The organism is Pseudescherichia sp., from assembly GCF_031998825.1.
In the GTDB taxonomy this organism is placed as follows: Bacteria; Pseudomonadota; Gammaproteobacteria; order Enterobacterales; family Enterobacteriaceae; genus Pseudescherichia.
On the sequence record NZ_DAMACX010000014.1, the window covers coordinates 1 to 84,493 of the forward strand.

Below are 84,493 nucleotides of genomic sequence, written 5' to 3' on the forward strand. Positions count from 1 at the left end.
CTCTGCTTGCCGGGCCTACAGAATGGTGCGATTTGTAGGCCCGGCAAGCAGAGCGCCACCCGGCGTTATGCAGCCATTTAAATCAGCTGCAGTGCCACCCAGTACAGCGCCCCGGAGAGGAAAATCGCTGCCGGCAGGGTCAGGACCCAGGCCATCAGGATGTTAGTTACGGTTTTACGCTGCAAACCGCCGCCATCCACGATCATCGTTCCCGCTACTGAAGAGGAGAGAACGTGAGTGGTGGATACCGGCATCCCGGTATAGCTCGCCAGGCCGATAGAGACGGCGGAGGTGAGCTGGGCCGACATGCCCTGCGCATAGGTCATGCCTTTCTTGCCGATCTTCTCGCCGATGGTGGTGGCGACGCGACGCCAGCCAATCATCGTACCCAGGCCCAGCGCCAGCGCGACTGCCATGATGATCCACACCGGTGCATACTCGATAGTGCTCAGCATATCGCCCTTCAGCTTCTTCAGCAGACGCTGGTCGTCCGCGCTCACTTCCGGCTGCTTGGCGACCTTATCGGTGATATCAGAGATGCAGAGCATGATGCGACGCAGCTGGCTGCGCTGCTCAATCGGCAGCTTGTCATAGCTTTCGATATTGGTCAGCATCGCTTTAGCGCGATCCAGCGCCACAACGGCGCGGCCTGCATGGCAGTGGAACTCGCCGTTAGGGCCTACGGTCTGCTCGGGCGTTGGGATCACCGGCTCAGCGCCGGTTGCCTTCAGCAGCAGATCGGGGTGTTGCTGGAACCAGGTCTCAACGTTGTTTACCGCATCACGGGTACGGGTGATGTCGTAGCCGGAGGCATTCATATTCACCACGAAGCCTGCCGGAGCCACACCAATCAGTACCAGCATAATCAGGCCGATGCCTTTCTGGCCATCGTTAGCACCGTGAGAGAAGGCCACGCCGATAGCCGAGAGGATCAGGGCAATACGCGTCCAGAACGGCGGCTTTTTCTTGCCGTCCTGCTTTTCACGCTCGGCTGGGGTGAGGTGAATACGGGCGCGTTTTTTGGTGTTGCTCCAGTAACGACGAAGGATAAACACCAGGCCGCCCGCAAAGACCAGGCCGACAATCGGCGAGAGGATCAGCGAGGCGAAGATGTTGATCACCTTCGGCACGTTCAGCGCATCCACCAGCGAGGTACCGGTCATCAGTGCATTGGTTAAACCAATCCCGATAATGGCACCGATCAGGGTGTGTGAACTGGAGGCCGGAAGCCCAAAGTACCAGGTACCCAGGTTCCAGATGATCGCAGCCAGCAGCATGGAGAAGACCATGGCAAGGCCGTGTGCAGAGCCAACGTTCAGCAGCAGATCCGTTGGTAACATATGCACGATGGCATAGGCTACGCTCAGGCCACCAAGCAGAACGCCGAAGAAGTTAAAGAGGGCCGCCATGACGACCGCAATCTGCGAGCGTAATGCGCGAGTATAGATCACGGTTGCCACTGCGTTCGCCGTGTCGTGGAAGCCGTTGATTGCTTCGTAGAACAGCACAAAACCCAGAGCAAGGAGTAATAACAACCCGGTATGAAGATCCAGGCCAGCAAACAAATGTAACATAGGACGTTACGCCATTTTTGAGGTCATGAACGCCGCGCATTATCATGGACATTCGCGGCGGGGGCAAAGTGAAATATAGCTTTTTTTTGATATTTATCCTGCGCCTGTAACGGTACGTAAATAATTATGTCATAAATTTCAACGAAATGACCATTTTCATCACCATTTGCGCTGGTGCGACCACCGCATAAAATTTACAATCCGCGCCGGATTAGCGAAGAGGAATGCAGTGTGGAAAGGTTTGATGCCGTTATCATTGGGGCTGGCGCGGCGGGGATGTTCTGTGCGGCAATAGCCGGACAGGCAGGCAGCCGGGTGCTGTTACTGGACAATGGTAAGAAACCCGGACGTAAAATTCTTATGTCTGGCGGCGGTCGCTGCAACTTTACTAACCTTTATGTCGAGCCTGCGGCCTATTTAAGCCAGAACCCGCATTTTTGCAAATCTGCGCTGGCGCGCTATACCCAGTGGGATTTTATCGATCTGGTCGGCAAGCACGGTATTGCCTGGCATGAGAAGACGCTTGGTCAACTTTTCTGCGACGACTCCGCGCAGCAGATTGTTGATCTGCTGGTGACAGAATGCACAAAGGGAAATGTAACTACACGTCTGCGTAGCGAGGTGCTCGACGTCACCCATGACGACGCAGGCTATACGTTGCAGCTCAACGGCGAAAGCGTGGTAACAAACAAGCTGGTGATTGCCAGCGGTGGGCTGTCGATGCCCGGCCTGGGCGCATCGCCGTTTGGCTATAAGATTGCCGAGCAGTTTGGCCTGAAGGTACTACCCACACGGGCGGGCCTTGTACCGTTCACACTGCATAAGCCGCTGCTGGAGCAGCTGTCGCTCCTCTCCGGCGTGTCGGTGCCTGCGGTTATCACTGCAGAGGACGGGACGGTGTTCCGTGAAAGCCTGCTCTTTACCCATCGCGGCCTCTCCGGCCCGGCTGTGCTGCAGATCTCCAGCTACTGGCAGCCCGGCGAGTTTGTCACCATCAACATGCTGCCGGAGTGCGATCTGGATGCGTTTCTTAACGATCAGCGCGCTGCCCACCCAAACCAGAGCCTGAAAAATACGCTGGCGATGCAGCTGCCGAAACGGCTCATTGAGTGTCTACAGCAGCTCGGACAGATCCCGGACGTGACCCTGAAACAGCTCAACAGCCGCGAACAGCAGACCCTGGTGGATAACCTGACCAGCTGGCGGGTGCAGCCCAACGGCACCGAGGGCTACCGCACGGCAGAGGTGACGCTCGGCGGCGTCGATACCCATGAGCTTTCCTCACGCACCATGGAAGCACGCAATGTGCCGGGACTCTACTTTATCGGCGAGGTGGTGGACGTGACTGGCTGGCTGGGGGGATATAACTTCCAGTGGGCGTGGTCAAGCGCCTGGGCCTGTGCGCAGGCGCTGGTAGAGACCTAAGTCTGATATCAAAAAAGGAAAAAGGTCATCATTCAAGATTCATATGAGATTAATATGCCCGCGGCCGATGCTTTAACAATAAACTCTGCTAGATCATCGTTGCTTATCCCCGGGCATAAAGACGTTAGCTCGTGTTGAGTGAGCGGCCCATTTGAAAAGTGCCTGATTATAGAAAAACCCTCAGGGTTAAACTTATGGACGATAAATTTATTGCTATCGAAAACAATATTTTCATCTTCTCTGAGAACCGTGTTTTTGTTCAAAATGTATCTTGTCATATCAACCTCAAAGTAAGTTATTTGCCAGTTTTTTATCAAATAGCCTAAACAAATCGCTTTCTATTCCACTCATAGCCGCTGTAAGAGCTTCATTGTAAAAATAAGTGGTAACGTATGGCTTCAATATATTTAAGGCCCAAATATTAATATCTCTTTCTGTTTGCTTTTTTATTTTTTCTAGGGGATCTACGCTTACTGCGCCGAGAGCCTTATGGCCAATTTCATGCGCTAAAACCAAAAGGCGACAGGAGAGTGATAAATCATCAGCTATAATAATGGTGTGGGATGCTCCCGATATAAAGATTGAGCCGCTACAGTGGATCTTATCTCGTGCAACTATCCAAACGTTGTCAATTCTGTATTTATTAATAAGTAATTTCTCAATAGACTGAAGGCGTGTTAGTGCATATTGATTTTTCTTTGAAATATACACATCAATGGGGTCGTCTATATCCAGATGCCCAATTGGCGCTGAGTATTCATTGAAACAAATCGTTTTGTCAGCCATAACAACAACTTTTTTATCGCTCAAATGAAATTCTTCATAGCCTCCATTATGGATTTCATATCCCGGAATAACTATTTTTCCGGTTTTAGCATAGCCGCTAATTTCACTCAACAATAACTCTTTCTCTTGTTGCGTGACTTCGTTATATCCCCGAGCCTTTCCTTGCGTTGTAGTAACCCAGAAATAAATTTTTATTTTTTCGACGTCAATGTTTAAATAGTAGTCGATAAGGGTAGCGATATTTCTCACGTTCTCCTGAAAAACACAGATCGCTACCGTTATTAAGAACCCTAAAGACAAGTAATATTTAATATTTTTATCGATAATACCACCGACAAGTCGCTCAGGAGGTGTTGGAAGATGTGTGCTTTCAATATCATCTATACTTATCTGAAGGTTTTTTATACCCGATGCGAGTAAGCGCTGTAGCTTTTCAGTATTTGTGTCTAATCCTGTAATACCAATTAATGGAACCATTTTACTGTCAATTATATACTGGGTGATCTCATTGAAAGCGGGATGAAGCATAGGATCTCCGCCAGAGATAATAAGCATCAGAATTTTATTTCTACTAAAGCTATCAATAACGAGTTTAATTTCTTGCAGTGATAACATGCTTTTATTAAGGCAACCGGAATCGACATAAAAACAGTGGCCACACTGCAACTGACAAAAGTTTGTTAAATACAAGGAGGCAGAGAGAGGAGGGCTAGTATGCATTTTTCATCCTTATACCTACAAAATAGATAATCATAAATATAAACATGACAACTATGTGTAAATAAAACATGACGATTGAAATGGTTATATTTTGATTTACAAAAAAGCCACTAATGGTCATACCTATTGAGGTTGCTAAACTTCGTAGTAAGAAACCAAAGGATAAAAGCGTTGTTCTATAGGGGTAGTCTATAGGTATGGCATTATGTTGTTCAAAACTGGTCATTGCGGGAAGGCTAATCCGGGCTAACTGATGAATAATAAAGCCCACGATAAAGAAGGCAACAATGTAGCCAGATAAGAAAAATGATATCCCCCCAATAATCAAGGTTAATAAGAATAAAAAAGTAGAATCTAATTTACGTAATGTCATGTTTTTTGACTTTTGGAGTAGAGTCGAGATAACCATCGATATCACAATGGATATGGCAAATAAATATCCCAGATTTACGCTGCTCCAGCGGTGTTCTGCCAGGAAAGGTTGATAAAAATTGAGGCTTGTGCGCATCACTACAAAGAGTAGGGTAGATATAATCATGGGAATGAAAAAATCAGGAAGAAAAACAATCTCTTTGATTTCCGATAACTTCTTGTTATTTGATATTTTTTTTGGTGAGGTGGTATTTACAACAATATCTTTACCAGGCCATAGAATCAATAGACAAATAATTGAAATTAAGGTTCCTGTGCCGAGAAATACGAGGTCCAGGATCATGGGGTAGGCGATGTTTTTTGCTGCCAGGTAGCCTCCTGTGATTGAAGCTAAGGCGCTAACAAGTATACCGATTGAAGACGCTCTTTTTAATATTGGCTGATAACTATCTTCATTGTGGCTTTTAGAACTTGCATCATAAGCAATAGACTCTAAATTTCCACTTGCTAAACTGCCTCCTACACTTAGAAGAATTGCTGAAGGAATCAAAACCATCCTTCCCGGGTATATAAGCAAAATTGATAAGCCCAGGAAGTATATAACGCGTCCAATAAGGTAAGATTTGTTCCAGCCAACTTTGTCCGATACAACGCCTAACGGCACTTCAAGGACCATATTTAATATAAATATCGCTGAGATGAAATTAGAGTATTCCCACAGCGTAACGCTGACATATTTCAGGTAATACAATACGACCACCGGTGCTAAAAATGCCTCTAATGGCAAGAAAGAGTTGATAAGAATGAGATGTTTTATAAGAAGGAAACGCTTTTTACTTATCGTAACAGAATCAAGCTTGTCACACTCATGGATGTTTTCCATATTATCCCTCAAATATATTTTTATTATATTGCATATATAAAATATGACACCCGTGCTCATGTACCTCATTAAATTTAGTGTTATTATCTTCAAGGTTTACTCTGCGCCATTTATTAAATAATTCATCATTCTGCCATATATCAATAACATCTCCTTTCTTCTCTATTTTTCTCTCAGTGCGATCTACGTCTGTCCATAAATCACAAGCTGACACGGTCAAATCATTATTTATTACCATCGTACTGGTACCCGCCCCGCAACCCAACGTCATAGAATCATGTGTTATTACCGACGCGGGATTGAATGCCCCTAAAACGATGAGATCGGGAAATGTTCTTTTAATATCACTTATCTCTTTTCTAATTGCAGAGATATGTTCTGTATTGAGAGTAAGGTTTCTACTTTCTAATGCTCCACTGCCCAAAGGCATAAAAACAGAAAATTTAACTTTTCTTATGCCACTGGCATAGATAGATTGACAAAACCCAAAGATGCCATTGAAATTTTTTTTATTTAAGGTCATCGCAATTTCAGTGTTTGCGTTTTTATCGAGTAAGCGTTTAACACCAGTCATTGCTTTAAGAAATGAGTTTACTCCCCTAATTTCATCATTAATCTCAGCATTCATCCCTTCTATGCTGATTTGAAAATCACAGCAGCCCGCTGACAGGAGTGACTCGACCCTTTTTTTTGTAAGCAACGTCCCATTTGTTCCAATTTTGACATGGATCCCGCTTACGGCTGTATGTTTGACAATGGCTTCTAAATCTTTTCTTATTAAAGGCTCGCCACCAAGAAAGTTAATATCTTTGACTCCAATCTCAGCGAGTTCATCGACTATGTTTAAAATTTTAGTAAGGCTGCTTTCTCCATGATACGAAGACAAATAACAGTGCTTGCATCGGAGATTACACCTGCCGGTTATGTACCACTTAACAAACAGAGGTGTGTTTAGAGTAAGTAACGGAATCATAATGCTCCCACACTTTATCTCAATATTTAAGGCTACCCGGACAGGTAGCCTTATTGCCACAATATGACTTTAGAAGCCGCCCCCTGCGTTAGAGGTGCTTGAGCTACTCATACAACCTGCAACAGGGATTGATTTGAAATCTGGTTTATTATTCATAATAACTCCTTGATTTAATCTCATATTGATTTTGCAAAACCACATGGTTGTTGTGGTTGCGTAGTTATAACTACTCCCTTAAATTTTATTGTCAAACATTTCTAATGTAATTTTTTATTATTTAAGATAACTAACTGATTAAATAAAGTTTTTATTTTAAATTCATCATTTAAATATATTTTTATTACATATTTGCTATATAAATAAATTACACGAAAACGTAATGTCTAATTTGGATTGATAATATTCCAGGGGCGAAGGAGTATGCTTTTTGTGGGCATGGTCAAGCGCCTGGGCCTGTGCGCAGGCGCTTGTAGAGCAAGACTAACTCGTTAGCCTTTATTCCAGCAGCCTGCGGTGTAACGCTTTTACCGCGCTGTCTGCGGAGCCCGCTGGCAGCAGGAAGCAGAGGCTGTGGTCAGACGCCCCGTGGCAAATCATGCGCACGGCGTGCGCCTCCAGCTCGGCAAAGACCTCTTTGCATACCGCTGCCGCCTGAGAGAGCGCATTACCAATCAACGAGACGAGCGCCAGCCCGGTCTCGATCTCAACGTGGCAGTGCGACGACAGCTCGGTGAGCAGGGAAGTAGTCAACGTATCGGCCTCGCCTGAGGTGGAACCGGTGGAGTTGAGGATCAGCGCGATGCTTGTCTCCGAGGTGGTTACCAGATCGAGCGCCACTTCGTGACGAGAGAGAATCGCAAACGTCTCGGCTAAAAAGCGGTGCGCCGGCTGCGCGTTCAGGCTGGATAACGTCAACAGCGTCTGCTGACGACGTATGGCCAGGGCGCGATAGCGCGACGGCTCCAGCGCATCGCGGCGAACCAGCGTTCCACCTGCGGACGCATTATTGCTGGCTCCGACAAATACCGGAATGTTTTTGCGCATGGCAGGCAGCAGGGTAGCCGGGTGCAGCACTTTAGCACCAAAGGTCGCCATCTCTCTCGCTTCAGAGAACGAGAGGTTATCAATACGTTTCGCCTGAGCGACAATTCGGGGATCGGTAGTATAGATCCCGGCGACATCGGTCCAGATATCCACACGTGAGGCATGAAGCGCCTCTGCCAGCAGGGAGGCGGTATAGTCGCTGCCGCCGCGCCCGAGGGTGGTCGTTTGTCCTGTCGCATCGCTGCCGATAAAGCCCTGTGTTACCATCAGCGCCTGCTCAATACGCGGGCGTAAATGTTTTTCCGCCAGCTCGGCAATGGTGTCGATGGCCGGTACAGCGCAGCCAAATGTATCATCGGTACGAATGACTTTACGGGCATCAAACCACTGCGTTTCTACTTCACGTTCCCGCAAGACTTCCACAAACAGCAGGGAGGACATCAGCTCCCCATGGCTCACCAGCTCATCGCACAGCGTGGCTGAACGGGAATCGAGAGCCGTTTCGGCCAAGCGGCTGATATTGTCGAGGAGACGATCGATCTCCTGACCAATGGCGTCTGGCTGTTTCAGGCGTGAAATAATGTTGTATTGCAGGGCACGTAGGGTGGCGATTTTGTCCAGCCGAACGTGGCTTTCGAGACCGGAAGCGAGTTCGACTAACAGGTTAGTTACGCCCGCAGAGGCAGACAGGACAACCAGACGAACGTTTTTATCAGCAAGGACAAGGGTGGCACTACGGCTCATCGCGTCAAAGTCAGCTACGCTGGTTCCGCCAAACTTGGCAACGATGATGTGTGGATAAGTGTGAGTCATAACAATCTCATATCAGGGCGCCATATCGATATGGCATGAAAATTTTCATTTCGGCATAAGGGAAGAGCGCTTCACCTTACGAAATGTCCGCCCGCGAACATTTCTACTTAAAACTCAGGAACCTGCTCTCATTGTCTCGCACAGGTTACCGGGGTGGGATCGCATAAATAGTTAAATAGGTACTTCCTTATCGGTTTGGATTTTAACGGCGGGCATAGTAAGTGATTTAACCCATTGAATCGATATTTTCTTTAACCTTTATGTCAAGCCGAGGCTAAAACATTTCTTGTCATTGATTTTTAAGAATATTTACATAAAAGCCCACAAAAAATAAAAGATTGAGTCCGCTGCTGAAAACACATATATTAGCCGCGATTTTTTACCCCCCTTGAACCCTTATTCAATCGGTGTTTTAACGACGCCAGGTTGTAGGAGAGATATGATGACGGATAAAGTCCGTATTGATTCTTTGAGTGCTGATTCCTTACCGCAGAGCAATGAGACCTTTCTGGCCAGACAGGCCGAGTTTGAATCCAACGTCAGAAGTTATCCACGTAAGTTGCCATTAGCGATTACCAAAGCGCAGGGCGTCTGGATCACCGATGCAGATAATAAACAATACCTTGACTGTCTTGCAGGCGCCGGAACGCTGGCGCTGGGCCATAATCATCCTGATGTGATCCAAAGCATCCAAAGCGTCCTTACCAGTGGCTTACCGTTACATACGCTTGACCTGACCACGCCGTTAAAAGATGAGTTCTCTGCTTATCTGCTCTCGCTGCTGCCAGGTCAGGGCAAAGAGTACTGCCTGCAGTTCACCGGGCCTTCCGGCGCGGACGCCGTTGAAGCGGCGCTGAAGCTGGCGAAAAAAGTGACCGGACGTTCCGGCGTAATCAGCTTCTCCGGCGGTTATCACGGCATGACGCATGGCGCGCTCGCCGTAACCGGTAACCTGTCGCCGAAAGAAGCGGTTAACGGCATGATGCCGGAAGTGCAGTTTATGCCTTACCCGCACCAGTACCGTTGCCCGCTGGGCATCGGCGGCGAAGCCGGTGTGAAAGCGCTGACCTACTACTTCGACAACCTGATCAACGACGTTGAGAGCGGCGTGCGTAAACCTGCTGCCGTGATCCTCGAAGCCGTGCAGGGCGAGGGCGGCGTGAACCCGGCTCCGGCCGAGTGGCTGCAGCGCATCCGTAAAGTGACCCAGGAACACGGTATCCTGCTGATCCTTGACGAAGTCCAGGCGGGCTTTGCCCGTACCGGCAAATTCTTCGCCTTCGAGCACGCCGGTATCGAGCCGGACATCATCGTGATGTCGAAAGCGGTAGGCGGCGGTTTACCGCTGGCCGTGCTGGGTATTAAAAAGCAGTTCGACGCCTGGGCGCCGGGTCATCATACCGGTACGTTCCGTGGCAACCAGCTGGCGATGGCCACCGGCCTCACCACGCTGAAGATCCTGAAAGAGGAAGGCGTTGCCGAGCAGGTCACTGAAAAAGGCGAATGGCTGAAGGGCCAGCTGGCTGAGATGCAGAAGCGTTACCCGGTTATCGGCCACGTGCGCGGTCTGGGCTTAATGATCGGGATTGAGATCGTTAAACCGCAGGAAGCGCAGGACCACATGGGTTGCTACCCGGCGGACGGCGATCTCTCTGCGCTGCTGCAGAAAAAATGCTTCGAAGCGGGCCTGATCCTCGAGCGCGGCGGCCGTGGCGGTTGCGTACTGCGTCTGCTGCCGTCCCTGCTGATCAGCAAAGAAGAGCTGGGGATCTTCCTCGATAAATTTGAAAACGCGCTGCTGAGCGCCGGCGTGAAGCCTGTTTAATCGGAGCAATTGAGCACATGTCTGATCTAAATCCGATTCTCTCTGGTTCCGCGCAGAGCATTGCTGCCTATCAGGAAGCGATTGAGCAGAGCACGCAAGCGGTTATTGAGTGGCTTAAGCAGCCTGAGATGTATCAGGGCAAAACCGTTGCGGAACTCCGTGAGCGCATCAATTTAGAGTTTAGCGCTGAGGGCCTGGGCAACCAGGCCGCCATTGAGCGCGCCGTGGAGTATTTCCTCAAGGACAGCCTCTCTGTGCACCATCCGCAGTGTGTGGCGCATCTGCACTGCCCGAGCCTGGTGATTAGCCAGGCGGCGGAAGTGCTGATCAACGCCACTAACCAGAGCATGGACTCCTGGGATCAGAGCCCGTCGGCGACCATCATCGAGGTCAAGCTGATTGAGTGGCTGCGTGAGCAGGTCGGTTACACAGCGGGCGACGCCGGGGTCTTCACCAGCGGCGGTACGCAGAGCAACCTGATGGGCCTGATGCTGGCACGGGATGCCTTTTTCGCTCGCCAGGGTCACTCCGTTCAGCTGCACGGCCTGACCGGTAATCTCAGTAAAATTAAAGTGTTATGCTCTGAAAATGCACACTTCTCCGTGCAGAAGAACATGGCGCTGATGGGGCTGGGTTACCAGGCCGTGACGCTGGTGAAAACCGATCAATTCTCGCGTATGGATCTCAACGATCTGAAAGAGAAGCTGGCCCAGGCGAAAGCCAACGGTGAGCAGGTGATGGCTATTGTTGCCACCGCGGGCACCACCGATGCGGGCGCGATCGATCCGCTAGCTGAGATCGCTGCGCTGGCGGCTGAAGAGCAGATCTGGGTGCACGTGGATGCGGCCTGGGGCGGCGCGCTGCTGCTGTCCGAGAAGTACCGCCACTTCCTCAACGGCCTGGAGCTTGCGGACTCCGTCACGCTGGACTTCCATAAGCAGTACTTCCAGACCATCAGCTGTGGCGCGTTCCTGCTGAAAGATGCGCGTCACTATCAGCTGATGCGTTATCAGGCGGCGTACCTGAACTCTGATTTTGACGAAGAGCAGGGCGTACCGAACCTGGTCTCTAAATCGCTGCAAACCACCCGCCGTTTCGATGCGCTGAAGCTGTGGATGGGCCTGGAAGCGCTGGGTAAAAAGCAGTATGCCGAAATCATTGATAACGGCGTAACCCTGGCGCAGCAGGTGGCGCAGTTCGTGGCCGAGCAGCCGCAGCTGGAGCTGGTCATGCAGCCGCAGCTGGCCAGCGTGCTGTTCCGTTTCCGCCCGGAAAACGGCGACACCGCAGGCGTTGCGCTGCTGAACCAGCGTATCGGCGATACGTTGCTGGCCTCCGGGGCGGCGAACGTTGGCGTAACGGAAGCGGATGGCGTGACCTGCCTGAAGCTGACTCTGCTCAACCCTGTCGTTTGCCTGGAAGACGTGAAAGTTCTGCTGGCCAGCGTGATCGCCTGTGGGCAGCAGCTGCATAACGCCTGATTACAGCAGACGTAAAAAAAGCCGACGGCAGCGATGCCGTCGGCTTTTTGCTTTTTTAGCTGCCTATTAGCCCGCCGTCGGCCTTCACGATCACCACCGTAGAGGAGCGCGGGCGACCGTTAGGATCGGCATCCGGCCAGTTCGACACCGCGCGCGGATTGGCTGGATCGGTGATGCCGTCGCCCACTTCGCCAGGGTGCTGGATATTGATAAACAGCGTCCGGTTATCCGGGGTAAAGGCGATGCCGGTGATCTCGCAGCCGCGTGGCCCGGTGAGGAAGCGGCGATACTCGTTGGTGCCTGGAATAGTGGCCACCATCTGGTTGTTGCCCATATCGGCATACGCTTTCTGGTTGATGGTGCTGGAGGAGACGTCGGTCTGGATCCACAGCACGCCGCGATGGTCGAACGAAAGGCCGTCCGGGCTACCAAACGCAGCTCCCTGCATAGAGCCTTTCGCCTGCGCATCGTCGCTGTCGGTACGGCCCGCCATCACCAGAATATCCCACTGGAAGCGTCCTGACGCCGGATCGTTGTTCTCTTCCAGCCAGTGCATGATGTGACCAAACTGGTTGTTGGCGCGCGGGTTGGCGGCGTCGACCGGAGCCTTACCCTCTTTGCCGCGATCGCTGTTGTTGGTCAGGGTGCAGTAGACGCTGCCGGGGGTGTTCGGATCGACGGTGATCCACTCCGGACGGTCCATCTTGGTTGCGCCCACGACGTCGGCGGCCAGACGGGTTTTGATCAGTAGATCGCCCTGGCTTTCGAAGCCGTGGCTCTGATCGAGGCCGTTTTCGCCAAAGACCAGCGGAAGCCAGCTGCCGCTGCCGTCTTCGTTAAATTTCGCCACGTAGAGCGTGCCGGAGGTGAGCAGATCCATACTGGCGTCGCGGTTGGCCGGATCGTACTTTTTGTCCGAGACGAACTTATAGATGTACTCAAACTTCTGGTCGTCACCCATATAGACCACCACGCGGTTGTCTGCGGCGAGGGTGACCATTGCGCCTTCGTGCTTGAAGCGGCCCAGCGCCGTGTGCTTGCGCGGCGTAGAGTCAGGATTGTAAGGGTCAATCTCCACGACCCAGCCAAAGCGGTTCGGCTCGTTCGGGGTTTTATCCACGCTAAAACGCTCGTCAACCTCGTTCCAGCGGTAGGAGTCGTCGCTGTCGGCGATGCCGTAGCGCTTCTCCAGCGCATTACGATCCGCCTTCTTCACAAAAATATCGGACCAGTTCTCTTCGCAGGTGAGGTAGGTTCCCCACGGCGTGTGGCCGTTGGCGCAGTTCTGCATGGTGCCCAGTACTAGCTCGCCCTGCGGATCGGCGGCGGTTTTCATCAGCGGCTGATGGCGCGCCGGGCCGGTGAGCTGCATCGGGGTGTTAACGGTGATGCGGCGGGCGAACGAGGAGGGGCGCACTACCTGCCAGTCATCGCCGCGCTTCTGCACTTCGATAACCGAGATGCCCATCGCATTCTGCCCCTTGCGGGCTTTGTCGAGGTTCCAGTTGGCGTCGCCATCCTTAAACAGCATCCCGTTATCGATGTACTCATGGTTCATTGCCAGCAGGCCATGGTCAGGGCTGTCTCCGCCCTGCGGCAGGCTAAACCACGCCATGCCGTCATGGTGCATGCCCGCCTGGGCTGCCTGCTCGTCGGTGGTGTTGCTGCCGTCGGTCTTGAACGCGGGCATCGCTTCCTTCAGACCCACCGGCTCGCCCCAACGATAGAACGGCCGCGCGATATAACCCTCCGGCACAATCACCGTATCTTCAGAAGAGACCGGGATGCTGGTGAACCCCAGCGAGACCGCCTTAGCCAGTGCAGAAGGACGGCCAACGGCAGCAAAGGCCGCCTCCGGTTTCACCAGCAGCGGGAAAGAGACCGCCGCGCCCGCCACCACGCCCATCTGTAACAGGCGGCGGCGGGAGAGAAAGACGTTTGCCACGTCGGAAAATACCGGGTTGGCGCTGCGGTTACTGATCTCTTCGCTATGTTCTTTTTTGAATAGGGATTTTAACGGTCTGCTCACGACGGCGTCCTTTGGTTAACCAGAGAGTAAAGTGACGCCGTTAGACTAAGTAATCATTGTTACAATTTTATAACAGCTAGCGGGCAGCGCTGCGGTGCAGGATCAGCTCGGTGATCTCCGACGGGTGGCCCAGCCGCAGCGGGAAGCCGTTCCACAGGCCCGTGCCGTTGCTGACGTAGAGGGTCATATTGCCGACCTGATAGCGCCCGGAGACAAAGCCGTTGTTTGCCGGACCCACCAGCAGATCCAGCCCGCGGATCATCCCCCCGTGGGTGTGTCCAGAGAGCTGTAGCTTCACGTTGTGCTTCGCATTGTCGCGAGCCGAGCCAGGGCGGTGATCGAGCAGGATGATGCTGTCATCAGGGCGAACGCCTGCCAAAGCCTGCTCAAGATCGGGGCCGGTCTCCTCAACGCGCTGGGCAGCCTCATCGTTGACGCCCGCCAGCACAATCGATTCACTGCCGCGCGTAATGCGCACGTGGCTATTTTGCAGGAAGGGGATCTTCAGCTGCTGGTAAATCTTCATCCACTCTACATAGTCAAAGTAGTATTCATGGTTGCCGGTGATAGCATAGAGACCGCTTTTGGCCTGCAGCCGGGAGAGTGGCTCGACGTCCTTAAAGCGGCGATCCACCGTGCCATCGGACATATCTCCGGTTAGTACGATTAGATCAGGATTGAGCCGGTTGGCTTTCTCGACAACCTGCTCTACCCAGGCTTGCGGCAGCAGGCGGCTGGAGTGGATATCCGTCAGCTGGACAATCTTAAAGCCCTCAAAGGCCGGCGGCAGGTCGGGGAAATCCACCTTGACGGTGCGTACCGCCGGGATCTCAATCGCCTGTTTTACGCCGATGGCTGACAGCACCAGGGCTATTACCATTAGCGCCACGCCGGATGAAGTTTGCGGCAGGCGCTTACGCAGCAGCCACTTCAGCAGCAGGCCGACGACGTCACGTACCAGCAGCAGCCCGGCAAACATCACGATGGAGCCAAACAGCCAGCCCTGGGCGATCATCACCGGCTCGGGCCACTCGGGGGAGAACATACTGCCGAAGAACAGCTTGCCCAGCAGGTGGAATTCCCCTGCCACCAGCAGCACCAGCGCTAATCCTGCGCGTACCCACATCGGCAGCGACAGCGGCAGAATAAACCGCGCTATCACGTACAGGGCGGGTATCAGCGTCCAGATAAAAAACATATTCCTGCTTCCTTAATTCATCTGCTCCAGGTTAAGACCGTAAATCCTTTAGCAACGCCTCATGAAAACGCGCTGGATCTTCCATTTGCGGGGCGTGGCCCATACCTTCAAATTCAACCAGAGTGGCATCCGGGATCTGCTTCGCGGCCTCTTTACCCAGCACCTGATAGTTACCCACGGTCTTTTTCACCTCCGGCGGCGCGGTATCGCTGCCTGGGGCGGTGGTATCCCCGGTGCCGATAAACAGCGTCGTCGGCACCCGCAGATCTTTAAACTCATAGACTACCGGCTGGGTGGCGATCATGTCGTAGAGCAGGGCGGAGTTCCACGCCACGCGCTCTTTACCCGGCCCGTTGCTCAATCCGGCCAGCATATCGACCCATTTGTCATACTCCGGCTTCCAGTTGCCCATGTAGTAGGTCTTCTGCTCATAGGCTTTGATGCTCTGGGCGCTGGTTTTTAGCTCGCGCTGATACCACTCATCGACGCTGCGGTAAGGCACGCCTTTGGCTTTCCAGTCCTCAAGGCCGATGGGGTTGACCATCACCAGCTTCTCGGTCTGCTGCGGGTACATCAGGGCATAGCGCGTGGCCAGCATCCCGCCGGTAGAGTGACCAATAATTGTTGCCTTCTCAATTCCCAGCGAGTCGAGCAGCTGGTGGGTATTGCTGGCCAGCTGCTGGAAGCTGTACTGATAGCTGGCGGGCTTGGTAGAGGTGCAGAAGCCAATCTGATCCGGGGCGACGACGCGATACCCGGCATCGTGCAGAACGCGGATCGTCTCCTCCCAGGTGGCGGCGCAGAAGTTTTTGCCGTGCAGGAGCACGACCGTATGACCGTTGGGTTTATCCGCCTGAAGATCCATATAGCCCATGCTGAGCGGCTGTTTTTGCGACTGAAACTCAAACTTTTTCAGCTCCCAGGGGTAGCTAAAACCTTCCAGGTGTTCACCGTACTCTGCTGCCGTTGCCGCACCGCTGAGGAGCAGGGTGGCCAGCACGCAGCATGAGGTTCGCTTAAACATAACTTTTCTCCACGCTGCGCTTATACAATATCGTCCACGACACCGCCGTCAACGCGCAGGGCCGCGCCGGAGGTCGCTGAGGCCTGGGTTGAGCAGACGTAGACCACCATATTAGCGACCTCATCCACCGTGGCGGCACGCTGGATCACCGAGGTAGGGCGGTTGGCTTTGACAAACTCGGCCGCTACCGTCTCCAGCGACTTGCCGGTTTTGTCTATCTCGCTCTGCATCATGGCGGCAAAGCCGTCGGAGAGGGTCGGACCTGGCAGCACGCTGTTGACCGTCACGCCGCTACCCGCCACATATTTTGCCAGCCCGCGGGCCAGTGAGAGCTGTGCCGTTTTGGTCACGCCGTAGTGGATCATATCTGCCGGGATATTAAGAGCCGATTCAGAAGAGATAAAGACCACCCGGCCCCAACCCTTCTTCACCATACCCGGCAGCAGGGCGCGGGCCAGGCGAACGCCGGACATGACGTTAGTCTGCCAGTATTTATCCCAGGTAGCGTCGTCGGTGGCGTTAAAGTCGGACGGGCCATAGATGCCCGCATTGTTGACCAGAATATCTACGGACGATGCGGTTTTCAGTACCGATTCAACGCCCTCGGCGGTGCTGAGATCGGCGATGGTGGCACGTACTTCAACGCCAGGCACCGCCTGCTGTAGCTGCTGAATGCCCTGGTTGACGCTCTCCTGGCTGCGACCGTTGAGGATCACTTCCGCGCCGCTCTCCGCCAGACCGCGTGCAATCGCCAAACCAATCCCGCCGGTAGAGGCCGTCACCAGCGCAACTTTTCCCGTCAAATCAATCTTCATTGTTTGCTCCCGTAGATGTCATGGTCAAACCATTAAGCGTAGCAGCTGCCGGATATGCGCTACCCCGGCAGCCGGCTTTTCGGTCGTCCTGGCCCAAGCAGGATGGCCAGCTTGCTGCCGCCTTTGGTGGTCTCCATCCAGATTTTGCACACGCTGGTGAGCGGTACCGAGAGCAGCATGCCCACCGGCCCCAGCAACCACCCCCAGACCAGCAGCGAGAGGAACACCACCAGCGTTGACATCCCCAGCCGGTGGCCCATCATCCGTGGCTCAAGGATGTTGCCCAGCACCATATGCACCACCAGGAAGAGTGCGCCGACCATCACAAACTCATAGAAGCCGTTGAACAGCAGCGCCTGAATCATCGGCGGGATCGCTGAAAGCACGGAGCCGATGTTGGGCACATAGTTCAGCAGGAACGCCAGCACACCCCACATCAGGGCGAACTGGACATTAAGCAGCATCAGCCCCAGCCAGATAATCACCCCGGTCCACAGGCTGATAAGCGTCTTGAGCGCCAGATAGTGCGACACCCCTTTTAACGCCCGATGCAGGCCTGCGATGTGGATCTGTGGATTATTCAACGCAAAACGCAGCTTGTAAGGTACGTGGCGCACCTCAAACAGCATAAACACCACCGTCATCACCAGCAGGACGATGCTGGCCATCGCGTTGGAGAGCTGCGCCATCAGCGTAGTAGCGAAGGTCATCATCTTGTCGGAGTCCATGCGTTGCAACATACGCTCCGGCGAGATATGCAGGTTCAAAAAAGGCAGCGCCTGCTGTAGGGCGACAATTTTTCGCGTTAGCTCCCGGTTATATTTGGGTAGCAGATTAATAAAATCGGTTGTCGAGGCGGCGAGCACGCCAAACAGAGCGGTAAGCACGATCAGCATCACCACTACGACAATCGTAATGGCGATAGGGCGCTTAATACCGCGGCGTAAAAACCAGGTGACCAGAGGATTAAGGACGATGGCAAAGAAGAGCGCCAGCAGAAGCTGGACAATAATATCCGCCGCCGCATGGATGCCCGCCAGAATAATGACCAGCGCGGCCAGTTTGACAAGAATGTGCAGTCCTGCCTTATCACCGGATTTTTCAGGCAATACGTTGAGCATGTTGAATTCCTTTTATCGGTATGCTTGTTAAGTGTAGTGCCTTGTCCGGGCTTCGCTTAAGGCCGATAATCTTATTGTTAATGCTGATTTTCACGCCTCATCGTGTTAATAGTGAAACACTCCTGTAAAGAACCGTTGTAGAACTGGTGAGCTTCATGCCTGAACCCGTCGCCGACCCGGCGCTAAGTGGGCTGCGCCTTAACCTGCGCATCGTCTCCGTAGTGATATTTAACTTCGCAAGTTACCTCACAATTGGTCTGCCACTGGCTGTGCTGCCGGGCTACGTCCACGACGTCATGGGCTATAGCGCCTTCTGGGCGGGGCTGGTGATCAGCCTGCAATATTTCGCCACGCTCCTGAGCCGCCCCCATGCCGGGCGCTATGCCGATGTGTTAGGGCCGAAAAAAATCGTGCTCTTTGGCCTGTGCGGCTGCTTTCTCAGCGGCGTCGGCTACCTGCTGGCGAGCCTTGGCAGTGGCTGGCCTGGCGTCTGCCTTGTTCTACTTTGCGTAGGCAGGGTGATCCTCGGCATCGGCCAGAGCTTCGCCGGCACCGGCTCGACGCTGTGGGGCGTGGGTACGGTAGGGTCGCTGCACATCGGCAAGGTGATCTCGTGGAATGGCATCGCCTCCTACGGCGCAATGGCGCTCGGCGCGCCGCTGGGCGTGCTCTGCTTTCACTATGTTGGCCTGACCGGCCTGGCGCTGACTATTATGGCCGTGGCGCTGGTAGCGTTTCTCTTTGCCCTGACCCGCCCAACGGTAAAGGTGAAAAAAGGCAAGCCGCTGCCGTTTCGTGACGTGTTGGGGCGCGTCTGGCTCTACGGGATGGCGCTGGCGCTCGGCTCCGCCGGGTTTGGCGTCATCGCCACCTTTATTACCCTCTTCTATGATGCCAAAGGCTGGGATGGCGCGGCCTTCGCTCTGACCCTCTTTAGCTGCGCCTTTATCGGCACGCGGCTCCTCTTCCCTAACGGCATCAGCCGGTTAGGCGGTCTGAACGTGGCGCTGATCTGCTTCGCTGTTGAAGCGCTGGGATTGATCCTTACCGGCTTCGCCTATGCCCCGTGGATGGCGAAAGTGGGCGTGCTGCTGGCGGGAGCGGGCTTCTCGCTGGTCTTCCCGGCGCTCGGTGTCGTGGCGGTCAAAGCGGTGCCGCAGCAGAACCAGGGGGCGGCGCTGGCAACCTATACGGTGTTTATGGATCTGGCCCTCGGCGTAACCGGACCGGCGGCAGGGCTGCTGATGGCGTGGATGGGCGTCTCGTCAATCTACATCGCGGCGGCGGGGCTGGTGGCGGTAGCGTTGCTGCTGACGATGAAGTTAAAAAAACGGCCTCCGCTGGAGACCGTTTCAGAGGTGTAAGATGTGACGATCAGTTAATCACGATGGTGTTAATAATGTTCTCTGCTGCGGTTTGCGCCTGCTGCTGGTTTTCCGCCGGCAGCGTTACCTGAATGGTCAGCAGTTTATTATCAACTTTGCCCAGCACCACGGAGGACCAGGCGGTCTGGCCTTTCGCGGAGATGATGCTGTCCAGCTGCTGCAGCGTGTGGCCTTTGACCTCGATGGATTTATTAGTCACAACCTGCAGCTGCGGATCGCGGCTGCGCTGCTGATCTTCCAGACGTTTCGCCAGCACCGGCAGCTCTTCATTGGTGTTATCCCCGACGATGACAATCACCGCTTTCTGGCCGGTAGCATCGGAGTAAACGTGCATATTGTTCGCCTGGGTACCCAGCTTGCCGCTCTGATCGCTCATGTCAGCAGGCAGGGAGAAGGTCACCTTGCCGTCCAGCAGGGTCACCGGTTGGCCGGTCGCATTGCTCTCCGGCGCTGCGCCCTGAGCAGGCGTTTTCGTGTCGTTGTTATCACAGGCCGCCAGCCCTAACACCAGCAGGCCAATCCCGACGTACTTAACCAGATTGCGCATTGACTTCTTCCTTTCGATAAACGGCCAAAACGGCTCATAGGCCCATCTTATCACAAGTTAAGAAGCGTACCTTTAACTGACCGGTAACGCGGTAATTTCAGATTTATCTGCCAGTCTTTTCAGGCACATATTGAGCAACACGCCATACATCGGCAGGAAGAAAAGAATGCTGATAAGCACCTTAAAGCTGTAGTCCACCAGCGCGATTTCGGTCCAGTGCTGGGCCATAAACGCGTCCGGGCTACGCCAGAAGGCGATAAAGAAGAAGGCGACGGTATCGCTGGCGTTACCGAATACGGTAGAGACGGTTGGTGCGAGCCACCAGCGACGATTCTGACGCAGGCGGTTAAAAACGCGCACGTCGAGGATTTGCCCCAGGGTGTAGGCCATAAAGCTGGCGGCAGCGATGCGGGCAACGAACAGGTTAAAGTGTGCCAGCGCGCCAAAGCCCTGCCAGCTGCCCATATAAAACAGCGACGAGACGATATAGGAGATAATCAGAGCCGGAAGCATTACCGCAAAAATGATCCGTCGGGCGAGCGGTGCGCCAAAAATACGCACGGTCAGGTCGGTGGCGAGGAAGATAAACGGAAAGCTAAACGCGCCCCAGGTGGTATGGAAACCAAACACTGAGATCGGCAGCTGCACCAGATAGTTGCTGGAGGTGATCACCAGCAGGTGAAAAAGCGATAGCCAGAACAGCGCCTTGGTGCGCTGCGATTGCGAAAACTGCGTCATATTGTGACCTTTTTGTGAGTTGGGGTGAGGGAACCCAATAAAATCCGCCGCATCATACTGCTTTTACTACGCTTTGCAATGGTTAAAATGCACGCAATCGTTAACATGGTTTGCTTTGCGATAATCGCGGCGTAAACTACAGCGGTTTTCGACTGAATGAGCTAAAAATGACCGATCTCTTCTCTACGCCAGACCACACTCTTGACGCTAAAGGGCTGCGCTGCCCGGAACCTGTAATGATGGTGCGCAAAACCGTGCGTACGATGCAAGCTGGCGAAACGCTGCTGATTATCGCCGACGATCCCGCCACTACGCGCGATATTCCCGGCTTTTGCCGCTTTATGGAGCACGAGCTGGTGGCCCAGCAGGTTGAAGCGCTGCCCTACCGCTATCTGCTACGTAAAGGGCAGTAATGACGCCCGGTGGCGCTACGCCTACCGGGCCTACAGATCGCAATGAACCCATTGTAGGCCGGGCAAACGCAGTGCCGCCCGGCGTTTAGTTTACTCCGCCAGAAAGACCTCGACGCCAAAGGCGGGCAGCGCGTACCGCTGATCCTGCCGCTCACCGGTATTTAGCAGCGCCTCAAGCGGCCCCGCCTCCTGGGTCAGATCGAGCGTCACGGCACAATCGCTAAAGTTCTGTACAAAGATATACCGCTTGCCATCCTGCTCTCTGACGGTGGCTACCATCCCGGACGGCAGACGCAGGGTCGTGCAGGCAGACAGCCCGTGCCGGTCTGCGATCTGCTGGTAGAAGTCCGTCAGAAAATCGCTTCCGGTTCTGGCCGCCACGTAGTATGCCTCGCCTTTACCATAGCGGTTGCGGGTGACGGCTGGCCTGCCCTGGTAGAAATCCTGCTGATAAACGCCCAGCACCTCCGCCCCTTCGGTATGGATCAGATCGCACAGTTCAAGGCAGGTGTAGTCGCGGGTCGCTTTATCCCACGATGCCGCCGTCATCTGGATCTGGTTCGTTTCACCGTCGTACAGGCTGTCGATCTCTTCTGACCAGATGCCTAAAACGTCCCGCAGCGGACCAGGAAAGCCGGTGGTGTAACAGAGATCGTCCTCGTTAACGATCCCTGACCAGTAAGTGGCAATAAAAATGCCGCCTGCGGCAACGAACTGGTTCACTCGGTCGGCAAACGCCTCGTTTACCATATAGAGCATGGGGGCAACAACGACACGGTACCGGCTAATGTCGACGCGCTGGGAGACGATATCGACCTGAATGTTTTGCTGCCATAGCGCCTGGTAGTGCTTATGCACGGTCTCTTCGAATTTGATGCCGCAGTTGCGTGGCCCTGCCGAATCGTTCACCGCCCAGCGGTTATCCCAGTCGTAAACAATCGCCACCTCGGCCCGATAATCGCTCCCTGCTGCATCGGCCAGCTTCTCAAGCGCAGTGCCAACCTGTTTGACATCCTGCCCTACCCGCGTGTTGAGGTGTCCAACATGATCGACCACCGCACCGTGCAGCTTCTCGCTGGAGCCGCGGCTTTTACGCCACTGAAAATACTGCACCGAGCCGGAACCATGCGCCACCGCCTGCAGGGCCGAAAGCAGATGCATCCCCGGTTTTTTCAGCTTGCTGATCGGCTGCCAGTTGGTAGTGCCCGGCGTTGACTCCATCAGCAAAAACGGCAGGCCGGGCTTCAGGCTTCTCATCAGGTCAAATGTAAACGCGGTGTAAGAGGCGAGCGCCTGCTGATCCCGGGTCTGATGCCACTCCGGGTAGCTATCCCAGGAGACAAAATCGATCTCCTGCGCCAGGCGCCAGTAATCGTAATCATAAAACGCGCCGTGAAAATTCGTTGTCGCCGGTAGCGCCGGGTTAAAGGGTTTTACGGCCTCTATCTCATGGCGGCAGAAGAGCGCCACCTGCTCAGTGACGAAGCGCCGCCAGTCAAGATTCAGGGCATGAACCGACTGCTCCCCCAGCGGCCCCGGGGAGTGGATCTGGCTCCAGCTGGTATATTCGTGGCTCCAGAAGGTGCTCCACCAGCGCTGGTTCAGGTTCTCCAGGCTCTGATATTTCTCCTTCAGCCAGCCACGAAAGTTTTCCTGGCAGATCTCGCAGTGGCACTCCCCACCATATTCATTGGAGATATGCCAGGCCAGCACCGCCGGATGATTGGCATAGCGTCTGGCCAGCTGCGCGTTTATCTTTCCCGTCAGGCGGAGATAGGCGGGGGAGGAGTAGCAGTGATTATGCCGCTCGCCGTGCAGATTCCGGGTGCGATCGCTGTTGGTTCTTAACACCTCTGGATATTTTTCTGACACCCACGCTGGCCTTGCTCCGCTGGGGGTCGCCAGAAAAACAGAGATGCCGTTGGCATAAAGCTTATCGAGCACGTTATCCAGCCAACCAAACTGGTAGTGCCCCTCTTCAGGCTCCAGGCTTGACCAGCTGAATATGCCGACCGACATGACGTTGCACCGGGCCTCTTTCATCATCGCAATGTCCTGCTCGATAATGCCTGGCTGATGCAACCACTGATCGGGGTTGTAATCGGCACCGTGTAAAAAACCCAGCGTTGGGAATAAGTTGCGCATGACCGCCTCCGTTAAGCTAAAGACTCTCTCTCCTGAGAAAGATTGATGGCCTGGCCTTTCCGGTTATGTAAAGAGAACACGGAGAAGAGCGTGAACAGGCCTGAAATGATGCCAAGAATGATGTAGGCGTTGGCGAAGCCAATGGTGTCGTACAGATAGCCGACAGCGGGTGAGTAGACCGTAGTGGCGATGGACGCGGCAAACAGCACCAGCAGATAGATAGTCGATGAGAGCTTGTGATCGAAATTCTGCGCAATAAACTTAAATACGGCGATGAGAATGAGCGGCTTCTCGATGGCGTGCATCATTTTTACCGTGGCAATCCATACCGGGCCGAGAGGTACGGCAGAGCCAAGAATACGTACCGACATAATCGTCCCGGCAATCACCAGCGCCCATTTTGCTCCTACGCGGTTTACAAACCACGGCATCAGCCCCAAAAACAGCGTTTCAAAACAGACCTGCACCGAGGCGAGGGTGCCGTACCACTTATTCCCGACGTCCACGCTGGAGAATTGCAGGGAAAAGTACTGGGCGAACTGCTGGTCATAGGTATCGTAGATTTGCGTGACGAACAGCGTGAAGATAATCAGCATCCAGAACTGACGATTTTTTGCCAGCTCGAAGACATGTCCCGCCTTCAGGGAGGAGGTCATCTTCTCCTCTTCAACCGTGACCTCTATTTTGGTCAGCATAAAGCAGACGGCGGCTAAGACGATAGCCGCGCTGGCCAGCCAGAAAGAGAGGTTAGGGTTATCGTTGATATTGCGACCCACAATATAGGCCGCCGCGGCCCAGCCCAGCGATCCCCACATTCTGACCCGGCCATATTCAAAGGCGTAGCGGCGGGAGATTTTATCAATATAAGAGTCGATAACGCCGCAGCCCGAGTTAAAGATAATCCCCAGATAGATACCGCCGAGAATCGCCCCCAACCAGAAGGTGCTCACCAGCAGCGGAGCATAGACGTAAATAAAGAATGGCCCAATTGGCAACAACAGGGCAACGATCAGGAAAATAAGCGATTTTTTGGTGCCAAATTTGTCAGAAATATAACCAAAGAACGGCTGCATCGTTAGGGCAATAAAGGCGTTGATGGCATAGAGCCAACCGGTTTTTGTTGCGCTAATGCCTAAGTGTTGAGTGGTCCAGATAACAAAAAAAGCCATCGTTGCCGACCAGGCAAACAGATAGAGAAAGTCGAAAATACTTAACAGTATGTAGTTCCTTTTGCCGGTAACCATCTCTTTTTTCCTTATCAAGGAACAGAAGTTAGTGCTTCGCCTGGGCTGCAGCGAATAGCGTTCTTTGGAGAGTGTCTGACTGGAGTGAACGGCCTCGTCAAAAATGTATGACGTTCACATCCATGGTTTACATACAATACCTGACAAATCTTTTGCACAACGTTCACCGCTGCGAAATGTAACCGTTATCACATAACAGCCTTTTTTCTTGTGGCGAAAGGTGAACAGGATCGCAAAAAATAGCCATGTGAACGTAAGACATTTTGTTATGATAAAGGGGTGCAGTTGAGACGTAGCTGAGAAAGGAAAAAGGGTGAATAAGAGCAAAAATGCGACCCTGGAAGATGTTGCTCGCCATGCGGGTGTCTCTTATCAGACCGTATCCAGAGTATTAAATAAGTCCGTTAATGTTGCCGAAAAGACGCGTATCCGCGTCGAAAAAGCGATTGAAGAGCTGCGCTATGTGCCGAACCGTCTCGCCCAACAGCTGGTAGGAAAACATGCACAAACTCTCGGGCTGGTTACTACCTCGCTTGCTCTTCATGCGCCTTCGCAAATTGCCGCCTCGGTAAAAAAACATGCTCGCGACGCTGGCTATCAGGTTCTTATCTCAATGATCGATGAAAGCGATACCACTGCCATCCAGCAATCGATTAATGATTTTAAGTCGCAGTTGGTCGACAAAATCATTATCAACGTGCCGCTGGAAAGGGCTGTCGCTGAGGCAGTAGCCCGGCAGAATGAGGACGTTACCTGCCTGTTTCTCGACGTTGCACCTGATAGCGACGTTTTTCACGTTATCTTCGATCCGACAAACGGTACCCGGGAGAGCGTAAAACAGCTTTATGAGTTGGGACACCGGCATATTGCGCTGATGCCTGGCCCACAGCATGCCGTATCGGCCCAGCTGCGTTTAGCCAGCTGGTTGGATAGCCTTAACGAGTGTGGCCTGACGCCTTGCTCGGTCATTTTCGGCTCATGGGACGCGCCGAGCGGATTTGCTGGCGTGCAGACGCTGCTTACTGAGAAAAAAACGTTTACCGCGCTGCTGGCAGGTAACGACCAGATGGCACTGGGAGCGCTGAGCGCCTTGCATCAGGCACGGATTGCCGTACCTGAGCAGGTGTCGGTAGTGGGTTACGATGACAGCTACGAAAGCGCGTTCTTTATCCCCTCTCTGACCACTGTGCGTCTGGATCTGGATGCCCAGGGGAAAGAGGCGGTAGCAAAGGTGCTGGCAGCGTCGCCGGGTAAGCTACCGGGGAGCCGCATCCTGCCAGCAGAGTTTGTTTTGCGTAGCTCAACGGCTATTCGGACTACCGTTGTCACATAATTGAACCATCGTTTCACAATCTTATTACTTTTGTGAACCGCTTCACCTCTGCTTCTCCAGACGTAGTGTAGTTTTTAAGCGTAAAAATTAGAACGCTGTCCTGGCGCTTACCTCACTACCCTGGAGTTGACTCAATGAAAACGACCCTTAAGCCGTTGTTAGCCGCTCTGTGCCTCTCTGCCTTTGCCTCCTCTGTTGCTGCTCAAACCATTAAGGCTGCCGACGTCCACCCGCAGGGTTATCCCAACGTGGTGGCCGTGGAGCATATGGGCGAAAAACTGAAACAGCAAACCGACGGCAAGCTGGAGATTAAAGTCTTCCCCGGCGGCGTGCTCGGGGATGAAAAGCAGATGATTGAGCAGGCGCAGATGGGCGCTATCGACATGATCCGCGTCTCCATGGCACCGGTGGCGGCGATCCTGCCGGATATCGAAGTCTTTACGCTGCCCTACGTCTTCCGCGATGAAGACCACATGCACAAGATCATCGATGGCGATATCGGTAAAAGCATTGGTGACAAGCTCACCGCCAATCCGAAATCTCGCCTGGTGTTCCTCGGCTGGATGGACTCCGGCACCCGTAACCTGATCACCAAAGATCCCATCGTCAAGCCGGAAGATCTGAAAGGGAAGAAGATCCGCGTGCAGGGTAGCCCGGTCGCGCTGGCGACGCTGAAAGATATGGGTGCCAACTCGGTAGCGATGGGCGTCAGCGAGGTCTACAGCGGGATGCAGACCGGCGTCATCGACGGCGCAGAGAACAACCCGCCGACCTTTGTCGCCCACAACTACATGCCGGTGGCAAAAAACTACACCCTCAGCGGTCACTTTATCACCCCAGAGATGCTGCTCTACTCCAAAGTGAAGTGGGACAAGCTCAGCGCTGACGAGCAGCAGAAGATCCTCACCCTCGCTCGCGAAGCGCAGTTTGAGCAGCGCAAACTGTGGGATGCCTATAACCAGCAGGCGCTCGACAAGATGAAGGCGGGCGGGGTTCAGTTCCATGAAATCGACAAAACGGTCTTTATCAAAGCGACGGAGCCGGTGCGCGCCCAGTATGGCGATAAGCATCAGGATCTGATGAAAGCCATCGCTGACGTCCAGTAAATCTGATCTGTTTTGTGGAGGACGTATGTCCCAACTCTACCTGAAGTGGATGGACCGTCTGTACCTGCTCGCCATGGCCGTGGCGGGCCTGTCGCTGCTGGTGATGACCATTGTGATCCCCATTGGTATCTTCTCGCGCTACGTACTTAACCGCGGCGAGTCCTGGCCGGAGCCGATCGCCATCATCTGCATGGTGACCTTTACCTTTATCGGGGCCGCGGTGAGCTACCGCGCCGGGTCGCATATCGCGGTGAACATGCTCACCGATCGGCTGCCCGAGTCGCTCAAAACGCTCTGCGCCAGGCTGGTGGATCTGCTGATGCTGGGGATCTCACTGCTGATGTTCTGGTACAGCTACCTGCTGTGCGTTGAGCTGTGGGAGCAGCCGGTCGCCGAGTTTCCCATTCTGACTTCAGGGGAGAGCTATCTGCCGCTGCCGCTGGGGTCGGCGATTCTGATCCTGTTTGTCCTTGAGCGCCTACTGTTTGGCTCGCAGGAAAATCGTGCGGTCGTGCTGATCGGTAACCATGGTTAAGGGGTGAAAGATGGATGCGTTTGTTTTGTTATTCACCCTCGCCATCTTGCTGGCGCTGGGGATGCCGGTGGCCTTCGCCGTCGGATTAAGCGCCGTCGCGGGTGCGCTGTGGATCGATCTGCCTCTTGAGGCGCTGATGATCCAGATCACCAGCGGAGTGAACAAGTTTACCCTGCTGGCGATCCCGTTCTTTATCCTGGCGGGCGCGATCATGGCGGAAGGGGGCATTGCCCGGCGGCTGGTTAACTTTGCCTACGTCTTTGTTGGCTTTATTCGCGGCGGCCTGTCGCTGGTGAATATCGTCGCCTCGACCTTTTTCGGCGCGATCTCCGGCTCGTCGGTGGCGGACACGGCCTCTATCGGCAGCGTGATGATCCCGGAGATGGAGAAGAAGGGCTATCCGCGTGAGTACGCGGCGGCGGTGACCGCCAGCGGCTCGGTGCAGGCCATTCTCATCCCGCCCAGCCATAACTCGGTGATCTACTCTCTGGCGGCGGGGGGCACGGTCTCTATCGCCACCCTGTTTATTGCTGGCGTGCTGCCGGGTCTGCTGCTTGGTGTAAGCCTGATGGTGCTCTGCCTGGGGTTTGCCCGCAAACGCGGCTACCCGAAAGGAGAGCGGATCCCGTTTAAGCAGGCTTTGAAAATCCTGTTGGATGCCACGTGGGGGCTGATGACGGTGGTGATCATTCTCGGCGGCATTCTGTCGGGGATCTTTACCGCTACCGAGTCGGCGGCGGTCGCCTGCCTGTGGGCGTTTTTCGTGACCATGTTTATCTACCGCGACTACAAGTGGAACGAGCTGCCGAAGCTGATGTGCCGCACGGTGAAGACCGTCACCATCGTGATGATCCTGATTGGCTTTGCCGCGGCGTTCGGCGCGGTGATGACCTACATGCAGTTGCCGATGCGTATCACCGAGTTCTTCACCTCGCTATCGGATAACAAGTACGTCATCCTGATCTACCTCAACATCATGCTGCTGCTGATTGGCACCCTGATGGATATGGCCCCGATCATCCTGATCCTGACCCCGGTGCTGCTGCCGGTAACTAACTCATTAGGGATCGATCCGGTGCACTTCGGCATGATCATGATGGTTAACCTCGGGATCGGGCTGATCACGCCGCCGGTAGGATCGGTGCTGTTTGTCGCCAGTGCGGTGAGCAAGCAGAAGATCGAAACGGTAGTAAAGGCAATGCTGCCCTTCTACGCGATACTGCTGGTCGTGTTAGGCATGGTGACCTATATTCCGGCCATCTCGCTCTGGCTACCGAGATTGTTAGGAATGCAGTAGACGTTACGCCCGGCGGCGCTCCGCTTGCCGGGCCTACAAAACCGTAGGCCGGGTCAGGCGAAGCCGCCACCCGGCGTTTTATCGGCGGCGTAACAAACGCACTGCGTTCGCCGTCACCAGCACCGTTGCGCCGGTGTCGGCGAGCACCGCCAGCCAAAGTCCGGTGATCCCCAGCAGGGTGGTCACCAGGAACACCGCCTTCAGCCCCAGCGCAATAGCAATGTTCTGCCGAATGTTGGCGTGCGTTGCCCGTGCCAGGGTAATCATCTCTGCCAGCCCGCTTAGCCTGCTGTGAGTCAGCGCCGCGTCGGCGGTCTCCAGCGCCACGTCGGTGCCGCTGCCCATCGCAATACCGATGGTCGCTGCCTTCATTGCCGGAGCATCGTTAATACCGTCCCCGACCATTGCCAGCGGGGTGTGCGCATTCAATGCGGTTACCGCCGCCACCTTATCTGCTGGCAGCAGCCCCGCTTTAAACTCAAGCCCCAGCTCGTCAGCTACCGCCGCTGCTGCACGCGGGTTATCGCCCGTCAGGATCGTCCCCTGCACGCCCAGCCGATGCAGGGCGGCAACGGCTTCTTTGGCATCGTCACGCAGCGTGTCCCGCAGCGCCAGCAGGCCTTTTAACGCGCCCTCTTCAGTAATAACCACCACCGTCTGCCCGGCGGCTTCCAGCTCGTGGATGCGCGCGCAATATTCGCTGGCAGGAAACGTATCCGCCGCGCAGATCAGCGCCTTTTTGCCCGCGACGTCGGCCTCAATACCCGATCCCACCAGCGCACGCTGCGCCGTAGCGGCCGGGATCACCAGCCCACGAGAGTGGGCTTCCCGCACAATCGCCTGCGCCAGCGGGTGGGTCGAACCCTGCTCAACCGCGGCGGCCAGCGTAAGCAGTTCGTTCTCAGTGGTTGCATGAGGATAAACCCCGGTAACCTGCGGTTTACCCAGCGTCAGGGTGCCGGTTTTATCGAAGGCAATATGGCGCACGCGTCCGAGCTGCTCCAGCGCCGCGCCGCCTTTAATCAACGCGCCCCTGCGGGCCGCTGCCGCCAGCCCGGAAGCGATCGCCGCTGGGGTGGAGATCACCAGCGCGCACGGACAGCCGATGAGCAGCAGCGTCAACCCCTTGTAGATCCAGCCTTCCCACGGGGCGCTGAAAAGCAGCGGAGGCACAACGGCAACCAGCAGGGCGATGAGCATAATGATGGGGGTATAGATCCGGCTGAAGCGATCGATAAAGCGCTCCACGGGCGCGCGGCGCTCCTCGGCCTCCTCGATCAACCTGAGGATGCGGTCGATAGCGCTGTCGCCCGGCTCTGAAAGCACCTTGAGCTGGACCAGACGATCCACGCTGGTGGCCCCGGCAGGCACTTTCTCCCCTGCGGTTCGCTCCACCGGGATCGATTCGCCGGTAAGGGCGCTCTCATCAAAGCCAGCGGCGGCAGTAAGCAGCGCCCCGTCGGCGGGCAAACGCCCTCCAGCAGCGACTTCAATCACGTCCCCCGGTCGCAGCGTCTCTATCGCTACCGTTTTACGCTCACCGTCGACCAGCAGAGTGGCGGTCTCCGGTTTAAGCGCCATCAGGGCGCTGACTCCCTTCCGCGCCCGGCTGGCGGCCCAGCCTTCAAGACGCTCGCCGATTAAAAACAGCAGCAGCACCATCGCTGCCTCTGCCGTTGCGCCGATGAACAGCGCCCCGATAGCCGCCACGCTCATCAGCGTCTCAATAGCAAACCAGCTGCCGCTTCTCATCAGGCGCAGCGCCTGACGGGCGATAGGGTAGAGACCAACAAGGGTGGTGGCGACAAAGGCCAGATTACCGAACGGGTGGTTGACCTGCTCCAGCGCCCAGCTTAGCGCCATCATGATAATCAGCGTAATGAGCGGCAGGTTTTCCTGCAGGAAGGACGTTTTCTCCGCCGGGGCCGTCTCGCTGCGCAGGGTGTAACCGGCATTTTTAACCGCCGTCTCGACCTGAGCGCTGACGTTGCCCGAGGCGTTGATCAGCAGCTTCTCGGTGGCGAAAATCACCTGAACCTGCTCAACCCCGGCAACCTGTCTAACCGCGTTCTCTACTTTGCGCGCGCAGGCGGCGCAGTCCATACCGTTAACGATCCAGCTGTAACGGCTACCGCTATCTGGCAGGGGGGCAGCGCGCTGCGTCTCACACTCTTCCGTGCAGCAGCAATCCTCCTGGACCGGTGCAGGGGCGGGCTTAAATGCCGTAAACTGCGGCGCTTTTTTGGGCTTTTCAGGGATAGACATGATGTCCTCCGGTCAATGATAATTTTCTCATTAACCGGAGGATACACTCTGGAGTCGACTCCAGAGTCAAGCGTTATAGATAGAGAGAGCGAACAATCAGGAAGTGGCCAGCAAAATAGCAGGCGCTGGAGATAGCGCTGTCTGCCCGGAAGCGGCGGCGATAGTGACTGCCCAGCCAGACGATATTACTCAGCAGCAGCAGGGCTGCACCGACAAATGCCGACAGCGCCGGGCTGGTAGGACGGAAGAACCACAGCTCGCCTGCCAGCCAGACCATCACCAGCGTCATAGCGATAAAGGTACAGATGGGCCAGCGCAGCTCCTCAAGGCGCGTCCAGACGGTAGCGATCAACAGGACGCCAATCACCAGCAGCACCAGCGGCAGCGGCCAGAAGAAGCTGAGGGTCATCTGGCTGGCGAAGTAGATGGTGTAGAGCAGATGGGCGAGGAAGAACGCCCCAATGGCGTAGAGCAGCTGCTGGCGCGGCAGCAGGGTCAGTGCATCGCCCACCAGGGTGGCGCACAGACCCGCCAGCACCAGATAGCTGACGGCGTTAAACATCGGTGCCTGCCAGGCCAGCAGTAACAGCAGCAGCAGCGTGACGGGTTTAAAGACCCAGCGTTGCCAGGCTGGCCCGCGATAGGAGGCATCCACATAAAGCCAGGCGGAAAAACAGACGGCGATAAACGACCAGAGCATCTTAATTCCTTGAATTTGTTACTGTCTCGTGGGCTTTACGCCCACACCCTTGCTATTCAGTGTAGTGGCCGTTGCGGGCAGATGACAATGCTGGCCCGCGCGATTACTTCTTCTGCTGAAGATTCTGCTTAAGCCTTTTCTGCCACACCAGCAGCTCAAAGACGCCAAACAGGAAGATGCGCCACTGCTCGGCGGCGGTCATCTGCGGGCCATCCTTTGGCAGGGCGGTTTTCATCATTACCATCTGCAGGGCATGCATAAAGGCGGTGAAAACCAGCGCCACGTTGACAAAGATATTCAGCGGACGCGGGAAGGGATGGATCAGGTTGAGGATCAGAAACGCCCAGACGCACAGCATCAGAACCCGGCCCAGATTAATCAGCATGTTACGCTCCCTGTACTTATTGATGATTGAGGTACTTGTCGGTGATAGAGGCGGTAGGCTACCTGACCGGCTATCTTTTCACGGTGCAAATCCCAGTGCGTTGGCACGGGCGGCAGCCCATTTTCCACTTCGCTCTCTACATAGATTAGCGCGTCATCCGCCAGCCAGCCGTTATTTTCCAGCAGCCGCAACGTCTCATCAAGCAGGCCTTTACGGAACGGCGGATCGACAAAGACGATATCATGCGGGGTCCCGTTCTGGGTAAGGAACGCGAGGGTATTGTCATTAACCACCTTGCCCTGGGCGGCGTTCAGCGTCGCCAGGTTCTGTTGCAGCTGGCGGGCCACGCCGCGCTCCATCTCTACCAGCGTCGCAGAGGCGGCATAGCGCGACAGCGCCTCCAGGCCCAGCGCACCGCTGCCAGCGAAGCAGTCGAGGCAGCGCGCGTCTACCATTGAGGGGGCCAGCCAGTTAAACAGGGTCTCCCTGACGCGATCCGTCGTTGGTCGCAGGCCAGGGCTGTCCGGCACCGGGAGTTTTCGGCCGCGCCACTGGCCGCCAATGATGCGTATCTGGCCGCTGGCGGCTCGGTTGGGTTTTTTCATAATGCTGGCTCTGGTCACAATTTTTAGGCCGCCATTTTAGCGGCGGGCGACGCCGGACGAAACCTTAATCCGCAGGCGGTGCTGTAGAATCAGGAAAGTGTTAGACTAACGAATTACTTACACCATTTTCAGTCCCTGTTTGCGACTATCTTTAGGACAATACGGGCTGTGCCATGAATTAACCGCGAGGAGTGTAGTCGCAAATGGCAAAAGAGAAAAAACGGGGTTTCCTCTCCTGGCTGGGCTTAGGCCCGAAAGAGGAGCCGCAGCAGGCGGAGCCAGAGCAGCAGGTTGAGCAGCAGCCGGAAGAGCAGATCCAGCAGCAGGCGGCGGTTGTCACTGAAAAAGAAGCGGAAACGGAAGCAGAAGCGAAGGCGGAGCATGCCCCGCATAGCGAAGCCGAATCAGAAGCCTTTGCCGCCGACGTCGTCGAGGTGACGGAGCAGGTTGCTGCCCAGGAAGAGATTCATAAAGAGGTTCAGGAGACCGTTGCGGAAAAGGCTCCAGAAGACATTCAAGCGGAGCCAGCGGCACCTCTGCATGCTCAGCCGCCGGTGTACATTGAACCGGAAGAGCTGCCGCAGACGGAAGAGGTCGCTCTTATCGAGCCGGAGCCGGAAGAGTGGTTAACCGAAGAGGACCAGCGTGAGATCACCGACGAGGAGCTGGAGGCCGCCGCGCTCTCTGCTCCTGCGGAAGAGGAGATCGCCCTCGAGGAGGAGCCTGTAGCGGTCGCGCCTCTGGAGCAGGAAAAACCCACCAAAGAGGGTTTCTTTGCGCGCCTGAAACGCAGCCTGCTGAAAACGAAAGAGAATCTCGGTTCCGGATTTATCACTCTTTTCCGCGGCAAAAAAATCGATGATGATCTGTTCGAGGAGCTGGAAGAGCAGCTGCTGGTGGCGGACGTTGGCGTTGAGACGACGCGCAAAATTATCGCCACGCTGACCGAGAGCGCCAGCCGCAAACAGCTGCACGATGCCGAAGCGCTTTACGGCCTGCTGAAGGCGGAGATGGGTGATATTCTCGCAAAAGTTGATGCGCCGCTTAATATTGAAGGCAAAACGCCGTTTGTTATCCTGATGGTGGGCGTCAACGGCGTGGGTAAAACCACGACTATCGGCAAGCTGGCCCGTCAGTTTGAACAGCAGGGTAAATCGGTGATGCTGGCGGCAGGGGATACCTTCCGTGCGGCGGCGGTTGAGCAGCTTCAGGTGTGGGGCCAGCGCAACAATATCCCGGTGATTGCCCAGCACACCGGTGCGGACTCCGCCTCGGTGATTTTTGACGCCATCCAGGCAGCGAAATCACGCGGCATCGACGTGCTAATCGCCGATACCGCCGGGCGCTTGCAGAATAAAGCGCACCTGATGGAAGAGCTGAAAAAGATTGTCCGCGTAATGAAAAAGCTGGACGTCGACGCGCCGCATGAAGTGATGCTGACCATTGACGCCAGCACCGGGCAGAATGCAGTAAGCCAGACCCGTCTGTTTAACGAGGCGGTAGGCCTGACGGGGATCACTCTGACCAAGCTGGATGGTACGGCGAAGGGTGGGGTGATCTTCTCCGTCGCCGACCAGTTCGGGATCCCTATCCGGTATATCGGGACTGGCGAGCGTATAGAGGACTTGCGTCCGTTTAATGCGGGCGATTTTATAGAGGCACTTTTTGCCCGAGAGGATTAACAATGATTCGCTTTGAACACGTCAGCAAGGCCTATCTCGGTGGGAGACAAGCGCTGCAGGGGGTGACCTTTCACCTGCAGCAGGGCGAGATGGCATTTCTGACCGGCCACTCTGGCGCAGGGAAAAGTACGCTGCTCAAGCTAATCTGTGGTATTGAGCGGCCAAGCGCCGGGAAAATCTTCTTTGGCGGCCATGATATTAGCCGCCTGAAGAATCGCGAAGTGCCGTTTCTGCGTCGGCAGATCGGCATGATTTTCCAGGATCACCATCTGTTGATGGACCGTACGGTTTACGACAACGTGGCTATCCCACTGATTATTGCCGGGGCCAGCGGGGATGATATTCGTCGCCGTGTCTCTGCGGCGCTGGATAAGGTCGGGCTGCTGGACAAAGCGAAAAATTTTCCGATTCAACTCTCCGGCGGTGAGCAGCAGCGCGTGGGTATCGCCCGCGCCGTGGTCAACAAGCCGGCGGTGCTGCTGGCGGATGAACCGACCGGTAACCTTGATGAGGCACTTTCGGAAGGCATTCTGCGCCTGTTCGAGGAGTTTAACCGCGTCGGGGTCACCGTTCTGATGGCGACGCACGACATCGGACTGATTTCCCGTCGTTCATATCGGACGTTGAGCCTGAGCGACGGCCATTTGCATGGAGGCCTGACGGGTGAATAAACGCGACGCAGTAAATCAAATCCGCCAGTTTGGCGGCAGGTTCGATCGCTTCCGCAAGCCTGGCGCAGGCGCGGGCGGCAATCGTCCCCCATCCGGACGCAGCAAGACGCCGCCTAAGCCCGGCTCGCGGAAGAGTAACGTCTTCAATGAGCAGATGCGCTACGCGTTTAGCGGCGCGCTTCAGGATCTCAAGAGCAAGCCGCTGGCGACCTTCCTGACGGTGATGGTGATTGCTATCTCCCTCACGCTGCCCAGCGTCTGTTACATGGTCTATAAGAACGTCAACCAGGCGGCGACCCAGTACTATCCGTCGCCGCAGATCACCGTCTACCTTGATAAGGCGCTGGATGATAACGCCGCGCAGCAGGTGGTGGGCCAGCTACAGTCGGAGCAGGGGGTAGAGAAGGTCAACTATCTCTCCCGCGAGGATGCCCTTGGTGAGTTCCGTAACTGGTCCGGGTTTGGCGGCGCACTGGATATGCTCGAAGAGAACCCGCTGCCTGCCGTAGCGGTGGTAGTGCCCAAGCTTGATTTCCAGAGCACCGAGTCGCTGAATACGCTGCGGGATCGTATTACCCGTATCAACGGTATCGACGAAGTGCGCATGGACGACAGCTGGTTTGCCCGCCTGACGGCGCTGACCGGGCTGGTCGGCCGTGTGTCGGCAATGATCGGCGTTCTGATGGTAGCCGCCGTGTTCCTGGTGATCGGCAACAGCGTGCGTTTGAGCATCTTCTCCCGCCGCGACACGATCAACGTGCAGAAGCTGATTGGCGCGACCGACGGCTTCATTCTGCGCCCGTTCCTCTATGGCGGAGCACTGTTGGGCTTTAGCGGGGCGCTGATGTCGCTGATCCTCTCCGAGGTGCTGGTGATGCGGCTTTCCGCTGCCGTGACCGACGTAGCGAAGGTGTTTGGTACCCAGTTTAACCTCGACGGTCTGTCGTTTGATGAGTGCCTGTTGCTGCTGCTGGTCTGCTCGATGATCGGCTGGCTGGCCGCCTGGCTGGCGACGGTACAACATTTACGTCACTTTACGCCTGACTAAGCGATTTTTTGATATACTCTTTCCCTGCACTTGATGTCTTGCAGGGAAAGAGTCCCTGTTATCTCTTCTCCCCTGCGTCTGTTTTTATCAATGAAGTGTCACAATTTGTGCGTAATCTATTCACAAGATGGCATTGAACTTGTGGATAAAATCACTGTCTGATAAAAATGTGGATGATATTCTCGTTGCTCACAATCACTGGCATGTTTGTTGCCTGTTCCTGAAAAGAGAGAAGGGACAAACCGCCGCCAGTAAGAAGTCTATTGAGAGGATTTGAATGACCAAAGAAATGCAAACTTTAGCTTTAGCCCCTGTTGGTAACCTGGAGTCTTACATCCGGGCCGCTAACGCTTGGCCGATGTTAACGGCTGATGAAGAGCGGGCGCTGGCTGAAAAGCTGCATTACCAGGGCGATCTGGAAGCAGCTAAAACGCTGATCCTGTCTCACCTGCGCTTTGTTGTTCATATTGCTCGTAACTACTCGGGCTATGGCCTGCCGCAGGCGGACCTGATCCAGGAAGGTAACATCGGTCTGATGAAGGCCGTGCGCCGCTTCAATCCAGAAGTGGGCGTGCGTCTGGTCTCGTTCGCGGTGCACTGGATCAAAGCCGAAATCCATGAATACGTGCTGCGTAACTGGCGTATCGTGAAGGTCGCCACCACGAAAGCGCAGCGTAAACTGTTCTTTAACCTGCGTAAAACCAAGCAGCGTCTGGGCTGGTTCAACCAGGACGAAGTCGAAATGGTGGCACGCGAGCTGGGCGTCTCCAGTAAAGACGTGCGCGAGATGGAGTCTCGTATGGCGGCGCAGGACATGACCTTCGATATGTCCTCCGACGACGAGTCCGATAGCCAGCCGATGGCACCGGTGCTCTATCTGCAGGATAAGTCGTCTAACTTTGCCGACGGCATTGAAGACGATAACTGGGAAGAGCAGGCGGCAAACCGCCTAACCGATGCGATGCAGGGTCTTGACGAGCGTAGCCAGGCGATCATTCGCGCCCGCTGGCTGGACGAAGACAACAAGTCCACGCTGCAGGAGCTGGCTGACCAGTACGGCGTCTCTGCCGAACGCGTGCGTCAGCTGGAAAAGAACGCGATGAAAAAACTGCGCGCGGCAATCGAAGCGTAACCTCCGCGAAGTCACCTGCTAAACCCCTGGATGAGAGTCCGGGGGTTTTGTTTTTTTAGCGTCCGCTCTGGCGAATTTTTAGCCCCTGGCAAACACTTACAGATGCGCTACGCATGGGTATTTCTCAGGGGGACAGGGTGAAAAATAACGAACTAAACAAACGCCGCTTGCAGGCGACGCCGCGCGGCATCGGCGTCATGTGTAACTTCTTCGCCGACAGAGCGGAGAACGCCACGCTGTGGGATATAGAGGGCAACGAGGTGATCGACTTCGCCGCCGGGATCGCGGTGCTGAATACCGGTCATCGCCACCCGAAGGTTGTGGCGGCGGTGGAGAAACAGCTCCACGCTTTTACCCATACGGCCTATCAGGTGGTGCCCTACGAGAGCTACGTGACGCTGGCGGAGAAGATCAACGCCCGCGTACCGATCGAGGGGCCAGCAAAAACTGCCTTCTTCTCTACCGGTGCGGAAGCGGTAGAGAACGCCATTAAAATCGCCCGCGCCTATACCAAACGCCCTGGCGTCATCGCCTTCGGCGGTGGCTTTCATGGCCGCACCTCGATGACGATGGCTCTCACCGGTAAAGTCGCCCCCTACAAAATTGGCTTTGGCCCTTTCCCCGGTTCGATCTTTCATGCTCAGTATCCGAATGCGGTACATGACGTCTCAACCCAGGATGCGCTGAAGAGCCTGGAGCGCATCTTTAAAGCCGATATCGCCCCGGACCAGGTGGCGGCTATCCTGCTGGAGCCAGTGCAGGGGGAGGGCGGCTTTGTCATCGCGCCCGACGACTTTATGCAGGGCGTGCGTAAGCTCTGCGACCAGCACGGCATTCTGCTCATCGCTGATGAGGTTCAGAGCGGCTATGCCCGCACCGGCAAACTCTTTGCGATGGAGCACTACAGCGTCAAGCCGGATCTGATCACCATGGCGAAAAGTCTCGCGGGCGGCCTGCCCCTGTCGGCGGTCTCCGGTCGTGCCGAGGTGATGGATGCCCCCGCGCCGGGTGGCTTGGGCGGTACCTACGCCGGTAACCCGCTGGCGATCGCCTCCGCGCTGGCGGTGCTGGAGGTCATTGAAGAAGAGCAGCTTTGCGAGCGCTCCCGCATGCTGGGGGAAACGCTGGTGGCGGAGCTGAACAAGGCGAAGGCCGCCTGCCCGTATATTGCCGACGTGCGTGCCCTGGGTTCGATGGTCGCCGTGGAGTTTAGCGATCCGCAGAGCGGTGAGCCGTCGCCAGCCTTTACCCAGAAGGTGCAGGCCCACGCGCTGGAGGCGGGCCTGCTGCTGCTCAGCTGCGGCGTCTACGGCAACGTCATTCGCTTCCTCTATCCGCTTACCATTCCCGACGCGCAGTTCCGCCGTGCGCTGGATATCCTCTCCCGCTCGCTGGCGCAGTAATCCCCCGCCCGGTGGCATACGACTGCCGGGCATACGCTATTAACATTTCAAAATATCTATTCCCAAAAGATAAAAATGGGGTATGTTTTAGCAGAGTGTGCTGAAAAGGCGCGCACAGCAGACGCATATATGAAATAAAGCGCCATAAAACAACATCACAAAAAACGTTACAACCAGAACAATGGGGAATCTCAGGATGAAAATGAAGGGTAAAGCGTTACTGGCAGGATGTATTGCGTTGGCATTCAGCACCATGGCACAGGCAGACATTAAAGTGGCCGTGGTGGGCGCGATGTCCGGTCCGGTTGCGCAGTACGGCGATCAGGAGTTTACCGGCGCGGAACAAGCCGTTGCAGACATTAATGCGAAAGGCGGGATCAAAGGCGAAAAACTGCAAATTGTAAAATACGATGACGCCTGTGACCCGAAACAGGCCGTTGCGGTGGCGAACAAAGTGATTAACGATGGCATCAAATATGTTATCGGTCACCTCTGCTCCTCCTCCACGCAGCCGGCTTCTGATATCTATGAAGACGAAGGCATTTTGATGATCACCCCGGCGGCAACCGCTCCGGAGCTGACCGCGCGTGGTTATAAACTGGTGCTGCGCACCACCGGTCTCGACTCCGATCAGGGCCCGACCGCCGCGAAATACATTCTGGAAAAGGTGAAACCGCAGCGTATCGCCATCGTTCACGATAAACAGCAGTATGGTGAGGGCCTGGCCCGCGCCGTGCAGGATAACCTGAAGAAAGGCAACGCCAACGTGGTGTTCTTTGACGGTATCACCGCCGGTGAGAAAGACTTCTCCACGCTGGTGGCGCGTCTGAAGAAAGAGAACATCGACTTCGTCTACTACGGCGGCTACCACCCGGAGATGGGCCAGATCCTGCGTCAGGCCCGTGCTGCCGGCCTGAAAACCCAGTTTATGGGCCCAGAAGGGGTAGCGAACGTATCGCTCTCTAACATCGCTGGCGAATCCGCTGAAGGCATGCTGGTGACCAAGCCGAAGAACTACGATCAGGTTCCGGCTAACAAACCGATTGTGGATGCGATCAAGGCGAAGAAACAGGATCCGAGCGGCGCGTTCGTGTGGACCACCTATGCCGCGCTGCAATCGCTGCAGGCTGGCCTGAATCAGTCCGACGAACCGGCGGAAATCGCCACCTGGCTGAAAGCCAACTCCGTGGAAACCGTAATGGGTCCGCTGACATGGGATGAGAAGGGCGACCTGAAAGGCTTCGAGTTCGGCGTGTTTACCTGGCATGCGAACGGCACCGCCACGGATGCCAAATAGTTGATGTATACGCCGGGCGGCGGCTAACGCCTTGCCCGGCCTACGTCACTTAAACCATGTAGGCCCGGTAAGCGCAAGCGCCACCGGGCTTTTTTATGGCTGCTACAGCCGCTTTTCCCAGCCGTCCTGCTGCGGGCGAAAGCCCAGCGCCTGGGTAAAGGCTGCCATGATGCTGCGGTCCTCGACGCCGACGTCTGCTATCCACCAGCGGGTCACCTGCGGATTGCGCGCCATCGCCTCTTCAATCAGGTACTGCCCCACGCCACGACGGCGCGTTACGTCCCGTACGCGCAGAGAATCCAGCGCCCCCTCGCTGCCGCTAAGGGTCACGCGCACTGCCGCCAGCAGTCGCTCATTAAAGCGGGCGGCGTAGATCTGGTGCGTATCGTCAACGTTTAACGACGATGCGGAGTACTCCGGCCAAATTTTAGCTAAATCAATGCGATCCTGGTCGCTAAACGTGTCTAAACGGATAATAGTCAGTTTCATTCACTGCGGGTCCAAATCTCAAAAGATGGCAGCAGTGTACTCAATTTCATTAGCCAGACGCTTTCACTTTTTAATCACGTGGATCAGGTGAATACTTTTAGCGCAGCCGCTGAAGCAGTTTTAAACATCAGGGATCGAAAAACAGGCAGTTTTTTTATCTAATGAGTAGTGATTTATTCCGCTCTTTGTCCCATTATTTTATGCTGATGGGCGCGCTTTTTTTTGTTTATCTCTGCATAAATACAGAATATTATCTCTGCTTAATAGCCTGAAAAATAGAGTATTTACTCAGGTTTTACGGTAAAAACTGCGCTAAACCATTAAGCATGCTGGTAAAAATAGCGTTGTTTAATAAAAGTACAGAATGCTTTTTAACCATAATAAAACAAAATATATACACATCACGACGGTAATGGGGATTTCAGGTTATGAGAAGGAACGCGAAGACGTTGATCGCGGGCGCGATTGCACTGGCGGTGTCATATAGCGCGTCGGCTGCCGATATTAAAGTTGCCGTAGTGGGTGCAATGTCCGGGCCGGTCGCTCAGTGGGGAGACATGGAGTTCAACGGTGCACGCCAGGCTATCAAAGATATCAACGCCAAAGGCGGCATTAAGGGCGACAAGCTGGTTGCCGTGGAGTATGACGACGCCTGCGATCCAAAACAGGCCGTGGCGGTAGCGAATAAAATCGTTAATGACGGTATTCAATATGTGATCGGCCACCTCTGCTCATCATCAACCCAGCCCGCGTCGGATATTTATGAAGACGAAGGCATTCTGATGATCTCTCCAGGCGCAACTAACCCGGAGCTGACCGCACGCGGCTACAAAACCATTATGCGCACCGCCGGGCTGGACTCGTCGCAGGGGCCAACCGCAGCGAAATACATTCTTGAGAAGGTGAAACCGCAGCGTATCGCCATCATTCATGACAAACAGCAGTACGGCGAAGGTCTGGCCCGCTCCGTGCAGGATGGCCTGAAAAAGGGCAACGCGAACGTTGTCTTCTTCGACGGTATCACCGCTGGTGAGAAAGACTTCTCGGCGCTGATCTCCCGACTGCAGAAAGAGAATATCGACTTCGTCTACTACGGCGGCTACTACCCGGAGATGGGGCAGATGCTGCGCCAGGCGCGAGCCAACGGCCTGAAGACCCAGTTTATGGGGCCGGAAGGGGTAGGCAATGCGTCACTCTCCAATATCGCGGGTAGTGCAGGCGAGGGGATGCTGGTCACGATGCCAAAACGCTATGACCAGGATCCGGCTAACGGCGCTATCGTAGAGGCGCTTAAGGCGGAAAAGAAAGATCCTTTAGGCCCTTACGTCTGGATCACCTACGCCGCTGTGCAGTCGCTGGCGACGGCGCTTGAGCGGTCCGGCAGCGCCGATCCGCTGGCACTCGCCACAGATTTAAAATCTCACGGGGCAAATACCGTGATTGGGCCGCTGAACTGGGATGAAAAAGGCGATCTGAAGGGATTTGAGTTCGGTGTCTTTGAATGGCATGCCGATGGTTCGTCTTCGGTAGCTAAGTAAATCTCAATCGCCCGCTCAGCCGGGCGAGTTTAGAAAGGTTACGTTATGTCCGAGCAGTTTCTCTACTTCCTGCAGCAGATGTTTAACGGCGTGACGCTGGGAAGCACCTATGCGCTCATCGCCATCGGTTACACCATGGTCTACGGCATTATCGGCATGATCAACTTCGCCCACGGCGAGGTCTACATGATCGGCAGCTATGTCTCCTTTATGATTATTGCCGCCCTGATGATGATGGGCATCGACAGCAGCTGGCTGCTGGTCGCTGCCGGATTCGTTGGCGCGATTGTTATCGCCAGCGCCTACGGCTGGAGTATCGAACGGGTGGCCTATCGCCCGGTGCGTAAATCCAAGCGCCTGATCGCGCTGATCTCCGCCATCGGGATGTCCATCTTCCTGCAAAACTACGTCAGCCTGACCGAAGGCTCGCGTGACGTGGCTCTGCCGAGTCTCTTCAACGGCCAGTGGACTATCGGCAGCAGCGAGAATTTCGCCGCCTCGATCACCACCATGCAGCTGGTGATCTGGATTGTCACCTTCGTTGCCATGCTGGCGCTGACTCTGTTCATCCGCTACTCCCGCATGGGCCGCGCCTGCCGCGCCTGCGCGGAAGATCTGAAGATGGCCAGCCTGCTGGGGATCAACACCGACCGCGTCATTGCGCTCACCTTTGTGATTGGTGCGGCGATGGCCGCCGTGGCGGGCGTTCTGCTCGGCCAGTTCTACGGCGTAATCAACCCCTACATCGGCTTTATGGCGGGGATGAAGGCCTTTACCGCCGCGGTGCTGGGCGGGATCGGCAGTATTCCCGGCGCGATGATTGGCGGCCTGATCCTCGGCGTGGCCGAATCGCTCTCCTCCGCGTATCTGAGTACCGAATATAAAGATGTGGTGTCGTTTGCGCTGCTGATCCTGGTGCTGTTGGTGATGCCAACCGGTATCCTGGGCCGCCCGGAGGTTGAAAAAGTATGAAACCGATGCATTTTGCGATGGCGCTGCTCTCCGCTGCGCTCTTCTTTGTGCTGGCCGGCGTCTTTATGGGCGTCCAGCTCAGCCTCGACGGCACCAGGCTGGTGGTCGGCAGCGCGGCAGATATCCGCTGGCAGTGGGTCTTAATCGGCACCGCGGTAGTCTTTCTCTTCCAGCTCCTGCGTCCCATGATGCAGAAAGGGCTGAAGAACGTCTCCGGGCCGAAGTTCATCCTGCCCGCCATTGACGGTTCGACGGTCAAACAGAAGCTGTTCCTCGTGGCTCTGCTGGTCGCCGCCGTGGCGTGGCCGTTTGTGGTTTCCCGCGGCACGGTGGATATTGCCACCCTGACCATGATCTACATTATCCTCGGTCTCGGGCTGAACGTGGTGGTGGGTCTGTCCGGCCTGCTGGTGCTGGGCTACGGCGGTTTCTACGCCATCGGTGCCTACACCTTTGCGCTGCTGAACCACTACTACGGTCTTGGCTTCTGGACCTGCCTGCCGCTGGCGGGGCTGGTCTCGGCCGCGGCGGGATTCCTGCTGGGCTTCCCGGTGCTGCGCCTGCGCGGTGACTATCTGGCGATCGTGACCCTCGGCTTCGGTGAGATCGTGCGTATTCTGCTGCTCAACAACACCGAGGTGACCGGCGGCCCGAACGGCATTAGCCAGATCCCGAAACCCACGCTGTTTGGCCTTGAGTTTAGCCGTACCGCCCGCGAAGGCGGCTGGGATACCTTCAGCAACTTCTTCGGCGTGAAATACGATCCCAGCGACCGCGTGGTCTTCCTCTACCTGGTGGCGCTGCTGCTGGTAGTATTTACCCTGTTCGTGATTAACCGCCTGCTGCGCATGCCGCTGGGCCGCGCGTGGGAAGCGCTGCGTGAGGATGAGATCGCCTGCCGCTCGCTGGGCCTCAATCCGACCCGCATCAAGCTGACCGCCTTTACCATCAGCGCCGGGTTTGCGGGCTTTGCCGGTACGCTGTTTGCCGCTCGTCAGGGCTTCGTTAGCCCGGAATCCTTTACCTTTGCCGAGTCCGCCTTTGTACTGGCGATTGTGGTACTGGGTGGGATGGGCTCGCAGTTCGCGGTTATTCTCGCGGCGATCCTGCTGGTGGTCTCCCGTGAGCTGATGCGTGATTTCAATGAGTACAGCATGTTAATGCTGGGTGGTTTGATGGTACTGATGATGATTTGGCGTCCTGAAGGCTTGCTGCCGATGACCCGTCCGCAGTTGAAACTGAAAAACGGGCAAGTGAAAGGAGAGCAGGCATGAGTGAGCCATTACTGTCCGTTAACGGCCTGATGATGCGCTTCGGCGGGCTGCTGGCGGTAAACAACGTCGCGCTGGAGCTGCGTCCGCAGGAGATTGTCTCCCTGATTGGGCCGAACGGCGCGGGGAAAACCACGGTGTTCAACTGCCTGACCGGCTTCTATAAGCCCACCGGCGGCACCATCATGCTGCGTGACCAGCACCTGGAAGGGCTGCCGGGGCAGCAGATCGCCCGCATGGGCGTGGTGCGTACGTTCCAGCATGTGCGTCTGTTCCGTGAGATGACGGTGATAGAGAACCTGCTGGTCGCTCAGCATCAGCAGCTTAAGACTGGCCTCTTCTCCGGCCTGCTGAAGACTCCCGCTTTCCGCCGCGCCCAGAGCGAGGCCCTGGATCGCGCCGCGACATGGCTGGACCGCATCGGCCTGCTGGCCCACGCTAACCGTCAGGCCAGCAACCTGGCCTATGGCGACCAGCGCCGTCTGGAGATCGCCCGCTGCATGGTGACCCAGCCGGAGATCCTGATGCTGGACGAACCGGCGGCCGGGCTGAACCCGAAAGAGACCAAAGAGCTGGACGAGCTGATCGTTGAGCTACGTAACCATCACAACACCACCATCCTGCTGATTGAGCACGATATGAAGCTGGTGATGGGTATCTCCGACCGTATCTACGTGGTAAACCAGGGTACGCCGCTGGCAAACGGCACGCCGGAGCAGATTCGTAACAACCCGGACGTGATCCGCGCCTATTTAGGTGAAGCATAATGGTGGTGACGCGTAACATGGAAAACGTGATGTTATCTTTTGACCAGGTCAGCGCCCACTACGGCAAAATCCAGGCGCTGCACGACGTTAGCCTGCATATCAACCAGGGCGAAATCGTCACCCTGATCGGTGCCAACGGCGCGGGTAAAACCACCCTGCTCGGCACCCTGTGCGGCGATCCGCGCGCCAGCAGCGGGCGTATTGTCTTTGACGGTAAGGATATTACCGACTGGCAGACCGCTAAGATCATGCGCGAGGCGGTGGCGATTGTGCCGGAAGGGCGGCGCGTCTTCTCCCGCATGACGGTAGAGGAGAACCTGGCGATGGGCGGCTTCTTTGCCGATCGCGACCAGTTCCATACCCGCATCAAGTGGGTCTACGAGCTGTTCCCGCGCCTGCACGAGCGTCGCATCCAGCGGGCTGGAACCATGTCCGGCGGTGAGCAGCAGATGCTAGCCATTGGCCGGGCGCTGATGAGCCAGCCGCGTCTGCTGCTGCTCGATGAGCCGTCTCTCGGTCTTGCGCCGATCATCATCCAGCAGATCTTTGACACCATCGAACAGCTGCGTAAAGAGGGGATGACCATCTTCCTCGTAGAGCAGAACGCCAACCAGGCGCTGAAGCTCGCCGATCGCGGCTACGTGCTGGAGAACGGTCGCGTGGTGCTGTCCGATACCGGTGACGCACTGTTGGCTAACGAAGCGGTGCGCAGCGCCTATTTAGGCGGTTGATTCGTCTCCTACGCCCGGCGGCGCTCTGCTTGCCGGGCCTACATATTCCTGTCATCTTTCTGTAAACAAACGGTTATTTTTCTGTCATTTGAGCGTGTCATGTTACTTCGCGAGCACGAAAAGCGTGATATCGCGCATCCGGCACAACAAGAGAGATAACCGAATGACATCGTTACGACATACAGCTTTAGGATTAGCGTTAGGTCTGGCGTTTGCAGGTCAGGCTATGGCAGTGACCACCATTCCGTTCTGGCATTCGATGGAAGGGCAACTGGGCAAAGAAGTAGACTCCCTGGCGCAGCGTTTCAATGACACCCATCCGGATTACAAAATTGTGCCGGTCTACAAAGGCAACTACGAGCAGAGCCTGAGCGCCGGGATTGCCGCCTTCCGTACCGGTAACGCCCCTGCCATTTTGCAGGTCTATGAAGTCGGCACCGCGACCATGATGGCCTCGAAAGCCATTAAGCCGGTGTATGAAGTGTTCAGCGATGCGGGCATCAAGTTTGACGAGTCGCAGTTTGTGCCGACCGTCTCCGGCTACTACACTGATGCGAAATCAGGCCATCTGCTCTCCCAGCCGTTTAACAGCTCCACCCCGGTGCTCTACTACAACAAAGACGCCTTCAAAAAAGCGGGCTTAGATCCAGAGCAACCGCCGAAAACCTGGCAGGACCTCGCCGCCTACACCGCGAAGCTGAAAGCAGCCGGTATGAAGTGCGGCTACGCCAGCGGCTGGCAGGGCTGGATCCAGATCGAAAACTTCAGCGCCTGGCACGGTCTGCCGGTCGCTACCAAAAACAACGGCTTTGACGGCACCGACGCCGTGCTGGAGTTCAACAAGCCGGAGCAGGTCAAGCACATCGCGATGCTTGCCGACCTCAACAAGAAGGGCGACTTTAGCTACTTCGGGCGCAAGGACGAGTCTACCGAGAAGTTCTATAACGGCGACTGCGCGATCACTACCGCTTCCTCCGGTTCGCTGGCGGATATCCGTCAGTACGCCAAGTTTAACTACGGCGTAGGCATGATGCCGTACGACGCCGACGTGAAAGGCGCGCCGCAGAACGCCATCATCGGCGGAGCCAGCCTGTGGGTCATGCAGGGCAAAGATAAGCCGACCTACACCGGCGTCGCCCAATTCCTTGAGTTCCTGGCGAAACCGGAAAACGCTGCCGAGTGGCATCAGAAGACCGGCTACCTGCCGATCACCACTGCCGCTTACGATCTGACCCGCGAGCAGGGCTTCTACGACAAGAACCCAGGCGCGGATATCGCGACCCGCCAGATGCTGAACAAGCCGCCGTTGCCGTTCACTAAGGGGCTGCGCCTCGGCAACATGCCGCAGATCCGCACCATCGTGGATGAAGAGCTGGAGTCGGTCTGGACCGGCAAGAAAACCCCACAGCAGGCGCTGGACAGCGCGGTAGAGCGTGGTAACCAGCTGCTGCGCCGCTTCGAGCAGTCCACCAAATCGTAAAAGTTGCCGCAATCCGTAGGCCGGGTAAGCGTAGCGCCACCCGGCGTTTTCTCAGGAATAAAACGCCCTATGTCATCATCCCGTCCGGTATTTCGCTCGCGCTGGCTTCCCTATGCGCTGGTCGCGCCGCAGCTGATTATTACCGTTATCTTTTTTATCTGGCCCGCGGGTGAAGCGCTGTGGTACTCGGTGCAGAGCGTTGATCCGTTCGGTCTCTCCAGCCAGTTTGTCGGGCTGGACAACTTTATGGCGCTGCTGCATGACAGCTACTATCTGGACTCCTTCTGGACGACGATAAAGTTCAGCGCGCTGGTAACCTTCTCTGGCCTGCTGGCCTCGCTCTTTTTTGCTGCGCTGGTGGACTACGTGGTGCGCGGCAGCCGCTTCTATCAGACGCTGATGCTGCTGCCTTACGCCGTAGCCCCTGCTATTGCCGCCGTGCTGTGGATTTTCCTCTTCAACCCAGGGCGCGGGCTGATTACCCACGCTCTGGAGCAGATTGGCTATAGCTGGAACCACGCCCAGAATAGCGGCCAGGCGATGTTTTTAGTGGTCTTCGCCTCGGTATGGAAGCAGATCAGCTACAACTTCCTCTTCTTCTTCGCCGCGCTGCAGTCGATTCCCCGCTCGCTGGTGGAGGCCGCCGCCATTGACGGCGCCGGGCCGGTGCGTCGCTTCTTCCAGCTCTCACTACCGCTGATCGCCCCCGTTAGCTTCTTCCTGCTGGTGGTTAACCTGGTGTATGCCTTCTTCGACACCTTCCCGGTGATCGACGCCGCCACCGCCGGTGGGCCGGTGCAGGCCACCACCACGCTGATCTACAAAATCTATCGGGAAGGCTTTGCCGGGCTGGATCTCTCTGCCTCTGCCGCCCAGTCGGTGGTGCTCATGCTGCTGGTGATTATCCTGACGGTGGTCCAGTTCCGCTACGTCGAGAGTAAGGTGCGCTATCAATGATTGAAAACCGACGCGGGCTGACGATCTTCAGCCATGTGATGCTGATCCTCGGCATCACCGCCATTCTTTTCCCGCTCTACGTCGCCTTTGTGGCGGCCACGCTGGACAACCGGGCGGTGTTTGAGACGCCGATGACCCTGATCCCCGGTAGCCACCTGCTGGATAACATGAAGACCATCTGGCTACAGGGCGTGGGAGCCAACAGCGCGCCGTTCTGGCTGATGCTGCTCAACAGCTTCATCATGGCTTTCAGCATTACGGTAGGGAAAATTGCGGTATCGATGCTCTCCGCCTTCGCCATCGTCTGGTTCCGCTTCCCGCTGCGCAATCTCTTCTTCTGGATGATCTTTATCACCCTGATGCTGCCGGTAGAAGTCCGTATCTTCCCGACGGTCGAGGTGATCGCCAACCTGAAGATGCTCGACAGCTACACCGGCCTGACGCTACCCCTGATGGCCTCGGCCACCGCGACCTTCCTGTTTCGCCAGTTCTTTATGACCCTGCCGGACGAGCTGATCGAGGCTGCGCGCATTGATGGCGCGTCGCCGATGCGCTTTTTCCGCGACATCGTGCTGCCGCTCTCGAAAACCAACCTTGCGGCGCTGTTTGTCATCACCTTTATCTACGGCTGGAACCAGTACCTGTGGCCGCTGCTGATCGTCAGCGACGTCAACCTGGGCACCGCCGTGGCGGGGATCAAAGGGATGATTGCTACCGGGGAGGGCACCACCCAGTGGAACCAGGTGATGGCGGCAATGCTGCTGACCCTGATTCCCCCCGTCGTTATCGTATTAGCCATGCAGCGTGCGTTCGTGCGTGGTTTAGTTGACAGTGAGAAATAAAAAAAACATGGCTGGATTAAAACTACAGGCAGTAAGCAAAAGCTGGGACGGCGGCAAGACTCAGGTGATCCAACCCCTGACCCTGGACGTGTCAGACGGTGAATTTATTGTGATGGTCGGCCCCTCCGGCTGTGGCAAATCGACCCTGCTGCGAATGGTGGCCGGGCTTGAGCGGGTCACCAGCGGTGACGTCTGGATCGATCGCCGGCGGGTGACCGAGATGGAGCCGAAAGAGCGCGGCATCGCCATGGTGTTCCAGAACTATGCTCTCTATCCGCATATGAGCGTGGAGGAGAACATGGCGTGGGGACTGAAAATTCGTGGTATGAGCAAGGCGCACATCGCCGAGCGGGTCAAAGAGGCGGCGCGCATTCTGGAGCTGGATAACCTGCTGAAGCGTCGTCCGCGCGAACTCTCCGGCGGACAGCGTCAGCGCGTGGCGATGGGCCGGGCGATCGTCCGCGATCCCGCCGTTTTCCTCTTTGATGAGCCGCTCTCCAACCTCGACGCCAAGCTGCGCGTCCAGATGCGCCTCGAGCTACAGCAGCTGCACCGCCGCCTGAAGACCACGTCGCTCTACGTCACCCACGATCAGGTGGAGGCGATGACCCTGGCGCAGCGGGTGATGGTGATGAACAAGGGCGTGGCGGAGCAGATCGGCACGCCGGTTGAGGTCTATGAGAAGCCCGCCAGCCGCTTCGTCGCGAGCTTTATCGGCAGCCCGGCGATGAACCTGCTGGAGGGACGCATCAGCATCTCTGGGGATCACTTTGAGCTGGAGAGCGGTATGGCTCTGCCCATTAACTGGTTCTACCGCGGCTACGCCGGGCGCAAAATGACGTTGGGTATCCGCCCGGAGCATATTACGCTAAGCTCACAGTCCGCAGGCGGCATCCCGTTGGTGATGGATACCCTGGAGATGCTGGGGGCGGATAACCTGGCCCATGGTCGCTGGGGTGAGCAGAAGCTGGTGGTGCGGTTGCCGCATCACGATCGCCCGGCCCCGGGCAGCACGCTGTGGCTGAACATGCCCGAGAGCCACCTGCACCTTTTTGACGGTGAAACAGGACAACGAATATGAGTCACTGGCCTTATCCCGCAGTCGTCGCCCATCGCGGCGGCGGCAAGCTGGCCCCGGAGAATACCCTGGCGGGCATCGATACCGGCGCGCGCCTCGGTCACACCATGATCGAGTTTGACGTCAAGCTCTCTCGCGACGGGGAGATCTTCCTGCTGCATGACGATAACCTGGAGCGCACCAGCAACGGCTGGGGCGTGGCGGGGGATTTGGCGTGGAGCGATCTGCTGAAGGTGGATGCGGGAAGCTGGTTTAGCGGCGAGTTCAAGGGCGAGCCGCTGCCGCTGCTCTCACAGGTGGCGGATCGCTGCCGCCAGCACGGCATGATGGCCAACATTGAGATCAAGCCCACCACTGGAACCGGGACGTTGACGGGCAAAACGGTGGCGCTGGCAGCGCGCGATCTCTGGCAGGGCATGACCCCGCCGCTGCTCTCGTCATTTGAGATTGATGCCCTGGAGGCGGCCCAGCAGGCGGTGCCGGAGCTGCCACGCGGTCTGCTACTGGACGCGTGGCGCAACGACTGGCGCGAGCTGACGGAGCGACTCGGCTGCGTCTCGCTGCACCTCAACCACACGCTGCTGGATGAGCAGCGAACGGCGGAGATCAAAGCGTCTGGACTGCATATCCTGGTCTATACCGTTAACCAGCCCCGGCGGGCGGCGGAGCTGCTGCGCTGGGGCGTGGACTGCATCTGTACCGATCGCATCGACACTATTGGCCCGGACTTTCAGCCTTAAGGACTCATCGTCTTCAGAGGGATGTTGGGCTGCGGCGTGCCGGACGGGTGCAGCATGCTGCCGCTTGTATTGGGCAACATCTGCTCGCGGCTATTATCCCGCATACCCTGCTGTGACTCGAGCATGTACTGGGCGTTATTGTTGATCTGCGAATCCAGCATGCGCTGGGAGTTATTATTGATCTGCGAGTCCAGCATGCGCTGGGAGTTGTTATTGATCTGCGACTCCAGGTGCTGCTGCTGCATGCGCGTTTGAGTCTGAAGCTGCTGATTCAGCATGCCTTTCTGCTGGCTTTGCTGGTTCAGCATTTGAGTCTGCATCCGCTGCTGGCTGGGGATTTGATACCCCGGCTGGTTCGGGTTATTGATGGTATTAATCGGCTGCGCGAAAACGCTAAGCGGCAGCAACATCGCCAGAGATAAGAGGTATTTCATCGTTATTTCCTCCTGTAGGTGGATTATTTAAGTTTACTTGCTTAGCGCTAAGACTGTGCGTTTTTTAGCGTTGTGAACCAGGATTAAGCAGCAATATCAGCCATTTTTCCTGGAGAATAATGATGAGTAAGCCTAAGTTTGCGCGCTGGGCCGCTATTGCGGCGCTGGTCGCCGGAAGCTGTTTTGGTGTGGCCGCCGCGCCGCAGCCGGAAGCGCCCCCTGTCTCCTACGGCGTTGAAGCCGATACCTTCCACCCGGTGCGCGAGCAGCAGGGGATGGTGGCGTCAGTGGATGCCGCCGCGACCCGCGTGGGTGTTGATATTTTGAAGCAGGGGGGTAATGCGGTAGATGCCGCCGTGGCAGTGGGCTATGCGCTGGCGGTGACCCATCCGCAGGCCGGGAACCTCGGCGGCGGCGGGTTTATGCTGCTACGAACCAAAGACGGCAACACCACCGCCATCGACTTCCGCGAGATGGCACCCGCCCAGGCCAGCCGGGATATGTTCCTCGACGACCAGGGCAATCCCGACAGTAAAAAATCCCTGACCTCCCATCTGGCGACCGGTACCCCCGGCACGGTGGCGGGCTTCTCATTGGCGTTGGAGAAGTACGGCACGCTGCCGCTTAACAAAGTGGTACAGCCCGCTATTAAGCTGGCCCGGCAGGGCTTTACGGTTAACGATGCGCTGGCGGAGGATCTAAAAACCTACGGCAGCGAAGTGCTACCCAATCATGACAACAGCAAAGCGATCTTCTGGAAAAACGGTGAGCCGCTGAAGAAGGGCGACAAGCTGGTACAGGCTAATCTGGCGAAGAGTCTGGAGATGATTGCCGAGCTGGGGCCGGATGCGTTCTACAAGGGGGCCATTGCCGATCAGATTGCCCAGGAGATGAGCAAGAACGGGGGGCTGATTACCAAAGAGGATCTGGCGGCCTATCGGGCGGTAGAGCGTACGCCCATCAGCGGCGACTACCGTGGCTACCAGGTCTTTTCCATGCCGCCGCCCTCGTCAGGCGGGATCCACATCGTGCAGATCCTCAATATTCTCGAAAACTTCGATCTGGCGAAATATGGCTTTGGCAGCGCGGACGCGATGCAGGTGATGGCCGAGGCGGAGAAGTACGCCTACGCCGACCGCTCGGAGTACCTTGGCGATCCGGACTTTGTCAAAGTGCCGTGGCAGGCGTTGACCAGTAAAGAGTATGCCAAATCCATTGCTCAGCAGATCGACATCAACAAGGCGAAGCCGTCGAGCCAGATCCGCCCCGGCAAGCTGGAGCCTTATGAGAGTAATCAGACCACCCACTTCTCGGTGGTGGATAAAGAGGGTAATGCGGTGGCGGTGACCTACACGCTGAACACCACCTTTGGCTCAGGGATCGTGGCGGGTAACACCGGTATTCTGCTTAACAACGAGATGGACGACTTCTCGGCCAAGCCGGGCGTGCCAAACGTCTATGGGCTGGTAGGCGGTGATGCCAACGCCGTCGGGCCAAACAAGCGCCCGCTTTCATCGATGTCGCCAACCATCGTCGCTAAAGACGGTAAAACCTGGCTGGTAACCGGCAGTCCGGGCGGCAGCCGTATTATCACGACCGTGCTGCAAATGGTCGTCAACAGCATCGATTTTAAGATGAACGTTGCCGAAGCGACCAACGCACCGCGCTTCCACCACCAGTGGTTGCCGGACGAGCTGCGCGTGGAGAAGGGCTTTAGCCCGGATACGCTGAAAATGCTGGAGCAGAAGGGGCAGAAAGTGGCGCTGAAGGAGGCGATGGGCAGCACCCAGAGCATTATGGTGGGCGAGGATGGGGCGCTGTACGGTGCGTCGGATCCGCGCTCGGTGGATGATTTAACCGCAGGGTATTGATCTGTTTGCCCGGTGGCGCAGCGCCACCGGGCAGTTGCTTATTTCATCCGTGCCATAAAGTAGGAGTCCACCAGCTCGCCGTTGCGCAGAGCGTACTTCCTGGCAGTGCCCTCAATCTCAAAGCCATGCTTGCGGTAGAGCGCGATAGCGGCTTCGTTGTCAGCGTATACCGACAGTTCAATCCGCTCGATGCGCAGCCAGTTCTCGCAAACATCAATCATCGCCTTCATCAGGGCGCTGGCGACGCCCCGCTGGCGAAAGGCGGGCGAAACGGCAAGGCCAAACTGTGCCGCGTGGCTGCGGCGCGGATTCTGCTCCACGCTGATGCCGATATGCCCGGCCACTTCCCCATCAAGGGTGGCGACTAGCATGCGACGTCCGGGCTGGGGCTTAACCCGCTCCTGCCAAAGCTCTTGTGAAGGGTAGGGTAGCTGTAGTAGATGGTGATACATCTCCGGCTGCGCTGACATCAGGCGTAATGGCTCGGCATCGCTGGCTTCGACGTGGCGTATCACTATCTCACTCATTTTCCTCTATCCTCAGTTAGTTAACTCTCCTCTCCAACATCAGGGAATTTAAAATTTCCGTCAACTGCCATTTTTTGCAAAAAGTATTGGACAAGTGCGAATGATAATGATTATTATTGCGATGCGTTCAGGGGATGCTACGGTGAACCTGAAAGCACGACATTGCTCACATTGCTTCCAGTATTGTTTAGCCAGCCTATGCTGGCTTTTTTTTTGCGTGTGTATCAACCTGGCTTACTTGCCATTTTGTCCTCGGGAAGTGCTCACAATCCTCACGTACATTAAGTACGCTCCGGTTGTTGCGCGCTTGCCGTGAACAAACTGGCTGCGACGCCGACGGTTGAGGGTTCATTGCGGGTGTTGTAGGCCCGATAAGCGCAGCGCCATCGGGCGTGTTGCCGGGCTCAACTTTGCGCTATGGTTATGGACAGTGATTTAACAAAAGGACTGATCCATGACTCTGCACTGCGCATTTATTGGCTTTGGTAAAAGCACCACCCGCTACCATCTTCCCTACGTTCTCAACCGCAAAGCGAGCTGGCACGTGGCGCATATCTTCCGCCGCCATCCCAAGCCGGAAGAGCAGTATCCTCAGTATCAGCACATCCATTTCACCAGCGATCTCGATGAGGTGCTCAACGATCCGCAGGTGAAGCTGGTGATCGTCTGTACCCACGCCGACAGCCACTTTGAGTACGCTAAACGCGCCCTGGAAGCGGGTAAAAACGTACTGGTAGAAAAACCCTTTACTCCTTCGATGGCTGAGGCCATTACTCTGTTCGAGCTGGCGAAAAGCAAAGGTCTCACCGTTACCCCATACCAGAACCGTCGCTTTGATAGCTGCTTCCTGACGGCGAAAAAAGCCATTGAGAGCGGCAAGCTGGGTGAGATCGTCGAAATCGAGAGCCATATCGACTACTTCCGCCCGATAGCAGAGACCAAACCGGGCCTGCCGCAGGACGGCATGTTCTTTGGCCTGGGCGTGCATACGCTGGATCAGATCATCTCTCTGTTTGGCCGACCGGATCATGTCTCCTATGACATCCGCAGCCTGCGCAACAAGGCCAACCCGGACGACACCTTTGAGGCGCAGCTCTTCTACGGCGATCTGAAGGCGATTGTGAAGACCAGCCACTTCGTCAAAATCGACTACCCGAAATTTATCATCCACGGCACGCGCGGCTCGTTTATCAAGTACGGCATCGACCAGCAGGAGACTAGCCTGAAGGCCAATATCATGCCCGGCGAACCGGGATTTGCCGCTGACGACAGCGTAGCTACGCTGGCGTACCTCAACGATGAAGGAGAGACCGTGCGCGAAGAGTGGCAGCCGGAGCCAGGCGACTATGGCCGCGTCTACGATGCCCTCTACGCTACCCTGACAAAAGGGGCGGAAAACTACGTCAAGGAATCTGAGGTGTTAACCAACCTTGAGATCCTCGAACGCGGGTTTGAGCAGGCGGCACCTGCCACGGTAACCCTCGAAAAATAAGGATTTTTGCTGGTTAACAAGTTGTTCATAATTTTTGAACAGAGGAGTCAATTTTCACCCTCTATCATCCTGGGCCGATCGAGTACACACTTACTCCATCGAAAACAGACGGGGGTGAAAAAATGATTTTCTTACGCAAAGCAAACGAACGTGGTCACGCGAATCATGGCTGGTTAGATTCATGGCATACCTTCTCTTTTGCCAACTACTACGATGCGAATTTCATGGGCTTCTCTGCGCTGCGCGTCATTAACGACGACGTGATCGACGCGGGCCAGGGCTTCGGTACCCATCCCCATAAAGATATGGAGATCCTGACCTACGTGCTGGAAGGGGCGGTTGAGCATCAGGACAGCATGGGTAACAAAGAGCAGGTGCCTGCCGGTGAGTTCCAGATCATGAGCGCCGGGACCGGGGTACGTCACTCTGAGTACAACCCGAGCGAAACCGAACGTCTGCATCTGTATCAAATCTGGATCATTCCAGAAAAAACCGGCATCACGCCGCGCTACGAGCAGCGCCGCTTTGACGCCGCGCAGGGTCGCCAGCTGGTGCTCTCCCCGGATGCCCGGGACGGCTCGCTGAAGGTGAACCAGGATATGGAGCTTTCTCGCTGGCCGCTGCAGAAAGACGAGCAGGGGGATTATCAGATTGCCGCCGGGCGTAAAGTCTGGATCCAGGTCGTGAAGGGTAGCGTCTCTATCAACGGGACTACCGCCACCACCGCCGACGGTCTGGCTATCTGGGACGAGCAGGCCCTGTCGATTCACGCTGACAGCGACAGTGAAATCCTGCTGTTCGACCTGCCGCCGGTATGATGTGTTAAATAAAGTGCGCAACCTCTCCTTATCAGCGGCGAGGTTGCGTCTGCGTCGTGGTAAACTAAAACAATGTTTTCCCGTTTACCCCGCTCAGGACGATGAAAAAGAAAAGACCCGTACTTCAGGACGTTGCAGATCGCGTTGGCGTGACCAAAATGACCGTCAGCCGTTTTTTACGCAACCCGGAGCAAGTCTCCGTAGCATTGCGTGGCAAAATTGCAGCGGTGCTGGATGAGCTGGGCTACATTCCTAATCGCGCACCTGACATTCTCTCCAACGCCACCAGCCGCGCTATCGGCGTGCTGCTGCCCTCTCTGACCAACCAGGTTTTCGCCGAAGTGCTGCGCGGAATCGAAAGCGTCACCGATGCCTATGGCTACCAGACCATGCTGGCCCACTACGGCTACAAGCCCGAAATGGAGGAGGAGCGGCTGGAGTCGATGCTGTCGTGGAATATCGACGGTCTGATCCTGACCGAACGCAGCCATACTCCGCGCACGCTGAAAATGATCGAGGTCGCGGGCATTCCGGTAGTAGAGCTGATGGACAGCCGTTCGCCGTGCCTCGATATCGCCGTGGGCTTTGATAACTTTGAGGCCGCCCGGCAGATGACCGCCGCGATCGTTGCGCGCGGCCATCGTCACGTCGCCTATCTGGGTGCACGTCTGGACGAACGTACTATTATCAAACAGCAGGGGTATGAGCAGGCGATGCGTGATGCGGGCCTGACGCCGTACAGCGTGATGGTGGAGCAGTCCTCCTCTTACTCATCCGGCATTGAGCTGATGCGCCAGGCGCGCCGCGAGTATCCGCAGCTCAACGGTATCTTCTGTACCAACGATGATCTCGCGGTAGGTGCGGCCTTTGAGTGCCAGCGTTTAGGGTTGAAAATTCCGGATGATATCGCGATTGCCGGTTTCCACGGCCATGATATCGGCCAGGTGATGGAGCCACGGCTGGCAAGCGTGCTGACGCCGCGTGAACGCATGGGCCGTATTGGCGCAGAGCGCCTGCTGGCACGCATTCGCGGTGAGGTAGTGACGCCAAAAATGTTAGATTTAGGTTTCACTTTGTCACCGGGTGGATCTATTTAGTCTGACAAATTTGAAGTAGCTCACACTTATTCACTTCTGAGGCCGCCGGTTATTGCTTCTCATCAGCCCCGGCAGGAAAATGTTACCGATAACTGTTACCCGTAACAATCTACCTTTTGTCTCTGTGGGAGCGACCTTTGAGCACGACTAATCACGATCACCACGTCTATGTCCTGATGGGCGTATCCGGCAGTGGTAAATCTGCCGTTGCCAGCGAAGTGGCTTATCAGCTTCACGCCGCGTTCCTGGACGGCGACTTCCTGCATCCGCGCAGTAACATCACCAAAATGGCCGCTGGCGAGCCGCTGAACGATGACGACCGCAAACCCTGGCTGCAGGCGCTGAACGATGCCGCCTTTGCCATGCAGCGTACCAACAAAGTGTCGCTGATCGTCTGCTCGGCGCTGAAAAAGCGCTATCGCGATCTGCTGCGCGACGGCAACCCGAACCTCTCCTTTATCTATCTGAAGGGTGATTTCGACGTGATCGAAACTCGTCTGAAGGCGCGTAAAGGCCACTTCTTCAAAACGCAGATGCTGGTGACCCAGTTTGAAGCGCTGGAAGAGCCGGGCGCGGACGAGCGCGACGTATTGATTGTGGATATCGACCAGCCGCTGAACGGCGTGGTGGCCAGCACTATTGATGTGATTAATAAATAAAAAGATTAAGGCAGTACAGTGGGTACTTTAACGCTTGTTTTGACAGCGGTCGGCTCGGTTTTGCTGCTGCTGTTTTTAGTGATGAAGGCACGTCTTCACGCTTTCATTGCTTTAATGGTGGTCTCTATTGGAGCAGGGCTGTTTTCCGGAATGCCGCTCGACGCCATTGCCAAAACCATGGAAAAAGGCATGGGCGGCACGCTGGGCTTCCTCGCGATTGTGGTCGCGCTGGGGGCGATGTTCGGAAAAATTCTGCATGAGACCGGCGCAGTAGATCAGATCGCGGTCAAGATGCTGAAATCCTTCGGTCACAGTCGGGCGCACTACGCCATTGGCCTTGCAGGGTTGATCTGCGCGCTGCCGCTCTTCTTTGAGGTCGCGATCGTGCTGCTCATCAGCGTCGCGTTCTCGATGGCGCGCCACACCGGCACTAACCTGGTCAAGCTGGTCATTCCGCTCTTTGCCGGGGTTGCGGCGGCGGCGGCCTTCCTGCTGCCGGGGCCCGCGCCCATGCTGCTGGCATCCCAGATGCACGCCGACTTTGGCTGGATGATCCTCATTGGCCTCTGCGCAGCGATTCCGGGCATGCTGATTGCCGGTCCGCTGTGGGGCAACTTTATCAGCCGTTACGTTGAGCTGCATATTCCGGATGACATCAGCGAGCCGCATCTCGGCGAAGGCAAGATGCCGTCGTTCGGCTTCAGCCTGGCGCTGATCCTGCTGCCGCTGGTGCTGGTAGGTCTGAAAACTATCGCTGCCCGCTTCGTTGAGCAGGGCTCTACGCTCTACGAGTGGTTGGAGTTTATCGGCCATCCGTTTACCGCCATCCTGGTGGCGTGCCTGGTGGCCATCTATGGCCTGGCGTATCGTCAGGGCATGGAGAAAGATAAAGTGATGGCGATCTGCGGCACGGCGCTTCAGCCAGCGGGCATTATTCTGCTGGTGATCGGTGCGGGCGGCGTCTTTAAGCAGGTGCTGGTGGATTCCGGCGTCGGTCCGGCACTGGGCGAAGCGTTGACCGGCATGGGCCTGCCCATTGCCATCACCTGCTTCGTGCTGGCTGCGGCGGTGCGTATTATTCAGGGGTCGGCAACGGTGGCCTGTCTGACCGCGGTGGGTCTGGTCATGCCGGTGATTGAGCAGCTGCACTTCTCCGGCGCGCAGATGGCCGCACTGTCGATCTGCATCGCGGGCGGCTCTATCGTGGTCAGCCACGTCAACGACGCTGGCTTCTGGCTGTTCGGTAAGTTTACCGGCGCAACCGAAGGACAGACGCTGAAGACGTGGACGATGATGGAGACTATCCTTGGCACCACGGGTGCGATTGTTGGGATGATTGCCTTCTCGCTGCTGAGCTAAAATTGTCTAAGTGACTCATAAAACGGGGCTTCTATATAGAAGCCCCGTTTTTATTGAAGAAGCGTAGAAGTAGATGGGTATAAAACGCCAGGGTTTCCTTTAATAGTGAGATAGCATCGATGGTTGTTAGCATTAGCAGCAGACAGTAAGTCATACATTTGCTGAATGTTATCAACATCATAGCGTTTATACGAATGCATGTGTCGCTCTAATTCTCTAATACTAAGTATTTGACGAATGCGGGAATCAATACCGATATCAATAACGTATTTTTTAAATTTAGGCGATATCCAGTAAATCAACTCCATTATGTAATCGAGTTTTTCCAGAAGATTATCAACGACCTCTTCTTTATTTCTGACGCTATTTAACATCCATGCTGGTTCATTATGGGAAATTCGATTTCTGAAAGAACGCACTGCCTCGATGCGTCGACGCAACGCATCTCGCTGGTGAAACATAACATTTTTAGTTTCCTGAACCTTCGGCAGTTTGCGAAACACTTTCGTTAGCTCATGCGGCCACAGGTAGTTTTTATCGGAACCATCATAAAAATGCTTGTCCAGAAGATACTCCCATGTCGCAAAATCGCATTGCGAAATGATTTGATCAACCGTTGGCTTAGGCTCCACAACTCCTTTGTTTTCAAGATTCTTTTTGGCGTTTCTTTTTGCATTTTTGATGCTCTCTTGAAACTTACGAGTTTGTTCGGCGACGACTAGCCTGCCGGTGTCATCTTGTTGCTGTCTGGCGGGAATGAGGTTAAACCAATAGTCTCCCTCAGTGGCTGCATACTTAGCATATGCCACATGGTGGAGAGCATTTCGTAAAGCCACTTCAACTAGCTGTATAAGAGGATAGAATGCCCCTACAATAGCGAGATTCCAACAATATGCCCCGAAAAGTTGAGCGTCAGTTTGCGTTGCTAGTGACGTTTTGTAGCTGCTGAGACGGATGCGGCTTAGAAGTCTTGCAGGTTCCGAGTAATCGTAATTTTCTGGCATTATAATCTTAAAATTGTTTGTTTAGCGCTATTTTAAACCAGGGTGGATAGACATACTGTTATACAGAACTCACTTCTAATAGTGAGCCTTACGCGCTACCGATGTGTCAGATGAGCACTTGATACATGTAAATGAGCGTTATATACTCACTCACGTAGCTAATCGATAGTTCTTCTCCCACCTTGCAGTGGTGCCAGTTCTTCGATATCAGGCGAAAGGATACCGACCCCGGAATCATTTAAATGGTCCCGGGGTTGTTTTTTTATCGCGAAACGTAAAGCCTACCCCTTCATCCACACCCGAATGCCGTCCAGGAACATCTGGGTTGCCAGCATCACCAGCACCAGCCCCATCAGGCGCTCAAGCGCGTTAACCCCTTTCTCACCGAGCAGGCGTAAGAACAGCGTCGACTGCAGAAGAATGGCCACCGTGCCGCCCCACGCCAGCATCAGGGCGATCACCAGATGCCCCATCTGATTCGGATACTGGTGTGACAGCAGCATCAGCGTGGCGAGCAGGGTGGGGCCGGCCACCAGCGGGATCGCCAGCGGTACGATAAACGGCTCTTCACCGGCGGGCATACCGTAGCTGCCGCCCTCGGGGCTGGGGAAGATCATCTTAATGGCGATTAAAAAGAGGATGATGCCGCCGGAAATAGAGACGGTCTCGGCGCGCAGGTTAAGGAATGAAAGGATCTTCTCGCCGGCGAAAAGAAAAATCAGCATCAGCAGCAGGGCAATCAGCAGCTCGCGGATCATAATCGCCCGGCGGCGCTTCGGCTCGGTGTGCTTCAGCACTGACATAAAGATAGGCAGGTTGCCAAGCGGATCCATAATCAGGATCAACAGCACCGCGATGGAGAGGATATCATTCATTCTTCTTTTCCCTGAGGATCGCCATAAACGGCCGCTGATAAGCGCTATTTCTGACGGCGACACTATCATTGATTAATTTCACTTGCGACTTTAGCTGCATTTTGTAATGTGTGCGGTATACCAGTAAAAAGATCTGGATTGCTCAAACAGCACACACCTCTGCAGGAAATACGCTATGAAAAATGTTGGTTTTATCGGCTGGCGCGGTATGGTCGGCTCTGTACTCATGCAACGCATGGTAGAAGAGTGCGACTTCGATGCCATTCGCCCTGTCTTCTTCTCTACGTCCCAGCTTGGCCAGCCAGCCCCGACGTTCGGTACAGGCGCGGCGGGCACGCTTCAGGACGCATTTGACCTGGAGGCGCTGAAGGCACTCGACATTATTGTCACCTGCCAGGGCGGCGATTATACCAATGAAATCTATCCAAAGCTTCGTGAAAGCGGCTGGCAGGGCTACTGGATCGACGCAGCCTCTTCGCTGCGCATGAAAGATGACGCCATCATCATTCTCGATCCGGTCAACCAGGAGGTCATTACCCAGGGCCTGAACAATGGCGTGAAAACCTTTGTGGGCGGCAACTGTACCGTCAGCCTGATGCTGATGTCGCTGGGCGGCCTGTTTGCTGAGAATCTGGTGGATTGGGTCTCGGTTGCGACCTACCAGGCGGCCTCCGGTGGCGGCGCGCGCCATATGCGTGAGCTGCTGGCGCAGATGGGCCAGCTGCACAGCCACGTTGCGGGCGAGCTGGCGGATCCGGCCTCGGCTATCCTCGATATTGAACGTAAGGTCACGACCCTCTCCCGCAGCGGCGAGCTGCCGGTAGACAACTTCGGCGTACCGCTGGCGGGCAGCCTGATCCCGTGGATTGATAAACAGCTTGATAACGGCCAGAGCCGTGAAGAGTGGAAAGGCCAGGCTGAGACCAACAAGATCCTCAATACCGACCTGGTTATTCCGGTAGATGGCCTCTGCGTGCGCGTGGGCGCGCTGCGCTGCCATAGCCAGGCCTTTACCATCAAGCTGAAGAAAGATGTCTCTATCCCGACCGTTGAGTCCCTGCTGGCGGCACACAATCAGTGGGCCAAAGTAGTACCGAACGATCGCGAGATCACCATGCGCGAGCTGACCCCGGCGGCGGTGACCGGCACCCTGACTACCCCGGTTGGCCGTCTGCGTAAGCTCAACATGGGACCGGAGTACCTCTCCGCCTTCACCGTCGGCGATCAGCTGCTGTGGGGAGCCGCTGAACCGCTGCGGCGGATGCTGCGCCAGCTGGCGTAACTATCACTGTTTATGAGGAGGTGCAGCGTCACCTCCTTTTTTTTGCACATTTTTTGTGAACCCGCGCGCTGAGTTTTTTGTTAAATACATAATGTAGTCGCAATTCATCCAAATTTATCAGGAGACAAGGGAACCCTTGTCTATGCTTAAGTTGGACCAGCTCCAGGCCAGCGTAGATGTGGCTGGCGAAAAAATGTGGCACATATAAAACAGGATAAAATAACCATGTCCAGTCTTGTCGATAGAGACGTGATTAACGCGCTAATAGCAGGCCATTTTGCGGATCCCTTTTCCGTACTCGGTATGCATCGCACCAATGCCGGACTGGAAGTTCGCGCGTTGCTACCTGACGCCACCGAAGTGTGGGTTATCGAAACGAAAACCGGACGTAAACTGGCCAGGCTAGAGTGCCTTGATTCACGCGGCTTTTTTGCCGGTATCATTCAACGCCGTAAAAATCATTTCCGCTATCAGCTTGCCGTTAACTGGCACGATCACTCCAACCTATTGGACGATCCTTACCGCTTCGGCCCTCTGCTCCAGGATTTAGATGCCTGGCTACTGTCAGAAGGTACGCATCTGCGGCCCTATGAAACCCTTGGCGCGCATGCCGATACAATGGATGGCGTCACCGGTACCAAATTCTCCGTCTGGGCGCCGAACGCCCGACGTGTCTCGGTGGTAGGCGAATTTAATTACTGGGATGGCCGTCGCCATCCGATGCGCCTGCGCAAAGAGTCCGGCATCTGGGAGCTGTTTATCCCTGGCGCGCAGCACGGGCAGATCTATAAATTCGAAATGATCGATGCCCACGGCAACCTGCGCATTAAGGCCGATCCCTATGCCTTCGAGGCGCAGATGCGCCCGGAGACCGCCTCAATGATCTGCGGCCTGCCGGAGAAGGTTGAGCAGACGGAAGAGCGCCGACGGGCCAACGAGTTTGACCAGCCCATCTCCATCTATGAGGTGCATCTCGGCTCCTGGCGTCGCCATACCGACAATCACTTCTGGCTTAGCTACCGCGATCTGGCAGAGCAGCTGGTTCCCTATGCCAAATGGATGGGCTTTACCCACTTAGAGCTGATGCCGATCAACGAGCATCCGTTTGACGGCAGCTGGGGCTATCAGCCGACGGGCCTCTATGCGCCAACCCGCCGCTTCGGCACGCGGGATGATTTCCGCTACTTCATTAAGGCAGCCCATGCGGCAGGCCTGAACGTGATCCTCGACTGGGTACCGGGCCACTTCCCGAGCGATGAGTTCGGCCTCGCCGAGTTCGACGGAACCGATCTCTATGAACATAGCGATCCGCGCGAGGGCTACCATCAGGACTGGAACACGCTAATCTACAACTACGGTCGCCGTGAGGTCAGCAACTACCTGGTGGGCAACGCCCTCTACTGGGTAGAACGCTTCGGTATTGACGCCCTGCGCGTCGATGCGGTGGCTTCCATGATCTACCGTGACTACAGCCGCAAAGAGGGGGAGTGGATCCCTAACGAGTTTGGCGGTCGCGAGAACCTTGAAGCCATCGAATTCCTGCGCAGCACCAACCGCAAGCTCGGGGAGCAGGTTCCCGGCGCGGTAAGCATGGCGGAGGAGTCTACCGATTTCCCAGGCGTATCGCGGCCACCGGCTAACGGCGGGCTGGGCTTCTGGTACAAGTGGAACCTGGGCTGGATGCATGACACCCTCGACTACTTCAAGCTCGACCCTATCTACCGTCAGTATCATCATAATCAGATGACGTTCGGGATGCTCTACAACTACACCGAGAACTTCATTCTGCCGCTGTCGCACGATGAAGTGGTGCACGGTAAAAAATCCATTCTTGACCGGATGCCGGGTGACGCATGGCAGAAGTTTGCCAACCTGCGCGCTTACTACGGCTGGATGTGGGCTTTCCCGGGTAAAAAACTGCTCTTTATGGGCAACGAGTTTGCCCAGGGGCGCGAGTGGAACCATGACAGCAGCCTTGACTGGCATCTGCTGGAGGGCGGTGATAACTGGCACCACGGCGTTCAGCGGCTGGTACGCGATCTCAACACGACCTACCGTCACCACAAGGCGCTGCACGAGCTGGATTTTGATCGTTACGGTTTCGAATGGCTGGTGGCCGATGACAACGCGCGTTCGGTGTTTATCTTCGTGCGCCGGGATAAAGCAGGTAATGAAATTATCGTTGCCAGCAACTTTACGCCGGAGCCGCGCCATGAATACCGCTTTGGCGTCAACCAGCCGGGCCGCTGGCGTGAGGCACTGAATACCGATTCGGTACACTATCACGGCAGCAATATGGGAAATTACGGTACCGTGCACAGCGATGAGATCCCAAGCCACGGTCGCGATAACTCGCTCTCCCTGACGCTGCCGCCGCTCTCTACCATCTGGCTGGTCAGGGAGGGTGAATGACGAAGCTGGCGGCAGGCAAGCCTGCGCCACTTGGCGCGCATTACGAAGGCAACGGCGTGAACTTCACGCTCTTCTCGGCAAACGCAGAGCGGGTTGAGCTCTGCATCTTTGACGATGAGGAGAATGAGCAGCGCTACGATCTGCCTGCCCGCAGCGGCGACGTCTGGCACGGTTTTCTGGAGAAGGCGCGGCCCGGTTTGCGCTATGGCTACCGGGTGCATGGCCCGTGGGATCCAGCCACGGGCCACCGCTTTAACCCGGCAAAGGTGCTGATCGATCCCTGTGCTCGCCGCGTTGACGGCGACGCCATCGATCACGATCTCTTTCACAGCGGCTTCGACATTGCCGATCCGCATAACAACGCGGCCATTGCGTTGAAGAGCGTGGTGGTCAACGAAGCCTTTGACTGGGAAGACGACGCGCCGCCGCGTATCCCCTGGGGCAACACGGTGATCTACGAGGCCCATGTTAAAGGGTTAACGTATCTGCACCCCCGGATCCCAGAAAAGATCCGCGGCACCTATAAGGCACTCGGCCATCCGGTGATGATCGCCTACTTTAAACGCCTCGGGATCACCGCCCTGGAGCTGCTGCCGGTGGCGCACTTCGCCAGCGAGCCGCGCCTGCAGCGGCTGGGCTTAAGCAACTACTGGGGCTACAACCCGCTGGCGATGTTTGCCCTCGATCCGCGCTACGCCAGCGATCCTGACCGTGCCCAGCAGGAGTTCTGCGAGGCGGTCAAAGCGCTGCACGCTGCCGGTATTGAGGTGATCCTCGATATCGTATTGAACCACAGCGCCGAGGTCGATATTGAAGGCCCCACCTTCTCCCTGCGCGGAATCGATAACCGTAGCTATTATTGGATCAGGGAGAACGGCGAGTACGCAAACTGGACCGGCTGCGGTAACACCCTGAATCTGAGCCACCCCGGCGTAGTGGAGTATGCCCACCAGTGTCTACGACATTGGGTAGATACCTACCATATCGACGGTTTCCGCTTCGATTTAGCGTCGGTAATGGGGCGCACGCCGCATTTTGATCCCTGCTCGCCGCTGTTTGAGGCGATAAAAAACGATCCTGTGCTGTCGGCGGTCAAGCTGATTGCCGAGCCATGGGATGTGGGTGAAGGCGGCTACCAGGTCGGCAATTTTCCACCGCTGTTTGCCGAGTGGAACGATCAGTTTCGCGATGCCTCGCGCCGTTTCTGGCTGGCGAAAGATATCTCTCTGGGCCGGTTTGCCACGCGCTTTGCCGGCTCTGGTGACGTGTTCAGGCGCAGCGGACGTCTTCCCGCCGCGTCGGTCAACCTGGTGACGGCGCACGACGGCTTTACGTTGCGCGACTGCGTCTGTTTTAACCATAAACACAACGAGGCCAACGGTGAGGAGAATCGCGATGGTAGTAACAATAACCACAGCAATAATCATGGTATAGAGGGATTAGGCGGGTCGTTGTATGTGATTGAACGGCGGCGAGACAGTGTCCATGCCCTACTGGTCACGCTGCTGCTGTCACAAGGTACGCCAATGCTGCTGGCAGGTGATGAACAGGGTCACAGCCAGCATGGTAACAATAATGCCTACTGCCAGGACAACGCGCTGACCTGGCTTGATTGGGAACAGGCAAACGACGGGCTGACCACCTTTGTGGCCACGTTAGTTCATCTTCGCCAGCAGGTACCGGCATTAACCAATAATACCTGGTGGGAAGAGGGTGACGGCAACGTCAGTTGGCTGAATAAGGATGCTCAGCCTTTAAGCGTGCGGGAGTGGGAGCATGGGGTAGGTCGTTTGCAAATCCTGCTTTCAGACTATCTTCTGATTACGCTGAACAATACGGATAAGGTTACAGAAATTGTTTTACCCGACGGGGAATGGCGCGCCGTTCCTCCATTCGCCGGTGAGGATAATCCGGTGGTAGTGGCTGTCTGGCATGGGCCCGCGCATGGAGTATGCGTTTTTCGAAGGTCATAAAAAAGGAGTTCATCATGGTTAGATTAGATAACAACGATCCGCTAATGTTAGCGCGCCAGCTCCCATTAAAATCTGTAGCCCTGATCCTGGCGGGCGGGCGCGGCACGCGTCTTAAAGACTTGACCACCACGCGTGCCAAGCCTGCGGTACACTTTGGCGGCAAGTTCCGTATTATCGATTTTGCTCTCTCCAACTGCATTAACTCCGGCATCCGTCGTATCGGGGTGATCACCCAGTACCAGTCGCATACGCTGGTGCAGCATATCCAGCGCGGCTGGTCCTTCTTTAGCGAAGAGATGAACGAGTTTGTCGATCTTCTCCCCGCTCAGCAGCGCGTGCACGGTGAAAACTGGTATCGCGGTACGGCGGATGCGGTCACCCAGAACCTCGACATTATTCGTCGCTATAAGGCGGAGTACGTGGTGATCCTCGCGGGCGATCACATCTACAAGCAGGACTACTCGCGCATGCTGATCGACCACGTCGAGAAGGGCGCGCGTTGCACCGTGGCCTGTCTGCCGGTTCCGGTGGCGGAAGCGACGGCGTTTGGCGTCATGGCGGTCGATGAAAACGAAAAAGTAATCGATTTCGTTGAGAAGCCCCCTAAGCCGCCATCAATGCCTAACGATCCAACCCGGGCGCTGGCCAGTATGGGGATCTATATCTTTGACGCCGATTATCTCTATGAGCTGCTGGAGGAGGACGATCAGGATCCCGCCTCCAGTCACGATTTCGGCAAAGATATTATTCCCAAGATCACCCGCTCCGGCATGGCCTTTGCGCACCCGTTCCCGCTCTCCAGCGTGCAGTCGGATCCGGACGCAGAGCCCTACTGGCGCGACGTGGGAACCCTGGAGGCCTACTGGAAGGCTAACCTCGATCTCGCCTCCGTGACCCCCGAGCTGGATATGTACGATCAAAATTGGCCTATCCGAACCCACATGGAATCGCTACCGCCTGCTAAATTTGTACAGGATAGATCGGGTAGTCACGGCATGACGCTCAATTCGCTGGTATCAGGGGGCTGCATTATCTCCGGTTCGGTAGTGGTGCAGTCGGTGCTGTTCCCGCGCGTGCGCGTTAACTCATTCTGTAATATCGACTCGTCGGTTCTGTTACCGGACGTCTGGGTAGGCCGCTCTTGCCGCCTGCGCCGCTGCGTCATTGACCGCGCCTGCGAGATACCTGAAGGCATGGTCATCGGTGAAAACGCAGAGGAGGACGCCCGCCGGTTCTACCGTTCAGAAGAAGGCATTGTGCTGGTCACGCGTGAGATGTTAAGCAAATTAAAAGAGTGACGGCATCAAATCATAACCTTGCGCGGAAGGGGTCCGCGCGCTGGTTTACCGCTACCGCTCGCATACGGTAGCGGTTTTTAACAGGAGCGAGAATGCAGGTTTTACATGTATGTTCTGAGATGTTCCCGTTGCTCAAGACCGGTGGTCTGGCAGATGTACTTGGTGCACTCCCTGCGGCGCAAATAGCCGGTGGTGTTGATACTCGCGTACTGCTGCCGGCATTTCCTGATATTCGGCGCGGCATTACCGATGCGAAAGTGGTGTCCCGACGTGAAACCTTTGCCGGACACATCACGCTGCTCTACGGCCACTATAACGGCGTTGGCATCTATCTGATTGATGCCCCACACCTCTATGACCGACCCGGCAGTCCGTATCACGACACTAACCTTTTTGCCTATACCGATAACGTACTGCGCTTTGCCCTGCTCGGTTGGGTAGGCAGCGAGATGGCCTGCGGTCTGGATCCGTTCTGGCGTCCGGATATTGTCCATGCCCACGACTGGCATGCTGGCCTGGCACCTGCTTACCTTGCCGCACGTGGCCATCCGGCGAAATCGGTATTTACCGTGCATAATTTAGCCTACCAGGGTATGTTTTATGCTCAACATATGGCTGAAATAGAACTGCCATGGTCATTCTTTAATATTAATGGCGTAGAGTTCAACGGTCAGATCTCGTTCCTGAAGGCGGGACTCTACTTTGCCGACCACATTACGGCGGTTAGCCCGACCTATGCGCGGGAGATCACCGAGCCGCAGTTTGCGTACGGTATGGAGGGGCTGCTGCGGCAGCGTCATGCGGAGGGTCGCCTCTCAGGGATCCTCAACGGCGTTGATGAGCAGATCTGGGATCCGGAAACCGACCTGCTGCTGGCGTCGCGCTTTACCCGTGATTCGCTGGAAGATAAGGCGGAGAACAAGCGTCAGCTGCAAATTGCCATGGGGCTGAAGGTGGACGAGAAGGTTCCGCTCTTCGCCGTGGTCAGCCGCCTGACCAGCCAGAAAGGGCTGGATCTGGTGCTGGAGGCACTGCCGGGCCTGCTGGAGCAGGGCGGACAGCTGGCCCTGCTGGGCGCGGGCGATCCGGTGCTGCAGGAGGGCTTCCTGGCTGCCGCTGCCGAACATCCGGGGCAGGTGGGGGTTCAGATTGGCTATCATGAAGCCTTCTCGCACCGCATTATGGGCGGCGCGGATGTGATTCTGGTGCCGAGCCGTTTTGAGCCGTGCGGCCTGACCCAGCTCTACGGTCTGAAGTACGGCACGCTGCCGCTGGTGCGGCGTACCGGTGGGCTGGCAGACACCGTATCCGACAGCTCACTGGAGAACCTGGCGGACGGTATCGCCAGCGGATTTGTCTTTGAAGACAGCAATGCCTGGTCGCTGCTCAGGGCGATAAGGCGTGCTTTTGTGCTGTGGTCCCGGCCTTCGCTGTGGCGCTTTGTTCAGCGTCAGGCGATGAATATGGATTTTAGCTGGCAGGTTGCCGCTCAGTCCTACCGGGATCTCTATTATCGGTTGAAGTAGAGCACCAGGAATCACGTTTATGAATGCACCCTTTACCTATACCTCACCAACACTCAGCGTCGAGGCGTTAAAGCACTCTATTGCCTATAAGCTGATGTTTACCATTGGTAAAGATCCGGCTATCGCCAACAAACATGAGTGGCTGAACGCCACGCTGTTTGCCGTACGTGACCGCCTGGTTGAGCGCTGGCTGCGCTCAAACCGTGCGCAGCTCTCTCAGGAGACGCGCCAGGTCTACTACCTGTCGATGGAGTTTCTGATTGGTCGCACCCTTTCCAATGCGATGCTTGCGCTGGGCATCTATGGCGATGTTAAAAACGCGCTGGAGGAGATGGGGCTGGATCTCGAAGAGCTGATCGACGAAGAGAACGACCCGGGCCTCGGCAACGGCGGTCTGGGCCGCCTTGCCGCCTGCTTCCTCGACTCGTTGGCTACCCTTGGCCTGCCGGGGCGCGGATACGGCATCCGCTACGACTACGGTATGTTCAAACAGAACATCGTGGATGGCCGGCAGAAAGAGTCCCCGGACTACTGGCTGGAGTACGGCAACCCGTGGGAGTTTAAGCGCCACAACACCCGCTACAAAGTGCGATTTGGTGGCCGTATTCAGCAGGAGGGGAAAAAGACCCGCTGGCTGGAGACCGAAGAGATCCTTGCGGTCGCCTACGATCAAATCATCCCTGGCTTTGATACCGACGCCACCAATACGCTGCGGCTGTGGAATGCCCAGGCCAGTAGCGCGATTAATCTCGGTAAATTCAATCAGGGCGACTATTTTGCGGCGGTGGAAGATAAAAACCACTCGGAAAACGTCTCCCGGGTGCTCTACCCGGATGACTCCACCTACTCTGGTCGTGAGCTACGCCTGCGCCAGGAGTATTTCCTTGTCTCCGCCACGGTGCAGGATATCCTTAACCGCCACTTCCTGCTGCATAAGACTTACGCCAACCTCGCTGATAAGGTCGCGATTCACCTCAATGATACCCACCCGGTACTGGGGATCCCTGAGCTGATGCGCCTGCTGATCGATGAGCACAAGTTCTCCTGGGATGACGCCTTTGAGGCGACCTGCCAGATCTTCTCCTATACCAACCATACGCTGATGAGCGAGGCGCTGGAGACCTGGCCGGTAGACATGCTGGGTAAAATCCTGCCGCGCCATCTGCAAATTATCTTTGAGATCAACGACTACTTCCTGAAGACCGTTCAGGAGCAGTATCCGAACGACACCGGGCTGCTTAGCCGCGTCTCGATCATTGACGAGTCCAACGGCCGCCGGGTGCGCATGGCCTGGCTGGCGGTAGTGGCCAGCCACAAGGTCAACGGCGTCTCCGAGCTGCACTCCAACCTGATGGTGCAGTCGCTGTTTGCGGATTTTGCGCGGGTGTTCCCGACGCGCTTTACCAACGTGACCAACGGCGTGACGCCGAGACGCTGGCTGGCGCTGGCGAACCCGTCGCTGTCGGATGTGCTCGACGAGCATATCGGGCGCACCTGGCGAACCGATCTCAGCCAGCTCGGCGAGCTGGAGCAGCACATCGATTTCCCGACGCTAAACCAGGCGGTGCGCCAGGCGAAGCTGGATAATAAAAAGCGCCTTGCGCTCTACATCGGCCAGCAGCTTAACGTGGTAGTGAACCCGAAGGCGCTGTTCGATGTGCAGATCAAACGTATCCATGAGTACAAGCGCCAGCTGATGAACGTCCTGCACGTCATTGCCCGCTATAACCGAATCAAGGCCGATCCGGATGCGGACTGGGTACCGCGCGTGAATATCTTTGCCGGTAAGGCGGCCTCGGCCTACTACATGGCGAAGCATATTATTCACCTAATCAACGACGTGGCGAAGGTGATCAATAACGATCCGCAGATTGGCGACAAGCTGAAGGTGGTGTTCATTCCGAACTACAGCGTCAGCCTGGCGCAGCTGATCATTCCGGCAGCAGATCTCTCCGAGCAGATTTCGCTGGCGGGAACGGAGGCCTCCGGCACCAGCAACATGAAGTTTGCCCTCAATGGCGCGCTGACCATCGGCACGCTGGATGGTGCAAATGTTGAGATGCTGGAGCATGTGGGTGACGACAATATCTTTATCTTTGGTAACACAGCGGAAGAGGTTGAGACGCTGCGTCGTCAGGGCTATAAGCCGCGCGACTACTATGATAAAGATGAAGAGCTGCACAGCGTCCTGACGCAGATTGCTACCGGCGTGTTTAACCGCGACGAGCCGGGCCGCTACCGCGATCTGGTGGACTCCCTGCTTAACTTCGGCGATCACTATCAGGTGTTGGCCGATTTCCGCAGCTACGTTGACTGTCAGGACAGGGTGGATGAGCTTTATCGCCAGCCGGAAGAGTGGACCATTAAAGCGATGCATAACATCGCCAATATGGGCTACTTCTCCTCTGACAGGACGATCAAGGAGTACGCGGACAAAATCTGGAACATCAAGCCGATACGCCTGTAAAAACAAAACGCCCGGTGGCGCTATGCTTACCGGGCCTACACGTAGGCCGGGCAAACGCAGTGCCGCCCGGCGTTTCAATATCAACTACGATGCTAGCGACAGTTCACGCTTGGCCCAGTTAGCCAGCCACTGCGTCACTCGCGACTGCTCCTCCGCGTTCAACCACATGCCTGCCTTCGTCCGACGCCAGATGGCATCATCGAGGCGGCGCACCCACTCATGCTCAACCAGATAGCGCAGTTCAGCTTCGTAGAACTCATGGCCGAAGTTCTCGCCAAGCTCCTCAAGCGACGTCGCACCGGCAAGAATAAGCTCGCTGTTGCTGCCGTAGGTGCGGGCGTAGTGACGAGCCTGCGTCTCGCTGATAAACGGGTAGCGGCGACGCAGCTTCGCCGCGTAGTCGTCACGATCGCCGGCAATATCGCCCCCTGGCAACACGCACGCTTTCGTCCACGCCGGGCCGATGCCGCTGTAGTATGGCGTCAGCTTCTCCATCGCATGCTCGGCCAGCTTGCGGTAGGTGGTGAGCTTACCGCCAAAGACGGAGAGCAGCGGCGCTTTACCCTCATCATCGCGAATATCCAGGGTATAGTCGCGGGTAATGGCCTGCGGTGAGTCGGACTCGTCGTCGCACAGCGGACGCACGCCGGAGTAGGTCCAGACGATATCGTTCCGGGTCAGCGGCTTTTTAAAGTGCGCGTTATAGACCTTCAGCAGATAGTTAATCTCGCTCTCGTCGATCTCAACGTGTTTGGCGTCGCCCTTATACTCCACGTCGGTGGTGCCGATGATGGAGAACTCGTCCATCCATGGGATCACAAACACGATACGCTTATCTTCGTTCTGCAGAATGTAGGCCTGCTTCTGGGAGTGCACGCGGGGCACCACGATATGGCTGCCTTTGATCAGGCGGATCCCATACGGCGACGGCAGCTGCATCCCCTCGTCAAAGAACTGTTTCACCCACGGACCAGTGGCGTTCACCAGGCCGCGCGCCTGCCAGCGATACGTCTCGCCGGTATCAACGTCTTCGGCTTCGACGATCCACAAACCGTTTTCCCGGCGTGCCGAGGTCGCCCGGGTGCGGGTTAACACCTCGCCGCCTTTACGCGCCACCATCTGCGCGTTCGCCAGTACCAGCCGCGCATCGTCGACCCAGCAGTCAGAATATTCGAATCCGCGCACGATCTCCGGCTTCAGCACCGACTCTGAGCCAAAACGCAAGCCGGTAGAGCCGGGCAGGCTGGTGCGCTTGCCCAGATGATCGTACATAAACAGGCCGATGCGGATCATCCACGCCGGACGCAGGTGCGGGCGGTGGGGCAGGCGAAAGCGCATCGGGAAGGCGATGTGCGGGGCCATCTGTAACAGCACCTCACGCTCTGCCAGCGCCTCGCTTACCAGACGAAACTCGTAATGCTCCAGGTAGCGCAGGCCACCGTGGATCAGTTTAGAGCTGGCGGAAGAGGTGGCACAGGCCAGATCGTTTGCCTCCAGCATGAGCACGGAGAGACCACGCCCGGCGGCGTCTGCCGCGATACCGGCACCGTTGATGCCCCCACCTATCACAATCAGATCTTTGGTTTCCATGCTCACCTCATGCACTTTCGTAAAAGCTCAAAAATGTTCGATATCGCTCATAATAGCAAACGAACGCGCCTTTGGTAACAGCAAAAAAACAATTTAGAGTGATATGCATAACATAATGGCGTTTACCTGGCGGAACGACGTAAAATTAGAGAATGTGTAACGTGCATATCCAACAGAGATGAGAGCGCAATGGATCAGTTTGAGTGTATTAATGTAGAAGAGGCCCACCAGAAGATGCATCAGAAGCTAGCGGTGCTGGTCGATATTCGCGATCCGCAAAGCTACGCCATGGGCCATACCCCAGGCGCGTTTCATCTGACCAACGATACGCTGGGTACCTTTATGCAGCAAAACGACTTTGATACGCCGGTGATGGTGATGTGCTACCACGGCAACAGCAGCAAAGGCGCAGCCCAGTACCTGCTGCAACAGGGTTTTGACCAGGTCTACAGCGTTGATGGCGGCTTTGATGCCTGGCATCGCCATTTCCCGGCGGAAGTGGCGCACGGTACGCTTTAGTCAGCGGAGCAATAACCCGCTATACTGCCCTCTTTTGTGTGGAAAAAGCGACCGCCAGCATGTTGATGATCACCTCTTTTGCTAACCCGCGCGTCGCCCAGGCGTTTGTTGATTATATGCAAACCCAGGGCGTTGTTTTGACTATTCAGCACCACGAGACCAGCGACGTCTGGCTGGCGGACGAAAGCCAGGCCGGGCGCGTGCGCGCAGAGCTGGCGCGCTTTCAGCAGAACCCGGAGGATCCGCGCTACCTGGCGGCCAGCTGGCAGTCAGGGCAGATTGACAGCGGCCTGCACTACCGTCGCTACCCCTTCTTCGCTACCCTGCGCGAGCGAGCCGGAGCGGTAACGCTGATCGTAGCCCTGCTCTGCGTGCTGGTATTTGTGCTAATGAGCACGCTCGGCGACCAGATTGTCATGGTCTGGCTGGCGTGGCCTTTCGATCCCTCCCTGCGGTTCGATCTCTGGCGCTACTTCAGTCACGCCCTGATGCACTTTTCCGTCATGCATATCCTCTTCAACCTGCTCTGGTGGTGGTACATCGGCGGGGCGGTGGAGAAGCGCCTCGGCAGCGGCAAGCTGATTGTGATTACCCTTATTAGCGCGCTGCTCAGCGGCTATGTGCAGCACAAGTTTAGCGGGCCGTGGTTTGGTGGCCTCTCCGGCGTGGTGTACGCCCTGATGGGCTATGCCTGGCTGCGGGGCGAGCGCGATCCGCAAAGCGGTGTCTATTTGCCGCGCGGCCTGATAGCCTTCTCCTTAATATGGTTAATTGCCGGCTGGTTTGATCTGTTTGGCATGTCCATCGCCAACGGCGCGCACGTCACCGGCCTGGCCGTGGGGCTGGCAATGGCGTTTGTTGATACGCGAAAACGAACATAAAAGCTCAGGAACATTGCAATGAAACAGACACAGCGCCACGATGCCATCATCGAGCTGGTAAAAAAGCAGGGCTACGTCAGTACCGAGGAGCTGGTGGAGCAGTTTGCCGTCAGTCCCCAGACCATTCGCCGCGATTTGAACGACCTGGCCGATCAGAACATGATCCTGCGCCATCACGGCGGTGCGGCGCTCCCCTCCAGCTCGGTGAACACCTCGTGGCACGATCGCAAGGCCACCCAGACGGCGGAGAAGGAGCGGATTGCCCGTAAGGTCGCCAGCCAGATCCCCGACGGGGCGACGCTGTTTATCGATATCGGCACCACGCCGGAGGCGGTAGCCCATGCGCTGCTGGATCACAGCAACCTGCGCATCGTGACCAACAACCTCAACGTTGCCAACACGCTGATGGTAAAAGAGGACTTCCGTATCATTCTGGCTGGGGGCGAGCTGCGCAGCCGCGACGGGGGGATTATCGGCGAGGCGACGCTCGACTTTATCTCCCAGTTCCGCCTCGACTTCGGCATCCTCGGGATCAGCGGCATCGACGCCGACGGCTCGCTGCTGGAGTTTGACTACCACGAGGTGCGCACCAAGCGAGCGATCATCGACAACTCACGTCATGTGATGCTGGTGGTGGATCACTCTAAGTATGGGCGTAACGCGATGGTTAACATGGGCAGCATCAGCATGGTGGATGCGGTCTATACCGACGTAATGCCGCCCGCTGGCGTGCTGGACGTGATTAAAAGCCACAATATTCAGCTGGAACTCTGCTAAAACCACGCCGGGCGGCACTGCGTTTGCCCGGCCTACAATTTAAACCCCGTAACCCATCATCTGTAATAGCTGCTGCGCGTGCTGCACCGCATCCTGGCGGTGGGCTACGCCCAGCTTCTGGTAGAGGTTACGGATATGGGTTTTGATAGTTGTCGCGGCGACCGCCAGCTCGCCGGCAATCTGCTCGTTGCTGTAGCCGGAGTAGATGAGACCCAGCACCTGCCACTCCCGCTGGGTCAGCGGGCTGGTGCGGATCAGCTCCGGCACCTCCGGGTGGGTCAGCAGACGTTCAACAAAGCGCTCATCAAAATGAGCATACTTGTGGCGGTGATGCTGGTTAATGTCGCGCAGGATGCGCTGGGCGCGATGTCCCTCCAGCTCCGGCAGGGCGTTAAGCTGAATCAGCTGCCGCAGCTGCTGCGCCATCGCCTCGCCTTCAATCACGAAATGGCTAATGAAGCCGGTGCGGTTCGCCAGCGTCAGGGCCTCCAGCAGCACCCGCTGGGAATCGTTTTTGCGTCCGGACTGCCAGTAGAGCTGGTTGAGCAGCAGCAGGTTACGGTTCAGATCGCTCATCAACCGCAGGCTGCGCGCATTTTCGTTCAGCTCCTCCAGCACCATCTCCGCTGACTCCGCGTCTCCCAGCAGGATCTGCGCCCGGGCCACGTTGCGCCACTGGCTCTGGCGGAAGTGGTTGTTGGCAAACTCTGATTTTGGCGTCTGGCGCAGCCACTGGGCGGCGGCCTGTTTATCGCCGGTCATCTGCCAGTAGATCACCCGCACCTTGTCAGCATTCGATACCCAGTCGCTATGGTACTGCCCGTTGCCAAGCAGGTTCTCCAGCCGGTTAAGGTGGCTGCGCGCGTTATCCAGATCGCCACGCGCCAAAGAGTTCTGTACCAGCAGGGCCAGGCACTGCAGCTGCTGCTGAGGCTGATAGGCAGAGAGCACGGTCATACCCTCTTTGGCGGCAGCCTCGGATTCATCAAGACGTCCCCATGCCCACAGCAGCTGGGCGCGGATGCGCAGTAAAAATTCATGCAGCGGCAGCTGTTCAAGGTGCTGCTCGCGGATAAGCGTAAAGGCTTTATCCTGACACTCCCAGGCGGCCTGCAGGAAGCCCTGGGCAAACAGGATCTCACACTGTTGGATCATGCTCCACAGCGCGTAGTGCCAGACGTCGTGGCGGCGCGCCATCTGCTCGGTTTGCTGCATCAGGGTAAGGGAGTGGCTGAGCTGCCCCTTGCAGTGCAGCACTTCGCCATGAACCGACGTGGCCACGATGCGGCTGTAGAAGTTAGCCAGCGGCAGCTCGTCGAGGGCGATCATCGCCAGCCGCTCGGCCTCCACCGGATCGCCGTCGTTAATGGCCACCTGAGCGCGCAGGGCGTTAAAGTCGCCGTGCAGCGCATGATCCGCCGTCATATCCATCTCCTGCTCGGCGCGGGCCAGCAGGGTATTCACTTCGCTATAGCGGTGCTGGCTCTGCATCAGCCAGGCCTGCAACAGCACCAGCCGTGGGTTCTCCAGCAGGCTCTCCCAGGGCAGCGCCTTTAACGACGCCTCCAGCAGGGTCAGCTCGCTGTGGTTAAACAGTCCCCACGCATGGTGCAGCAGAATATCGCGCAGCATCGTGCCGTCGCCCGCGGCCAGCGCATGGTGGATGGCCTCGCTCGGGAAGCCCTGTGCCATCCAGCTCTCCGCCGCCGCGCGGTGGATATCCGGCAGCTCAGTAGCCAGCTCCCACTGACAGCGCTGGCGTAAAAAGCTGCCGAACAGCGGGTGGTAGCTAAACCACTCTCCGGAGTCATCCATACGCTGTAAAAACAGCCCCTGGCGCTCGATCTCTTCCAGCCGCATCTGACCATTCTCTTCGCCGGTGACGCGGACGATCAGCGCATCGTTCATCGAGCGCAGCAGGGAGCTTTTCAGCAGGAACTGGCGGGTGTTGAGATCGATATTATCCAGCACCTCATCCACCAGATAGTCCGACAGATGGGTAGCGTTAATTCCCGCCAGGCGACGGGCGGAGTGCTGGGTTGAGCTGTTGTTCTGCCGCGCCGAGAGGGCGATCAGCTGCAGCGCGGTAGCCCATCCGGCCACGTCGTCGCACAGGCGGCTGCTCTCTGCCGCTTCAATGGGTGCATTCAGGCGGCAGTCAAAAAACTGCTTCGCCTCCTGATGGGTGAAGGCCAACTGCTGGCTGCTCACCTCCAGCAGCTGATCGCGCACGCGCAGGTTGGCAATGCCCAGCTGCGGCAGATTACGCGACAGCACCACCAGAGTCAGGTTTTCCGGCTGGTGGCGCAGGAAAAAACGCATCGCATCGTGGATAACCGGGTTAGTCACCAGATGATAGTCGTCGATAACGATATAGAGCGGGCGCTGCCACTCCGCCAGCTCAATAAAGAGCTGTGAGAAGAGCGAGGGGAGGCTGGCATACTGGCGCTTCTGCGCCATCGCCTCGCTGGAGACGCAGTGGCCGTCGGTGGCCTGCTGCACGGCGGCAACGAGATAGCTGGCAAATCGCTCCTGCTGGTTATCCCCTTCGTCGAGGGAGAACCAGCCCAGGTCGTCTTTACTGGCGGCCCACTGTGAGATAAGCGTCGTTTTGCCATAGCCAGCCGGGCTGGTCACCAGGGCTAAACGAAAATTGTTCGCGCCGGAAAGTTTAGCCAGCAGGCGTTCGCGGACCACAGTATGGTCAAGACGAACCGGGCGACTTAATTTAGACGGAATCAACATAGTTATCACTTCACTGTGAGGGAACGAAAAAAGGGAATTTTTTTGAGCTTCGTAATTAATAACCAATAAGTTCGGTCAGAATGGATTTTATTGCAAGTTATGTCCGAATTTTACGGCGCTGATTTTGCACCAAGTCACATTTCTATAACCTGGCTGAATAAAACGCCCGACAGGTAGCGAGGGCAGGTGGTAACTAGCCTGCGGGCAAATGGAGCAGAATGTAATATTCACTTTTGGCACAGTAAGAGTAGGTCGTTGATATTCAGAATCCATAGGTCAAAAGTGGTAATTAATAGGGGAGGAGGATGAGGGCTGTTAATATTTGTATCCCCGTTTCACCGCAACCAATTTAAATTCACGTCTGTATATATGAAACGGCATTTCATTTCCTTGACCAGCCTCCCGGTTACCTGACGTTATTTTCCTCATACTTTCGTATGAGTTTTTATGCCGTCTGGCCGTTGAATTTTTGAGTAATTCGCGTTTTTACAGCTAACTTTAAGTGGCAGCGATCACACTTTTGGCTCATCCCTGCGGCTCCTCCTGGCCTTTTCCCCGGCAGGATGAGGAAGTCAACGTAGGGGCCAGGCAAACTAGCATTAACGTTGTTTTTACTTACAGGATCCCCGTTTGCTATGTCACAGCCAACCTTTAACAAAGCTCAGTTTGCCGCCGCCCTGACGCGTCAGTGGCAGCGTTTTGGTCTCCATGCTGCCGACGAGATGACGCCCCACCAGTGGTGGCACGCGGTCAGCGGCGCGCTGGCAGAGCAGCTTGCTGCCCAGGCGGTCGCCAAACCCGCAGAGGATCAGCGCCACGTAAACTACATCTCAATGGAGTTCCTGATTGGCCGCCTCACCGGCAACAACCTGCTTAACATGGGCTGGTATCAGGAGGTGAGCGACCTGCTGGAGACGCACAACGTCAACCTGACCGATCTGCTGGAGGAGGAGATCGATCCGGCGCTGGGCAACGGCGGGCTGGGACGGCTGGCGGCCTGCTTCCTCGACTCGATGGCGACGGTAGGCCAGCCTGCAACTGGTTATGGCCTGAACTATCAGTATGGCCTGTTCCGCCAGTCCTTTGCTGACGGGCAGCAGCAGGAGGCCCCAGACGACTGGCATCGCGGCAGCTACCCCTGGTTCCAGCATAATTCCGCGCTGGATGTGAAGGTCAATCTTGGCGGCAAGGTGAGCCGGGACGGGCGCTGGGAGCCAGCCTTCTCCCTGATTGGCGAGGCGTGGGATCTGCCGGTGTTGGGCTACCGTAACGGCGTGGCCCAGCCTCTGCGGCTGTGGCAGGCAAAGCACGCCCACCCGTTTGACCTGACCAAATTTAACGACGGCGAGTTCCTGCGTGCCGAACAGCAGGGCATCGATGCCGATAAGCTAACGAAAGTTCTCTATCCCAACGACAACCATACCGCGGGTAAAAAGCTGCGCCTGATGCAGCAGTACTTCCAGTGCGCCTGCTCGGTGGCAGACATTCTGCGTCGTCACCATCTGGCCGGACGCAAGCTGGCGGAGCTGCCGGACTACGAAGTGATCCAGCTGAACGATACCCACCCGACCATCGCTATTCCGGAGATGCTACGCGTGCTGATCGACGAGCATCAGCTGAGCTGGGATGAAGCATGGTCGATTACCAGCCGACTGTTTGCCTATACCAACCATACGCTGATGCCGGAAGCGCTGGAGAACTGGCACGTGCAGCTGCTGAAGCCGCTGCTGCCGCGCCACATGCAGATCATCAAAGAGATCAACGACCGCTTTAAGAAGCAGGTGGTGAAAACGTGGCCAAACAATGAGGCAGTATGGGCGAAGCTGGCGGTGGTCTACGACGGCCAGGTGCGCATGGCTAACCTCTGCGTCGTCAGCGGCTTCGCGGTCAACGGCGTGGCGGCTCTACACTCGGACCTCGTGGTGAAGGATCTCTTCCCAGAGTATCACCAGCTGTGGCCGAACAAGTTCCATAACGTTACCAACGGCATCACGCCGCGCCGCTGGATCAAGCAGTGCAACCCGGCGCTGGCTGCGCTCATCGACAGTACCCTGAAAAAAGAGTGGGCCAACGATCTCGACCAGCTGCTAACCCTTGAGAAGTATGCCGACGACGCTAACTTCCGTCAGCAGTATCGTGCCATCAAGCAAGAGAACAAGACGCGTCTGGTGGAGTTTGTGAAAGCACGCACCGGCATCGTCATCAACCCTAACGCTATTTTTGATATTCAGATCAAGCGCCTGCATGAGTACAAGCGTCAGCACCTGAACCTGCTGCACATCCTCGCCCTCTACAAAGAGATCCGCGAGAACCCGCAGGTGGACCGCGTGCCGCGCGTCTTCCTGTTTGGTGCTAAAGCTGCACCGGGCTACTACCTGGCGAAGAACATTATTTTTGCTATCAATAAGGTGGCGGAAGCGATCAACAACGACCCACGCGTGGGCGACAAGCTGAAGGTGGTCTTCCTGCCGGACTACTGCGTCTCGGCGGCGGAGAAGCTGATCCCGGCGGCGGACGTCTCCGAGCAGATCTCCACCGCCGGGAAAGAGGCCTCCGGTACTGGCAATATGAAGCTGGCGCTGAATGGCGCGCTCACCGTCGGTACGCTGGACGGTGCAAACGTCGAGATTGCCGAGAAGGTCGGCGAAGAGAATATCTTTATCTTCGGCCATACTGTGGAAGAGGTGAAGGCCCTGAAGGCGAAGGGCTACGATCCTGTCAAATGGCGCAAGAAAGACAAGCTGTTAAATGCGATCCTCAAAGAGCTGGAGAGCGGTAAATACAGCGACGGCGACAAGCATGCGTTCGACCTGATGCTGCACAGCATCGGCAAGCAGGGAGGCGATCCCTATCTGGTTGCCGCTGACTTTGCCGCCTACGTTGAGGCGCAAAGACAGGTTGACGTGCTCTATCGTGACCAGGAGGCGTGGACCCGCGCGGCGATCCTCAACACCGCTCGCTGCGGCATGTTCAGCTCCGATCGCTCAATTCGTGATTATCAAACCCTGATCTGGCAGGCCAAACGCTAAGGAGCGCCATGGAAAGTAAACGTCTGGCTGACGCCGCGCTGGCGGCGGGCATTGGCCCTAACTATATCAACGCCCACGGCAAACCGCAGTCAATTGGTGTCGAAACCAAACGGCGTTTGCTTAACGCGATGCACCCCGCTGCGGCCAAAAAGGCGGCAGCGGCGCCTGTTCCGCAGGTCAAGGTGCTGATCCACGGCAAAAGGCTGTCGTTGCCCATCGAGGGCAGCGGCGAGTTCAGCTGGACGCTCGCGACCGAAACGGGCGAGCAGCACCAGGGAACGTTTCGCGATAAGAAGCGAATGACGCTGCCGGCCTCGCTGGCAGAGGGCTACCACACTCTGACCCTGCGCCAGGGTAAAAAGCAGTGGCAGTGCCGGGTAATTGTCGCCCCGCCGCGCTGCTATGAACCCGACGCGCTGCTGGCGGGCAAAAAGCTGTGGGGCGCGACCGTTCAGCTCTACACTCTGCGCTCGGACGCTAACTGGGGCATCGGCGACTTTGGCGATCTGAAGGCCATGCTGGTGGAGGTGGCGAAGCGGGGCGGCGCTTTTATCGGCCTCAACCCGGTCCATGCCCTCTATCCGGCGATGCCGGAGAGTGCCAGCCCCTACAGCCCTTCATCGCGCCGCTGGCTCAACGTGCTCTATATCGACGTCAACGCGGTGGAGGATTACCGACGCAGCGACGAGGCGCAGGCGTGGTGGAAGATGGAGTCTACCCAGAAGGCGCTCAATGCGGCGCGCGACAGCGAATGGGTCGACTATGCCAGCGTGACCGCCCTCAAGCTAGCGGCGCTCAAAATGGCGTGGCGGCTGTTTGCCGATCGGGCTGACGACGACGAGCAGATGGCGGCGTTTCGCGGTTTTGTGCAGCAGCAGGGGGAGGGACTTTACTGGCAGGCGGCGTTTGACGCTCTGCATGAGTACCAGGTGAAAGAGGATGAGATGCGCTGGGGCTGGCCGGTCTGGCCGGAAGCCTATCGGCGCACCGATAGCCCGCAGGTAAAAGCGTTCTGTCAGGAGCATGCCGACGAGGGGGATTTCTACCTCTGGCTCCAGTGGCTGGCCGCCGTTCAGCTTGCTGAGTGCTGGGAGACCAGCCAGGGCTTTGCGATGCCGATTGGCCTCTACCGCGATCTGGCGGTGGGCGTGGCCGAAGGCGGGTCGGAGACCTGGTGCGATCGCGAACTCTACTGTCTGGAAGCCTCGGTTGGCGCACCGCCGGATATTCTGGGGCCGCTGGGGCAGAACTGGGGCCTGCCGCCGATGGATCCGCATATCATTACCGCCCGTGGCTATGAGCCGTTTGTTCAGCTCCTGCGGGCCAACATGAAGAGCTGCGGCGCGCTGCGTATCGACCATGTGATGTCGCTCCTGCGCCTGTGGTGGATCCCCTACGGCGAGACGGCAGATCAGGGCGCGTACGTTCACTATCCGGTAGATGACATGCTGGCGATCCTCGCTCTGGAGAGTCAACGCCACCGCTGCATGGTGATTGGCGAAGATCTTGGCACCGTGCCGAAGGAGATTGTCAGCAAGCTGCGCGATAGCGGGGTCTACTCCTATAAGGTGCTCTACTTCGAAAGCGACGATAAAAAACGGGTGCGCGCCCCGCAGGACTGGCCTGCCCAGTCGATGGCGGTCGCAACCACGCATGACCTGCCGACCCTGCGCGGCTACTGGGAAGCGGACGATCTGACCCTCGGCAAGACGCTCGGGTTGTATCCGGACGAAGAGGTGCTGCGTGGGCTGTATGCGGATCGCGAGCGGGCTAAGCAGGGTCTGCTGGACGCCCTGCACCAGCATGGCTGCCTGCCGAAAAGCACCGGGCGCAAGGTTGCCCGCATGGCGATGAACGCTACCCTTAACCGGGGCCTGCAACGCTATATTGCCGACAGCAGCAGCGCGCTGCTGGGGCTACAGCCGGAGGACTGGCTGGATATGGCGGATCCGGTCAACGTGCCGGGGACTAGCTACCAGTACAAGAACTGGCGGCGCAAGCTGTCGACGTCGCTGGAGAAGATGTTTGCCGATGAGAAGGTGAACAGGCTGGTGAAGGATCTGGACAAGCGGCGCAGAGCGACCGTGAAGAAATAAATAATCACCCGGCGGCGCTACGCCGCCGGGCACATCAACTAAATCACCATTCCCAGCAGCAGACAGCCGATCAGGCCGCACACCGCGATAATGGTCTCCAGCGCCGACCAGGACTTCATGGTCTCACCGATGCTCAGGTTGAAATACTCCTTGAACAGCCAGAAGCCTGGGTCATTCACGTGGGAGAAGATCACGCTGCCGGAGCCGACGGCGATAACCATCAGCTCAGGGCTGACGCCGGTAGTGGCGATCAGCGGAGCCGCGATCCCGCCAGCGGTAATGGCCGCCACGGTAGCAGAGCCGAGGGCGATACGCAGCACGGCGGCAATCGACCATGCCATAAACAGCGGTGACAGGTTGGTCGAGTGCATCATGGCCGCGATGTATTTATCCACGCCGCTGTCCACCAGCACCTGCTTGAACGCGCCGCCGCCGCCGATAATCAGCAGCATCATGGCGATGATTTTGATTGAGGAGGTGATGGTCTCGGTGATCTGATCCATCGAACGACCACGGTTAAGGCCGAAGGTGAAGATGGCGATCAGCACCGCAATCAGCGTCGCCATCACCGGGTCACCAAAGAACTCAGCGTAGGCGAGCAGCGGGTGGCCTTTCGGTAGGATCATCTCGGCGACGGCACGACCGGCCATCAGGATCACCGGCACCAGCGAAGTCCAGACGCTGACCGCAAAGCTCGGCATCTCCGCTTCGCTAAAGGTTTTCGCGTTGTAGAGGCCTTCCGGGATCGGCTTATCGATTTTCTTCAGGAAGCGTGCATAGACCGGGCCAGCCAGGATTACGGTCGGAATAGCCAGCAGCGTACCGTAGAGCAGGGTTTTACCCATATCCGCATGGAAGATGGTGGCGATAGCGGTCGGGCCAG

The 84,493-nt window shown here is 56.5% G+C and carries 67 protein-coding genes and 1 pseudogene; 42 read left to right on the forward strand and 26 right to left on the reverse strand.

Annotation, left to right across the window (positions count from 1 at the left end; all coding sequences use genetic code 11):
• Positions 1–77: 77 nt before the first annotated feature.
• A complete protein-coding gene (gene pitA / locus RTP97_RS08780) occupies positions 78–1,574 on the reverse strand; it encodes an inorganic phosphate transporter PitA (RefSeq protein ID WP_312412722.1) in 1,497 nt (498 codons plus the stop codon).
• Between the two features lie 231 nt (positions 1,575–1,805).
• On the opposite strand from pitA, the gene RTP97_RS08785 reads away from it, so the two are divergent.
• Positions 1,806–2,999 carry an NAD(P)/FAD-dependent oxidoreductase gene (locus RTP97_RS08785; protein WP_312412724.1) on the forward strand — a complete coding sequence of 398 codons (1,194 nt, stop codon included), beginning with the start codon at positions 1,806–1,808 and terminating at the stop codon, positions 2,997–2,999.
• A gap of 285 nt (positions 3,000–3,284) precedes the next feature.
• On the opposite strand, the gene RTP97_RS08790 is transcribed toward RTP97_RS08785, so the two are convergent.
• From RTP97_RS08790 to lysC, 4 genes are all read right to left on the reverse strand, one after another.
• Positions 3,285–4,505 carry a radical SAM protein gene (locus tag RTP97_RS08790; protein WP_312412726.1) on the reverse strand — a complete coding sequence of 407 codons (1,221 nt, stop codon included), beginning with the start codon at positions 4,503–4,505 and terminating at the stop codon, positions 3,285–3,287.
• Complete coding sequence (locus RTP97_RS08795; protein WP_312412728.1) at positions 4,495–5,760, reverse strand: MFS transporter; 1,266 nt, start codon at positions 5,758–5,760, stop codon at positions 4,495–4,497. The genes RTP97_RS08790 and RTP97_RS08795 overlap by 11 nt, the downstream gene beginning before the upstream one ends.
• Before the next feature lies 1 nt (position 5,761).
• The gene (locus tag RTP97_RS08800) at positions 5,762–6,733 is read right to left on the reverse strand and encodes a radical SAM protein (RefSeq protein ID WP_312412729.1); all 972 of its coding nucleotides are present in this window, start codon (positions 6,731–6,733) and stop codon (positions 5,762–5,764) included.
• A 495-nt stretch (positions 6,734–7,228) separates the two neighbouring features.
• A complete protein-coding gene (gene lysC, locus RTP97_RS08805; RefSeq protein ID WP_312412730.1) occupies positions 7,229–8,590 on the reverse strand; it encodes a lysine-sensitive aspartokinase 3 in 1,362 nt (453 codons plus the stop codon).
• Between the two features lie 439 nt (positions 8,591–9,029).
• Between lysC and RTP97_RS08810 the strand changes: the two genes are divergently transcribed.
• Positions 9,030–10,415: a diaminobutyrate--2-oxoglutarate transaminase gene (locus RTP97_RS08810; RefSeq protein ID WP_312412732.1), complete on the forward strand. Its 1,386-nt coding sequence runs from the start codon at positions 9,030–9,032 to the stop codon at positions 10,413–10,415.
• 17 nt (positions 10,416–10,432) lie between these two features.
• Complete coding sequence (locus RTP97_RS08815; RefSeq protein ID WP_312412734.1) at positions 10,433–11,896, forward strand: aspartate aminotransferase family protein; 1,464 nt, start codon at positions 10,433–10,435, stop codon at positions 11,894–11,896.
• A 55-nt stretch (positions 11,897–11,951) separates the two neighbouring features.
• On the opposite strand, the gene RTP97_RS08820 is transcribed toward RTP97_RS08815, so the two are convergent.
• The 5 genes from RTP97_RS08820 to RTP97_RS08840 all read right to left on the reverse strand — a co-directional run bounded on the left by RTP97_RS08820 (position 11,952) and on the right by RTP97_RS08840 (position 18,083).
• Positions 11,952–13,925: a PhoX family phosphatase gene (locus RTP97_RS08820; RefSeq protein ID WP_312412736.1), complete on the reverse strand. Its 1,974-nt coding sequence runs from the start codon at positions 13,923–13,925 to the stop codon at positions 11,952–11,954.
• A gap of 76 nt (positions 13,926–14,001) precedes the next feature.
• The gene (locus RTP97_RS08825; RefSeq protein WP_312412739.1) at positions 14,002–15,123 is read right to left on the reverse strand and encodes a metallophosphoesterase; all 1,122 of its coding nucleotides are present in this window, start codon (positions 15,121–15,123) and stop codon (positions 14,002–14,004) included.
• Between the two features lie 31 nt (positions 15,124–15,154).
• Positions 15,155–16,147, reverse strand: a complete 993-nt coding sequence (locus RTP97_RS08830; RefSeq protein WP_312412741.1) for an alpha/beta hydrolase — start codon at positions 16,145–16,147, stop codon at positions 15,155–15,157.
• Between the two features lie 20 nt (positions 16,148–16,167).
• On the reverse strand, positions 16,168–16,962 hold the full coding sequence (locus tag RTP97_RS08835) for an SDR family oxidoreductase (protein WP_312412743.1): 795 nt from the start codon (positions 16,960–16,962) through the stop codon (positions 16,168–16,170).
• 59 nt (positions 16,963–17,021) lie between these two features.
• Positions 17,022–18,083 (reverse strand): AI-2E family transporter, encoded by a 1,062-nt coding sequence (locus RTP97_RS08840; protein ID WP_312412745.1) that lies wholly within the window; start codon positions 18,081–18,083, stop codon positions 17,022–17,024.
• Between the two features lie 155 nt (positions 18,084–18,238).
• Between RTP97_RS08840 and RTP97_RS08845 the strand changes: the two genes are divergently transcribed.
• On the forward strand, positions 18,239–19,447 hold the full coding sequence (locus RTP97_RS08845) for an MFS transporter (protein ID WP_312412748.1): 1,209 nt from the start codon (positions 18,239–18,241) through the stop codon (positions 19,445–19,447).
• Between the two features lie 10 nt (positions 19,448–19,457).
• Here the strand turns inward: RTP97_RS08845 and RTP97_RS08850 are convergent, their stop codons facing one another.
• A complete protein-coding gene (locus tag RTP97_RS08850) occupies positions 19,458–20,015 on the reverse strand; it encodes a DcrB family lipoprotein (RefSeq protein WP_312412751.1) in 558 nt (185 codons plus the stop codon).
• A 72-nt stretch (positions 20,016–20,087) separates the two neighbouring features.
• Positions 20,088–20,753, reverse strand: a complete 666-nt coding sequence (locus tag RTP97_RS08855; protein WP_312412754.1) for a 7-cyano-7-deazaguanine/7-aminomethyl-7-deazaguanine transporter — start codon at positions 20,751–20,753, stop codon at positions 20,088–20,090.
• Positions 20,754–20,920: 167 nt separating this feature from the next.
• Between RTP97_RS08855 and tusA the strand changes: the two genes are divergently transcribed.
• Entirely contained in the window at positions 20,921–21,166 is a 246-nt protein-coding gene (gene tusA, locus RTP97_RS08860) for a sulfurtransferase TusA (protein WP_312412756.1), read from the forward strand.
• 90 nt (positions 21,167–21,256) lie between these two features.
• Here the strand turns inward: tusA and RTP97_RS08865 are convergent, their stop codons facing one another.
• Positions 21,257–23,311 carry a beta-galactosidase gene (locus tag RTP97_RS08865; protein ID WP_312412758.1) on the reverse strand — a complete coding sequence of 685 codons (2,055 nt, stop codon included), beginning with the start codon at positions 23,309–23,311 and terminating at the stop codon, positions 21,257–21,259.
• An 11-nt stretch (positions 23,312–23,322) separates the two neighbouring features.
• Positions 23,323–24,555, reverse strand: a complete 1,233-nt coding sequence (locus RTP97_RS08870) for an oligosaccharide MFS transporter (RefSeq protein WP_312412760.1) — start codon at positions 24,553–24,555, stop codon at positions 23,323–23,325.
• Between the two features lie 313 nt (positions 24,556–24,868).
• Between RTP97_RS08870 and RTP97_RS08875 the strand changes: the two are divergent.
• The 4 genes and pseudogenes from RTP97_RS08875 to RTP97_RS08890 all read left to right on the forward strand — a co-directional run.
• A pseudogene (locus tag RTP97_RS08875) lies at positions 24,869–25,870 on the forward strand (LacI family DNA-binding transcriptional regulator); the annotation flags it as partial.
• A 152-nt stretch (positions 25,871–26,022) separates the two neighbouring features.
• Positions 26,023–26,994, forward strand: a complete 972-nt coding sequence (locus RTP97_RS08880) for a TRAP transporter substrate-binding protein (RefSeq protein WP_312412762.1) — start codon at positions 26,023–26,025, stop codon at positions 26,992–26,994.
• Positions 26,995–27,019: 25 nt separating this feature from the next.
• Positions 27,020–27,529 carry a TRAP transporter small permease gene (locus RTP97_RS08885; protein ID WP_312412763.1) on the forward strand — a complete coding sequence of 170 codons (510 nt, stop codon included), beginning with the start codon at positions 27,020–27,022 and terminating at the stop codon, positions 27,527–27,529.
• Between the two features lie 10 nt (positions 27,530–27,539).
• A complete protein-coding gene (locus RTP97_RS08890; RefSeq protein ID WP_312412765.1) occupies positions 27,540–28,826 on the forward strand; it encodes a TRAP transporter large permease in 1,287 nt (428 codons plus the stop codon).
• Between the two features lie 78 nt (positions 28,827–28,904).
• Here the strand turns inward: RTP97_RS08890 and zntA are convergent, their stop codons facing one another.
• The 4 genes from zntA to rsmD all read right to left on the reverse strand — a co-directional run bounded on the left by zntA (position 28,905) and on the right by rsmD (position 32,781).
• Complete coding sequence (gene zntA, locus RTP97_RS08895) at positions 28,905–31,091, reverse strand: Zn(II)/Cd(II)/Pb(II) translocating P-type ATPase ZntA (RefSeq protein ID WP_312412767.1); 2,187 nt, start codon at positions 31,089–31,091, stop codon at positions 28,905–28,907.
• A gap of 73 nt (positions 31,092–31,164) precedes the next feature.
• A complete protein-coding gene (locus RTP97_RS08900; RefSeq protein ID WP_312412769.1) occupies positions 31,165–31,791 on the reverse strand; it encodes a lysoplasmalogenase in 627 nt (208 codons plus the stop codon).
• A gap of 103 nt (positions 31,792–31,894) precedes the next feature.
• Complete coding sequence (locus RTP97_RS08905; RefSeq protein WP_312412771.1) at positions 31,895–32,176, reverse strand: DUF1145 family protein; 282 nt, start codon at positions 32,174–32,176, stop codon at positions 31,895–31,897.
• The gene (gene rsmD, locus RTP97_RS08910) at positions 32,170–32,781 is read right to left on the reverse strand and encodes a 16S rRNA (guanine(966)-N(2))-methyltransferase (protein WP_312412773.1); all 612 of its coding nucleotides are present in this window, start codon (positions 32,779–32,781) and stop codon (positions 32,170–32,172) included. Before rsmD ends, RTP97_RS08905 begins: the two co-directional genes overlap by 7 nt.
• 203 nt (positions 32,782–32,984) lie before the next feature.
• Here rsmD and ftsY point away from each other — a divergent pair, with 203 nt between their 5' ends.
• The 6 genes from ftsY to livJ all read left to right on the forward strand — a co-directional run bounded on the left by ftsY (position 32,985) and on the right by livJ (position 40,014).
• On the forward strand, positions 32,985–34,463 hold the full coding sequence (ftsY, locus tag RTP97_RS08915; RefSeq protein ID WP_312412775.1) for a signal recognition particle-docking protein FtsY: 1,479 nt from the start codon (positions 32,985–32,987) through the stop codon (positions 34,461–34,463).
• Between the two features lie 2 nt (positions 34,464–34,465).
• Positions 34,466–35,134, forward strand: coding sequence for a cell division ATP-binding protein FtsE (gene ftsE, locus RTP97_RS08920; protein ID WP_312211840.1), 669 nt, complete (start codon positions 34,466–34,468; stop codon positions 35,132–35,134).
• On the forward strand, positions 35,127–36,182 hold the full coding sequence (ftsX, locus tag RTP97_RS08925; RefSeq protein ID WP_312412777.1) for a permease-like cell division protein FtsX: 1,056 nt from the start codon (positions 35,127–35,129) through the stop codon (positions 36,180–36,182). Before ftsE ends, ftsX begins: the two co-directional genes overlap by 8 nt.
• A 277-nt stretch (positions 36,183–36,459) precedes the next feature.
• Positions 36,460–37,314, forward strand: coding sequence for an RNA polymerase sigma factor RpoH (gene rpoH / locus RTP97_RS08930; RefSeq protein ID WP_103820369.1), 855 nt, complete (start codon positions 36,460–36,462; stop codon positions 37,312–37,314).
• A gap of 137 nt (positions 37,315–37,451) precedes the next feature.
• The gene (locus RTP97_RS08935) at positions 37,452–38,717 is read left to right on the forward strand and encodes a 4-aminobutyrate--2-oxoglutarate transaminase (protein ID WP_312412780.1); all 1,266 of its coding nucleotides are present in this window, start codon (positions 37,452–37,454) and stop codon (positions 38,715–38,717) included.
• Positions 38,718–38,913: 196 nt separating this feature from the next.
• Entirely contained in the window at positions 38,914–40,014 is a 1,101-nt protein-coding gene (gene livJ / locus RTP97_RS08940; RefSeq protein WP_312412781.1) for a branched chain amino acid ABC transporter substrate-binding protein LivJ, read from the forward strand.
• A 102-nt stretch (positions 40,015–40,116) separates the two neighbouring features.
• On the opposite strand, the gene panM is transcribed toward livJ, so the two are convergent.
• The gene (panM, locus tag RTP97_RS08945) at positions 40,117–40,503 is read right to left on the reverse strand and encodes an aspartate 1-decarboxylase autocleavage activator PanM (protein WP_312412783.1); all 387 of its coding nucleotides are present in this window, start codon (positions 40,501–40,503) and stop codon (positions 40,117–40,119) included.
• Positions 40,504–40,931: 428 nt separating this feature from the next.
• Here panM and livK point away from each other — a divergent pair, with 428 nt between their 5' ends.
• The 10 genes from livK (at position 40,932) to ugpQ (ending at position 50,879) form a co-directional block, all read left to right on the forward strand.
• Positions 40,932–42,041, forward strand: coding sequence for a high-affinity branched-chain amino acid ABC transporter substrate-binding protein LivK (gene livK, locus RTP97_RS08950; protein ID WP_312412785.1), 1,110 nt, complete (start codon positions 40,932–40,934; stop codon positions 42,039–42,041).
• A gap of 45 nt (positions 42,042–42,086) precedes the next feature.
• Entirely contained in the window at positions 42,087–43,013 is a 927-nt protein-coding gene (gene livH / locus RTP97_RS08955; protein WP_312211847.1) for a high-affinity branched-chain amino acid ABC transporter permease LivH, read from the forward strand.
• Positions 43,010–44,287 carry a high-affinity branched-chain amino acid ABC transporter permease LivM gene (locus RTP97_RS08960; protein WP_312412786.1) on the forward strand — a complete coding sequence of 426 codons (1,278 nt, stop codon included), beginning with the start codon at positions 43,010–43,012 and terminating at the stop codon, positions 44,285–44,287. Before livH ends, RTP97_RS08960 begins: the two co-directional genes overlap by 4 nt.
• Positions 44,284–45,051 (forward strand): high-affinity branched-chain amino acid ABC transporter ATP-binding protein LivG, encoded by a 768-nt coding sequence (gene livG / locus RTP97_RS08965; protein WP_312412788.1) that lies wholly within the window; start codon positions 44,284–44,286, stop codon positions 45,049–45,051. Before RTP97_RS08960 ends, livG begins: the two co-directional genes overlap by 4 nt.
• A 17-nt stretch (positions 45,052–45,068) precedes the next feature.
• Positions 45,069–45,782, forward strand: coding sequence for a high-affinity branched-chain amino acid ABC transporter ATP-binding protein LivF (livF, locus tag RTP97_RS08970; protein WP_312211850.1), 714 nt, complete (start codon positions 45,069–45,071; stop codon positions 45,780–45,782).
• A gap of 163 nt (positions 45,783–45,945) precedes the next feature.
• Positions 45,946–47,262 carry a sn-glycerol-3-phosphate ABC transporter substrate-binding protein UgpB gene (gene ugpB / locus RTP97_RS08975; RefSeq protein ID WP_042393197.1) on the forward strand — a complete coding sequence of 439 codons (1,317 nt, stop codon included), beginning with the start codon at positions 45,946–45,948 and terminating at the stop codon, positions 47,260–47,262.
• 69 nt (positions 47,263–47,331) lie between these two features.
• Entirely contained in the window at positions 47,332–48,219 is an 888-nt protein-coding gene (gene ugpA, locus RTP97_RS08980) for a sn-glycerol-3-phosphate ABC transporter permease UgpA (protein WP_312211851.1), read from the forward strand.
• Entirely contained in the window at positions 48,216–49,061 is an 846-nt protein-coding gene (gene ugpE, locus RTP97_RS08985; protein WP_312228043.1) for a sn-glycerol-3-phosphate ABC transporter permease UgpE, read from the forward strand. The genes ugpA and ugpE overlap by 4 nt, the downstream gene beginning before the upstream one ends.
• Before the next feature lie 7 nt (positions 49,062–49,068).
• The gene (locus RTP97_RS08990; RefSeq protein ID WP_312412789.1) at positions 49,069–50,142 is read left to right on the forward strand and encodes a sn-glycerol-3-phosphate import ATP-binding protein UgpC; all 1,074 of its coding nucleotides are present in this window, start codon (positions 49,069–49,071) and stop codon (positions 50,140–50,142) included.
• A complete protein-coding gene (ugpQ, locus tag RTP97_RS08995) occupies positions 50,139–50,879 on the forward strand; it encodes a glycerophosphodiester phosphodiesterase (protein ID WP_312412791.1) in 741 nt (246 codons plus the stop codon). Before RTP97_RS08990 ends, ugpQ begins: the two co-directional genes overlap by 4 nt.
• Here ugpQ and RTP97_RS09000 read toward each other — a convergent pair.
• The gene (locus tag RTP97_RS09000; RefSeq protein ID WP_312412794.1) at positions 50,876–51,313 is read right to left on the reverse strand and encodes a DUF2756 family protein; all 438 of its coding nucleotides are present in this window, start codon (positions 51,311–51,313) and stop codon (positions 50,876–50,878) included. The genes ugpQ and RTP97_RS09000 overlap by 4 nt on opposite strands.
• A 122-nt stretch (positions 51,314–51,435) precedes the next feature.
• Here RTP97_RS09000 and ggt point away from each other — a divergent pair, with 122 nt between their 5' ends.
• Positions 51,436–53,184, forward strand: a complete 1,749-nt coding sequence (ggt, locus tag RTP97_RS09005) for a gamma-glutamyltransferase (RefSeq protein WP_312412797.1) — start codon at positions 51,436–51,438, stop codon at positions 53,182–53,184.
• A 38-nt stretch (positions 53,185–53,222) separates the two neighbouring features.
• Here the strand turns inward: ggt and yhhY are convergent, their stop codons facing one another.
• Positions 53,223–53,711, reverse strand: coding sequence for an N-acetyltransferase (yhhY, locus tag RTP97_RS09010; protein ID WP_312412799.1), 489 nt, complete (start codon positions 53,709–53,711; stop codon positions 53,223–53,225).
• A 454-nt stretch (positions 53,712–54,165) separates the two neighbouring features.
• On the opposite strand from yhhY, the gene RTP97_RS09015 reads away from it, so the two are divergent.
• From RTP97_RS09015 to gntU, 5 genes are all read left to right on the forward strand, one after another.
• Entirely contained in the window at positions 54,166–55,203 is a 1,038-nt protein-coding gene (locus RTP97_RS09015; RefSeq protein WP_312412801.1) for an oxidoreductase, read from the forward strand.
• 122 nt (positions 55,204–55,325) lie between these two features.
• Positions 55,326–56,021: a pirin family protein gene (locus RTP97_RS09020; RefSeq protein WP_312412804.1), complete on the forward strand. Its 696-nt coding sequence runs from the start codon at positions 55,326–55,328 to the stop codon at positions 56,019–56,021.
• A gap of 101 nt (positions 56,022–56,122) precedes the next feature.
• A complete protein-coding gene (gntR, locus tag RTP97_RS09025; RefSeq protein WP_312211858.1) occupies positions 56,123–57,118 on the forward strand; it encodes a gluconate operon transcriptional repressor GntR in 996 nt (331 codons plus the stop codon).
• Positions 57,119–57,255: 137 nt separating this feature from the next.
• Positions 57,256–57,777, forward strand: coding sequence for a gluconokinase (gene gntK / locus RTP97_RS09030; protein ID WP_312211859.1), 522 nt, complete (start codon positions 57,256–57,258; stop codon positions 57,775–57,777).
• A gap of 18 nt (positions 57,778–57,795) precedes the next feature.
• Positions 57,796–59,136, forward strand: a complete 1,341-nt coding sequence (gene gntU, locus RTP97_RS09035) for a gluconate transporter (RefSeq protein WP_312211860.1) — start codon at positions 57,796–57,798, stop codon at positions 59,134–59,136.
• A 50-nt stretch (positions 59,137–59,186) separates the two neighbouring features.
• Here the strand turns inward: gntU and RTP97_RS09040 are convergent, their stop codons facing one another.
• Positions 59,187–60,140 (reverse strand): Abi family protein, encoded by a 954-nt coding sequence (locus RTP97_RS09040; RefSeq protein ID WP_312412806.1) that lies wholly within the window; start codon positions 60,138–60,140, stop codon positions 59,187–59,189.
• Between the two features lie 281 nt (positions 60,141–60,421).
• Positions 60,422–61,015: a YhgN family NAAT transporter gene (locus RTP97_RS09045; protein WP_042393172.1), complete on the reverse strand. Its 594-nt coding sequence runs from the start codon at positions 61,013–61,015 to the stop codon at positions 60,422–60,424.
• Positions 61,016–61,190: 175 nt separating this feature from the next.
• Here RTP97_RS09045 and asd point away from each other — a divergent pair, with 175 nt between their 5' ends.
• The 6 genes from asd (at position 61,191) to glgP (ending at position 71,973) form a co-directional block, all read left to right on the forward strand.
• Positions 61,191–62,297 carry an aspartate-semialdehyde dehydrogenase gene (asd, locus tag RTP97_RS09050; RefSeq protein ID WP_312412808.1) on the forward strand — a complete coding sequence of 369 codons (1,107 nt, stop codon included), beginning with the start codon at positions 61,191–61,193 and terminating at the stop codon, positions 62,295–62,297.
• 225 nt (positions 62,298–62,522) lie between these two features.
• Positions 62,523–64,709: a 1,4-alpha-glucan branching enzyme gene (gene glgB, locus RTP97_RS09055; RefSeq protein ID WP_312412810.1), complete on the forward strand. Its 2,187-nt coding sequence runs from the start codon at positions 62,523–62,525 to the stop codon at positions 64,707–64,709.
• Positions 64,706–66,682: a glycogen debranching protein GlgX gene (gene glgX, locus RTP97_RS09060; protein ID WP_312412813.1), complete on the forward strand. Its 1,977-nt coding sequence runs from the start codon at positions 64,706–64,708 to the stop codon at positions 66,680–66,682. The genes glgB and glgX overlap by 4 nt, the downstream gene beginning before the upstream one ends.
• A gap of 14 nt (positions 66,683–66,696) precedes the next feature.
• Positions 66,697–67,980 (forward strand): glucose-1-phosphate adenylyltransferase, encoded by a 1,284-nt coding sequence (gene glgC, locus RTP97_RS09065; protein ID WP_312412816.1) that lies wholly within the window; start codon positions 66,697–66,699, stop codon positions 67,978–67,980.
• Positions 67,981–68,072: 92 nt separating this feature from the next.
• Complete coding sequence (gene glgA, locus RTP97_RS09070; RefSeq protein ID WP_312412818.1) at positions 68,073–69,506, forward strand: glycogen synthase GlgA; 1,434 nt, start codon at positions 68,073–68,075, stop codon at positions 69,504–69,506.
• A gap of 19 nt (positions 69,507–69,525) precedes the next feature.
• Positions 69,526–71,973, forward strand: a complete 2,448-nt coding sequence (gene glgP / locus RTP97_RS09075; RefSeq protein ID WP_312412821.1) for a glycogen phosphorylase — start codon at positions 69,526–69,528, stop codon at positions 71,971–71,973.
• 84 nt (positions 71,974–72,057) lie between these two features.
• On the opposite strand, the gene glpD is transcribed toward glgP, so the two are convergent.
• Positions 72,058–73,563, reverse strand: coding sequence for a glycerol-3-phosphate dehydrogenase (gene glpD / locus RTP97_RS09080; RefSeq protein WP_312412823.1), 1,506 nt, complete (start codon positions 73,561–73,563; stop codon positions 72,058–72,060).
• Between the two features lie 189 nt (positions 73,564–73,752).
• Here glpD and glpE point away from each other — a divergent pair, with 189 nt between their 5' ends.
• Genes glpE through RTP97_RS09095 form a run of 3 tightly spaced genes read left to right on the forward strand, consistent with a single transcriptional unit; the run spans position 73,753 to position 75,740 of the window.
• Positions 73,753–74,082: a thiosulfate sulfurtransferase GlpE gene (glpE, locus tag RTP97_RS09085; protein ID WP_103820339.1), complete on the forward strand. Its 330-nt coding sequence runs from the start codon at positions 73,753–73,755 to the stop codon at positions 74,080–74,082.
• A gap of 59 nt (positions 74,083–74,141) precedes the next feature.
• A complete protein-coding gene (gene glpG, locus RTP97_RS09090; protein ID WP_312412827.1) occupies positions 74,142–74,963 on the forward strand; it encodes a rhomboid family intramembrane serine protease GlpG in 822 nt (273 codons plus the stop codon).
• Positions 74,964–74,981: 18 nt separating this feature from the next.
• Entirely contained in the window at positions 74,982–75,740 is a 759-nt protein-coding gene (locus RTP97_RS09095; protein ID WP_312412830.1) for a DeoR/GlpR family transcriptional regulator, read from the forward strand.
• 39 nt (positions 75,741–75,779) lie between these two features.
• Here RTP97_RS09095 and malT read toward each other — a convergent pair whose 3' ends face one another.
• Entirely contained in the window at positions 75,780–78,485 is a 2,706-nt protein-coding gene (gene malT, locus RTP97_RS09100; RefSeq protein ID WP_312412833.1) for an HTH-type transcriptional regulator MalT, read from the reverse strand.
• A gap of 635 nt (positions 78,486–79,120) precedes the next feature.
• Between malT and malP the strand changes: the two genes are divergently transcribed.
• Both malP and malQ read left to right on the forward strand, forming a co-directional pair.
• Positions 79,121–81,514, forward strand: coding sequence for a maltodextrin phosphorylase (malP, locus tag RTP97_RS09105; RefSeq protein ID WP_312412836.1), 2,394 nt, complete (start codon positions 79,121–79,123; stop codon positions 81,512–81,514).
• An 8-nt stretch (positions 81,515–81,522) separates the two neighbouring features.
• A complete protein-coding gene (malQ, locus tag RTP97_RS09110) occupies positions 81,523–83,610 on the forward strand; it encodes a 4-alpha-glucanotransferase (RefSeq protein ID WP_312412839.1) in 2,088 nt (695 codons plus the stop codon).
• Between the two features lie 38 nt (positions 83,611–83,648).
• On the opposite strand, the gene RTP97_RS09115 is transcribed toward malQ, so the two are convergent.
• Positions 83,649–84,493: gluconate:H+ symporter (locus RTP97_RS09115; protein ID WP_312412841.1), on the reverse strand; the 845-nt coding region annotated here is incomplete at its 5' end.

Bases quoted from the DNA above. Each gene is read 5' to 3' on its own strand.
- pitA (WP_312412722.1), bottom strand. From the start codon at position 1,574: ATGTTACATTTGTTTGCTGGCCTGGATCTTCATACCGGGTTGTTATTA.
- RTP97_RS08790 (WP_312412726.1), bottom strand. From the start codon at position 4,505: ATGCATACTAGCCCTCCTCTCTCTGCCTCCTTGTATTTAACAAACTTT.
- RTP97_RS08795 (WP_312412728.1), bottom strand. From the start codon at position 5,760: ATGGAAAACATCCATGAGTGTGACAAGCTTGATTCTGTTACGATAAGT.
- RTP97_RS08800 (WP_312412729.1), bottom strand. From the start codon at position 6,733: ATGATTCCGTTACTTACTCTAAACACACCTCTGTTTGTTAAGTGGTAC.
- lysC (WP_312412730.1), bottom strand. From the start codon at position 8,590: ATGACTCACACTTATCCACACATCATCGTTGCCAAGTTTGGCGGAACC.
- RTP97_RS08810 (WP_312412732.1), top strand. From the start codon at position 9,030: ATGATGACGGATAAAGTCCGTATTGATTCTTTGAGTGCTGATTCCTTA.
- RTP97_RS08815 (WP_312412734.1), top strand. From the start codon at position 10,433: ATGTCTGATCTAAATCCGATTCTCTCTGGTTCCGCGCAGAGCATTGCT.
- RTP97_RS08825 (WP_312412739.1), bottom strand. From the start codon at position 15,123: ATGTTTTTTATCTGGACGCTGATACCCGCCCTGTACGTGATAGCGCGG.
- RTP97_RS08830 (WP_312412741.1), bottom strand. From the start codon at position 16,147: ATGTTTAAGCGAACCTCATGCTGCGTGCTGGCCACCCTGCTCCTCAGC.
- RTP97_RS08835 (WP_312412743.1), bottom strand. From the start codon at position 16,962: ATGAAGATTGATTTGACGGGAAAAGTTGCGCTGGTGACGGCCTCTACC.
- RTP97_RS08840 (WP_312412745.1), bottom strand. From the start codon at position 18,083: ATGCTCAACGTATTGCCTGAAAAATCCGGTGATAAGGCAGGACTGCAC.
- RTP97_RS08845 (WP_312412748.1), top strand. From the start codon at position 18,239: ATGCCTGAACCCGTCGCCGACCCGGCGCTAAGTGGGCTGCGCCTTAAC.
- RTP97_RS08850 (WP_312412751.1), bottom strand. From the start codon at position 20,015: ATGCGCAATCTGGTTAAGTACGTCGGGATTGGCCTGCTGGTGTTAGGG.
- RTP97_RS08855 (WP_312412754.1), bottom strand. From the start codon at position 20,753: ATGACGCAGTTTTCGCAATCGCAGCGCACCAAGGCGCTGTTCTGGCTA.
- tusA (WP_312412756.1), top strand. From the start codon at position 20,921: ATGACCGATCTCTTCTCTACGCCAGACCACACTCTTGACGCTAAAGGG.
- RTP97_RS08865 (WP_312412758.1), bottom strand. From the start codon at position 23,311: ATGCGCAACTTATTCCCAACGCTGGGTTTTTTACACGGTGCCGATTAC.
- RTP97_RS08870 (WP_312412760.1), bottom strand. From the start codon at position 24,555: ATGGTTACCGGCAAAAGGAACTACATACTGTTAAGTATTTTCGACTTT.
- RTP97_RS08880 (WP_312412762.1), top strand. From the start codon at position 26,023: ATGAAAACGACCCTTAAGCCGTTGTTAGCCGCTCTGTGCCTCTCTGCC.
- RTP97_RS08885 (WP_312412763.1), top strand. From the start codon at position 27,020: ATGTCCCAACTCTACCTGAAGTGGATGGACCGTCTGTACCTGCTCGCC.
- RTP97_RS08890 (WP_312412765.1), top strand. From the start codon at position 27,540: ATGGATGCGTTTGTTTTGTTATTCACCCTCGCCATCTTGCTGGCGCTG.
- zntA (WP_312412767.1), bottom strand. From the start codon at position 31,091: ATGTCTATCCCTGAAAAGCCCAAAAAAGCGCCGCAGTTTACGGCATTT.
- RTP97_RS08900 (WP_312412769.1), bottom strand. From the start codon at position 31,791: ATGCTCTGGTCGTTTATCGCCGTCTGTTTTTCCGCCTGGCTTTATGTG.
- RTP97_RS08905 (WP_312412771.1), bottom strand. From the start codon at position 32,176: ATGCTGATTAATCTGGGCCGGGTTCTGATGCTGTGCGTCTGGGCGTTT.
- rsmD (WP_312412773.1), bottom strand. From the start codon at position 32,781: ATGAAAAAACCCAACCGAGCCGCCAGCGGCCAGATACGCATCATTGGC.
- ftsY (WP_312412775.1), top strand. From the start codon at position 32,985: ATGGCAAAAGAGAAAAAACGGGGTTTCCTCTCCTGGCTGGGCTTAGGC.
- ftsE (WP_312211840.1), top strand. From the start codon at position 34,466: ATGATTCGCTTTGAACACGTCAGCAAGGCCTATCTCGGTGGGAGACAA.
- rpoH (WP_103820369.1), top strand. From the start codon at position 36,460: ATGACCAAAGAAATGCAAACTTTAGCTTTAGCCCCTGTTGGTAACCTG.
- livJ (WP_312412781.1), top strand. From the start codon at position 38,914: ATGAAAATGAAGGGTAAAGCGTTACTGGCAGGATGTATTGCGTTGGCA.
- panM (WP_312412783.1), bottom strand. From the start codon at position 40,503: ATGAAACTGACTATTATCCGTTTAGACACGTTTAGCGACCAGGATCGC.
- livK (WP_312412785.1), top strand. From the start codon at position 40,932: ATGAGAAGGAACGCGAAGACGTTGATCGCGGGCGCGATTGCACTGGCG.
- livH (WP_312211847.1), top strand. From the start codon at position 42,087: ATGTCCGAGCAGTTTCTCTACTTCCTGCAGCAGATGTTTAACGGCGTG.
- RTP97_RS08960 (WP_312412786.1), top strand. From the start codon at position 43,010: ATGAAACCGATGCATTTTGCGATGGCGCTGCTCTCCGCTGCGCTCTTC.
- livG (WP_312412788.1), top strand. From the start codon at position 44,284: ATGAGTGAGCCATTACTGTCCGTTAACGGCCTGATGATGCGCTTCGGC.
- livF (WP_312211850.1), top strand. From the start codon at position 45,069: ATGGAAAACGTGATGTTATCTTTTGACCAGGTCAGCGCCCACTACGGC.
- ugpB (WP_042393197.1), top strand. From the start codon at position 45,946: ATGACATCGTTACGACATACAGCTTTAGGATTAGCGTTAGGTCTGGCG.
- ugpA (WP_312211851.1), top strand. From the start codon at position 47,332: ATGTCATCATCCCGTCCGGTATTTCGCTCGCGCTGGCTTCCCTATGCG.
- ugpE (WP_312228043.1), top strand. From the start codon at position 48,216: ATGATTGAAAACCGACGCGGGCTGACGATCTTCAGCCATGTGATGCTG.
- RTP97_RS08990 (WP_312412789.1), top strand. From the start codon at position 49,069: ATGGCTGGATTAAAACTACAGGCAGTAAGCAAAAGCTGGGACGGCGGC.
- ugpQ (WP_312412791.1), top strand. From the start codon at position 50,139: ATGAGTCACTGGCCTTATCCCGCAGTCGTCGCCCATCGCGGCGGCGGC.
- RTP97_RS09000 (WP_312412794.1), bottom strand. From the start codon at position 51,313: ATGAAATACCTCTTATCTCTGGCGATGTTGCTGCCGCTTAGCGTTTTC.
- ggt (WP_312412797.1), top strand. From the start codon at position 51,436: ATGAGTAAGCCTAAGTTTGCGCGCTGGGCCGCTATTGCGGCGCTGGTC.
- yhhY (WP_312412799.1), bottom strand. From the start codon at position 53,711: ATGAGTGAGATAGTGATACGCCACGTCGAAGCCAGCGATGCCGAGCCA.
- RTP97_RS09015 (WP_312412801.1), top strand. From the start codon at position 54,166: ATGACTCTGCACTGCGCATTTATTGGCTTTGGTAAAAGCACCACCCGC.
- RTP97_RS09020 (WP_312412804.1), top strand. From the start codon at position 55,326: ATGATTTTCTTACGCAAAGCAAACGAACGTGGTCACGCGAATCATGGC.
- gntR (WP_312211858.1), top strand. From the start codon at position 56,123: ATGAAAAAGAAAAGACCCGTACTTCAGGACGTTGCAGATCGCGTTGGC.
- RTP97_RS09040 (WP_312412806.1), bottom strand. From the start codon at position 60,140: ATGCCAGAAAATTACGATTACTCGGAACCTGCAAGACTTCTAAGCCGC.
- RTP97_RS09045 (WP_042393172.1), bottom strand. From the start codon at position 61,015: ATGAATGATATCCTCTCCATCGCGGTGCTGTTGATCCTGATTATGGAT.
- asd (WP_312412808.1), top strand. From the start codon at position 61,191: ATGAAAAATGTTGGTTTTATCGGCTGGCGCGGTATGGTCGGCTCTGTA.
- glgB (WP_312412810.1), top strand. From the start codon at position 62,523: ATGTCCAGTCTTGTCGATAGAGACGTGATTAACGCGCTAATAGCAGGC.
- glgX (WP_312412813.1), top strand. From the start codon at position 64,706: ATGACGAAGCTGGCGGCAGGCAAGCCTGCGCCACTTGGCGCGCATTAC.
- glgC (WP_312412816.1), top strand. From the start codon at position 66,697: ATGGTTAGATTAGATAACAACGATCCGCTAATGTTAGCGCGCCAGCTC.
- glgA (WP_312412818.1), top strand. From the start codon at position 68,073: ATGCAGGTTTTACATGTATGTTCTGAGATGTTCCCGTTGCTCAAGACC.
- glgP (WP_312412821.1), top strand. From the start codon at position 69,526: ATGAATGCACCCTTTACCTATACCTCACCAACACTCAGCGTCGAGGCG.
- glpD (WP_312412823.1), bottom strand. From the start codon at position 73,563: ATGGAAACCAAAGATCTGATTGTGATAGGTGGGGGCATCAACGGTGCC.
- glpE (WP_103820339.1), top strand. From the start codon at position 73,753: ATGGATCAGTTTGAGTGTATTAATGTAGAAGAGGCCCACCAGAAGATG.
- glpG (WP_312412827.1), top strand. From the start codon at position 74,142: ATGTTGATGATCACCTCTTTTGCTAACCCGCGCGTCGCCCAGGCGTTT.
- RTP97_RS09095 (WP_312412830.1), top strand. From the start codon at position 74,982: ATGAAACAGACACAGCGCCACGATGCCATCATCGAGCTGGTAAAAAAG.
- malT (WP_312412833.1), bottom strand. From the start codon at position 78,485: ATGTTGATTCCGTCTAAATTAAGTCGCCCGGTTCGTCTTGACCATACT.
- malP (WP_312412836.1), top strand. From the start codon at position 79,121: ATGTCACAGCCAACCTTTAACAAAGCTCAGTTTGCCGCCGCCCTGACG.
- malQ (WP_312412839.1), top strand. From the start codon at position 81,523: ATGGAAAGTAAACGTCTGGCTGACGCCGCGCTGGCGGCGGGCATTGGC.